100 protein-coding genes (2 of these 100 cut by a window edge) are annotated in these 115,343 nt (G+C 63.6%); 39 read left to right on the forward strand and 61 right to left on the reverse strand.

From position 1 onward, the window contains the following. Positions 1-6,995, reverse strand: the 5' portion of a protein-coding gene (locus tag QQL24_RS26985) for a hypothetical protein (RefSeq protein ID WP_284315393.1). Its footprint begins 3,217 nt before the window's first position; 6,995 of the gene's 10,212 nt are visible here — the first part of the coding sequence; the start codon lies at positions 6,993-6,995; the stop codon falls past the left edge of the window. A gap of 878 nt (positions 6,996-7,873) precedes the next feature. Here QQL24_RS26985 and QQL24_RS26990 point away from each other — a divergent pair. Continuing rightward, complete coding sequence (locus tag QQL24_RS26990; protein ID WP_284315394.1) at positions 7,874-8,293, forward strand: nuclear transport factor 2 family protein; 420 nt, start codon at positions 7,874-7,876, stop codon at positions 8,291-8,293. Positions 8,294-8,330: 37 nt separating this feature from the next. On the opposite strand, the gene QQL24_RS26995 is transcribed toward QQL24_RS26990, so the two are convergent. From QQL24_RS26995 to QQL24_RS27040, 10 genes are all read right to left on the reverse strand, one after another. After that, positions 8,331-8,678, reverse strand: a complete 348-nt coding sequence (locus tag QQL24_RS26995; RefSeq protein WP_284315395.1) for a RidA family protein — start codon at positions 8,676-8,678, stop codon at positions 8,331-8,333. A gap of 73 nt (positions 8,679-8,751) precedes the next feature. Further along, positions 8,752-10,560, reverse strand: a complete 1,809-nt coding sequence (locus QQL24_RS27000) for an alanine racemase (RefSeq protein ID WP_284315396.1) — start codon at positions 10,558-10,560, stop codon at positions 8,752-8,754. A gap of 3 nt (positions 10,561-10,563) precedes the next feature. After that, entirely contained in the window at positions 10,564-11,811 is a 1,248-nt protein-coding gene (locus tag QQL24_RS27005) for a D-amino acid dehydrogenase (RefSeq protein WP_284315397.1), read from the reverse strand. Positions 11,812-11,830: 19 nt separating this feature from the next. Then, on the reverse strand, positions 11,831-12,862 hold the full coding sequence (locus QQL24_RS27010; protein WP_284315398.1) for a C45 family autoproteolytic acyltransferase/hydrolase: 1,032 nt from the start codon (positions 12,860-12,862) through the stop codon (positions 11,831-11,833). A 20-nt stretch (positions 12,863-12,882) separates the two neighbouring features. After that, on the reverse strand, positions 12,883-14,394 hold the full coding sequence (locus QQL24_RS27015) for a biotin carboxylase (protein ID WP_284315399.1): 1,512 nt from the start codon (positions 14,392-14,394) through the stop codon (positions 12,883-12,885). Further along, a complete protein-coding gene (locus QQL24_RS27020; RefSeq protein ID WP_284315400.1) occupies positions 14,391-15,836 on the reverse strand; it encodes an aldehyde dehydrogenase family protein in 1,446 nt (481 codons plus the stop codon). The genes QQL24_RS27015 and QQL24_RS27020 overlap by 4 nt, the downstream gene beginning before the upstream one ends. An 8-nt stretch (positions 15,837-15,844) precedes the next feature. Next, positions 15,845-17,467 (reverse strand): 5-guanidino-2-oxopentanoate decarboxylase, encoded by a 1,623-nt coding sequence (locus QQL24_RS27025; RefSeq protein WP_284315401.1) that lies wholly within the window; start codon positions 17,465-17,467, stop codon positions 15,845-15,847. A 5-nt stretch (positions 17,468-17,472) separates the two neighbouring features. Further along, the gene (gene speB / locus QQL24_RS27030; protein ID WP_284315402.1) at positions 17,473-18,426 is read right to left on the reverse strand and encodes an agmatinase; all 954 of its coding nucleotides are present in this window, start codon (positions 18,424-18,426) and stop codon (positions 17,473-17,475) included. A 105-nt stretch (positions 18,427-18,531) separates the two neighbouring features. Continuing rightward, the gene (locus QQL24_RS27035) at positions 18,532-19,413 is read right to left on the reverse strand and encodes a universal stress protein (protein WP_284315403.1); all 882 of its coding nucleotides are present in this window, start codon (positions 19,411-19,413) and stop codon (positions 18,532-18,534) included. Next, the gene (locus tag QQL24_RS27040; RefSeq protein WP_284315404.1) at positions 19,410-20,906 is read right to left on the reverse strand and encodes an APC family permease; all 1,497 of its coding nucleotides are present in this window, start codon (positions 20,904-20,906) and stop codon (positions 19,410-19,412) included. Before QQL24_RS27040 ends, QQL24_RS27035 begins: the two co-directional genes overlap by 4 nt. 267 nt (positions 20,907-21,173) lie before the next feature. Here QQL24_RS27040 and QQL24_RS27045 point away from each other — a divergent pair, with 267 nt between their 5' ends. The 3 genes from QQL24_RS27045 to QQL24_RS27055 all read left to right on the forward strand — a co-directional run bounded on the left by QQL24_RS27045 (position 21,174) and on the right by QQL24_RS27055 (position 23,460). Then, complete coding sequence (locus QQL24_RS27045) at positions 21,174-21,704, forward strand: Lrp/AsnC family transcriptional regulator (RefSeq protein ID WP_284315405.1); 531 nt, start codon at positions 21,174-21,176, stop codon at positions 21,702-21,704. A 29-nt stretch (positions 21,705-21,733) separates the two neighbouring features. Next, the gene (locus QQL24_RS27050) at positions 21,734-22,669 is read left to right on the forward strand and encodes a carbon-nitrogen hydrolase family protein (RefSeq protein ID WP_284315406.1); all 936 of its coding nucleotides are present in this window, start codon (positions 21,734-21,736) and stop codon (positions 22,667-22,669) included. 197 nt (positions 22,670-22,866) lie between these two features. After that, on the forward strand, positions 22,867-23,460 hold the full coding sequence (locus QQL24_RS27055) for a plasmid pRiA4b ORF-3 family protein (protein WP_284315407.1): 594 nt from the start codon (positions 22,867-22,869) through the stop codon (positions 23,458-23,460). A 183-nt stretch (positions 23,461-23,643) separates the two neighbouring features. On the opposite strand, the gene QQL24_RS27060 is transcribed toward QQL24_RS27055, so the two are convergent. The 7 genes from QQL24_RS27060 to QQL24_RS27090 all read right to left on the reverse strand — a co-directional run bounded on the left by QQL24_RS27060 (position 23,644) and on the right by QQL24_RS27090 (position 33,026). Then, a complete protein-coding gene (locus QQL24_RS27060; protein ID WP_284315408.1) occupies positions 23,644-25,617 on the reverse strand; it encodes a glycoside hydrolase family 127 protein in 1,974 nt (657 codons plus the stop codon). A 25-nt stretch (positions 25,618-25,642) separates the two neighbouring features. After that, on the reverse strand, positions 25,643-26,503 hold the full coding sequence (locus QQL24_RS27065) for a carbohydrate ABC transporter permease (protein ID WP_284315409.1): 861 nt from the start codon (positions 26,501-26,503) through the stop codon (positions 25,643-25,645). Further along, positions 26,500-27,423: a carbohydrate ABC transporter permease gene (locus QQL24_RS27070; RefSeq protein ID WP_284315410.1), complete on the reverse strand. Its 924-nt coding sequence runs from the start codon at positions 27,421-27,423 to the stop codon at positions 26,500-26,502. Before QQL24_RS27070 ends, QQL24_RS27065 begins: the two co-directional genes overlap by 4 nt. Positions 27,424-27,495: 72 nt before the next feature. Continuing rightward, positions 27,496-28,734 carry an ABC transporter substrate-binding protein gene (locus tag QQL24_RS27075; protein WP_284315411.1) on the reverse strand — a complete coding sequence of 413 codons (1,239 nt, stop codon included), beginning with the start codon at positions 28,732-28,734 and terminating at the stop codon, positions 27,496-27,498. Positions 28,735-28,763: 29 nt separating this feature from the next. Beyond that, positions 28,764-29,801 (reverse strand): LacI family DNA-binding transcriptional regulator, encoded by a 1,038-nt coding sequence (locus tag QQL24_RS27080; RefSeq protein WP_284315412.1) that lies wholly within the window; start codon positions 29,799-29,801, stop codon positions 28,764-28,766. A 243-nt stretch (positions 29,802-30,044) separates the two neighbouring features. After that, the gene (locus QQL24_RS27085) at positions 30,045-32,039 is read right to left on the reverse strand and encodes a putative bifunctional diguanylate cyclase/phosphodiesterase (RefSeq protein ID WP_284315413.1); all 1,995 of its coding nucleotides are present in this window, start codon (positions 32,037-32,039) and stop codon (positions 30,045-30,047) included. 678 nt (positions 32,040-32,717) lie between these two features. Further along, on the reverse strand, positions 32,718-33,026 hold the full coding sequence (locus QQL24_RS27090; RefSeq protein WP_284315414.1) for a hypothetical protein: 309 nt from the start codon (positions 33,024-33,026) through the stop codon (positions 32,718-32,720). Positions 33,027-33,603: 577 nt separating this feature from the next. Here QQL24_RS27090 and QQL24_RS27095 point away from each other — a divergent pair. Beyond that, positions 33,604-34,641, forward strand: a complete 1,038-nt coding sequence (locus tag QQL24_RS27095; protein ID WP_284315415.1) for a class I SAM-dependent methyltransferase — start codon at positions 33,604-33,606, stop codon at positions 34,639-34,641. A gap of 206 nt (positions 34,642-34,847) precedes the next feature. Here the strand turns inward: QQL24_RS27095 and QQL24_RS27100 are convergent, their stop codons facing one another. Further along, positions 34,848-35,786, reverse strand: a complete 939-nt coding sequence (locus tag QQL24_RS27100) for a hydrogen peroxide-inducible genes activator (protein ID WP_284315416.1) — start codon at positions 35,784-35,786, stop codon at positions 34,848-34,850. A gap of 306 nt (positions 35,787-36,092) precedes the next feature. Here QQL24_RS27100 and katG point away from each other — a divergent pair, with 306 nt between their 5' ends. Beyond that, positions 36,093-38,300, forward strand: a complete 2,208-nt coding sequence (gene katG, locus QQL24_RS27105; protein WP_284315417.1) for a catalase/peroxidase HPI — start codon at positions 36,093-36,095, stop codon at positions 38,298-38,300. A 119-nt stretch (positions 38,301-38,419) separates the two neighbouring features. On the opposite strand, the gene QQL24_RS27110 is transcribed toward katG, so the two are convergent. Further along, positions 38,420-39,487 carry a PA0069 family radical SAM protein gene (locus tag QQL24_RS27110; protein WP_284315418.1) on the reverse strand — a complete coding sequence of 356 codons (1,068 nt, stop codon included), beginning with the start codon at positions 39,485-39,487 and terminating at the stop codon, positions 38,420-38,422. Positions 39,488-39,685: 198 nt separating this feature from the next. On the opposite strand from QQL24_RS27110, the gene QQL24_RS27115 reads away from it, so the two are divergent. Together QQL24_RS27115 and QQL24_RS27120 are read left to right on the forward strand one after the other, a co-directional pair. After that, a complete protein-coding gene (locus tag QQL24_RS27115; protein WP_284315419.1) occupies positions 39,686-40,201 on the forward strand; it encodes a methylated-DNA--[protein]-cysteine S-methyltransferase in 516 nt (171 codons plus the stop codon). Positions 40,202-40,547: 346 nt separating this feature from the next. Next, positions 40,548-40,673 carry a hypothetical protein gene (locus tag QQL24_RS27120; protein ID WP_284315420.1) on the forward strand — a complete coding sequence of 42 codons (126 nt, stop codon included), beginning with the start codon at positions 40,548-40,550 and terminating at the stop codon, positions 40,671-40,673. Positions 40,674-41,030: 357 nt separating this feature from the next. On the opposite strand, the gene QQL24_RS27125 is transcribed toward QQL24_RS27120, so the two are convergent. The 5 genes from QQL24_RS27125 to QQL24_RS27145 form a co-directional block, all read right to left on the reverse strand. Next, positions 41,031-42,017: an NAD(P)-dependent oxidoreductase gene (locus QQL24_RS27125; protein ID WP_284315421.1), complete on the reverse strand. Its 987-nt coding sequence runs from the start codon at positions 42,015-42,017 to the stop codon at positions 41,031-41,033. Positions 42,018-42,023: 6 nt separating this feature from the next. Further along, entirely contained in the window at positions 42,024-42,605 is a 582-nt protein-coding gene (locus QQL24_RS27130) for a Pvc16 family protein (protein WP_284315422.1), read from the reverse strand. A gap of 87 nt (positions 42,606-42,692) precedes the next feature. Beyond that, complete coding sequence (locus tag QQL24_RS27135; RefSeq protein WP_284315423.1) at positions 42,693-43,298, reverse strand: histidine phosphatase family protein; 606 nt, start codon at positions 43,296-43,298, stop codon at positions 42,693-42,695. 91 nt (positions 43,299-43,389) lie between these two features. Further along, positions 43,390-44,604: an MFS transporter gene (locus QQL24_RS27140; RefSeq protein WP_284315424.1), complete on the reverse strand. Its 1,215-nt coding sequence runs from the start codon at positions 44,602-44,604 to the stop codon at positions 43,390-43,392. Between the two features lie 5 nt (positions 44,605-44,609). Next, the gene (locus QQL24_RS27145; protein WP_284315425.1) at positions 44,610-45,641 is read right to left on the reverse strand and encodes an aldo/keto reductase; all 1,032 of its coding nucleotides are present in this window, start codon (positions 45,639-45,641) and stop codon (positions 44,610-44,612) included. A gap of 292 nt (positions 45,642-45,933) precedes the next feature. On the opposite strand from QQL24_RS27145, the gene QQL24_RS27150 reads away from it, so the two are divergent. Continuing rightward, entirely contained in the window at positions 45,934-46,833 is a 900-nt protein-coding gene (locus QQL24_RS27150) for a LysR family transcriptional regulator (RefSeq protein ID WP_284315426.1), read from the forward strand. Between the two features lie 97 nt (positions 46,834-46,930). After that, on the forward strand, positions 46,931-47,728 hold the full coding sequence (locus QQL24_RS27155) for an SDR family NAD(P)-dependent oxidoreductase (RefSeq protein WP_284315427.1): 798 nt from the start codon (positions 46,931-46,933) through the stop codon (positions 47,726-47,728). A gap of 117 nt (positions 47,729-47,845) precedes the next feature. Here QQL24_RS27155 and QQL24_RS27160 read toward each other — a convergent pair whose 3' ends face one another. Next, positions 47,846-48,430 (reverse strand): TetR/AcrR family transcriptional regulator, encoded by a 585-nt coding sequence (locus tag QQL24_RS27160; RefSeq protein WP_284315428.1) that lies wholly within the window; start codon positions 48,428-48,430, stop codon positions 47,846-47,848. Positions 48,431-48,631: 201 nt separating this feature from the next. On the opposite strand from QQL24_RS27160, the gene QQL24_RS27165 reads away from it, so the two are divergent. From QQL24_RS27165 to QQL24_RS27185, 5 genes are all read left to right on the forward strand, one after another. Further along, positions 48,632-49,639 (forward strand): efflux RND transporter periplasmic adaptor subunit, encoded by a 1,008-nt coding sequence (locus QQL24_RS27165; protein WP_284315547.1) that lies wholly within the window; start codon positions 48,632-48,634, stop codon positions 49,637-49,639. A 227-nt stretch (positions 49,640-49,866) separates the two neighbouring features. Continuing rightward, entirely contained in the window at positions 49,867-50,907 is a 1,041-nt protein-coding gene (locus QQL24_RS27170; protein WP_284315429.1) for an efflux RND transporter periplasmic adaptor subunit, read from the forward strand. Beyond that, complete coding sequence (locus QQL24_RS27175; RefSeq protein ID WP_284315430.1) at positions 50,904-53,966, forward strand: efflux RND transporter permease subunit; 3,063 nt, start codon at positions 50,904-50,906, stop codon at positions 53,964-53,966. Before QQL24_RS27170 ends, QQL24_RS27175 begins: the two co-directional genes overlap by 4 nt. A 335-nt stretch (positions 53,967-54,301) precedes the next feature. Continuing rightward, positions 54,302-55,414 (forward strand): iron-containing alcohol dehydrogenase, encoded by a 1,113-nt coding sequence (locus tag QQL24_RS27180; RefSeq protein ID WP_284315431.1) that lies wholly within the window; start codon positions 54,302-54,304, stop codon positions 55,412-55,414. A gap of 223 nt (positions 55,415-55,637) precedes the next feature. Next, positions 55,638-57,332: a thiamine pyrophosphate-binding protein gene (locus QQL24_RS27185; protein WP_284315432.1), complete on the forward strand. Its 1,695-nt coding sequence runs from the start codon at positions 55,638-55,640 to the stop codon at positions 57,330-57,332. A gap of 96 nt (positions 57,333-57,428) precedes the next feature. Here the strand turns inward: QQL24_RS27185 and QQL24_RS27190 are convergent, their stop codons facing one another. Continuing rightward, positions 57,429-57,866, reverse strand: coding sequence for an Lrp/AsnC family transcriptional regulator (locus QQL24_RS27190; RefSeq protein ID WP_284315433.1), 438 nt, complete (start codon positions 57,864-57,866; stop codon positions 57,429-57,431). Between the two features lie 125 nt (positions 57,867-57,991). On the opposite strand from QQL24_RS27190, the gene rocF reads away from it, so the two are divergent. The 5 genes from rocF (at position 57,992) to fosX (ending at position 61,875) form a co-directional block, all read left to right on the forward strand. Next, positions 57,992-58,927 carry an arginase gene (gene rocF / locus QQL24_RS27195; protein WP_284315434.1) on the forward strand — a complete coding sequence of 312 codons (936 nt, stop codon included), beginning with the start codon at positions 57,992-57,994 and terminating at the stop codon, positions 58,925-58,927. Between the two features lie 19 nt (positions 58,928-58,946). After that, complete coding sequence (ocd, locus tag QQL24_RS27200; RefSeq protein WP_284315435.1) at positions 58,947-59,999, forward strand: ornithine cyclodeaminase; 1,053 nt, start codon at positions 58,947-58,949, stop codon at positions 59,997-59,999. 252 nt (positions 60,000-60,251) lie between these two features. Continuing rightward, the gene (locus tag QQL24_RS27205; RefSeq protein WP_284315436.1) at positions 60,252-60,704 is read left to right on the forward strand and encodes a DUF6314 family protein; all 453 of its coding nucleotides are present in this window, start codon (positions 60,252-60,254) and stop codon (positions 60,702-60,704) included. A 76-nt stretch (positions 60,705-60,780) separates the two neighbouring features. Beyond that, on the forward strand, positions 60,781-61,311 hold the full coding sequence (locus tag QQL24_RS27210) for a hypothetical protein (protein WP_284315437.1): 531 nt from the start codon (positions 60,781-60,783) through the stop codon (positions 61,309-61,311). 141 nt (positions 61,312-61,452) lie between these two features. Next, entirely contained in the window at positions 61,453-61,875 is a 423-nt protein-coding gene (fosX, locus tag QQL24_RS27215) for a FosX/FosE/FosI family fosfomycin resistance hydrolase (RefSeq protein WP_284315438.1), read from the forward strand. 14 nt (positions 61,876-61,889) lie between these two features. On the opposite strand, the gene QQL24_RS27220 is transcribed toward fosX, so the two are convergent. Together QQL24_RS27220 and QQL24_RS27225 are read right to left on the reverse strand one after the other, a co-directional pair. Next, complete coding sequence (locus tag QQL24_RS27220) at positions 61,890-62,435, reverse strand: hypothetical protein (protein WP_284315439.1); 546 nt, start codon at positions 62,433-62,435, stop codon at positions 61,890-61,892. A 159-nt stretch (positions 62,436-62,594) separates the two neighbouring features. Next, complete coding sequence (locus QQL24_RS27225; protein ID WP_284315440.1) at positions 62,595-62,996, reverse strand: winged helix-turn-helix transcriptional regulator; 402 nt, start codon at positions 62,994-62,996, stop codon at positions 62,595-62,597. 121 nt (positions 62,997-63,117) lie between these two features. Here QQL24_RS27225 and QQL24_RS27230 point away from each other — a divergent pair, with 121 nt between their 5' ends. The 8 genes from QQL24_RS27230 to rnhA all read left to right on the forward strand — a co-directional run bounded on the left by QQL24_RS27230 (position 63,118) and on the right by rnhA (position 71,760). Next, a complete protein-coding gene (locus QQL24_RS27230) occupies positions 63,118-64,185 on the forward strand; it encodes an LLM class flavin-dependent oxidoreductase (protein WP_284315441.1) in 1,068 nt (355 codons plus the stop codon). A gap of 170 nt (positions 64,186-64,355) precedes the next feature. Further along, positions 64,356-65,915 (forward strand): FGGY-family carbohydrate kinase, encoded by a 1,560-nt coding sequence (locus QQL24_RS27235; protein WP_284315442.1) that lies wholly within the window; start codon positions 64,356-64,358, stop codon positions 65,913-65,915. Positions 65,916-66,202: 287 nt separating this feature from the next. Beyond that, complete coding sequence (locus QQL24_RS27240; protein ID WP_284315443.1) at positions 66,203-67,222, forward strand: substrate-binding domain-containing protein; 1,020 nt, start codon at positions 66,203-66,205, stop codon at positions 67,220-67,222. Between the two features lie 167 nt (positions 67,223-67,389). Beyond that, positions 67,390-68,376 (forward strand): ABC transporter permease, encoded by a 987-nt coding sequence (locus QQL24_RS27245; RefSeq protein WP_284315444.1) that lies wholly within the window; start codon positions 67,390-67,392, stop codon positions 68,374-68,376. Further along, on the forward strand, positions 68,376-69,167 hold the full coding sequence (locus tag QQL24_RS27250) for an ATP-binding cassette domain-containing protein (protein WP_284315445.1): 792 nt from the start codon (positions 68,376-68,378) through the stop codon (positions 69,165-69,167). Before QQL24_RS27245 ends, QQL24_RS27250 begins: the two co-directional genes overlap by 1 nt. Positions 69,168-69,323: 156 nt before the next feature. After that, positions 69,324-70,325 (forward strand): 4-hydroxy-3-methylbut-2-enyl diphosphate reductase, encoded by a 1,002-nt coding sequence (gene ispH / locus QQL24_RS27255; RefSeq protein ID WP_284315548.1) that lies wholly within the window; start codon positions 69,324-69,326, stop codon positions 70,323-70,325. After that, entirely contained in the window at positions 70,325-71,290 is a 966-nt protein-coding gene (locus QQL24_RS27260; RefSeq protein WP_284315446.1) for a homoserine kinase, read from the forward strand. The genes ispH and QQL24_RS27260 overlap by 1 nt, the downstream gene beginning before the upstream one ends. Beyond that, positions 71,287-71,760: a ribonuclease HI gene (gene rnhA, locus QQL24_RS27265; protein WP_284315447.1), complete on the forward strand. Its 474-nt coding sequence runs from the start codon at positions 71,287-71,289 to the stop codon at positions 71,758-71,760. The genes QQL24_RS27260 and rnhA overlap by 4 nt, the downstream gene beginning before the upstream one ends. 174 nt (positions 71,761-71,934) lie before the next feature. On the opposite strand, the gene QQL24_RS27270 is transcribed toward rnhA, so the two are convergent. Then, a complete protein-coding gene (locus QQL24_RS27270; RefSeq protein ID WP_284315448.1) occupies positions 71,935-72,417 on the reverse strand; it encodes a peroxiredoxin in 483 nt (160 codons plus the stop codon). 32 nt (positions 72,418-72,449) lie between these two features. Continuing rightward, positions 72,450-73,274: a protein-disulfide reductase DsbD domain-containing protein gene (locus QQL24_RS27275; protein ID WP_284315449.1), complete on the reverse strand. Its 825-nt coding sequence runs from the start codon at positions 73,272-73,274 to the stop codon at positions 72,450-72,452. Positions 73,275-73,458: 184 nt separating this feature from the next. On the opposite strand from QQL24_RS27275, the gene QQL24_RS27280 reads away from it, so the two are divergent. Then, on the forward strand, positions 73,459-74,073 hold the full coding sequence (locus QQL24_RS27280) for a YqgE/AlgH family protein (RefSeq protein WP_284315450.1): 615 nt from the start codon (positions 73,459-73,461) through the stop codon (positions 74,071-74,073). Between the two features lie 10 nt (positions 74,074-74,083). Here the strand turns inward: QQL24_RS27280 and QQL24_RS27285 are convergent, their stop codons facing one another. Next, the gene (locus QQL24_RS27285) at positions 74,084-76,966 is read right to left on the reverse strand and encodes an EAL domain-containing protein (protein ID WP_284315549.1); all 2,883 of its coding nucleotides are present in this window, start codon (positions 76,964-76,966) and stop codon (positions 74,084-74,086) included. A gap of 417 nt (positions 76,967-77,383) precedes the next feature. Between QQL24_RS27285 and galU the strand changes: the two genes are divergently transcribed. From galU to QQL24_RS27300, 3 genes are all read left to right on the forward strand, one after another. Beyond that, a complete protein-coding gene (gene galU, locus QQL24_RS27290) occupies positions 77,384-78,259 on the forward strand; it encodes a UTP--glucose-1-phosphate uridylyltransferase GalU (RefSeq protein ID WP_284315451.1) in 876 nt (291 codons plus the stop codon). Between the two features lie 197 nt (positions 78,260-78,456). Further along, positions 78,457-78,708: a type II toxin-antitoxin system prevent-host-death family antitoxin gene (locus QQL24_RS27295; protein ID WP_284315452.1), complete on the forward strand. Its 252-nt coding sequence runs from the start codon at positions 78,457-78,459 to the stop codon at positions 78,706-78,708. Continuing rightward, the gene (locus tag QQL24_RS27300) at positions 78,705-79,121 is read left to right on the forward strand and encodes a hypothetical protein (RefSeq protein ID WP_284315453.1); all 417 of its coding nucleotides are present in this window, start codon (positions 78,705-78,707) and stop codon (positions 79,119-79,121) included. The genes QQL24_RS27295 and QQL24_RS27300 overlap by 4 nt, the downstream gene beginning before the upstream one ends. Positions 79,122-79,136: 15 nt before the next feature. Here QQL24_RS27300 and QQL24_RS27305 read toward each other — a convergent pair whose 3' ends face one another. The 11 genes from QQL24_RS27305 to coxB form a co-directional block, all read right to left on the reverse strand. Next, positions 79,137-79,724, reverse strand: a complete 588-nt coding sequence (locus tag QQL24_RS27305; protein WP_284315454.1) for a GNAT family N-acetyltransferase — start codon at positions 79,722-79,724, stop codon at positions 79,137-79,139. Between the two features lie 217 nt (positions 79,725-79,941). Continuing rightward, positions 79,942-81,201, reverse strand: a complete 1,260-nt coding sequence (locus tag QQL24_RS27310) for a M16 family metallopeptidase (protein ID WP_284315455.1) — start codon at positions 81,199-81,201, stop codon at positions 79,942-79,944. Next, positions 81,198-82,610: a threonine synthase gene (gene thrC, locus QQL24_RS27315; protein ID WP_284315456.1), complete on the reverse strand. Its 1,413-nt coding sequence runs from the start codon at positions 82,608-82,610 to the stop codon at positions 81,198-81,200. The genes QQL24_RS27310 and thrC overlap by 4 nt, the downstream gene beginning before the upstream one ends. 333 nt (positions 82,611-82,943) lie before the next feature. Beyond that, entirely contained in the window at positions 82,944-83,693 is a 750-nt protein-coding gene (locus QQL24_RS27320) for an SURF1 family protein (protein WP_284315457.1), read from the reverse strand. 2 nt (positions 83,694-83,695) lie between these two features. Then, the gene (locus QQL24_RS27325) at positions 83,696-84,076 is read right to left on the reverse strand and encodes a DUF983 domain-containing protein (protein WP_284315458.1); all 381 of its coding nucleotides are present in this window, start codon (positions 84,074-84,076) and stop codon (positions 83,696-83,698) included. A gap of 64 nt (positions 84,077-84,140) precedes the next feature. Next, positions 84,141-84,977, reverse strand: coding sequence for a cytochrome c oxidase subunit 3 (locus QQL24_RS27330; protein ID WP_284315459.1), 837 nt, complete (start codon positions 84,975-84,977; stop codon positions 84,141-84,143). A 29-nt stretch (positions 84,978-85,006) separates the two neighbouring features. Next, entirely contained in the window at positions 85,007-85,630 is a 624-nt protein-coding gene (locus QQL24_RS27335) for a cytochrome c oxidase assembly protein (RefSeq protein WP_284315460.1), read from the reverse strand. 2 nt (positions 85,631-85,632) lie between these two features. Further along, the gene (locus QQL24_RS27340) at positions 85,633-85,878 is read right to left on the reverse strand and encodes a hypothetical protein (RefSeq protein ID WP_284315461.1); all 246 of its coding nucleotides are present in this window, start codon (positions 85,876-85,878) and stop codon (positions 85,633-85,635) included. Further along, complete coding sequence (locus QQL24_RS27345) at positions 85,875-86,792, reverse strand: heme o synthase (RefSeq protein WP_284315550.1); 918 nt, start codon at positions 86,790-86,792, stop codon at positions 85,875-85,877. The genes QQL24_RS27340 and QQL24_RS27345 overlap by 4 nt, the downstream gene beginning before the upstream one ends. 180 nt (positions 86,793-86,972) lie before the next feature. Continuing rightward, positions 86,973-88,610: a cytochrome c oxidase subunit I gene (ctaD, locus tag QQL24_RS27350; RefSeq protein ID WP_284315462.1), complete on the reverse strand. Its 1,638-nt coding sequence runs from the start codon at positions 88,608-88,610 to the stop codon at positions 86,973-86,975. 31 nt (positions 88,611-88,641) lie between these two features. Further along, positions 88,642-89,508 carry a cytochrome c oxidase subunit II gene (gene coxB, locus QQL24_RS27355; RefSeq protein WP_284315463.1) on the reverse strand — a complete coding sequence of 289 codons (867 nt, stop codon included), beginning with the start codon at positions 89,506-89,508 and terminating at the stop codon, positions 88,642-88,644. Between the two features lie 365 nt (positions 89,509-89,873). Between coxB and QQL24_RS27360 the strand changes: the two genes are divergently transcribed. Next, positions 89,874-90,425, forward strand: coding sequence for an invasion associated locus B family protein (locus tag QQL24_RS27360; RefSeq protein ID WP_284315551.1), 552 nt, complete (start codon positions 89,874-89,876; stop codon positions 90,423-90,425). A gap of 101 nt (positions 90,426-90,526) precedes the next feature. On the opposite strand, the gene QQL24_RS27365 is transcribed toward QQL24_RS27360, so the two are convergent. Further along, the gene (locus QQL24_RS27365; RefSeq protein ID WP_284315464.1) at positions 90,527-92,188 is read right to left on the reverse strand and encodes an acyl-CoA dehydrogenase family protein; all 1,662 of its coding nucleotides are present in this window, start codon (positions 92,186-92,188) and stop codon (positions 90,527-90,529) included. Positions 92,189-92,344: 156 nt separating this feature from the next. Between QQL24_RS27365 and QQL24_RS27370 the strand changes: the two genes are divergently transcribed. Further along, the gene (locus QQL24_RS27370; protein ID WP_284315465.1) at positions 92,345-93,757 is read left to right on the forward strand and encodes an MATE family efflux transporter; all 1,413 of its coding nucleotides are present in this window, start codon (positions 92,345-92,347) and stop codon (positions 93,755-93,757) included. Between the two features lie 21 nt (positions 93,758-93,778). Next, the gene (locus QQL24_RS27375; RefSeq protein WP_284315466.1) at positions 93,779-94,447 is read left to right on the forward strand and encodes a DUF937 domain-containing protein; all 669 of its coding nucleotides are present in this window, start codon (positions 93,779-93,781) and stop codon (positions 94,445-94,447) included. A gap of 253 nt (positions 94,448-94,700) precedes the next feature. Here the strand turns inward: QQL24_RS27375 and QQL24_RS27380 are convergent, their stop codons facing one another. Further along, positions 94,701-95,009, reverse strand: coding sequence for a DUF1127 domain-containing protein (locus tag QQL24_RS27380; protein WP_284315467.1), 309 nt, complete (start codon positions 95,007-95,009; stop codon positions 94,701-94,703). 198 nt (positions 95,010-95,207) lie between these two features. Here QQL24_RS27380 and QQL24_RS27385 point away from each other — a divergent pair, with 198 nt between their 5' ends. Further along, positions 95,208-96,086 (forward strand): LysR substrate-binding domain-containing protein, encoded by an 879-nt coding sequence (locus tag QQL24_RS27385; RefSeq protein ID WP_284315468.1) that lies wholly within the window; start codon positions 95,208-95,210, stop codon positions 96,084-96,086. Positions 96,087-96,089: 3 nt separating this feature from the next. Further along, positions 96,090-96,431 (forward strand): cupin domain-containing protein, encoded by a 342-nt coding sequence (locus QQL24_RS27390; RefSeq protein WP_284315469.1) that lies wholly within the window; start codon positions 96,090-96,092, stop codon positions 96,429-96,431. 67 nt (positions 96,432-96,498) lie between these two features. On the opposite strand, the gene QQL24_RS27395 is transcribed toward QQL24_RS27390, so the two are convergent. Continuing rightward, positions 96,499-96,735 (reverse strand): hypothetical protein, encoded by a 237-nt coding sequence (locus QQL24_RS27395; protein ID WP_284315470.1) that lies wholly within the window; start codon positions 96,733-96,735, stop codon positions 96,499-96,501. A gap of 164 nt (positions 96,736-96,899) precedes the next feature. Next, a complete protein-coding gene (locus tag QQL24_RS27400; RefSeq protein WP_284315471.1) occupies positions 96,900-97,037 on the reverse strand; it encodes a hypothetical protein in 138 nt (45 codons plus the stop codon). 264 nt (positions 97,038-97,301) lie between these two features. On the opposite strand from QQL24_RS27400, the gene QQL24_RS27405 reads away from it, so the two are divergent. Continuing rightward, complete coding sequence (locus QQL24_RS27405; protein WP_284315472.1) at positions 97,302-97,907, forward strand: TetR/AcrR family transcriptional regulator; 606 nt, start codon at positions 97,302-97,304, stop codon at positions 97,905-97,907. Between the two features lie 10 nt (positions 97,908-97,917). Here QQL24_RS27405 and QQL24_RS27410 read toward each other — a convergent pair whose 3' ends face one another. From QQL24_RS27410 to QQL24_RS27470, 13 genes are all read right to left on the reverse strand, one after another. Then, positions 97,918-98,775 (reverse strand): slipin family protein, encoded by an 858-nt coding sequence (locus QQL24_RS27410; RefSeq protein ID WP_284315473.1) that lies wholly within the window; start codon positions 98,773-98,775, stop codon positions 97,918-97,920. A 101-nt stretch (positions 98,776-98,876) separates the two neighbouring features. Next, a complete protein-coding gene (locus tag QQL24_RS27415) occupies positions 98,877-99,302 on the reverse strand; it encodes a hypothetical protein (RefSeq protein WP_284315474.1) in 426 nt (141 codons plus the stop codon). Between the two features lie 14 nt (positions 99,303-99,316). Then, positions 99,317-100,861 (reverse strand): c-type cytochrome, encoded by a 1,545-nt coding sequence (locus QQL24_RS27420; RefSeq protein ID WP_284315475.1) that lies wholly within the window; start codon positions 100,859-100,861, stop codon positions 99,317-99,319. An 11-nt stretch (positions 100,862-100,872) separates the two neighbouring features. Beyond that, positions 100,873-102,204 carry an NADH:flavin oxidoreductase gene (locus tag QQL24_RS27425; protein ID WP_284315476.1) on the reverse strand — a complete coding sequence of 444 codons (1,332 nt, stop codon included), beginning with the start codon at positions 102,202-102,204 and terminating at the stop codon, positions 100,873-100,875. Beyond that, complete coding sequence (locus QQL24_RS27430) at positions 102,201-103,142, reverse strand: hypothetical protein (RefSeq protein ID WP_284315477.1); 942 nt, start codon at positions 103,140-103,142, stop codon at positions 102,201-102,203. The genes QQL24_RS27425 and QQL24_RS27430 overlap by 4 nt, the downstream gene beginning before the upstream one ends. Before the next feature lies 1 nt (position 103,143). Continuing rightward, positions 103,144-105,015, reverse strand: coding sequence for a peroxidase family protein (locus QQL24_RS27435; protein WP_284315478.1), 1,872 nt, complete (start codon positions 105,013-105,015; stop codon positions 103,144-103,146). 426 nt (positions 105,016-105,441) lie between these two features. After that, positions 105,442-106,710, reverse strand: a complete 1,269-nt coding sequence (locus QQL24_RS27440) for an ROK family transcriptional regulator (protein ID WP_284315479.1) — start codon at positions 106,708-106,710, stop codon at positions 105,442-105,444. A gap of 71 nt (positions 106,711-106,781) precedes the next feature. Beyond that, on the reverse strand, positions 106,782-107,705 hold the full coding sequence (locus QQL24_RS27445; RefSeq protein ID WP_284315480.1) for a DMT family transporter: 924 nt from the start codon (positions 107,703-107,705) through the stop codon (positions 106,782-106,784). Between the two features lie 140 nt (positions 107,706-107,845). After that, positions 107,846-108,865 (reverse strand): ABC transporter permease, encoded by a 1,020-nt coding sequence (locus tag QQL24_RS27450; protein WP_284315481.1) that lies wholly within the window; start codon positions 108,863-108,865, stop codon positions 107,846-107,848. Further along, entirely contained in the window at positions 108,862-109,659 is a 798-nt protein-coding gene (locus QQL24_RS27455; RefSeq protein ID WP_284315482.1) for an ATP-binding cassette domain-containing protein, read from the reverse strand. The genes QQL24_RS27450 and QQL24_RS27455 overlap by 4 nt, the downstream gene beginning before the upstream one ends. A gap of 65 nt (positions 109,660-109,724) precedes the next feature. Next, complete coding sequence (locus QQL24_RS27460) at positions 109,725-110,738, reverse strand: substrate-binding domain-containing protein (RefSeq protein WP_284315483.1); 1,014 nt, start codon at positions 110,736-110,738, stop codon at positions 109,725-109,727. 63 nt (positions 110,739-110,801) lie between these two features. Beyond that, entirely contained in the window at positions 110,802-111,701 is a 900-nt protein-coding gene (locus tag QQL24_RS27465) for a sugar phosphate isomerase/epimerase family protein (RefSeq protein WP_284315484.1), read from the reverse strand. A 7-nt stretch (positions 111,702-111,708) separates the two neighbouring features. Next, positions 111,709-112,731, reverse strand: coding sequence for a Gfo/Idh/MocA family protein (locus QQL24_RS27470; RefSeq protein WP_284315485.1), 1,023 nt, complete (start codon positions 112,729-112,731; stop codon positions 111,709-111,711). A 171-nt stretch (positions 112,732-112,902) separates the two neighbouring features. Here QQL24_RS27470 and QQL24_RS27475 point away from each other — a divergent pair, with 171 nt between their 5' ends. Then, a complete protein-coding gene (locus tag QQL24_RS27475) occupies positions 112,903-113,949 on the forward strand; it encodes a LacI family DNA-binding transcriptional regulator (protein ID WP_284315486.1) in 1,047 nt (348 codons plus the stop codon). A 37-nt stretch (positions 113,950-113,986) separates the two neighbouring features. Here QQL24_RS27475 and QQL24_RS27480 read toward each other — a convergent pair whose 3' ends face one another. Continuing rightward, a protein-coding gene (locus tag QQL24_RS27480; protein ID WP_284315487.1) for a glutamate--cysteine ligase crosses the window boundary here: on the reverse strand, positions 113,987-115,343 show its 3' portion. 14 nt of this gene lie beyond the right edge of the window; the window shows 1,357 of its 1,371 coding nt (coding positions 15-1,371); the start codon falls outside the window, past its right edge — the gene reads right to left on this strand; its stop codon occupies positions 113,987-113,989.

Consider the following 115,343-nt stretch of genomic DNA (forward strand, 5'->3'; position numbering starts at 1 on the left):
TTGATCGAGGCATAGCGGTTGGGTGTGGCCGAACCGACATTGGCGGTGGCGACGTTATAGAGCGGCGCGAACACCCGGTACGTGCCGGTGGTGCCGGATTGGTCGGGCTTCTGCGGCTGGATCGGCGCCGACAGATTGCTCAGCGTGAAGCCCGTCGTCGCTTGCACCTGGTAGGTGACAAGGCTGTAGAGGGAATTGAGCGCTGCCTGTGCACCGCCCGCGGCGGCCAGGGCCTCGTGCAGTTCGGTATCCGCAGTGATGCCGGAGGCGCGCAGCGCCTCGATGACGGTGCCGCGGGAATGGGAGTTCGCCGCAGCGAGCAGCCCGGTCTTGGCCACCGCAGCGGGCGTCTTCAGCTGCATGACGCTCTCGGCGCGCGTCAGCTCGACACCGAAGGTGCCGGCCGCGACCTTGACGTAACGCGCCTCCAGCGCCGGGTCGGCGGTCTCGGCATAGTAGACGAGGCCGCTTTGGGTGCCCGCAAGCACGACGGCATTGTAGTAGGGCTGGATGGCGAGCGGCGAGCCTGCCTGATTGGTTCCGCTGCCTGGCTTGTAGGTGACCAGCATCATCACCTGCGCCACGCCCTTGACGAAGAGGGCGCTCGGCAGCGCATTCCCGGTCTTGTCGACAAAGCGCAGATAGTAGCCCGATGCGTTGGTGACGGTCGCCTGCTGGATGATCTGCAGGAAGCCGTAACCGCCATCCGCGGTGATGTCGGTGCTGGCGCCGACGGAGACGCCCGCCGGCAGGCCGAGCGCGAAGCCCATCAGTCCTTGCGGCGGTTGCGACACGGTCGTGGTGTTGGTGCGCAGCGCGAAGACGGCATCGGGATCGACCACCGCCGAGACGAGGCCGGACGCACCCGCTGCCGTCTGGAACAGGATCTGGATCGCATCGACCGGCCGGTCACCGCCCCTGAGATCGTCAAGGATCCTGCCGAGCAGCGCCTCGTCCGCCTGGCTGGCACCGGATAGCGCATAGACATCCGGCAGCATGCTGCCTTGCGTGGCGCCCGGAATCTGCTTCACCGTCAGCGTAATGCTGGTGGCGAAGGTGATATCGCCGGCGGGCAGCGGCGTGCCATCCGGCAGATAGGCGCCTTGTGCCTGACGGGAGTTCACCAGCACCGGGATCAGGGCTGTTCCCTCGTTTACTTGCAATTTCGCCAGGCTGGGTGCGAATGGCCGCAGGCTGACCGCCGTCGCATTGGGCGGCGTCCAGGCGATGGCGTTTTCCAGCGCGAAGGATTGCGGGCCCGTCGAACTGAGCGCGATCGGTGCCGGGCTGCTCGGCGCCGTCACTGACGCTTCGGTGAGGCCGAGATAGGGATCGAGGAGGGTTTGGGTGAGCGAGAACGAGGCGTTGACGGAAAGCCAGTCCTGCGTCGCGTCCGGATTGGTCAGCGTGATGGTGTAGCTATTGCCTTTGGCGAAGCCGCCGGCGGGAAATTCCTGCCACAAAAGCGCGAAAAGCGGGTTCGTGCGGGTCGACACCGCCCCACCGGGCACGGTTAGACCTGCGGTATAAGGCAGGCGCACGCCGCCGCGCAGCGCACTCGACATTTGCCCGGCAAGGCCTTGGAAACGGGTCTGCGCGCCGGGCGTCGGTGCGGCCACCGCCGCCATGAACAGCTTGTCGAGCGGGGAGGAGGTCAGCCCCGCATTCTGCATCGTCACCAGCAGTTCGTGCACGGCGCCGCGGATCAGCCCCTTGAAATAATCGAGGAATATCTCCTGCGACAGCGGCGTGGTGCCGGCCGCGGGATTGGCCGGGGCCGAGTTCGATGTCTGGTTGACGAACAGCTGGTTGAAATAGGTGTCGACCGTCTGCAGATAGCTTTGCGATACCAGGTTCTGCGCCTGGAACTGATAAGAAAATTCCTGGGCGTTGCCCTTGCCGTCGGTGCGCCCGCTGGTGGCGAGGTTGAGGAAGGGCGGCATTGGAAACACGCATGCTTTGGTCTTGCCGGTGGGCGTTGCAAGCGTGGCGGAAAAGTTGGCGAGCTGGCCGAGCAGGGTCGGATAGTCGATCCAGCCAGTCAGCGCGTCCGGCTCGCTGTCGATATCCTTCAAGCCGGGCGTGCCAGTGCTGGGATCGAATTCGAGCAGGACCACGGAGTTGTAGGCCGGCAGGTTCAGCGCGTGCATGAGCGCGAAGGTGGCGAGCTGCGTCGTCACCGCTTCAAACGGCTTGAAGTCGGCATAGGTGGGGTTCTGCGGCGGGTTGTCGTCATACTGAATGCCGAGCGAGGTCACCAGCCAAGGCGTGCCGGGGCTGGTCGCGTCCGGGAAAACCACCGTCAGTTCTGGCAGGAACAGGATCGGCAGTTTCTTAGGCAGGTTTGGCAACAGCCCGACATTCGGCGCCGCGCCGGCAAGAAGCCGCTGCTTCAGCCGCGCAAAAGTTTCGATCTGGGCCTGCTGCGATGAACCGGCCAGCTGCCATTCGAAGCGGAACGAGGCGTTGAAGCTGAAGCTGATGGAAATGGAGAAGAAGAAAAGGTTGATTTCGACCGTAACGCTGACGCTGACACTCGCTTCGATGTAGAGCAGGATCGAACCGCCACCACCGCCTGGCACGCTTGGTGGTTCCAGCGCCAGGATGATGCCGATGCTGGCTTCAAGGCGGACATTGACGCTGGCCTTGATGATGACGAAGTCGAGCGAGCCGTAGAGTTCGCCGATGATGCCGAACTGGCCTTGCAGCGACAGCGCGTCGGGCTTCTTGGTGAGGTCGCCGCCACCGCTGGTGAGATAGCCGGCCGCGCCTTGAATGATGCCGAAGAAGGTGACGCTCACCCCCGCTTTCAGTGGCCCGGCGGTGAAATCCTTGCCGACGCCCAGTCGCGCGGCAAAGCCGAAGGCCAGGATGCTCTGATACGTGCCCTTGAAGACATCGGGATCGGTCGCCGAACTCAGGCTGGCGATGTAGAAGCCGCCCGACCCGGTCACCGGGATCGGCCCGGCCTGCGCCTGCACCTGGAAGCACACGCTCCAATTGTCGGCGTCCGGGAAGCCGAGATCGGCTTTCCAGTCGCCATTGGTGTAGACGTCGACGCTCAGTGTCGGCAGCGTCAGTGAAGCCGCACCAACCTGGAAGGTGCGCAGGCTGTCGGGCAGGCTGAAGACGGCGGCGAATTTACCGATCGTGTCGGAGATCTTGGTATAGACGATCTCGAACTCCGCTCCCTTGCCAGCGCCGCCGGTAAGCCTGAGCAGCAATGCGTAGAAGGGCGTTACGTCATAGAAGACGAAGCCGACCTGGAGCACTTTGAGCAGTGTGAAGTCGGTGATGATGATCCACTTGCCGTCAGGATGGTAGATGTCGGAAAACTTCTTGGCCTGGAGCTTGTCCCAGAAGTCGCCCTGCATGAATGTTAGGAAGGCATCGAAATTGGCGGGCGGCTTGGCCGGATCGGGACCGACCCGCTGGCCGATACCGAGATAGACGAGGTCGAAGACGTCGCTTACAGCGCCGAGCTTGGCTGGCACCGGCGCCGCGAGCAGTTCCGGTGTGTCGCCACCGCCACCGCCACCGCCGCCGTCCTTGCCCTTGTTGTAGGCACCGATCCAGCCGATCTGGTCGGCGCCCTCGGTCGGCGCGAACAGGCCGATGCTTATGGTCCCGTCCGGCGGCAGGCGCTGGCCGAGGATCTCGATGAAGCAATTGTGCATGCCGAGCACCAGCATCTTGGGATCGGCATCGGTGGCGTATTCGAGATTGAATTGCTCGATCGAGATGGTCAGCACACCTTCGATCTTGATTTCCAGCTTGCCGTCGACTTGTGGAAGCTGGATGCCGAAGGCGAGGCCGCCGCCGTCCCCGGGGCTCAGCCAGCCGATGAGCACGCTGAACTTGAAGGCTGAGAGCGAGCCGACCAGCCCGCCCATCGAGCCGAGGTCGAGATCGAAGATCAGCGCGTAATTGAACTTGTCCTGCAGCGTGATGCCGTTTTCCGCGAGCCCCGGCAGCGAGCCCAGCGAATAGTAGTTCAGGCTCTCGATCGTCTCGTCGGCGCTGTCCGAATAGAGGAACGACTTGAGCTTGAATGGGATCAGATCGAGCAGACTGTCGGCACCGCTGCGCTTCGCGGAGGCGCCGAGGTCGAGCCGCAGGTCGCCCGGCGCAAAGCTGAGCGAGAGAGCGCTCGTCGATGGCTGCTTTTGGGCGGAAGGTTTGTAGATCGTCAGGTCGAAGCCGACATCAATGCCGAGATTGGAGAAGGCCAGCTTCTCGAACGCGAACAGGTCGAGCACCTGGAGTTCGTTGAACTCGATGTCGCCCCAGATGGCGAAATGTGCCGTGATATGGGTGGTGGTGCTGTCGTTCGACGATGTCACCGCGGTTTCGTCGTCGAACGAAAATTGCAGTTTCGTCAGCGTGATCTTCTTGAGGTATTTGTTGTTGGACTTGCCGTCGTCATCGGTGAAATTGAAGACGAAATCACCCTGGGCGACGAAGGAATAGACGCCCTGTCCGGAGCTGGTGTCGTCGCCGCTGGTGCCGTGCGCCTGGTAGGATCCCATGATTGCGATGACATTGCCATCATCGCCGGCATTGGCGGCCGCGCTCTGGCCGGCGTCGAGATTGACGCCGGTCTTGAACAGATTGTTGATGGTGAGATTGACCTCGCAGGCGAAGCTTCGCAGCTCGGAATTGGTGAACAGGGCGCGCAGATATTCGACCTCGAAACCATAGTCGATGTCGAGGACCGCCGGCTTGCTTGCCGCCTTTTCATAGTCGACCAGCGCGAAGGTCGCGCTCTGCGCCAGCTTGGGCAAGGTTTGCGACGGGTCGGAGTCGGTATTGTTGATGGCGATGCCGACATGATGGACCCGAAAGCCGGCAATGCCCGGATCCGTCATGCCGCCGAGAACGGCGCGTACCGCTGTCGGCAGGTCGTCGAGCTGCATGTTGCAGTTGACGGCGAGAATGCCGTTGAACGTCGGGTCTGTGACTGTCTGGTAGAAATTCCAGTAAAGCGAGGTGGTATCGGGCTGCTTGCTACCACCCGGAAACACCGAGGCCTTCGCCTCGGCAATGAGTTTTTGCAGATAGGTCTGGGTGCAGGTGGCGGTGAATGTCTTGTTGAAAGTGTCCGGCTGCGACCACAGCCTGGTGTCGGTGACCAACTCCTCGATCGTCTCGCCGGGATAGAATTTCAGCATGAAGATCGGCGGCGTGCCGCCAGGCGCGGCGAGCCCGCCCGGCGACAGATTGAATGTCCAGTCGCCGATCTCGAGCTTGTCATTGGTGAAATCGAACAGGGACTGCCCGGAACCAAGCGGGTCGGCGCTCGCAGGATTTTCGCTGACCACCGTGAAGATCTGGTTCTGCTGCACCGCCTTGCGGATTGAGGGACCCATGGCCTCGAATTCGAGGATGCCTGCCGCACTCGTCGCCATCTGCAGGCCGGTCCATGCCAGTGGCGTGCCGGCAAGCTCGGCCAGCATGCCTTGCGGCGTCATGGCGGTTTTTGTCGGCTGGTCGGCGGGGGCGGGGTTTGCCGCGATGCGCTGCTCTGGCGCCGAAACGAAGCCGGCTGCGCGCCTGGGGTTCAGCGCGCGCGATTCCATGTCAAGGTAGTCGGCAGCCTTCAGATTGGGATTGGTCGAGAAATCGAGCCCCGCGTAAGGCACGAGCGGGACGGCCGGCGCGCTCCCCGTAGCACTCCATGATGGCACGGGGAAATAATCGAGAACATAGACGCTAAGGCCGGAGGCGGGTGGCGCACCGGCGAGCACCGCGGCCGAGGCGTCGGGCTGCTTGTAGAGCGGTGCGCGCTCGGGCTGCGAGACATAGGTGCCCTGCCGGACGTCGAGTTGCGCCCATGAGGTCGTGGCGGTGGCGTCGAGAAAGGCAGGGTTGGTTGACGAGTCCTTCGCCGGCGCAATCCGGTAGGCTGGCTGGGCCGGCACGAATTCGAGCTTGTCCGGCGTAGAGCCGACCGTCACGGTCACGAATTCGGTGCCGGTGACGCCGCACAGCATCTGCACCGTTTCGGATGTCGCGGCTGCGGCCTGGCTGGTGCCGGTATCGAGTGCCAGGCCGAACTGTCCTGCCGGCGTCAGATAATAATAGCGCTGTTCGCTCGGTGATTGCTGCGGACGGCCGGCGAAGACGAGGCGGCTCGCCGTGCCGATATCGCCGGTGTTGACGGTGCTGAGGGCGAACGGTTTGCCATTGGCGGTGACGAAGGTCGAGCCGAGCAGCGTGTCGGTGAACTGGAAGAAGCTACGCTCCGCGTCGAGTGGGGCAAGCATGTCCAGCGTGACGTTGAAGCCGAACGGCGTCGTCGAGCCACCGGCGCCGCGGAAAACCGGATAGCTCAAGGCATTGACCAGCCCGCCGTCGACAGGCGGGTTGAAATACATGAGGCCGGCTTCGAACTGGACGAGGTCGGCGGCCGCCAGTTCAAACGCGGCGCTGGCCGTTCCAGCCAGCGGGCCGGTCAGTGCCAGGCTCGCGAAGGGCGCGGTCGATTGGAATGTCACCGTGGCGCCTGCGGGTGGCGTGGCCGTCAAAAGCAGCGTGGCCGGCGGCTGGCTGTTGGCAATCTGCAGGCTGTTGGAGGCGTCGTCGAACAGGACCGTCGTCGACAGCCCGAACAGATCCGGCTGAACCTGGAACGTCACGCTCTGTCGGAACGTCAGTGAGAAGGACTCCGCCACCGTCGGCGACGACGTGCCTTGCCCCGTGATCGCGACCAGGACCGAAGTGGTGCCCAGCGGTTCGGGAAACCATCCGATCTGTGTTCCGGTGTTGGCGGTGAAGGCAGCGCGGATCCCTGCCTCGAAGGCCTTCCAGTCGCGAGTTGCCGACGGAGCGAAGAAGGCGATGTAGCCAAGCTGGCTGGGGTCGATCCAGCTCTGGGCGGTCAGATCGAAGGTCGGATCGGTGCGGGACGCATCCTGGAACAGAAACGCGACACGGGCGGTGGTCGAGGTGTCAGCCAGGTAAAGGCCGCTTGTGTCGCGTTTGAAAGCGATCATCCCTACCTCCCATGGGCCCTGCGGTGCGTCCCAACGGCGTCCCGCCGCCGTTTGGGGGCAGCCGAAGGACTTGGTGTCGCGCTTACTATACCGAAGAGTGAAGTGTAATTGTAGAACGAATAAAGAGATTTGTAAAAGACTATATTTTGATGAATTTAATATGAACTAAATTTTACGATTTTACTTATAAATATAATCTTGTAAATCAATATTATATAGTATTTTTATCAAATAATTAAGTTCATTATAAATGATAATAATTAATTATTTAGAAGATACGTTATTAATTATGGAATAGATTGTCATCATGCAAGGTAAATTTTCTCTCGAAACGATAGTCGTTGCCCAGTATCTTAGCCAGTTCTTCGGAGAGGGATCTGCAGAGTCGGCGCGCTCGTGCAATTGCTTATCCCGATGGGAGGGCCTGGTTCTTCCTGCCATCCCGCCAACGCACTCACTGTTCGCGACAGGGTCTTCCCCGGTCCCTGGTGACCAGCTTGGTGAGCGATACGGCAATTGTCACGCTTGAACGTCGAGCCGCTCTTTCTCCATCTCGGCCATGTTCTGGAAGCGGCCGGCGATGCATGGACAGTCAATCAGCGCCCAAAGCCCCGGGCACTTGGTAGCGATCTGAAGCGCAGGGCAGGGGAACTGGTCACGCTACTCGACCCCCGCACCCAGAATCCTGGCTCTCCACCTGCTGCTGCGGCCGCCGATTGCCGACGAGCAACAATGCGCTAACATCAGAGCAAAGCGCGTTTACACGTAAACGCCCATTGCTCTAACTCCTTGTTTTGACGCGTCTTTGCGATACTTGCCGATTCCGTCAAATCGCAAAACGCTATAGAGGTTCAGAAGCAAAAAGAGGGAAGAGGCGAATGTCGGATCCTACCGTCAATAAAGCCATTCTTGAGAATGTTTACCGCCACTGGAACGAGACGCTGGGAGGATCTGTCGATGAAATAATGGATATTTGTGCGGACGAAATACGTTGGGGCTCCCTTGCCCAAGGTGTTTCGCCGCTCCCATTTACGGCTGAGGCCGTCGGCAAGTCGGAGGTCCGAAAATATTTCCACGGGCTTCTGGCAGCATGGAGCATGGTTTACTACAAGGTCCACTATTTTGTCGCGGAGACGGACCGCGTCGTCATGGTCGGGTCGACAAAGTGGACCAACAAGGAAACTGGCAAGGCCTGCGAGACGGCCAAGATCGATATATGGCGATTTCGCGACGGGCGAGCCATCGAGTTCTTCGAACATTACGACACTGCCCAAATGCTCGATGCGGCGAAGCCGTGATGCCCACCGACGCCTAATCCCCTGCCTTGTGGAACGGTCAGCCGGCGAGGGCGGTCACCTGGATCTCCACCAGCAGTTCAGGCGCGGCCAGGCGCGCTTCCACTGTGGCACGGACGGGCAGGTTGGCGGGATCTATCCAACTGTCCCAAACCGCGTTCATCTGATCGAAATGGGCGATATCGCGCAGCCAGATATTGGCGCTGATCAGCCTTGCCTTGGACGAGCCGGTCTCGGCGAGCAGCGCATCGATTTGGGCGAGGATATCCTTGGTCTGTGCCGTGGTATCCGCGCTCTCATCGCGGCCGGTGATGCCGGCGGTCGTTATGATGCCGTTGACGATGACGGCTTCGCAGAAGCGCTTGCCGGGATGAAGGCGTTTGATCATGAATTATTCCTTTCAGAGGTTGCAAAGGGGATCGAGCCGCCGTTCCGGTGGCCTTAAGCGGGGGCGATAGCGTTCAGAGGATGTTCTTGCCGAAGGCCGACAGCACGAAATGGGTATATTCGGCTGCAATCGCCGATGGCAGGTCCGTGGTCATGCCGCTGAGCGACAGGGACAGCATGCCCGGATGCTGGGCCAACAATTCCATCACCTGATGGGTTTCGCGCGCCGTGATGCCGCCGAGCCCCTGCATCCAGCCGGCCATGTCGGTGACGTGGGGCGAATAGGCGGCGTGAAAACCCTTGGTTCCGGCCGACGCCACCTTCAGGGCCTCGCGCATGACATGGCGGATACCGACCGTGTCGATCTCCGTCATGGTGAAGACGCGGCAGCGCGAAGCCTTCAAGAAGGCCGCCTCGGCGGGATCGGTCTCGCGCAGGCCAACAAGCGCGATGTTTTCCGGCGAAACGTGTGGCGGCAGGCGTTCGAGGATCCGGCGCAGCACTGTACGCTCGCCCGCCTGACCATCCGGATTCGGGTCCGGCGTCGCCGAAGCGAAGGCGTCGATCCAGACCAGACCGACGGAGTCATGCGTTTCCAGCGTATGAGTGAGCGCTGCCCAGGCCGTGGCACGGCTGGCACCGGCGAAGACGCTGACGGTCTTGCCGTCGACGAGAGCCGGCATGGCGGGATCGGCAACTTCGATGCCGAGGGCGCTGAGGCTGCGCTCCACCGAATAGGTCTTGAGCAGCCAGGCGGCATCCGGGCTGGTGTTGAAAGCGATGCGCCGGATGGCGACACGGGTCTGAACATCGTTCAAGGGAGCCTTCTCCACATATTCGGAGGTCATGACCGCCAGAAGGGCGCCATAGTTGAGGCGAAAGCCGACGGTGTCGCCGCTGGCCAGAGGCGGGTTTGCATCGGTGAGGTCGAGCATGAGATGATCGCTCGAAGCGCCCAGCACCCGCACGCCTGGATTGGTGGGGATGAGGCCATCCACCATCACATCCTCGCGCCCGATATTGGCGATGCCGCGCAGGCGATCGCCCTCGTCGATGAAATGCGGCGTGTTGCCGAAAGCGTCGACCCCGGATTTGCCGATGGGGAGCGATGGCTTGACCTTCACTTCCAAAAGCTCGCCTGTCAGCTCGAACGCATCCATGTCGAGCTCCTGCCACGGCTTGTCGAGGAAGGTGTCGCGCCCGCCCTGCAGGATCGCCTCGCCGATGCGCAGATTGTTGACGCCATGCGGCATTTCGCCGGAAAGCAGCAGCGGCAGGGACGAGGAATTACCACCGGACACCCAGTCGAGCCGGCTGCCGGTCACGCTTTCGACCTTGTAGGCATGCGCAACCAATTGGTTGAGATTGTCCTCGGTCGGCATGATGGCGCCGAAACAGGTCAGATTGGTGCCGACGCCGGCGATGCGCACGCCGGGCAACGTCATGATTTCTTCGACGGTGGGGATGAGATCGTTGGGCCAGATGCCTTCCCTGAGATCACCGAGGTCGATCATCAGGATCACGTCATGCACGCGCCCGAGACGTTCTGCCGTGCGCGAGATCTCCCGGATCAGCGGCAATTCCGACTGCAGGCTGATATCCACCGAGCGCACCAGTTCCTCTACCCGCACCAAGGGCGGGGAGCGCAGGAGCATGATCGGGCAGTCGAGGCCGCTGTCGCGCAGGCGGCGGATGTTTTCGAAGCGGGATTCGGCCAGGCCCACCACGCCGCCACGCAGCATGGCGCGCGCCACGCTCGGCATGCCGCAACTGCCCTTGGTGACGCCGAATATGTCGATGCCCGATTGCTTGGCACGCGTGGTCACCACGCGCGCGTTGCGCTCGATGCGGGCGAGGTCGACCGTGACTTGTGGATCGGGCATCGTCTAGTTCCGGTAAAGCAGGCCGGCCGGATCGATCTCAGGCTTGCGATTGGCAATGAGGTCCGACAGGAATTTCCCCGAGCCGCAAGCCATGGTCCAGCCGACATGGCCATGGCCCGTGTCGAGATAGAGATTGGCATAGCGCGCCCGGCCATGCACCGGCACGGAACCGGGCATCATCGGGCGCAGGCCCGCCCAGCACAACGCCTTGCCTTCGTCGACCGCACCGGGAAAAAGGTCGTGCGCCGTCTTGAACATGGTGCGGAAATCAGTGGGTTTGAAGGTGCGGTCATAGCCGGCGAATTCGGCCGTCGAGGCAAGTCGCAGGCGGTTGCCGAGGCGCGAATAGGCGATGAGGCGGTCCTCGTCCACGCCGCCCATGGTCGGGCCCTTGTCCTCGGCGATCGGGATCGTCGCCGTATAGCCCTTGACCGGATAGACGGGCACGTCGATGCCGACCTTGCGGGCGAGGAGGGCGCTTTCCGGGCCCATCGCGATCACCACGGCGTCGCAGCCAATCGGGCCCTGGCTGGTGCGCACGGACGTGACCTTGTCGCCTTCGATGGCGAGCCCGTCGACCACCGTGTCGAAGCGGAAATCGACGTTGAACTTCTGCTTGCACACCGCGGTGAGCTGGCTCGAAAACAGATAGGAATCGCCGGTCTGGTCGAGCGGCGAATACACGCCGCCGGCAAGCTGGTCCCTTACCCCGGCCAGGCCCGGTTCGAGCTCGACCAGGCGATTGCGATCGACCACCTCGATGGTGAGGCCACGGTCGGCGATATATTGCATGTGCTTGGCGCCGGCGGCTAGGCTCTGCTCCGAGCGGTAGAAATAGAGGATGCCCTTGCGGCGCTCGTCATAGGCGATGCCTGTTTCGGCCTGCAAAGCGTTGATGCATTGGCGCGAATAGAAGGCAAGGCGCAGCTTCACCGCCGTATTGGCATCGGCGCGGCCCTGCGTGCATTGCATCAGGAAGCGCAGGGTCCACAGATAGAAATGCGGATCGAGGCTGAAACGCACCTTCAGGCCCATGTCAGGATTGAAGAGCGAGGAAATGAAGGTCTTCAGGGCGGCTGGCGAAGCCCAGGCGGTTGAGTCGCCCGGCGAGACTAGGCCGGCGTTGGAGCGGCTGGTGCCGGAGGCGGCTTCGGAATGGCGTTCGATCACCGTGACCTCATGCCCGTCCTTGGCAAGATAATAGGCGGCGGCCATTCCCACGACGCCCGCGCCGAGCACCACGACCTTCATCCCAGCCTCGCTCTTCTTGTCATTGCGGCGTGACGCCGTGTTTGAACGGGCGCGCAAAACCCGCCGAATCACCGTCGTTGAAGAGGATCGTGCGGGCATCCTCGGTGAAGTCGGCACAGGACTGGCGCCAGCGCGCCGTCGGCCAGATCAGTTCGACCGAAGCGTCTTCCGGCTGGTAGAACGCCGTATAGAGCGTGCCATAGCCCCGCCCATAAGAAGTCTGGTAGACAGGCGGGCGCAGGAAGCTGCCGAGCACCTTGTCCGGATCATGCTTCAGGGCGACGACCTTCTCCAGGGCGGCCTCCCGCTCGACTGAGCGTGTGGTCTGGGCATGGCGAGCCCATTCGACGCCATGCTGGTGATTGGTGCTGACGCGGCGCTCCAGCACCTCGGCCGGCCTGTCCGGGTTGACGTAGACGGTGGCGTAATGGCCCGCCCGGTCGAGCAGCGCCACCGAATAGGACATGTGGACGGGTACGCGCTTGAGTATGGCGACCGCCTCCGCCGTGTTGGTGGCGAATTCCAGCACATAACGCAGCACGATCGGGATGCCGAAGCCATCGCCAGCGGCTGTTCGCCCGCCGAAGGACAGCGAGACGCAGAGCCCATCCTCGTTGACGCCGTCGAGCACGCCCCACAGGCAGTCGACCACCGCCACCACACGCTTGCCATTGAAGCGCGAGGCCATCCAGGTGCCTTCGAGCAGGCGAGGGCTGTAGTCGTAATTGCGGATCAGTGCCGGCTTGTCGCCGCCGATGATCGCCTGCGAGCAGCCGCCGACATAGACCGGCGGACACCACATCGACAGGAAGCGGGCCTCCAGGTCACCATCGCCGGCCACGGCGACGATCGCCTCATAGGCCGGCAGCAGTTCCGGCATATGAGTGCGCAGTGCCCGCAGGCTCGCCAGATAGGTCGGGCGCGAGCGGATGCCGTCGCGGATGAACCAGCGGCTATAGGCATGCCAGTGACGATCGAACACCCGGCGCCACTTGGCACCGGGCATGTCTTCGTCGATGGCTTCGAACAGGAGATCCATAACTGGCGACACGCCCTAGCTCACGCGTTTGCTTACAGGATCTTGAAGGAGCCGGCGGCCGGCGCCTCGTCACGCTGGACCTCGGTCAAGGGCTTGGTGGCGTAGAGCCGCTTGATGCCCTTGATCCAGTTGCGCGCGCGGTCGTTGAGGTCGAAGTCGTTGTTCATCGATCGGCCGCGCGTGATGAGGATGCCGAGATCGGCGCCTTCATAGCGATAATCGCCCGGGCCGGTGATGCGCAGGAAGAAGGCTTCCTTCTCGGATTCGATCGCCTGGCGGTGATAATCGAAGCGGTCATAGGAAACCGAGCCGTCATCGGCCATGCGATAGATGCCGGTCGAGGGCGCGTGGGTGACGATATCGACGATATCCTCGGTCGATTTGATCACCAGCTGCGACCAGGAATCGATGAATTCCTTCTGGGCCCAGCGATTGTTCAGTTCCTCGACGTCGATCTTGTACTTGATGCCCGAGAATTCCATGAGATGGAACATGAATAGCGGCGCGTCGGCATAGGCAAAGGCCGCATGGTTGGTCATCGAGCTGGCGCCGCAGATGCGCGGGTTCAACTCGCCCAGATAGACCTCGTCATCCGACTCGTCGATCAGGAAGTCGAGGTCGAAATAGCCGCGATAGCCTTCCTTCACCAATTGGTTGCCGAAGCGATAGGCCATGTCCCGTGCCTTCTCACGGATCTTCTCGGAAAAGGCGCCGGGGAAGATCTCGTTGCCGCACCAACCGCCCTTGTAGGGCGTGAGTTCCTTGCGCCCGACGATTTCGGTGAGGAGGGGCCCGACGAGGGTGCCGGATCGCGTGGCGCAGGCTTCCATGGTGGCGCCCCGGCAGTTGATCCGCTTCATGATCTTGACTTCGTCTTCCGCCGCGATCTCCTTGGCGTGCTTCTTGTAATCATCCTCGCTGGCAATGAAGAAGGTGGTGTGCCCGGAATCGCCGAAAGCGGTCTGCACCACCAGGTCCGTGCCGATGCCGGCCTTCTTCGCCGCCGCCAGCAATTCCTCATAGGTCTTGGCCGAAGCCAGCGTGTTGGGCACCGACGGCACCTTGGCCTTGTTGCCGATGCGCACCGTCTCCATTTTGTTGTCGCAGCGCTGGCGCAGCTTCGCCTTGGGGAACCAGACCTCGATGCCGAGCTCCTCGCAGATCTCTTCGGTGGTCTCGTCGAACATCAGGAAGGTCGCGACGGCGCGTCCGCCCCGCTTCTTGATGTGATCGATGACTTCCTTGTGCTGCAGCAGATAATTGTTGATGTCCTCGATGCCCTCGAACTCCGCATGCGGGATTTCGGAGGGGACGAAGACATTGGGATGGCGCCCGTCGAAGCAGTCGATATAGCTGATAAACTTGAAGTTCCTGACCCACTCGTCCAGGCCGATCAGGTTGAAATTCGTTGCCGAAATGAAATAGATCGGCTGCTCATTGCGATGCATGACGACACGCAGGTCGGCAATGTTGGTGATGGTCTTCATGAGTTTGCCTTTCCCCTGCCTAAACTTTTTCTTCTGCCGTTTCTTCTTTTTCGTCAACGGCTTAACCGCGTCGTCGTGTGTTTGATTTCAAGATAGGACGACATTCCCCACGGGCCAAGCTCCCGGCCGATGCCACTGGCCTTGAAGCCACCCCAGGAGGTCTCGACGAAGATCATCTGCGGACTATTGATCCAGACATGGCCGACTTCCAGCGCATCCGCGACGCGGTTGGCCGTCGCCTCGTCGGAGCTTACGACGGTCCCGACCAGGCCGAAGGAACTGTCGTTTGCCAAGGCTATGGCCTCGGCTTCGCTATCGAAGGTGCGGATGCACAGCACCGGCCCGAAGATCTCCTCGCGCCAGAGCGGGCTGTCGGTGGGGACATCGGTGAAGATCGTCGGTTCAATGAACCAGCCGCCATTGATACTCTCAGGCTTGCCGCCGCCGGTCAGCAAGGTGAGGCCGCTGGCACGTCCCTTCTCGATATAGGCCAACACCTTGTCATGCTGGGCCTTCATGGTGATGGGGCCGATCTGCGTGTCTTCGTCGAGCGGATTGCCGGGCTTGATCGCCCTGGCTCCTGCGACCAGCGCTTCGATGAACCTGGGGGCGAGCGAGCGCTCGACCAGCAGCCGCGAGGTTGCCGAACACATCTGCCCGGCGTTGAAGAAGATGCCGCCCAGGACGCATTCGACAGCCTGATCGAAATCGGCGTCGGCGAACACGATGATCGGCGACTTGCCGCCGAGCTCCAGGCTCACGGATTTGGTGCCCGGTGCACCTGCCGCCATCACGCGTGCACCCACGGCATTGGAACCGGTGAAGGAGACTTTCGCGACATCGGGATGCTCGGTCATCGGTGCGCCGACGGCAAGGCCGGTACCGGTGATGATGTTCAGCACGCCGGGCGGCAAGCCGACTTCCTGCGCGATAACGCCGAGTTCGAGCTCCACCACCGGCGTGATCTCGGAAGGTTTCAGCACCACCGTGCAACCAGCGGCCAGCGCCGGTGCAACCTTCCAGGAAGTCGTCACCAGCGGGAAGTTCCAGGGCACGATCAAGCTGGCGACACCGGCTGGTTCGTAGCGCAAGCGGGCCGTGAAACCGCCATCCGGCACGGCGACGTTGCTGTTCTGCTTGTCCTCCAGCGCGATCGCCTGCTCGGCATAATAGGCGAAGGAGGACGCCGCGTCGCCCATGTCGATACGGGCTTCGAAGATCGGCTTGCCGTTGTTGCGCGAAGAAAGCCGGGCGAGTTCCTCGGCCCGTTCGCGCAGTTTGGCCGCGATGGCGGCGAGATAGCCCGCCCGCACCTTGCCACCGGCATCGCGCCAGGCGGGGAAGGCCGCTTTGGCCGCGGCAACGGCCTTGTCGACGTCGGCGGGGCCACCGGCAGCGACCTCGGTATAGGCTTCGCCGCGAAAGGGATCGAACACTTCGAGCGTGCCCGGCACGACCGGATCCTGCCAGACACCGTTGATGAAAAGCTGCTTTTGCATCGTCGTCCTCATGCCGCCAGAGCGAGAGCGAGGGGCGAGCCCGCACGGATTTCGATCACGGTCGGCACATCGCGCTTGGGCGAGGCTGCCAGCGCGGCCTCGAGTTCGGCGATGCTTGCCGGCAGAGCCGCCTCACAGCCGAGCGACCTGGCGAGCCCGATGAAATCAGGCGTGAAGATATCGACGCCGATCTGCGGAATGGCGCGATCCGCCATGAAGGCCTTGATCTCGCCATAGGAGGTGTTGTTCCAGATGATAACAGCCGCCGCGATCCTGGCCTCCACGGCACTGGCCAGTTCCTGCACCGAAAACTGCAGGCCGCCATCGCCGATCAGGCAGACGGCAGGACGATGCGGCGCGCCGAGCTTGGCACCGAAGGCGGCGGGAAGGCCGTAACCCAGCGTGCCGTAGCCGGTGGAGGAGTTGAAGTAGGAGCGCGGCTGCGGTGCCTGGTAGAACTGGTTCACCGCATAGACAGGCTCGGTCTGGTCACCGGCGACCACGGCCTGGGGCAGTGTCCGGGTGACGATGTCCATCAGGGCCCGATGCGTGCGGCAGGCCGGCCAGAGCCCGGCTTCCACCTTGGCGTTCGCCGCCTTGGCCCGGGCAGCGCCCGAGCCGGCGGCCGGGCCTTCGCCGAGGGCGGAGAGCAGCGCCGATGTCGCGAGCTTGGCGTCTGCGGCGATCGGCAGGGTGCAAGGGACGCCGATCGCCAATTGCTGCGGGTCGATGTCGATGCGGATCAGCGGTCCGCCGAACTGGAAGGGCTTCGGCTCGGGATACATTTCCGTCTCGCCGAACTCGGTACCGACGGCCAGGATGCAATCGCTGGCAGCCAATTCGTCGAGCAAGGGATCCATGCCGAGATTGCCGCTGAGGGCGAGGGGGTGGCCGGGCTTGAGCACGCCGCGGCCGTTGATGGTCATGAACACCGGCGCATCGAGCTTCTCGGCGATCGCGGTGATCTCGGCCGACGCATCGGCTGCGCCGCCGCCGGCCACGATGAGGGGCCGCTTGGCGGCCTTGAGCAGGGTGGAGGCCTTGGCGATCGCCGCCTGGCTGGCCGACGCCTTGTCAGGCAGCGGCCTCGCATCGGTAGGCAGATGTCCAGCTCGCGAAACGATGACATCCAGCGGGATTTCGATATGGACCGGCCGTGGGCGCGATGAATTGAACACGGTGAAGGCGCGCGCCATCACTTCGGGAAGCTGCGCGGCATCGAGCAGGGTGTGGCTGAAGGCGCTGACGCCGGCCACGAGATTACGCTGTGAGGGCAATTCATGCAGCCGGCCCTGGCCCATGGCAAGCTGGTCGCGCGAATTGACGGCGGAGATCACCAGCATGGGCACGGAATCGGCATAGGCCTGGCCCATGGCGGTAGCGATATTGGTCATGCCGGGGCCGGTAACGATGAAGCACACGCCGGGCTTGCCGGTCACACGGGCATAACCGTCGGCCATGAAGCCCGCGCCTTGTTCGTGGCGCGGGGTGACATGGCGGATCCGGGTGGCGGGCAGGCCGCGATAAAGCTCGACCGTGTGCACGCCCGGGATGCCGAAGATCAGCTCGACGCCATAGGATTCGAGCAGTTTGACGAGATATTCGCCGCATGTGACCGTTGTTGCTGACATGTGCCTTACCGCCTCTTCACGCCCGGCAGGACGCAGAGCATTTCAAACAGGAGATTGGCCGCCGTGATCGCGGTGTTGCCGGCAGGGTCGTAGGGCGGGGAGACTTCGACGAGGTCGCAGCCCACCAGGTCGAGGCCCCAGCAGCCGCGGATGATCTCGATGGCCTGGATCGTGGTGAGCCCGCCGATCTCCGGCGTGCCGGTGCCCGGCGCGATCGAGGGATCGAGGCTGTCGATGTCGTAGGTGAGGTAGACAGGCCCGCCGCCGACCTGCGCGCGGACTTCTTCCATCAGCGGCGTCAGCGATCTGTGCCAGCATTCCTCGGCCTGCACCACGCGAAAGCCCTGCTCGCGCGGCCAGTCGAAATCATCGGCGGCATAGCCGGTACCGCGCAAGCCGATCTGCACGCAGCGCCTGGTGTCGAGCACCCCTGCCTCGACCGCACGGCGGAAGGGCGTGCCATGGGCGATCGGCTCGCCGAACATGTGCTCGTTGATGTCTGCATGGGCGTCGACATGAATGAGGCCGACGGGCCCATATTTCTCGGCGATGGCCCGCAGGATCGGGTAGCTCAGCGTATGGTCGCCGCCCAGCGTCAGCGGCTTGCAGCCATTGGCGATGATGCCCCGATAGGCATCGGTGATGATGTCCATGCATTTGGGCAGGTTGAAGGTGTCGATGGCGATGTCGCCGATATCGGCCACCTGCAGGCTGTCGAAGGGGGCCGCCCGCGTCGCCATGTTGTAGGGGCGGATCATACAGGATTCGGTGCGGATCTGCCGAGGCCCAAAACGGGTGCCGGGCCGGTTGGAGGTGCCGATATCCATGGGGATGCCGACGAAGCAGGCATCCAGCCCTTCGGTCGTGGGCTGGGTCGGCAGGCGCATCATGGTGGCGGGGCCGCCAAAACGCGGCATCTCATTGCCGCCGAGCGGCTGGTTGAAGGATCTGGCAGTCATTCATTCCTCCCATTGAAACAGGCCGATGGCACACTCTAGGCCGGCCCGTTCAATTGGCTGATTTTATTATCTTGGCATACGCCCGGCCGCGAGGTCGGGCGGTCTTCACTCTTCGTGACGTGGCAGGATCAGGCACGGCACTGGCGAGTTATGGGCGATCTTGCTCGAATTGGAGCCGAGGAACACCCGCAAAAGCGGCCCCAGATTGCTCGATCCCACCACCAGCAATTCGGCATTGGCCCAGAGTACCGAATCGAAAGCTGCCTTCCAGGTTTTGCCGTCGCCGATCTCGCCGGTTACCGGCACCGGACTGTCCCACTTGTCGATCACCTCGGACTGGGCTTCGCTGGCCTGCTGGCGCAGCGTGTTGGAAACGATGTTCTCGACATCGTAGCCGGCGCCTGTCGGATACATCTGCTTGTCGCGCACCACCAAGGTGACGAGGCGCAGGGGCACGCCGAGAAGCTGGGCAAGTTCAGCGGCGCGGCGGGCAAGCCCTGGCGAGGTCGAGGCACCGGAGAAGGCGCAGCTCAAGCGTCGCACCTGCGTCCTCGCATCGGCGGAATAGCCACGCGGTGCCACGGCGACCGGCACATGGGCCGAGCGCAGCACGTCGGTGGTGACGCTGCCTTCGGCAAAGCGGCCGAGCGACGCGACGCGGCTCGAACCCAGCACCAGGCAATCGGCGCCGACATCGGAAGCAACCTTGAGTAGGCCGTCGCGGGCCGAAGGCGCTGCGACGGTGACGAAGTCGGCTTCGATATCGGCCGGCAGGCTTGCCTTGGCCTTGTCGAGCGCCTTGGCGGCATTCTGGCGCAGGAATTCGCCATACTCGCCGTCCACCCGGGCCGGGGAGGGAGGTCCCCAGGTATCGGGGGTGATGGTGCATACCACCAGCGAGCCCTGGCAGGAGCGCGACAGCAGAGCCCCCAAAGCGAGCGCTTCGCGCCCGCCCTGATCGGGAGAAAGGCCAACGAGATACTTCATTCGGCTGCCTCGCCAACTGCCGTGCCCATGGTTTCAAGCCGCGAATTGCGGGCGGAATAAGTAAGGTAGAGCAGAGCCGCGATGGCAATCCACACCGCCGTGATGGCGTAGACCATCCAGCTGAGCTTCAGGATCAGGTAGACGCAGGCGAGGATGCTGAGAATCGGCAGCACAGGGCCGAACGGCACGCGATAGCCGCGCGCCATGTCGGGTTGGGTATAGCGCAGGATCAGCACACCGGCGGACACCACGGTGAAAGCGACCAGGGTGCCCATGCTGGTCAGGTCCCACAACACGCCAGCCGGAACGAAGGCTGCGATCAGGGCCACGAACACGGCGACGATCACGGTGCAGGCCACCGGCGTCATGGTGTGCGGGTTCACCTGGTGGAAGATCCCCGGCAGCATGCCGTCGCGCGACACGGCGAAGAGAATGCGGGACTGGCCATAGAGCACGATCAGCGTCACCGAGAAGATCGAGATCACTGCGCCGGCAGCCAGGAGGTTGGCCGGCCAGGCCTGGCCCGTGATGTTCTGGAGAATGGTGGCGAGGCCCGCTTCCTGTCCGTCGAACTGGCTGGCAGGCTGCACGCCGAGAGCCGCGATGGCGACCATGATGTAGAAGCCCGTGACGATCACCAGCGCGAAGATGATCGCCAGCGGCAGGTTGCGTTTGGGATTGACCACTTCTTCGCCTGCCGTCGACACCGCGTCGAGGCCGACAAAAGTGAAGAAGATCGAGGCCGCCGCGGCCTGGACGCCGCCGAAACCCTTCTCGCCGAAGAAGGGCGTGAAGTTCTCGGCGTGGAAGGCGCTGCCCGCGATGACGATGAACAGGGTCAGCACGGCGAGCTTGATCAGCACCATGATGGCGTTGGTGCGGGCCGATTCCTTGGAGCCGCGCAGCAGCAGGATGCAGCATAGCGTCACCAGGATTACCGCCGGCAGGTTGATCAGGCCCGAGCCCTCGCCGAAGAAGGCCATGGCGAAGGGATGGTCACCGTCGGGAATGGTGATCGGCCCCTTCGTCATCCAGGCGGGTAAGACGATATGGGGCGGTAGGTTGGACAGGAGCTTTTCGACATATTCCGCCCAGCCCACCGCGACGGCCGCGGCCGAGATGCCATATTCCAGCACCAGGCAGGCGGCGACGAAGAAGGCGACGCCTTCGCCCAGCGTGGCATAGGCGTAGGAATAGGACGAACCGGAAACCGGGATCATCGAACTCATTTCGGCATAGCACAGCGCCGCAAGGCCGGCGGCAACGGCGGCGATGATGAAGGAGATCACCACTGCGGGGCCCGCAACCGGAACCTGCTCGCTGAGCACGAAGAAAATACCGGTACCGATGGTAGCGCCGACGCCAAACAGCGTCAGCTGGAACAGCGTGATCGAGCGGCCGAGCGAACCATGGCCGTCACTGCCCGATGAATCCGCGATCAATTTATCGACAGGTTTCTTGCGAGCAAGCCGCTCGATTAGGGATGGCGTCATGGCCAAGCGTTCCTCTCCAGAATCCCGTTCGGGACGTTATTTTGCTTGCGCGAATTGTACCGGCGAGCCCGCCAAAGGTGCTGCTGTATTTCAGTTGCCCTTCGATCATTGCTGCTGCCAGCCGCTCCCCGCACGCTAGTTTGTGTTGCGAGTGGACAGGGGGCATCGATTGGTGGAAAGAGGCGCAAAACTAGCCGGTGCCGATGCCAGTTGCGCCTGCTTGGTGCATAGTGCGGGCCGGGTCGGCGGTTTCCAGGGGCGAAAGCAATGAAGGATGACGATGGTGCGTTTCGGCTCGACCAGGTCGACCTACGTATTCTGAGCCGGTTGCAGAGCGACGCGCGGGCGACCAACCAGGAACTCGCCGATGCCGTCGGCCTGTCCCCCAGCCCTTGCCTGCAGCGTGTCAAGCGGCTGGAAAAGGCGGGTGTCATTTCGAGCTATCACGCCAGCGTCGACATCGCCAAAGTGTGCCGTCATATCGATGTCATCGCCGCGGTGACGCTCAACAGCCACGGCCTCGACGATTTCCTCACCTTCGAGAAGATGGTGATGGCGATGCGCTACGTGGTGGAGTGCACCAAGGTCAGCGGCCCGATCGACTATCTCGTGCGGTTCGTCTGCCCCGATATCGGCTCCTACCAGATGCTTTCGGACGAGCTTTTAAAGCTCGGCCCGAAGATCGGCAACCTTTCGAGCTATATCGTGCTGAAATCCACCAAGCCCTTCACCGGCGTCGCCCTCGATGATCTGGTGGCCCCCCACCATCGGCCGGGCGCAGTGCGCCGGGCAGACTGACAAGCCAAGAATTGAAGAGACTCTCAACCATGTCAGGCAGCTACACCGCCGCAGCGCCCGTACCGTCACCTCTCGACGGCGCCGTGCCGCAGCGGGACAATACTCGTTTCATGATCGCCGGCATCCAGATGCCCGTGCCCATCGGCGGCAAGAATATCCCGACGATGATCGCACAGCTCGAGAAAACCGTGGCGCTCTATCCGGGGGTGGACATGGTGGTATTCAGCGAACTCGCCATGCACGGCCCGCTCCACGCCTGCGCCTCGAAGGATCCGCTGGCCGACGAGGCCGTCTTCCAGGCTTTCGCCGCCCGCCATCGCATCTGGATCGTACCCGGCACGGCCTTCGTCGAGCGGGAAGGCAAGATCTACAATCATGCCGTTGTGATCAATCCCCAGGGCGAGATTGCGGGGCGCTACGACAAGATGTTTCCCTTCCTGCCCTTCGAGGCAGGGGTGACCGGCGGCAGCCAGTTCCTGATCTTCGACGTGCCCGATATCGGCCGTTTCGGCCTGACCATCTGCTACGATATCTGGTTTCCGGAAACCACGCGCACGCTGACCTCGGCAGGGGTCGAGGTGCTGATCCATCCCGTTCTCACCGGGACGACCGATCGCAATGCGGAACTCGCCATCGTGCAGGCCACGGCTGTGATGTTCAGTTGCTATGTCGTTGATGTGAACGGGCTGGATGCCGGCGGCGTCGGCCAGTCCCTGGTGGCGGATCCGACGGGACGGGTGGTGCATCAATGCGGACAGGCGACCGAGATATTTCCCATCAACGTCGATCTCGGGCTGGTACGGCAAGTGCGGTCCGAGGGCGCCAATGGCCTTGGCCAGGTGCTCAAGTCCTTTCGCGACAAGAATGCCGTGCTCGATACCTATGCCAACAATGGCATGACGCCTTATCTCGACAGCCTCGGGCCTCTGCGCCCCATGCGAAAACGGCTGGATCCGACAGACTGACGGCTGTGCGTCTTGCCTGGCGGGCGAGCCGGGACGAACGGACGCGAAGATTCCGGCCTCCATCAAGCGGCAGAGTTGAAGCGGCCGCCAAATTCGATGCGGCCGATGTAGGCAATGAAAAGGGACAATTCAAAGCGCCCTTGAAGGCCGCCTTGTTCAAGCTGGGCGAGGGAATAACAATATCGTAAGCTGGCGGCATGAACGCCACCATTGTCCACCTGAAGATTACGCTCGATGACGTCGAACCCAAAGTGGTGCGTCGCCTCGAAGTTCCCGCCAGCATTCGGCTCGACCGCCTGCACCTGACACTTCAGGCCGCGCTCGGCTGGACCAACAGCCATCTCTACGAATTGCGCGTCAAGGAAATCGGGTGGGGGATTCCCGATCCCGAATGGGGCGAAGGCCCGCTCGACGCACGCAAGGCAACCCTTCTCAACGTCCTGGAGGATACTGGCGCCAAGAAGCTGCGCTATCTCTACGACTTCGGCGATGGATGGGAGCATACCGTCAAGATCGAGCGCATTGTGGATCCCCAACCCAACATACTCTATCCGCGGCTGGTCAAGGCAATCGGCCGTTGCCCGCCCGAGGATGTGGGTGGCCCATGGGGCTATGCCGAGTTTATCGATGCTCTCGCTGATCCCGCGCATGAACGGCATGGTGAGATGCGCGATTGGGCTGGTGACTTCGATCCATTGCACCTCGACCCACAAGAACTCGCCGATAATGTCCTTGGCCTGGCCCGACTATGGGCTCGCAAACCCGCGACAAAACGTACGAAGATATCGTAGTCCGATCCTGCAACGGTGCCTGGCGCCTCCATGCCATAGCCGACGGATGCTTGCTGGAAATGTCGGGCAGGAGATACCCTCCGACATTTGCAGTGCAACGGGCAGCAGGCGGATTTGCCAACTCCACCGCTCCCCGCTCGGCGTGGTGTCATGACCTCGGCACGGCACGTGGAAGCGATCAGATCATCCCTTCGATTCCCGCAGCCAGACCAGCATTTCCCCCGGTTCCCGATTGTCCCATGCGAAATAGGGTACAGCCTTGACCTCCGCCGAGGTCTTGCGGGGCGGCGCGGAACGATAGAGCCCGCCGTTCCAGTCATCGGCGAGTTCGGCTTCGCCGGTCGCGGTTAGCGACACGATGCCGCCAAGCAAGCTCGGCTCATCCACGATCTTCAGCGCTGTGTCTACCGGAAGGGAAAGGGCTGACAAGCCACCGCGATTGTCGACTTCCTCCACGCAATAAAGCATCGGCCCTCTTGCCAGGGCCACGCGGCCGAGATCCTGCCGGACATTCGGATTGGCGTAGATGCGCCGGGCGTCCATTTCGAGATCGAGCTTCACCATGTCGCCGCTCTTCCATCGGCGGTCGAGTGTCGCATAGCCGTTGTTGCTTGACGCGGACAGGTCGACAGCCTCGCCATTCACGGTGAGGCTCGCCTTCCGGCACCAGCCGGGAATGCGAAGATGCAGCTTGAATTGCAGCGGAGCGTTGGTCTCCACGCCAATCGCGATGGCGCCGTCCCAGGGATAGCGGCTCTCCTGGGCCAGCGTCACCTTGCCACCGGCCACCTCGAAGCGGCCGGTATTGTCGCCATAGAGATGCACCGCGATCGCGTCTTCCGACTGGCCGTAGAAATAGCTGCCGACCGAAGCCACCATGCGCCCGATATTCGGAGGGCAGCATGGGCAGCGATGCCAGATCCAGCGATTATGCCTGCCACGGCTCTCCAGTGGATTTTCATAGAAGAAGCGTGAGCCATCGAGCGACAGGCCGGAGATCGAGCCGTTGTAGAGCGCCTGCTCCATGATGTCGCCATAACGCGCATTGGGACCCATGCCGAGCATGCGGCTTGCCCAGAACACCAGGGCGACGGCAGCGCAGGTTTCCGCATAGGCCGTCTCGTTGGGCAGATCATAGTCGGCGGTGAAGCCCTCATTGGCAGCGGAGGGGCCGAGCCCGCCCGTGAGGTAGAGGTTCTTTTGGGTCAGGTCGTCCCAGAGACGGTCGAGCGCCACCCTGAGCGTGTCGTCGCCATATTCGGTCGCTACGTCCGCCATGCCCGAATAGAGGTACATCGCCCGCACGGCGTGGCCCACCACCTTGTCCTGCTCGCGCACGGGCTTGTGTGACTGGTTGTATTCATAGGTCTTGAAGTGGAAATTCTTCGGATCGGCGCCGCGCGCCCGTGCTTCCTGATCGAAGTAGTGCGGCTCCTGGCCACGCTCGTCGATAAAGAATTTCGCCAGGTCGAGATATTTCTGCTCGCCGGTGACGCGGCCGAGCTTGACGAGCGCAAGCTCGATTTCCTCGTGCCCGCAATAGCCTCTCTTCTTGCCGGGCTCCGGCCCGAACGTGTCGCCGATATGGTCGGCGTAGCGGCTCAGGATATCGAGCAGCTTGCGCTTGCCGGTGGCCTGATAATAGGCGACCGCGCCTTCGATCAAGTGACCGGCGCAATAGAGCTCGTGGCAGTCGCGCAGGTTCGTCCAACGCAAGCCCGGCTGGATGCGCTGGTACCAGCTCGACAGATAGCCGTCCGGCTGCTGGAGCTTTTCATACATGTCGATGACGGCATCGATTTTCTTTTCGAGCTCGGGATTGCGGCGGCGGTAGAGCGAATAGGCGGCCGTCTCGATGGTCTTGCCCCAGTCGGAGTCCCAGAACATCTGCGTCGTCACGGTCGCGCCGGTGAATTCATTGCCCGTCGGCGACATCGAATGAAAGGGGATGACCACGCCGGGCGACGGACGGTCCGGGTCAATCTGCTCCAGCATGCGGGCTGCCACGCAGCGGTCGTAGAGAATGTCGGCGGTGCGTGCGGCGACCGCATCGACACGATCGCCCCAGAAGCCGCGCACATCGATCTGCGGTACGGCCGGCGGCCGGAAGCGGGTGCGGGTGGCAATCTCGTTCGGCGCAGTGCTTGCGTTCGTCATGACAAACTCCAAGGAGAAAAATGGATCATTTCACCGCGCCGGCCGTCAGGCCGCGGATGTAATAGCGTTGCAGAAGCAGGAAGAGGATGAGGCAGGGGATCATCATGACAGTGACGCCGGCCTGAACGGCGCCCCAGTCGACCGCTCCGAACCGACCGGACTGGAGGGCCGTCATCATGATCGGCAAGGTGAATTTGGACTGATCGGTCATCAGCACCAGCGCCGCCAGAAACTCGTTCCAGGCGCCCAGAAAGGCGAACAGGGCGATGGTCACCACGCCCGGCCAGACCAGCGGCAGCATCACGGTCAGCAGGAGTCTGGTATTGTTGGCGCCGTCCATGCGGGCGGCTTCCTCGATCTCGCGCGGTACTGCGTCGAAGGCGTTGCGCATCATGAAGACTGAAAAGGGCAGCTGCAGCGTGACATAGACGCAGACGAGGCCGGTCAGCGTGTTGGAGAGGCCGAGCCTGGTGAGGATCAGGAAGATCGGCGTCAGGATCGACTGGAACGGGATCATGATGGTCGAGAGGATCATCATGAACAGCGCGTCCTTGAACGGGAAGCGGAAGCGCGAGAAGCCGTAGCCCGCCAGAACGCTGATGATCACGGAGAGCACAACCGTCATGCCGGTGACGTAGAGGCTGTTCTGGGCCGGTCCCAGCAGCCCCGCGCCGAAACCGTTGAGGGCGGCGTAGTTCTCCGTCGAAAAGCCGGTCACCGGCCAAGGCGGCAAAGGCGGCTGCCGCGCCTCGCTCGGCGGCTTGAAGCTGGAGAGGACGGCCCAGAAGATCGGCGCGAGAAAGAGGATGGCGACGCCGATGCCGACCATATGGGTGGCGAGGAAGCCCGCCTGCTTGCGTCGGGAGGTCGAGGCCGGCGTGCTCATTCCAGGCCCTCCGGGTTCCTGAGCACACGCAGCTGGATCAGGCTGAGCACCACCAGGATGACGAGCAGCACCATCGAAAGCGCCGCGCCATAGCCGAGCTTGAAGGAGACGAAGGACTGGTTGAAGATCCAGTACACGGCCGTCAGCGTCTGGTTGCTCGGGCCGCCGCGCAGGATGATGTAGAACTGGTCGAAGGCGAGGATTGAGCCGGCGACCGAGAGGATCAGCGCCAGGGCGAGCGTGCGCCGCATCAAGGGCAGGGTGATATGGCAGAAGCGGGCGAGAGGGCTGGCGCCGTCGATCTTGGCCGCCTCATGCAGTTCGCCCGGGATCGACTGCAGGCCGGACATCAATATGATCATGGTGAAACCGGCGACCTTCCACACCACCATGACGATGATCGACCAGAAGGCGGGTTGGAAGGTGGCGAGCAGGTTGATCTTCTTTTCGGTGAGACCGAGGGCATAGGCAGCGGGGCTGAACAGGCCTGAATCGACATTGAGCAGCCACGACCACAGGAGGCTCGCCGAGGCGAAACCGACCACGACCGGCATGAAGAAGGCGGTGCGGTAATAGCCGACGCCGGCGCGGGGGCGCTCGATGAACAGCGCCAGCGGGAAAGCGACGGCGAAGATCGCGATGGTGACGATCACCGTGTAGTAGAAGGTGAAGCCGAGGGCGCCCCAGAAGCGGCTGTCATTCTCGATGGCAAAGTAGTTGGCGAGGCCGATGAAGCGGGGCATGCCCATCAGCGGCCAGTTGTGCAGCGACATCCAGGCCGTCATGCCCAGCGGAATGATGAAGAAGACCAGCACCAGCGCGATCGCCGGCGCGATATAGACGAGGCCGATCAGCTGGCTGCGCTTCAGATAGGAGGCACGGCGCCGCGGCAGTGCCGGATGGATCGCGGTCATGCTCATGGACCTCGGCGTTCTGAGCTGGGGGAGCCGGCCGCTGCAAGGGGAGGCAGCGGCCTTTATGGACGACCGCCGTCAGGGCGCCGTGTCGATGGTGGACTGCATCGTCTTCTCGGCGGTCGCGATGGCGCCGTCGATGTCGGTGCCGAAGATCGCATCGCCGAGCATCTGGTTCCAGGGGCCATTGGCGGAATTGATGATGTCGTTGAACACCGTGCTGTAGGGCGTGCGGCCCTTCGCCATCGCTTCAGCGGCGATCTGATAGCGCGGGTCGAGATCCTTCAGCGCGTCCTTGGCAATGTCGCCACGGACCGGCAGGCTGCCATATTTGGCAAGGATGGTCTGGCCCTCGAGCGAATAGCAGAAGTCGAGGAACTCCTTCAGGACGGCAAGTTTGGTGGTGCCCTTGGTGATGACGAAATTGTCGCCGCCGGCGAAGGAGGACCAGCCGCCATCCTTCCCGGGCAGGAAGGTGATGCCGTAGTCGATATCGGGATATTGCGTGTTCAGGGCACCGATCGCGAAGGCGCCCGAGGGATTGATGCCGATCTTGCCGCCGGCAAAGGCGGCGAAGAAGTTGGAGCCGTTGTCGCTCTGGGCGCCTTCAGGAACGAGTCCCTTCTTGAGCATCGAGCGATAGAAGTCGATGGCGCTGCGCAACTGCGGGCTGTCGAGGGTCGCCTTCTTGCCATCCGCTGACAGGATGTCGCCGCCGGAGGCCCAGATCAGCGGCGTGAAGGTGAAGATGTTGCAGCCGGGGCAATTGCCTGAGAAGTAGAAGCCCTTGATGTCGCCGCCCAGCGTGTTGATCTTCTCCGCGTCCGCTTCGATTTCGGCCCAGGTCGTCGGGCCCTTTTCAGGATCGAGGCCGGCCTGCTTGAAAAGCTTCTTGTTCCAGATCAGCACCGAGGCGTCGGCCGAGAATGGCAGCCCATAGATGCGGTCCTGATAGGTGCCGGTCTTCACATGCGCCGGTGAAAGGCTGGCGAAATAGGGCAGGGACTTGGCCCAGTCCGTGATGTCCTCCAACTGCCCGGAGGCGGCGAAGGACGGCGTGTAGATCAGGTCGAGCGACAGCCCGTCCGGCGGGGTGCCGCCGGCGACGGCGGTGCCGTATTTCTGGATGATTTCGGCATTGGGGATGATGTCGAGCTTGATCTGGTCCGGATGGCTCTTGTTGAAGGCATCGACGACCTTCGGCATGAAATTGGATGCGTCGGCGCGCACCCAGATATTGGCCGTTTCGGCCGACCACGCGGCCTGAGTCCAGCCCAAGCTGGCGCACAGCGCCAGTCCGGCGATCCATTTGTTCATGTCATTCCTCCCTGTTTTATCATTCCGGATTAGCCGGATGTGGATTGTACCTCGATGGTCTTCACGGTGGTCTGACCGCAGGATTCCCGCACCACCAGCCGGCATGGCAGCCTGCGGATGCCGGTCTCGGCCTTCTGGCCATCCACCAGGGTCAGCAGGGCAAGCCCTGCCTCGCGGCCGATGGCCGTGAGGTTCATATCGACGGACGTGAGGGGAGGCCTGCTTTGCGCGGCCATGATCTCCCAATTGTCAAAGCCGATGACGCCTATTTCGTCAGGCACCGCGACGCTCCGCTCGCGCAGTGCGTCGATCACGCCTCGGGCGATCTGGTCATTGCCGCAGAAGATGGCATCCGGTGGCTTCTGTGTTCCCTCGAACAACCGGCGCACCGCCTCGTGCCCCCAGGCCTCCGACCATGTGCCGAGCAGCGGCTCGAAGGCCGCAAGCTGCAGGCGCTCGAGCGTCTCCCGATAGGCCTGCGCGCGAAGATGGACCACGGCGAAGCTGGCAGGGCCGCTGACATGGGCGATGCGGCGGCGGCCCAGGCTGGCGAAGTGCTCGATGGCGAGCCTGACGCCTCCGGCCTCGTCGGCGACGAAGGCGATCGAGGCGGGGTCGGGTTCGGTGAAGGCGTAGACCACCGGTATGCCAAGGCCCGAGAGGTCGATCGGCAGACGGCGGTCGATGCGCTTTCCGGTGGCGATGATGCCGTCCACGCGCTTGTCGCGCATGGCATTGACATGCAACTGGGCGAGACGCGGATCGTCCTCGACATTGCACAGGAAGACGGACACGCCCTTGTCGACCAGCGCCTCCGAAATCCCCGCCATCAAGGGAAGGGAGAAGCGGCCATAGGTATCGTTGGTGAGGAGGCCCACGGTGAAACTGCGCTTGCGAAGCAGGCTTTGCGCCAGGGCATTGGGGCGGAAGCCCATGCGATCGGCCGTCTCGCGAATGAGCTTGCGCGTCTCGGGCGTCATGCGCCCTCGTCCATTCAAGGCTTTGGACGCCGTGGCAACGCTGACGCCGGCGGCGGCGGCCACCTTGCGAAGCGTTACGGGTTCCATGCTTGAGCCCTGGGCTTCTTCCTGCATTCCCACCACTTGCCTGCGCAAACGTTTTCTCAACGTAATCCCGCTCATTGCCGGCCGCTAGGAGGCAATGTTGGAGCTGAGAAAACGTTTTCTCAGCCTTAGCCTTTCATCGCGTCTTGTTCAAGGAATTTCCCTGACACGGGAGTGTCACGCTTGGGCCGGGGGATGGTCGTATGAGGAGGCGACCGCGGAACCGGTCCCGAGACGGGACAGGGATCAGACGGTTTCGCGCGCTGTTGCGAGGATCGCGCCGCCCCGAAGAAGGCGTTCCGCCGGGGAGGGCATCCCGATATGAAATCCCTGGGCCTGGTCGATACCGAGCTCTCGCAGGAGGACCAGTTGTTCGTTGCTTTCGACCCCCTCGACCAGGATGTTGGGCCCGCGATTTCGCACTAGGTTCGCGATGTCGCACAGCAGGATCCTGCCTTCGGACGTCGCGCAGTCGGCAAGGAAGGATCGATCGATCTTGACGGTGTCGAAATCGATGAGGCGGAGCCAGGAAAGGCCCGCGAAGCCGGTTCCGAAATCGTCGAGCCAGATGCGGATCCCGAGCAGCTTCAGCGCGCGGATGCAGGTCAATATCTCCGATTCCAGCTCTATCTCCAGCCTTTCGGTAATCTCGAAGATCAATCGGTCACCGGGCGCGCCGGTTTCCTCGAGAATGGCGGCGACGGAAGCGGCGAAGTCGGCGGTCTTGAGCTCGATGGGCGATATGTTGACGCTGACGTTCAGGACATCGCACTCGGCCAATATCTCCGTGCAGACCGTTCGGATCATCCAGAGCTGAAGATCGAGGATGGTGCCGTACTTCTCCGCGATGGGAATGAAGAAATACGGCGATATCTCCATGCCATCGGATGTGTGCAGCCGCATCAAGGCTTCGACGGTGTCGATCCTGCCCGACTCGATGTGCTTGATCGGCTGATAGGCCAGCGAAACGAGATCCCGGTTGATGGCGTCTTTCAGCGCTCCGGCGATCCTGTCGTTGAGATCGCTGCCACCGGGATCGTTGGGCTCGAAGAGCCGGACGCAATTGCGGCCATTTGCCTTCGCCAGATAAAGTGCGCGATCGGCCTCGCTGATCATCCTTTCGAGCTTCGCGTCCGTCCCCTCCCTGGTGATGGAGGCCCCGATGCTTGCCGTAACGATCGAGGAACGGTCCCGCCGTCCTCGATGCGGCAGCGCCAGCTCCTCGACAGTACGGCGGACGGCTTCAGCAAAAGCGATAAGCTGCTCTTTGCAATCAGCCCGCACCAGTGCGATGAATTCCTCGCCGCCATAACGTCCGATCGATCCGCCATATGATTTTGTGATGCTGCCGAGCGCCTTTGCGACGAGGCTCAAGCAATGGTCACCCTGCGGATGGCCGTGATAGTCATTGAATTTTTTGAAAAAATCGACATCGATCAGCAGTATTCCGAAGTTTGTGCCGAAATATCTCCAGTCATCATGGTAATGGCGCAATATCTCATCGATGGCGCGGCGGTTGTTGAGGTTTGTCAGCGGGTCCGTTCTCGACAGCCGCAACAGGGCCTGGCCCCGCTCGGCTGCTTCCTTCTGCTGCCGCTTGGCTTCCAGTGCATTCAGGAAGACGTTGAAGCGCTCCAGATTGAGATTCCAGTTTATGTAAGCCGTAAACACGAAGCACGACATAAAGAATGTGCCAATGCAAATCTTGTAGGGCAGGTCGGCTGGAAAGCTCCCGAGGGAAACAAAAAAGAACAGTAATATCAGAATAGATGACACAACTGATATTGAAAAACGGAACGCAAAAAACAGGTTTGCGCCCATCATGAAGAGCGCGCCGAAGACCATATAATGAGAAAAGTTCTGCACGTGCTCGGTTTTTATTGCAACGAGCAACCAGCCTGCATATCCCAGTACGACAGCCAGGGCGCAAACCATCTCCAGTACATCCTTGCTCCCTTCCTTGAGGATAAAGATCTCGAGAATTGCCAAGGATAGGACGCTGATCGAAGAGCGGGCTGCAATCGTGCTGACGGATACATCGGGGATAAGAATAATATCTGTAATCGAAAAGAGGAGATAGGCGAGAACAGCGAGCCACAGGCCCTTCCTCACCGACTGTCGCCCGAAAAAATCATCTTCCTTTCGATAAAGACTGTAAAGGTCCGATGATGTGTCCTCTCGGCTGGAACGATCTACGTCGTCTTGCGCAGCCAAGGGCCGGATTGCCCACTGATCGATCATGTTGCTGCCGCGTTCAATATAAACTCAAGATTGACGTTGCTGAAAACCTTAGTGTGACACCAGATTTCAGTCTCTACCGTCAAGGAACCAAGATCACAAAATATCACACCTCCCATAATTATCCGATTCCAGATATGGTTGCGCTGGTTCGAGTCGAACCTGGTGATTATGTAGCTATTTACCTTGAAGAGGCAATGGGGAATGCGCCAGGGACACCTTAGGAAGATTCTGACAGGATCGATCTACGCTATGGAAGGTGTCTGGGTAACACGAGCACGGCGAAACACAGTGCGGTGAGCACGCTGCATCGGCGGCGGATCTTTTTCAGAAGCAGGATCTGACAGCATGGGCGCCAAGTGGCTGCGCCGAGCCGGCCGGCTCGACGCGATGAACTCGTCGAGACGAGGGGAGGAAATTGATCCACCTTTGAAGGGGTGGCGCCTTGGGGGATCGCGGGGAGCCAGAGCGTTTTGCGATTTGACGGAATCGGCAAGAATCGCAAAGACGCGTTAAAACAAGGAGTTAGAGTAATGAGCGCTTACGTGTAAACGCGCTTCGCTCTAGGGGAGGTTTGTCTCTCGCCGGGTGATGATTACGCTGGCGTTGCGTGAAGCCCCTGCCGATCCGTCTATATAAGCCGTGGGTTGAGGTCGGTCGGCTCTCCCCGGGCGGGCAGGATCAATGCTTGAGCTTTGACGAGGGGCGCAACGCTGCGCCGGACTTCTCGTCACGCTCGATCCCGGCCATGGGATAGTTCGCCTCGACCCAGTCCTTGAGAATGGTCCGGATGAGTTCGTCCTTGGGAATTCCGAATTCCGTTGCCAGTTCCGCCAGCGAATAATCGACATGGGGAGACAAGGCCACCAGATTGCCGTTGCGAATCCTGATGGCGGCATTCCTGAGCAGGGCGGCAGTGGCGTCGGTCAGGGGAGCGCCGATCTGTTCCGAAGCCGTTTCAAGGGCGTCGGCAAACGACATGCGGTTCATTCAACAGCCTTTCTATTCGACCTTTGGAAGTTGCAGTGTGGGAGGGTTTGGCACCGCGGAATCCAGGTCGTTGATGGCACGGTCGTCAATTGTTGTTACCATCTATAGTAGCCAAACCGTGAGATTTTCGCACTATCCCCCAATGGGATTACTACTTGGTGAGAACCGTCTAACTCCTACCATGTCGCGAACGTCTGAGCGATAACGCGCCAACCAGCCCCATAATCCCTCTGTCGATGCGCGGGCTTGCCCCTGCTTCCAGCGCCGTCGCGCGTGTTGCGGGCGCCGACACGTCAGCGGCAGACGGCAATCCCAAGCCAGCACGAATGCCGCGGGGCATGTCGTCAACCGCTCCCCTGGACGCACGAACGCGCAGGCACAAGCAGAATCGGACTCCCGGTTCACGTCTCACGCAGTGTCGGGCCCGCAGCGAGCCGCATTCTTCAAGCAACGCCACCTGCCCTAGCACCAAAACTATCAATGCTCTAACATTACGTAAGAGCCTTTTAGTATATGAGAGCAGTATCTCATATTTCTAGAATCAGCTCTTTATGTTGTTGACACAAGGAGAAGTTAAATGAGCGATGTATTTTTGGATGGAAAGAGCCTTGTTACGCCACAACTGATCGTAAAATCATTGTTGGAAAAAAAGACCCAGTTTGATTCTCATCAGTTCGAAGAAGCTCTGATTTCTGTTTCACGAACGTTGGGTCATGCAAATATACAGTTTGAGAAGGGGTATGAGCCAAGTTTGATCATCGATAAGCTTGCCGGTGAACTTCATATTCTTCGCAAACGTCTCAATGGGAATGTCTGGCAATCAGTCATTCCGATCGTTCAAGAACATCCTGTCGCAAGGTTTTTTCTCCAAGACCCATTCACGAAGTGGTCCTTTACGAAGCCGAGGGGATACTCAGGCGATGCTGGCCTGCTTGATTTCATCTACGGCCATGCGAATGTCGGTGACCATATCGAGAATGCCACGCCCATCGGCACAAAACTCTACGACTACACGAAAGACGCCTCGTCGTCGGTCGCCGTTCGCGAAAGGCGCGATCTGCTGACCCGGCATGTCGACGATATTTCCGCGGCCAAAGGAACGGAGACCGAGATTCTGACTATTGCCGCCGGACATTTGCGCGAGGCCAATCGATCGACGGCCTTACGGGAAGGCCGGATCTCTCGCTGGGTCGCCCTGGACCAGGACCCTCTCAGCGTCGAATCGATCAGGCGGGACTTCAAGGGCACGAGCATCCAGGCCGTGAAGGGATCGGTCCGGGGCCTCCTGGCCAATTCCTACAAGCTCGGCCAGTTCGATTTCGTCTATGCCGCGGGCCTTTACGACTATCTATCCCACAAGGTGGCCGTAAGGCTCACCCAAAGCTGCCTCAAGATGCTGAAACCGAACGGCGTTTTCCTGTTTGCCAACTTCGCGGACAATATCGGCGTGGATGGCTATATGGAGACCTTCATGAACTGGGCGCTGCTGCTCCGTTCGGAAGCGGACATGAACGACATCATCAATGACAGCATCGGGGGTGATGCCGTGAGTTCGACGGTGTTTTTCGGCGAGAACAGGAATATCGTCTACGGCATCATCCAGAAGACGGAGTAGTCTGGCGGCGAGCCTGCGGAATCGTACGCCTGACCCGTCCTTGCCGTGCCAGCCGCGGGAGTTCTCCGTGCGGGCGGTCGCAGAGTGCCTGATGGCATTCATCGACAATTTCGCACGGAGGCACCCTGGCCGAGTGGGCAATGTCGCAGCCGCTTCGCCGACGTGCTTCCGGTATCATCTGCTCCGGCCCGGTGCCCGCTGTGCTGTCATAGCACCGGAACAGGTGACGGCATGGTCCTGATGTGCCGCTTGCGTAGCGTGTCGGCCGAATCCCGCACCACCTCAGAAATCTGCAGGAGCTGGGCGACCAGGGGGCTGGTCTTGCGCCAGATCATGCCAATCGTCCGCGAAGGCTGAGGGCCCTTGAAGCGGGCGATGGACACCGAGGCCGAGCGTGTCTCCATCGCCACCGCCATCTCCGGGATCAAGGTGACACCGATGCCGGCGCCGACCATCTGCACCAGTGTGGACAGGGAGCTGCCGTCCAGCAATTCGCGCGTCAGCACCGAATGAATGTTGCAGAAGGCCAGCGCCTGATCGCGGAAACAGTGCCCTTCTTCCAGGAGGAGCAGCTTCATCTCGCGCAGCATCTCGCGATCGGGCACCGGCTTGCCCTCCTCCTCGCCGGGGCGCACCAGCACGAAGTCTTCGGTGAACAAGGCGACCTCGGTAAAGGAAGGCTCGGATACCGGCAGGGCCACGATGGCCGTATCCAGCCGCCCGTCGGCCAACTCCTGAATCAGCTTGGGGGTGAGCGTCTCCCGCACGTGAATGTCGAGCCCCTCATGCAGGCGACTGAGATTGCCGATGATGGTCGGCAGCAGATAGGGGGCGACTGTCGGGATGACGCCGATGCGCAACCGTCCGACCAGCCGATCCCGGGTGGCCTGGGCGAGATTCCCAAGCTCGTCGACCGAGCGCAGGATGTCGCGGGTGCGCAGGGCGAATTCCTTGCCGAAATTGGTGAGCTGCACCTGGCGGGCGCCCCGCTCGAGCAGCGCCGTTCCCAGCAATTCCTCCAATTCCTTGATCTGCATCGACAAGGCGGGCTGGCTGATGGCGCAGGCTTCCGCCGCACGCCCGAAATGACCATGCCTCGCCAGCGCCTCGAAATAGCGCAGTTGCCTGAGCGTGAGATTGATCATAACCCTACCTTATCGCTGCGATCAGAAATCTCAACTTAAACTAATGGACCCAGTTTGGTAGACCTCTAGATGCAGAGATGAGGAGCAGCGCACGCAAGGCGGACAGGCTTGTGCCGCTCAGGTGATGTTCAACGTTCGCGCAGCCCAATTGGTCGTTTTGGGTCGATCTCAGTGCAGCGAGGCAGGGGGCGTTTGGCGTTCCCGGTGCTGCGGATCGGGGGACCTACGACACCGGATTGTCTTCCCGGTGTCGTAGGTCCCGAGCACGGACATGTTCAATCAGTGTAACCACGATCGGAGGAAATCATGGACGGAAGTGATGCGGGCAATACCGGCAAATGCCCGGTGCCACATGGGCGCTTCAACCCGAGCCTGGGTGGGCGGTCGAATCGGGACTGGTGGCCGAACCAGCTGAATCTGAAGGTTCTGCACCAGAACACCGCGCTGTCGAGCCCGATGGGCGAGACGTTCAACTATGCGGAAGAGTTCAAGAAGCTCGACATCGAGGCCCTGAAGAAGGACCTTCATGCGCTGATGACGGACTCACAGCCTTGGTGGCCGGCTGATTTCGGGCATTATGGTCCGCTCTTCATCCGCATGGCCTGGCACAGCGCCGGCACCTATCGCACCGGCGACGGCCGTGGCGGCGCTGGTGCGGGCACGCAGCGTTTCGCGCCGCTCAACTCCTGGCCCGACAACGTCAATCTCGACAAGGCCCGCCGCCTGCTCTGGCCGATCAAGCAGAAATACGGCAACAGGGTCTCTTGGGCCGACCTGATGATCCTCACGGGCAACGTCGCGCTCGAATCGATGGGCTTCAAGACCTTCGGCTTCGGCGGCGGCCGCGCCGATGTGTTCGAGCCCGAAGAGGACATCTATTGGGGCAAAGAAGACACCTGGCTCGCCGACAAGCGCTATAGCGGTGATCGCGACCTCGAAAATCCGCTCGCCGCCGTGCAGATGGGCCTGATCTATGTGAATCCGGAAGGGCCGAACGGCAATCCCGACCCGCTCGCAGCGGCGCGCGATATCCGCGAGACCTTCGCCCGCATGGCCATGAACGACGAAGAGACCGTCGCGCTCATCGCTGGCGGCCACACCTTCGGCAAGACCCATGGCGCGGGCGATGCCACCCTGGTGGGTGTCGAGCCGGAAGGTGCTGGCCTCGAAGAGCAGGGCCTGGGCTGGCGCAGCACCTATGGCACCGGCATCGGCGCCGATGCCATCGGCAGCGGCCTGGAGGTCACTTGGACCACGACCCCAACGAAGTGGAGCAGCAACTTCTTCTGGAACCTGTTCGGCTATGACTGGGAGCTGACCAAGAGCCCGGCCGGCGCCCATCAGTGGACGCCCAAGAATGGAGCCGGCGCCAATATGGTGCCGGATGCGCATGACGCCTCGAAGCGCCACGCGCCCTCGATGCTAACCACCGACCTCGCTCTGCGCTTCGACCCGGCCTATGAGAAGATCTCGCGGCGCTTCTTCGAGAATCCGGATCAGTTCGCCGACGCCTTCGCCCGCGCCTGGTTCAAGCTCACCCATCGCGACATGGGGCCGCGCGTGCGCTATCTCGGCCCGGAAGTCCCGGCCGAGGAACTGATCTGGCAGGATCCGGTCCCCGCCGTCGATCATCCCTTGATCAACGCGCAGGACATCAGCACCCTCAAGGCGAAGATCCTCGCCTCGGGCCTGTCGGTCTCCGAACTGGTCTCGACCGGCTGGGCCTCGGCCTCGACCTTCCGCGGCTCCGACAAGCGGGGCGGTGCCAATGGCGCGCGCATCCGCCTGGCGCCGCAGAAGGATTGGGAGGCCAACCAGCCCGCCCAGCTCGCCAAGGTGCTCGGCACGCTGGAAGAGATCCAGGCCGAGTTCAACGCCGCCCAGTCTGGCGGCAAGAAGGTGTCGCTTGCCGACCTGATCGTCCTCGCCGGCAGCGCCGCGGTCGAGAAGGCGGCCAGGGATGGCGGCCACGAGGTCGAGGTTCCCTTCACGCCGGGCCGTACCGATACGACGCAGGAGCAGACCGACATCGAATCCTTCGAGGTGCTCGAACCGAAGGCCGACGGCTTCCGCAACTACCTGAAGGGCGCCTTCACGGTCTCGGCCGAGGGGCTCTTGGTCGACAGGGCCCAACTCCTGACGCTGTCCGCGCCGGAGCTGACGGTTCTCGTCGGCGGCCTGCGCGTGCTCGACGCCAATGTCGGCCATTCGCAGAACGGCGTCCTCACCAAGCGGCCGGGGGCCCTCACCAACGACTTCTTCGTGAACCTGCTCGACATGAGCACGGTCTGGAAGGCGGTTTCGGAAGCGGACGACGTGTTCGAGGGCCGCGACCGCGCCACGGGCGAGGTGAAGTGGACCGGCACCCGCGTCGACCTCGTCTTCGGCTCGAACTCCCAGCTGCGTGCTCTCGCCGAAGTCTATGGTTCCAGCGACGTGCAGGCGAAGTTCGTGCATGACTTCGTGGCCGCCTGGACCAAAGTGATGAACCTCGACCGGTTTGATCTGGTCTGATTTTCAGGGTCGGATCGCCGATCGACGGTCAAAGCCGAACGCCCGCCATCGAATATGATGGCGGGCGTTTTGCGTTCATGGGCACGATCCAAGTCTTCCAAGGAGATACGCGATGGCCTTCACAGCAGACTGAGCTGGTCGCCGCTTCTTGTCGGCACCCGGAACAATCTGGTATCCAAGGCCGGAAAGCGATCGGAGAGGCCGAGCCGCTGCCGGGCGAGGTGAAAGCGCCTTGCGAGCAGGTCCGCGAGCGGGCCTTCGCCGGTCATGCGCTTGCCGAAGCGGGGGTCGTTATCCCGGCCGCCGCGCAATTGCCGCACCAGCGACATCACATGGGCGGCTCGTCCCGGCTGCTCGACGGCCAGCCATTCGCGGAAGAGGTCCTTGAGTTCATGCGACAGGCGGAGCGTAGAATAATAGGCGCCGGTGGCGCCGGCCTTGGCCGCCCGTTCCATGATCGTTTCCATCTCGTGATCGCTGAGGCTGGGGATCATCGGCGAGACGCCGACGACGACGGGAATGCCGGCGGCGCTGAGCTGGCGGATGGCATCGAGGCGGCGCTCGGGCGTCGAGGCGCGCGGCTCCATGCTGCGCGCCAGCCTGCGGTCGAGCGTAGTGATGGAGATGGCCACCATGGCAAGACCTCGCTCGGCCATTGGCGCGAGGATGTCGATGTCGCGCGTCACCAGCACGCTCTTGGTGGTGATGGCGAGCGGATGGTTGAAGCGCTGGAGCACCTCGATGACCGCGCGCGTGATGCCGAGCCGCCTTTCGATCGGCTGGTACGGGTCGGTGTTGGCGCCGAGCTGCACGCGCTCGACGCGGTAGCCGGGCCGGCGCAGTTCTGCGTCGAGAAGCGCGGCGGCGTCGGGCTTGAAGAACAGCTTCGTTTCGAAATCGAGGCCCGGGGAGAGGCCGAGATAAGCGTGGCTCGGACGGGCGAAGCAGTAGATGCAGCCATGCTCGCAGCCCCGATAGGGATTGATGGAGCGATCGAAGCCGAGGTCCGGGCTGTCATTGCGCGAGAGGATGGTGCGCGCCTTCTCTGATGTCAGCGTGGTCTCATGGCGGACGACCGGCGCATCCTCGTCGCTCCAGCCATCGTCGAAGGCTTCGCGCGCCAAGCCTTCGAAGCGGCCGGAGGCGTTGGACTGCGAGGCGCGGCCCTTGCTCGCGATGGGAGGCATGCTGGCGTTCTTTCTACAGATATGTTCACTTTTTGTTCTAGCATGATTTGCTTGCGGTTTCGAGTCTCGACCGGCATTTCCCGACATAGGAATGCAACCTCCAGCGCAGCAGAAAACGGGCGGTGAAGGTCGCCGGCAAGCCTTACAAAGCGATCATCGAGGGGCGGCGGTGCTCCGAATCTGAACGAGGAGGTCGATATGGCCGGAGCAATCAAAGGCGCAGCGAAGGACTATTTGTACAAATGGACGGAGACCCCCGTGGGCCGGCTCAAGCTGGTTGCCAGCAAGGATGGCCTGGCGGCGATCCTGTGGGAGGATGACCGACCCGGACGCGTGCGCCTCAACATCGTGGCGGAGGCGCAGGATCATCCGATCCTCCTGGAGACCGAGCGGCAGCTGCGCGATTATTTCGCCGGTGCCCGCAAGGTCTTCGATATCGAGCTCGATTTCGCCGGCACCGATTTCCAGAAGAAGGTGTGGGCCGCCCTGCTCGCCATTCCCTTCGGCGAGACGCGCACCTATGCCGAGATCTCCCGGCAGCTTGGCAGCCCCAAGGCGGTGCGGGCCGTCGGGGCGGCGAACGGACGCAACCCCATTTCGATAATCGCGCCCTGCCATCGCGTGGTCGGCTCGGGCGGAGAGCTAACCGGCTTTGCCGGTGGCCTGGAGGTCAAGGCGCGCCTGCTCGGGCTGGAGGGCGCGCCGGCACGATGATGCGTTTGGGGGGAAGGAAGAGGGCGATCGGTGATCGCCCCTCCAGTTTCCCTCGTTTCGCCCCGCAAAGTTAGCGCGCATGAGCGCCACGCCGGTGATCTCCAAGTATCACCTAAACCTGAAGCGATGGTCTGGAACATAAAAAGTACATGGATTGACTTTCGTTCGATGCCATGCTTTATTCCTTAACGGAACGAAGCGTCAGCAGCCGGCGCAGGTACAACCCGGCTCCGAACGCCTCCATCCACCCCGACAGCCTGTCCAAGCGGCAGGCGCGCACGGCGGTCCTGCTTCTCTCGAAGCGGGCCTCCAGGGGTGATGAGCGGGACAGAGGGATCGGCACCCCATGGAAGTGCCCTGTGATCCCTGGACGGAGCGTGACGGGCTTGAGCCCGGCACCGCCTTCGTCCCATCTCCCGCCGATGCGGTGAAGACGGTTCATGCCACTGTCCGGCCAGGACTGCAGCGCTGAGCCCCTTGACCGAGCCGGCTGGTCAGGTTCGGATGGTCCGTGCCATCCGCTCCCGGCTCGCCTCCGCCTTCATAAGGCGGAAAAACAGGTGGCCTTGCACGCCTTGTCAGCGGGCCAGGCAACCGGAACGGGGCGATGGCGGCCTGCACCGACAGTGCGGCCTGCATCTTCCATGATCATGCTTTCACGGCTGCTCCGCAGCCGCCATCGCCCGGTCTCCTCATCAACCCAGCCGGAAAGGGCGTGGGAATGAGAGCGCTTGGAATTTGGGAATGAGAACGCTTGGGAATTAGGGTGACAATGCATCCCTCCAAGCCAGATCGCTCCGGATCGATCGGGCTTACGGCCTGCGAGCGGTCAGGCCGACGTCGGGCTTCCATCCGTCCGGGCTTCGATGGCGCGGACCACCGCCGCCATATCGGCCTGGCCGAGGCCCATGGCTTCGGTCTCGCCGAACAGGGCATGGCAGACGTCGAGCAGAGGCGAGGCGATCCCTGCCTTTCGCGCCGCCTCGGCCACCAGGCGGTTGTTCTTGAGCACGTCGGAGATGGCGGCCTGGGCCGTGAAATCATGCGCGACCAGCTTGGCGATCTTGATGCGCGAGACATTGCTCTCCATCGGGCCGGCATCGAGCACGGCCTGGAATTGCCGCATGTCGAGACCGTGGCGCTCGGCGAAATGCGCGGCCTCGGCGAGGCCTGTGACGGTGGTGATCAGATAGAGATTGACGGCGAGCTTCATGGTGAGGGCGCCCGGGACCTCGCCGCACAGGAAGGTCTGGTGGCAGATTGGCCCCAGCAGCGGCCGGACCTCGTCGATCGCTGCGGCATCGCCTGCCAGCATGCCGACGAGCTGGCCTGCCTCGGCTGGCTTGCGCGATCCGGAGACGGGTGCCTCGACATAGCTGCCGCCGGCGACCTCGATATCCTTGGCCAGAGCAAGCGAGGCCTCGGGCGAGATCGTGCCCATCTGCACGATGACTTGCCGGGCGATGCGCGTGCCGAAAGCCGGCGTGAAGCGGCCGAGCACGGCGTCGATGGCGGCATCGCTCGCCAACATCAGGATGACGATGCGGGCGCGCGCGAACACCTCGTCGGCACTGGCCGCAACCTCGGCGCCGGCGGTGCGCAGGATCTTGCTCTTGTCGGGGGTTCGGTTCCAGACGAGGAGGGGCGTGCCCGCCCGCACCAGATTGAGAGCCATGGCCTCGCCCATCACGCCCAGGCCGATGAAACCGATCGCCATGCTCTCTCCCGCCAGTCCGGTTGTTCGGCTGGGAGCGTAGGGGTCGAGGCGAGAGCCGTCTTGAACGATCGTGCGAATTGGAGGGGCGGTCTCCTCCACTCCCTTTCAGGCGGACGGATCCTTGAAAGCGATGGTCACGACATAGAAGGCGCTTGGGCCGAAGGGCGCTCGCGCGGCGATCCATAGGCCGGCCGTGCTGTCGAGGCCGAGGGATTGCGCCTTGACGGTGATGCTCTCGAAGCCGTCGATCACCGCTTGGTCAGCAAGGGCCCGGCGCAGTGGGTCCGGATCGCCGGCCAGGCTGGTCAAGGCGGTGTGGATGAGCGTCGTGGTGACGACAGGCGTGTCCTGCAGGGTCTCGATGGCGGCGCCAAGGCCGATCTCGCGGGCGCTGCCGGGGCCATGGGCGCTGACCAGATAGAACAGGTCAAGCAGCAAGGGCTGCTGGCTCGGCCGATCGCCGAGAGGACCGCGCACGAAGCCGGGTGTATTTCTGAGAGACGTGTTGGGCACGGCTTGGCAGAGGAACAGGTTGACGCTCGGTGTTTCGGCCTCATCCGCCGGCGGCGAGCCGATGGTGACCGCGGGCGGTGTGAAGTTCAGCGCCTGCCCAGTCTTCCGCAGCGCCTCGTCGACGAGGAAGCGCAGGATCTCGCTGGTGGCGGCGATGGCGAGAGCTGCTGTCATGACGGATCTCCTGTCTGCGCGGTGGTGGTCTATATATACATCTGGATACAAGGCGGGTCCGGCGGTCGGCTGACCAGGGGCCTGCCGTCAGGACGCAGCTACCGGTGCCTCTTCGTCGATACGCTTCCAGCCATGGAGCAAATGCCTCGTGCTGGTCTCGAAGGCGAAGTAGTGACCGCCGCCGCCGGGCTGGTCATGCGTCCGGCTGATCGGTGCTTTTAGGAGATGGCAGAGCAGCAGTGCGCCGACGCCGCCATGGGCGATGAATGCAATATCGCCCTCGCCACGATCCCTGTCGAGGATGCCGGTCACGGCCGCGACGATGCGGGCCTGGGCGTCGATGGCCCGCTCCCAGCCGCGGATGCTGATCTCGGGATTTGCGAAGAAGGCATTGGCCGTCTCCTCGAATTCCTGCGACTTCAGATAGCCGGTGGCCGAGCGGTCATTCTCGTGCAGGGCCTCGACCACCTGCAGCGGCAGGCCGAGATGGCGGGCAAGGATGTCGCCACCATTGCGGGCCTTCTCCTCATTGCTGGAATAGACGGCGCCGATGCCGCCGACAAAGCCGCGCCGGTTGAAGGCTTCATGGCGCGCCCGGCCGCGCAGCGAAAGGCGCCAGTCCGGCACGGGAATGGCAGGATCGATCTCGACCTCCGCATGGGTGATGAAATAAGCGATCCTGGCTTTGCTCAACAGACGTGCCCCGGTAATTCTTGTTGAGAAAATGCATCAGGACAGGGTGATAAAGCAAGCTGGAATCTAAGGAAATCGCAGCGCCCATGCCCTACACCGGTACCACCCTGGCTCTGCCGAGCTCCAGGAAGAAGAGAAGCAGGGCGAACGCTCCCATGGAGCCGCCGACGATGGCGGTCGCCGTCCAGCCGCCCCAGTGATAGGTCAGCGTGCCCAGCACCGAGCCGATGGCGCCGCCGATGAAGGTGCAGGTCATGTAGAAGGCGTTGACGCGCCCGCGCACCTGCGGTGGCACCGAGAAGATGATGCGCTGGCTGACGACCTGGTTGGCCTGCACCGCCCCGTCGATGATCACCGCCAGCACCACCAGGACGGCGATGGCCAATGCCGCGGCGGCCCAGCCGGTGGCCCAGAAGGCGAGGGCGATCGTCAGCATGGCGCCGGCCGTCGTGGCGCGGCTGAGGCCGCGATCAGCCAGGCGTCCGGCGATCGGTGCGGCGAAGGCGCCGCCTGCGCCGGCCAGGGCGAAGAGGGCGATGCCATGCTCGCTCATGCCGAAGCGCTCCGCCAGCATCAGCGGCGAGGCTGTCCAGAACAGGTTGAAGGCGGCGAACAGGAAGAGCTGGTAAGCCGCTCGCCAGCGCACCGCCGGCAGGTCTCGGACGAGAGTGAAGATGGAGGCGAGGATCTGGCCGTAATGCATGCCACCATGCGGCTTGTGCCTGGGCATCATGCGGGCCAGCGCCAGGCCGATGAAGACCATCAGCACCGCCGAACACCAGAACACCGCGCGCCAGCCGAAGCTTGCGGCGATGAACAGCGAGACGGGCCGCGCCAGCATGATGCCGGTGAGGAGGCCGCCCATGATATTGCCGACCACGCGCCCGCGCTGCGCCGCGGGCACGAGATGGGCGATGAAGGGCAGCAGCACCTGCGCACCCGTGGAGCTGAGGCCGATCAGCAGCGATGCGGCGAAGAAGGGCAGGGCGCTGGTGGAGACGGCGGCGCCGATCAGGCCGATCACCGTGCAGCTCAGTGTCGCCAGCACCAGGAGGCGGTTCTCGACGAGATCGGCAAGAGAGACCAGCAGGAAGAGGCCGAGGCCGTAGCCGATCTGCGTGATGCTGACGATGGAGCCGGCAATGTTGGGGCTGAGGCCGATGGCCGGCCCGATCGAGGCGACCAGCGGCTGGGCATAATAGAGATTGGCGACGAGGGAGCCCGTCGCCAGCGCCACTACGGTGATCAGGGCCGCGGACGGGCCCCGATCCTCGCTGATGGCAGCGGCTTGAGTCTGGTCGACCATCGCATTCAGCTCTGCGCGGCCGGCAGGCGGTTGGCGCTCTGGCGCTCGATCATCCAGCCGGGATATTCGGGCGGCAGGGCGCTGACCTTGTCGAGACGGGCCAGTTCCTCCGCCGTGAGCTTGATGCCAGTGGCGGCCAGGTTGTCGTCGAGCTGCTCGGTCGTCTTGGCGCCGATGATCACCGACATCACGAAGCGCTGGTGCAGCACCCAGGCCAGCGCAATGCGGGCCACGGAGACGCCGCGGGCCTCGGCGATCTCGCGCATGACGTCGATGCAGTCGAAGGCGCGGTCCTTGTTGACGGGCGGGAAGTCGAAGCTGGCGCGGCGCGAGCCCTCGGGGCCGTTGCCCTCGCGATCATACTTGCCGGAGAGCAGGCCGCCGGCGAGCGGGCTCCACACCATCAGCCCGAGCTTCTCGGCCTCCAGCAGAGGGGCGATCTCGCGTTCGAGGTCGCGCCCGGCGATAGTGTAATAGGCCTGCAGGGTGACGGGGCGGGTCCAGCCATGCCTGTCGGCGATGCCGAGCGCCTTCATGATCGTCCAGGCCGACCAGTTGGAGACGCCGACATAACGCACATGACCCTGGCGCACGAGATCTTCGAGGGCGCGCATCGTCTCTTCGATCGGGGTGACCTGGTCGAGACCATGGATCTGGTAGAGGTCGATATAATCGGTCCCGAGCCGCTTCAGGCTGGCCTTCACCGCATCCATGATATGGCCGCGCGAGGCGCCGCGGTCGTTGACGCCCTGGCCGACCAGGCCGAGCGCCTTGGTGGCGAGCACGATGTCGGACCGCTTGCGGCCGGAATTCACCATCGCCTTGCCGGTGATCTCTTCCGACAGGCCTTCGGAATAGACATCCGCCGTATCGATGAAATTCACGCCGGCATCGAGCGCCTTGGCCACGATGGAATCCGCGACGGTCTGGTCGAGCGTGCCGATATTGGTCCAGAAACCGCGGCCGCCGAAGGTCATCGTACCCAGGCAAATTTCCGACACGAGCAGGCCAGTGCCGCCGAGTGTGTTGTAGCGCATGGAATTATGTCCGTGAAAAGAAGAGGATAGCTCTCGTTGCTCAAGTAACGAGAGAGGCGGGACGGCCCTAAAAAGCGATCATCTCCAGGCGGTCTCGATAGGAAGAACATAGGCCGATCCTGGCGACATCATAACCCGCATAATGCTCCACAGGCTGATTAGCTGTGCTATATAATGCTGGGAGCGCGGACATCCTGTCCGCTCTTGGAAACGATACACTTTACGAGAGAGGAAGAGCGGATTGTCCGACACTCACTTGAGTGTCGTAGGGACGTCCGCGCTCCCAGGGTTCATGGCTCGCAGCGATTCCTTCGATGGTCTTTCCGAATTCCTCGCCATCGTGCGCCAGGGCAGTTTCCGCGCGGCGGCGATCGAGCTCGGCGTCACGGCCGGCGCCGTGAGCCAGGCGCTGCAGGTGCTGGAGCGCCGGCTCGGCCTGCCGCTGCTTCACCGCACCACGCGAAAGATCTCGCTGACCGAGGCTGGCGAAAGGCTGCTCGCCCAATTGGCGCCGGCGGCGGATGCGATCACCACCACGCTCGATGAGCTGACTCAGTCGCGCGCCCGGCCGTCGGGGACGCTGCGCCTCCTCGTGCAACGGGTGGCGATACCGCATGTCGTCACGCCGATCATGCCCGATTTCCGCAAGGCCTGGCCCGATCTCAAGATCGAGATCACCGTCGAGGATAGCCGCCAGGAGATCGTGGCCGGCGGCTTCGATGCCGGCATCCGCATCGGCGAATATATCGACCGCGACATGGTGGCCGTGCGAGTCTCGCCATCCTTCAACTGGCTCGTGATGGGCGCGCCATCCTATCTCGCCGCGCATGGCCGGCCGCAAATACCGGAGGACATCGCCCAGCACGAATGCATCCGCTATCGCCGACCCGATTTCGGCGACGTCTATCGCTGGGAATTCGAACGCGAGGGTCAGGCGCTCAGCATCGACCCGCCCGGCTCGCTGGTGGTCAGCGATCCCGAGCTGTTCCGGGCATTGGCGGTCGAGGGGCTCGGCCTGATCTACACATCCAGCCTGATGTCGGCGCGGGAACTGGCGGCAGGCCAGCTCGAGCCGGTGCTGGAGGCCTTCTCGCCCTCGCGCGATGCCTTCTTCATCTACTTCCCGCGCACCAGCCGCAATCAGCCCAAGCTTCGGGCCTTCGTGGAAGCTTGCGCACGGGGCGCACGCTGAGCCGCTTCAGGGCCATTTACAAATCGGCATATGTCCGACGAAATGGGAGCGGCCAAACAGGAAGGCGCCTGTCGAGAGCGCCGTGAGGATATCGAGCATGCAAGATCACGAGGGTGGGGGCGCCGTCAGCCTGGCCGGCATTTTCGGCCTTTCCGGCAAGGTCGCGGCCGTGACGGGCGCCGGCAGCGGCATTGGCCTTGCGGCGGCGCAGGCTCTGGCGGCAGCGGGGGCCGAGGTCGTGGTGCTTGACAGGGCGCCGGTAGCATCCGAGATCCTTGCCTCCATAAGGGGCGACAAGCCGGCCGCGGCGCTGGTCATGGATGTCGCCGACGAGGCGCAGGTGGAAGCGGCCTTCGCGGAGATCGTGGCCCGCTGTGGCGGCATCGACATCCTCGTCAACAATGCGGGCCTGGCCCTCCGCGACGCCGCCGTCAATCTCAGCCTCGAAGCCTGGGACAAGGTGGTGGCCGTGAACATGACCGGCGTCTTCCTGTGCGCGCGGGCGGCAGCGCGCCATATGATCGCCGCCGGTAAGGGCGGCGCCATCATCAACACCGCCTCGATCATGGGCCTGTCCGGTGGCGGTCTCTATCCCAACATTTCCTACCAGACCACAAAGGGTGCCATCGTGAACATGACACGGGCGCTGGCGGTCGAGTGGGCGCCGCACAACATCCGCGTCAACGCCATCGCGCCGACCTATGTGCGCACGCCCTTCATCGCCCCGCTGCTGGCCCAGCCGGAACTGATGCAGCGCATCGAGGCGATGACGCCGCTGCGCCGCATCGCCGAGCCGCACGAAGTCTCGCCGGCGATCCTCTTCCTGGCCGGGCCGGGCGCGGCAATGGTAACGGGACATACCCTCCCGGTAGATGGCGGCTTCCTCGCGCAGTGAGACAAGACAAGGGAGGGCGGTTGGGCGAGATGGGACCTGTGAAAAAGAGACTCGCCTCCGACGCCCCTTCGCCTCATTTCATTCTCGATTGCCTCGTCTCGCCCGGAAGTCGCTTTCTCAGCACTCCTTCGCCGCATACTCGTCGAGCCTGCTGAACAGTGCTTCCAGCTCCGCCTCATCAGGCTGGAAGAAGTTCATGCCGCGGCCGACCAGGATGCCGAAGGCGGCGAAGAAGAAGAGGGTGCGTTCGACGCCGCCTTCTTCGCCATCGCGGACGAGGCGACTGATCAGAGCGCTGAACATGCCCCGTATGGCCGCTGCCGCTTCCGGGAACTCGGCGGAGGCGACGAAGAGGGCGGGCGAGACGCCGCCTTTCTCCCGCATGATCTGGCGGGCATGGATGGCGAGCGCTTCGGTGAAAGTGCGGGTCGAGCGGGCAGTGTCCTCGATGTCTTCGACCAGCTGTTCCATGTTGCGGCGGATTGCCGCCACCACCAGCGCCTTCTTGGCCGGAAAGTGATGCAGCACGCCGCCCTTGCTGACGCCAGCCTCCATCGCCACCATGTCGATGGTGAGATTGTGCACGCCTACTTGCTCGATCACCGCGACGGTTGCCGTTAGAATTTGGTCGATGGTCTCCGTGCTGCGCTGCTGGGGCTTGCGTGCGCGGGCTGTCTTGGGTGGGGCAGCGAGTGGGGTCATAGTCCTTACCGCGATATCCCTGATTAAAAAAACCGTCTGGACGGTTTTATTTTTAACTGTTATGGGGGCGCCACGCAATCCGTTAGTCACGTCCAGCACAAAGCGAGGATGCCGATGAAACCCAGCGCGTCAAGGCGGCTAGCACGCGGTTCGTGCCTGGCCATTGGGATGATGATCGCGGGAACTGCGATCGTGCCGGCTATGGCCGGTGGCCCTCCCGCCCGTGTCGGGGTGGTCACCGCCAAGGCCGGCAGTTTCAGCCACGAGGTGAGCCTGACCGGCGACATCGAGGCGCAGGTGCAGAGCGACATCTCCTTCCGGGTCAGCGGACGCATCGTCGAGCGCCTGGTGGATGTGGGTGACCACGTTACTCCGGACCAGGTGCTGGCGCGGGTCGACGGCCAGGAACAGCGCATCGCCCTCGACACCGCCAATGCCGCACTGGCCTCGGCCCAGGCACAGCTCCAGCAGAGCGAGGCGACCTTCCAGCGCCAGAAGACGCTGATCACCAGCAACGCCACCTCGCAGTCTCAGCTCGATGCCGCCCAGGAGAATCTGAGCGTGGCGCAGGGAGCGGTGGCGGCGGCGACGGCACAGGTTGCCCAGGCCAAGGAACAACTCGCCTATGCCGATCTGCGCGCTGGCGTCTCCGGTACCGTCACCTCGCGCAGCGCCGAAGCCGGGCAGGTGGTGCAGGCCGGGCAGGCCGTACTCAGCATCGCCCAGGATGGACCGCGCGATGCGGTGTTCGATGTCTATGAAGCGCTGGTCGGCACGCCGCCCGGCTCACCCGACGTCGACATCACGCTGATCGCCGATCCCACGGTGACGACTACCGGAACCGTGCGCGAGATCTCCCCCATCGTCGATGCCAAGAAAAGCACGATCCGCGTCAAGATCGGTCTCAAGGAGACGCCGCCTGCGATGTCCCTGGGTACCGCCGTGCGCGGCCATGCGGGCCTGGCGCCACAGCGGCGCGTCGTGCTGCCCGCCTCGGCCCTGTTCATGTGGCAGGGCAGGCCGGCGGTGTGGACAGTAACCGCCGACACCAGCCAGGCTGAGCCGCGCGAGGTGACGCTCGATCGCTACACCACCCAGTCCATCGTTCTCGCCGACGGCGTCAGGGATGGCGATGTCGTGGTGACCAGGGGCGGCCAACTCCTGCGCCCCGGACAGGTGGTCGAAACGGTCGCGGAGAAGGCGCCATGAGGATGACGGCCTGGGTGATTTTCGGTTGGGCGAGGCGCAGTCATTTGAGAGCGAAGCTCGACATCGAAGTCTTCCCTCCCTCTTGTGGGGAGGGAGTAGGAGGGTGGGGGTCCTTGGATGCAAGTGTCTCTCATCGCCAAGGACCCCCATCCCTTACCCTTCCCCAGAAGGGGGAAGGGAGCGGCAGGCGTCGCGCCCTTTTCTTTTTCTCTTTCCTGCTATCAGCCTTGCTCGCTGCCCCGCTTCCCGCCCTCGCGCAGGAGCCGGTGCGCCCGGTACTCACCGTCATCGCGCATGCCCAGGATACGGCGATGTTCGGGCCTTTCATCGGTAGCGTCGATGCGCGCTATCGCACCGATCTCGGCTTCCAAGTCGGTGGGCGCATCATTGCCCGCGAGGTCAATGTCGGCGACACCGTCAAGCAAGGCCAAAGGCTCGCCGCCGTCGACGCCACCCTTCTGCGGCTTGCCGTGCAGTCGGCCGAGGCGGATCTTGCCAATGCCAGGGCGCAGCTTGCCAATGCCGTGCTGACCGAGAACCGCAGCAAGGCGCTGGTCGTTACCGAGACGGCCTCGAAGGCGCAGGTCGACAACGCCGTGGCGGCCCGCGAGACGGCGGAGGCCAAGGTCACCCAGGCCGAAGCCTCGCTGCGCCAGGTGCAGAATGTCCTCAGCTATGCCGAGCTCATCGCCCCTTATGACGGCGTGATCACCGCGGTGAATTCGGATGTCGGCAAGGTCGTCTCGGCCGGCGACATCATCGTCACCCTGGCGCGGCCGGATGTGCGGGAGGCCGTGGTCGACGTGCCCGACTATCTCGCGCCGGAATTGCTGCAATATCCACGCTTCGACGTGACTCTTGCCGGCGAGCCCTCGATCAAGGCCACTGCGACGCTGCGCCAGCTCGCTCCGGCCTCGGATGCGACCACCCGCACCCGCCGCGCCCGGCTCTCGCTTGATAGTCCGCCCAACGGCTTCCGCCTGGGTTCGACGATATCCGTCTCGGCCGTACGCGCCGTCCCATCCTATATCGCCGTGCCGCAGACGGCGCTTGCCGGTGATGGCGACAGGCGCTCTGTCTGGGTCGTCGATGCCGTCAAGTCGGTCGTCGCCGCCAAGCCCGTGAAGCTGGTCTCCCTCAAGGACGGCTATGCCATCGTCGACGGCCTCAAGGACGGCGACATCGTGGTCGCAGCCGGCGCCGCCTCGCTCGAGCCCGGCCAGGCCGTGCAGCTTCCCGTTACCCCGCGTTCCGAGGGTCAGAAATGAACGGCTTAAATCTGTCCGACTGGGCGCTCAGGCATCGCTCCTTCATCTGGTATCTGATGATCGCCGCGGTGATCGCCGGGGCGCTCTCCTATACGCGCCTCGGCCGCGAGGAGGATCCTTCCTTCGACATCAAGACCATGGTCGTGCAGGTGCAATGGCCGGGCGCGACCCTGGACGAGACGATCAACCAGGTTACCGATCGCATCGAGAAGGAGCTCCAGCAGGTCGGGGCGCTCGATTACACGCGCAGCTACACCAAGCCCGGCAGCGCCACCATCCTGGTGAACTTCAAGGACACCACCAATGGCCGTGCCCTGACCGACGCCTTCTACCAGGTGCGCAAGCATGTGAATGACATCTGGTCCACCATGCCGAGCGGTGTGCAGGGGCCGTTCTTCAATGACGAATTCGGCGACGTCTACGGCAATATCTATGCCTTCACCGCCGACGGCATCAATTTCCGCCAGCTGCGCGACTATGTGGAGAGCGTGCGCGACCGCGTGCTCTCGGTGCCCAATGCCGGCAAGACGCAGATCCTCGGCGCGCTCGATGAGGTGATCTATCTCGATTTCGACACTGCGCGCCTCTCCAGCCTTGGCGTCGACCGCCAGGCCGTGATCGCCTCGCTCCAGGCGCAGAACACCGTGTCGGCCGCCGGCGTGATCCAGGCCGGGCAGGACAGGGTCAGCGTGCGCGTCGGCGGCGGCTTCAAGTCCGAGGAAGATCTGCGCGCCATCAACCTGCGCGTCAATGACCGCTTCTTCCGCCTGAGCGATGTCGCCACCATCACCCGCGGCTATGAGGATCCGCCATCCCAGCTCTTCCGCTTCGACGGCAAGCCGGCCATCGGCCTCGCCGTCGCCATGGCGCCCAACGGCAATCTGCTGCAGTTCGGCGAGGACCTGAAGAAGGCCATGACCGAGATCACCGGCACGCTGCCGGTCGGCGTCGGCGTGCATCTCGTCTCCGACCAGCCGGCCATTGTCGAGGAAGCGATCTCGGGCTTCACGCAGGCCCTGCTGGAAGCCGTGATCATTGTCATGGCCGTGAGCTTCGTCAGTCTGGGCCTGCGCGCCGGGCTGGTGGTGGCGATCTCGATCCCGCTGGTGCTCGCCATCGTCTTCCTGGTGATGGAATATACCGGCATCTCCCTGCAGCGCATTTCGCTCGGCGCCCTGATCATCGCCCTCGGCCTGCTGGTCGACGATGCCATGATCACGGTGGAGATGATGATCAGCCGGCTGGAGGAGGGCGATACGCTCGGCAAGGCGGCGACCTATGCCTTCACCTCTACCGCCTTCCCGATGCTCACCGGCACGCTGGTGACGGTGGCGGGCTTCATCCCGATCGGCCTCAATTCGAGCTCGGCGGGCCAGTACACCTTCACCCTCTTCGTGGTGATCGCGGTGGCCCTGCTGACGTCCTGGATCGTGGCGGTGCTGTTCGCGCCCCTGCTCGGTGTAAGCATCCTGCCGAAGTCGATGAAGAAGCACGACGAGAAGCCGAGCTTCTTCGCCGGGATGTTCAAATCCATCCTGCTCGCCTGCATGCGTTGGCGCTGGCTGACCATTGCTGTCTGCCTTGCCTTGCTGGGCGCTTCGGTGGTGGGTATGGGCCACGTGCAGCAGCAGTTCTTCCCGTCTTCCGATCGGCCAGAATTGCTGGTCGACATGACGCTGCCGCAGAACAGCACCATCGCCGAGACCAAGACACAGATGGACCGTCTCGAAAAGACGCTCGATGGCGATGCCGATGTCGAGCGTTGGAGCTCCTATGTCGGGCAGGGGGCCGTGCGCTTCTATCTGCCGCTCGACCAGCAGCTCGCCAATCCCTTTTTCGGCCAGGCCGTGGTGGTGACCAAAGGCATCGAGGCGCGTGACCGTGTGAAGGCCAAGCTGGATGCGCTAGCCCGCGAGCAGTTTGTCGGCATCGACATTCTCGTGCATCCGCTCGAACTCGGCCCGCCGGTCGGCCGCCCCGTGCAGTATCGTGTCAGCGGCACCGATATCCAGGAGGTGCGCGCGCAGGCGGTGAAGTTGGCCGGCGTGATCGCCGACGATCCCAATCTCGGCACCATCACCTATGACTGGAACGAGCCCGGCCGCGTGCTGCGTGTCGAGGTCGACCAGAACAAGGCCCGCCTGCTCGGTGTGACCTCGCAGGACATCGCTTCCATCTTGAACGGCACGCTGGCTGGCAGCGCCTTCACGCAGGTGCGCGATAACATCTATCTCGTCAATGTCGTCGGTCGCGCCACGGCGGACCAGCGCAATTCGGTGGAGACGCTGGAGAACCTGCAGATCTCGCTGACCGGTGGCACGGTGGTGCCGCTGAGAGCCGTCGCCAATATCGGCTACGACTTGGAACAGCCTATCGTCTGGCGCCGCTCGCGCCTGCCCACGATCACCGTTCGCGCCGCGCTCGTCGGCGATATCCAGCCGGCGACGGTGGTGCAGCGCCTGCAGCCCAAGATCGATACCTTCGCCAAGCAGCTTCCCGATCACTACAAGGTCGAGATCGGCGGTGCGGTGGAAGAGGCCGGCAAGGGCCAGTCGCCGATCATCCAGATCGTGCCGATCATGCTGCTGGTGATGATCACCGTGCTGATGATCCAGCTGCAGAGCTTCCAGAAGCTCTTCCTGGTGATCTCGGTGGCGCCGCTCGGCCTGATCGGCGTGGTGCTCGGCCTGCTGCCCTTCCACCAGCCGCTCGGCTTTGTCGCCATCCTCGGCGTTCTCGCGCTGATCGGCATCATCATCCGCAACTCGGTGATCCTGGTGAAGCAGATCGAGGATCACGAAAAGGAAGGCCAGGACCGCTGGGATGCGGTGGTGACCGCCACCGTCCACCGCATGCGCCCCATCCTGCTCACGGCGGCGGCCGCGAGCCTGGGCATGATCCCCATCGCCCGCGAAGTGTTCTGGGGCCCGATGGCCTATGCCATGATCGGCGGCATCCTGGTGGCGACGCTGCTGACGCTGCTCTTCCTGCCAGCGTTGTATGTGACGTGGTATCGGATCAAGGAGCCGAAGGAGGGTGCGAGCCAGGGCGCGCGTTAAGCGGTGCCGTGGTTGCATCCGGGTGCACGGGCATCCTGCCCGTTCTTCCCCTGCCTCGAGGGTGTCGGTTCCAGGAACGGGCAGGATGCCCGTGCACCCGGATTGCGTCCACCTGCCCGAATGCCTAGCATTCCGATGACGTCGACGGGAGGATCGGAAAAGCTGTGGACTCGCCATCTTGTCGCTGCTGTTCATCCTGATCCTGTGTGACGCGCTCGCAAGTCGAAGCCCTCGCGGCCGAGGGCATGACAAAATCTGTGCCCTTCCTGGCTGCCTCGCGACTTTTGAGGTGTGCGCTCAAAACCAGAATTCTTGCTCATATCGAAATCATTGCCATGGCCACCATCACCTATCTCACCCGTATCGAATTCGATGAAGGCGCGATTGCCCGGCTGCCCTCCCTGCTGGAAGGGCTGGGCGTAAAGCGTCCGCTGCTGGTCACCGATCGCGGCCTCGTCGCCACCGGCCTGGTCGAACGCGTCAGGGCGCTCTTTGCCGAGCCGCCCGCCGTCTATGACGGCACGCCTGCCAATCCCACGGAGGAGGCGACGCTCGCAGCCCTGGCGCGCTATCGCGAGGCTGATTGCGATGGGCTCGTCGGTCTCGGTGGCGGGTCTTCGATCGATCTCGCCAAGGCGGTGCGCCTGCTCACCGGCCATGAGGGACCGCTTGCGCAATATACCGCGGTGGAGGGCGGGGCAGCGCGCATCCATGGCCGCATCTGCCCGTTGATCGCCGTGCCCACCACCTCGGGCACCGGCTCGGAGGTCGGCCGCGCGGCGGTGATCATCACGGCCGAAGGGCGCAAGCTCGGCATCATCAGCCCCTTCATGCTGCCGAGCATCGCGCTCTGCGATCCTGAGCTCAGCCATGGCCTGCCGCCCTATCTGACGGCGGCGACCGGCATGGACGCCATCTCGCATTGCCTCGAGACCTATATGGCATCTGCCGTCAATCCGCCGGCGGATGCCATCGCCATCGACGGTCTCAAGCGCGGCTTCGGCGCCATCCGCACCGCCGTGGCCGATGGCCGCGACCGCAAGGCGCGCTGGGAGATGATGATGTGCGCCCTCGAAGGCGCGATGGCGTTCCAGAAGGGCCTCGGCGCGGTGCATGCGCTTACCCATCCGCTCGGCGCCATCCGCGAACTCAACCTGCATCACGGCACGCTCAATGCGGTGCTGATGCCGGCGGTGCTGCGCTTCAACCGCAGCGTGATCGGCGGCAAATGGGATGTGCTGGCCGGCATTCTCGGCGGCGATCCGGCCGAGGTCATCGCGGGCCTGTGCCGCGACATCGGCCTGCCTCCGGGGCTCAGGGCCATGGGCGTGACCGAGGCGATGATGGAGAAGATTTCGGGCGAGGCCCTCAAGGATCATTGCCACGCCACCAATCCACGACTGGCGACGCGCGAGGAATATCTGGAACTCCTGCACGAGTCGGCATGAGAGCGGTGCGATGATAGAGTGATTCGTTACTCAGGCAGGCGATCCATCGGCGCCAACCTTGGCCGAAAGAGATGGTGGAAACGCCGTCATTGCGAGCGAAGCGAAGCAATCCAGGGGCGGTAGGCACCGCACTTTGGCCCCTGGATTGCTTCGCTTCGCTCGCAATGACGGGTAGAGGCCATTCCTCCTGCTTCCAAACTTATGCCTTGCACAGGAGGTCAGCATGACCAGGAAGGCCATCGTTCCCGTTGAGGCCGTCAGTCCGCGCCGGGGAGCGGCCGTGTTGCTGGAGATCCTGCGCAACGAGGGCGTCGACTATATCTTTGGCAATCCTGGCACCACAGAATTGCCGCTGATGGACGCGCTGATCGAGGCGCCCGATATCCGCTACATCCTGGCCCTGCAGGAGGCGAGCGCGGTGGCGATGGCCGATGGCTACGCCCAGGCGTCGGGCAAGCCCGGCTTCCTCAATCTCCACACCGAGGGGGGCCTCGGCCATGGCATGGGCAACCTTTTCAACGCCAGCATTTCGATGACGCCGCTGGTGGTCACCGCCGGCCAGCAGGATTCGCGCCATACCATCACCGATCCCCTGCTGTTCGGCGACCTCGTGCAGGTGGCCCGGCCCGCGGTGAAATGGGCGCAGGAAGTCACGCATGCCGACCAGCTGCCGATCCTGGTGCGGCGGGCCTTCCACGACGCCAGCGCACCGCCACCAGGCCCGGTCTTCCTGTCGCTGCCGATGGATGTGATGGAGGAGATGAGCAGCGTTGGCATCTCCGAGCGCTCGGTGGTCGACCGCCACCCGGTGGCGGGGTCGCTCGACAAGCTCGCCGAACACCTTGCCGCGCTAAGGCCCGGACGCCTCGCCATCATCGCCGGCGACGAGATCCATGGCAGCGATGCAGCCCAGGAAGCCGTGACGATCGCGGAGATGCTGGGTGCGCCCGTTTATGGCTCGTCCTGGCCCTCGCGCATTCCCTTCCCGACAGCCAATCCGCTCTGGCGCGGCAACATGCCGACCAAGGCGGTGGATATCGCCCATCGGCTGGGCGATTACGATGCCATCTTCGCTCTCGGCGGCAAGTCGCTGATCACCATCCTCTACACTGAGGGTTCGGCCGTACCGCCCGGCTGCGCGGTGTTCCAGATGTCGGCGGATGTGCGCGACCTCGGCCGCACCTATCCCACCAGGCTCTCGGTGGTGGGCGATCTCAAGCATTCTCTGCATGCGCTGGCACCGCTGCTTGCCAAGGCTATCGCCGGGCGGACGGAGGTCTATTCCGCCCTGCTGCGCCAGGCGGGACTCGATCAGCAACAGCGACAGCAGGAACTCGCCGCCCTTGCCGCCGCACAGATGGATGTGGTTCCCGTGACGCCACTGGTGGCTGCCCAGCAGGCGATGCGGGCTGTTGGACCCTATGTCGCCATCGTCGACGAGGCGATCGCCACCTCGCTGCATGTGCGCGGCTTCCTCAACAGCTCTTCGCCGCGGCAATATTCCTTCCTGCGAGGCGGCGCGCTCGGCTGGGGCATGCCGGCCGCGGTAGGCTGCTGCCTTGGGCTCGGTCGCGAGCCGGTGGTCTCTCTCGTGGGCGACGGCGCTGCCCTTTATTCCCCGCAGGCCCTGTGGACCGCGGCGCATGAGAAGCTGCCCGTGACCTTCGTCGTCATGAACAATCGCGAATACAACATCTTGAAGAATTTCATGAAGGGACAGGTGGGTTACGCCTCGAACCGGCAGAACCACTTCATCGCCATGGAGCTCGACGATCCGCCGATCGATTACCAGGCCATGGCGAAGTCCTATGGCGTGCCGGGGCGACGGATCACGCGGGCCGGGGATATTGCCGGGGCGGTGGAGGCGGGGATCGCCAGCGGGCAGCCCAACCTCATCGAGATCGTGATTGGGACGTGATCTTCCCGGGTGCGCGGACGTCCCGTCCGCATCTTGGAAACGCGGCGTCTGTTGGAGAGGGCGATGCGGACGAGACGTCCGCGCACCCGGGAAGAGTCACAACCTCGCCTTCGTACTCCTGGGCGTCGCCAGCAGCAGGTTCGTCTCCGAGGCATTCACGCCCGGGATCAGCCGGATGCGACGCAGCACGACGTCCAGATCCGTCAGGCTCTGCGTCGCGAATTCCACCACGATGTCCCATTTGCCGTTGGTCGTGTGCACGGCGCTCACTTCCGGAAAGCCGCCCAGCGTGTCGATCACGCGGTCGGCGGCGCGGCCCTCGACCTCGATCAGCACGATGCCGCGCACCGGCATGGAGATGGCGTCGGCTCTAAGGATGACCGTGTAGCCGACGATATCGCCGCGCTTCTCCATGTTCTCGATGCGCGCGCGCACGGTGGCGCGCGACAGGCCAAGTTCTGCCGCGAGATCGGAGATGCTGCGCCGGCCATTATGGCGCAACTGGGTGAGGAGCTGCTGGTCGATGTCGTCCATGGCCTGCCGAAATGATCAGGGCTTCATGCCAGTTTGATAAGCCGTATTGTCACCTTTGCCAATTTGTATTGTTCGTATCGCCAATCGAAGCCGGTAAATTGCAGGCACGCCAAACGAGGTTCGACATGCCTTCGACAACATGTATTTTGCTGGGTGCTCCGGTGCAGGAGGGCGCAGGGCGCCTTGGCTGCGACATGGGCCCGAGCGCCTTTCGCGCCGCCGGTCTCACCGCCGCGCTGGAAGAGCTCGGCCATCGGGTTTCCGATCGCGGCAATCTGGCGCCGGCCCGTCTGCGCACGCTGAAGCATCCCAACCCGGTCGTGAAGAATCTGCCGGAGATAGCCGCCTGGACCGAAGCGCTCGCCGATGCCTCCTATCGGATGAGCGCAGAGGGCATGCCGATCGTGTTCGGCGGCGATCACAGCCTTGCCGCCGGCACGCTCTCCGGCCTCAGCCGGCGCGCGGCGGAGCAGGGGCGCGAGCTCTTCGTGCTCTGGCTCGATGCCCATCCCGATTTCCACACGCTCGACTCGACGGCGAGCGGCAATCTGCATGGCTGTCCGGTCGCCTATGCCACCGGACAGGCTGGCTTCGACGGCTTCTTTCCCGCCCTTGCCGCGCCGGTGAAGGCTGCGAACATCTGCATGATGGGCATCCGCAGTGTCGACGCGGCCGAGCGCAAGGCGCTCACCGCGGCCGGCGTCACCGTGCATGACATGCGCGCCATCGACGAGCATGGCATGGGCCCGCTGCTGAAGGCTTTCCTGCAGCGCGTCGAAGCCGCCAACGGCATCCTGCATGTCAGCTTCGATGTCGATTTCCTCGATCCCGGCATCGCCCCGGCCGTCGGCACTACCGTGCCGGGCGGGGCGACCTTCCGTGAAGCGCATCTCGTCATGGAGATGCTGCATGACAGCGGCCTGGTGCGCAGCCTCGACCTCGTCGAGCTCAACCCCTTCCTCGACGAGCGTGGCCGCACCGCCATCCTGCTGGTCGACCTCGTGGCCAGCCTGATGGGGCGCCGGGTGATGGATCGCCCGACCCGCGCCGGCACGGCCTGATTCAAACGGAGCAAGACCCATGCTGCCCAAACTGAACGTGGTGCCCTTCGTCAGCGTCGACAGCATGATGAAGCTGGTGCATGCCGTCGGCGTCGAACGTTTCCTGGTCGAGCTCGCCGGCTTCATCGAGGCCGATTTCAAGCGCTGGGAAAGCTTCGACAAGACCCCGCGCGTCGCCTCGCACAGCGCCGAGGGCGTGATCGAGCTGATGCCGACCAGCGACGGCGAGGTCTATGGCTTCAAATATGTCAACGGCCATCCCAAGAACACCAAGGAGGGCCGCCAGACCGTCACCGCCTTCGGCGTGCTCGCCGATGTCGGCACCGGCTATCCGGTGCTGCTCACTGAGATGACCATCCTGACAGCGCTGCGCACCGCCTCGACCTCGGCGCTCGCCGCCAAATATCTGGCGCCGAAGGGCGCGCGCACCATGGCCATCATCGGCAACGGCGCCCAGTCCGAGTTCCAGGCCCTCGCCTTCAAGGCGCTGCTCGGCGTCGACCGTCTGCGCCTGCATGACATCGATGCCTCGGCCAGCCGGCGCTGCGCTGGGAATCTCACCGGCTTCGGCTTCGACGTGACGATCTGCGACACGGTGGAGGACGTCGTGCTCGGCGCCGATATCGTCACCACCGTCACCGCCGACAAGCAGAACGCCACCATCCTCACCGACAACATGGTCGGCCCCGGCATCCATATCAACGCCGTTGGTGGCGACTGCCCTGGCAAGACGGAGCTGCATGCCGACATCCTGCGCCGTTCCGGCATCTTCGTCGAATATCCGCCCCAGACCCGCATCGAGGGCGAGATCCAGCAGCTTCCTGCCGACTATCCCGTCACCGAGCTCTGGCAGGTGATGACCGGTGCGGCCGAGGGGCGCGCCAACAACCGGCAGATTACCCTGTTCGACTCGGTGGGCTTTGCCATCGAGGACTTCTCGGCCTTGCGCTATGTGCGCGAGCAACTCGCCCGGACCGGCCTCTACGAGGAGCTCGATCTCCTGGCCGATCCCGACGAGCCACGCGACCTCTTCGGCATGCTGCTGCGCGCCCAGCAGCCCGCGGCGGCGTAAGTCTTTTTGTTACAAAAAGAAAAGGCGGCATGGCTCTCGGCCCTGCCTGACTTTCGGGAGCGGGCTGATCCGATCAGCCCGCTCTTTTTCTGTGATGGGGAATGGGGCTCGCGGGATCGACACTCCTGGTTTGGCGCCGCTCCTCCCGCAAAAGTCAGTGCCCCACCGCCGGGCACCCACTTGCGCCAAAGGCTATGCCCTGACATTGCTGCCGGGAACCATCGAGTGCGACAGATCCGCAACGAGGAACCCATGTGGCTTCGCCATGCCATGCTCCCGTCTCTCGACGGCCGATGGTCGCTCGACCGTTCGGTCGAGGATCTTGGCTCGGGCAAGCCGATGGCGGCCATGCACGGGACCGCCAGCTTCACGCTGGGCGCCGCAGGCGAGGCTGCCTATGCCGAAAGCGCGACGCTGGCCCTCGAGGGCGGACAAGCCATGCCCGCCTCGCGCCATTATTTCTACCGCCAGGAGGAGGACGGCCTCGCCATCTTCTTCGACGAGGCCCGCTCGCAGCTCTTTCATCGCCTTGTGCTCGAACAGGGGGAGGGCGGCCTCGTCGGCGCTGATCTCCATCTCTGCACGCCAGACCGCTATGACAGCCGTTACGAATTCCGCACCGATGACAGTTTTGCGGTTGTTCATGTGGTTGAAGGGCCGCGCAAGTCCTATGTCAGCCGGACGCTTTACCACAGGCAGGCCTGAGCTACGGCTTTGTTCCCGGTTGGATATAGCGAAGACACGGCTATGATCCTGCCATCGCCGCTTCAGGAGACCGCGCATGCGTCCATTCGCCCGCTTTTTGCCGTTTGTCTTTTTGCCATTCGTCCTGACCCTGACGATCCCCGGCACCGTGCCGGCCTTTGCCGATGATGCGGCATGCAAGACCTTCAAATGGGATCTTTCGCGCGAACAGCGCTGGTTCGAGGCGGCCGGGCTACCGTCATTCGCCTCTGGCGCCGCCCCGAAAATGGAGGGGTCAGTAGCCCTGCGGCTCAACCTCAGCCCGATCGATGGTCTCGCCTTTGCGGTAGCTCCCGAGCACAAGCCGGCGGCCGGCAGCTTCGGTGCAGTGCTTTCCCTTCCGGCGCTCGACAAGGCCAGCCTCTACCAGGTGACACTCTCCGACGAGGGCTGGATCGATGTGATCCAGGATGGTGCCTCGGTGAAATCGGGCGCCTTCAGCGGCGCGAAGGGCTGCCCCGGCCTGCGCAAGAGCGTCCGCTTCGATCTCAAGCCCGGTCCGGTAACGCTACAGATCAGCGGCGTGAAGGCGCAGACCATCAATGTGGCCGTGGGACCGGCGGATTAACCTGGGAGCGCGGACGTCCCGCCCGCTCTTGGAAACGATATCGCAACAAGAAAGGGCGCAGCCGTGGAGGTCTATGCCCTTTTCGTTATACGTGTTGTTTCCAAGAGCGGACGGGACGTCCGCGCTCCCAGGGAGATGCACTTGATCCAGGGCCTGAGCCATCTGACCTTCATCGTAAAAAATCTCGACCGCATGGAGGAAATCCTCACCACCGTGCTCGGTGCCCGCAAGGTCTATGACAGCGGCAGCGCAACCTTTTCGGTATCGAAGGAGCGCTTCTTCCTGCTCGGCGATGGTGAGGATCCCATCTGGATCGCCACCATGGAAGGCGAGGCGCTGCCCGGCCGAACCTATAACCACATCGCCTTCAAGATTGGCGATGGCGACTTCGAGCTCTATCCTGAACGCATCCGCAAACTCGGTCTCGATGTCCGCGAAGGACGCGCCCGTGTCGAGGGTGAGGGGCAGTCGATCTACTTCTACGACGACGACAACCACATGTTCGAGCTGCACACCGGCACGCTCGATGAGCGGTTGAGGCGCTACGCCCAGGGGAGGGCGTAGCGCACCAGGCGACATCAGCGCGCCAAGGGAATAAGGCTAAACAGGCTTTGCGCCTTGGCTCTGTCGGGCCCGCCAGCAGCGTCGATACGAACGGTCGTGGCCGTTGCCGTGACGCGGAACAGCAAGATCATCATCTTGCCATTTACGAAAGTCGTGTCGTTGCCAGTCACGTGAACTTCATTACCGACCTTCTCGATGTTCTCGATATTGATATCGCTGCCGGCCTTTTGACGAATGGCATTGAGACTTGCGCCCTCTCGCAACATGCCGCTGTCAATGCTGGAGGTGCTGAGCACCGTTTGTATTGCATGGCCAAAGGCGGACCATGTATCGAGCGGACCGCTACCGGTCGCAACCATCGCCGGTGCTCCGCATGTATCGCGCATGCATATTAGCGTGCGGCTTGTGGAGACATTCAACCCGTGGAGGTAGATCGGCGTGGCGGCCTGCTCCCACCCCTGAGCGGCGAGTTTCGCATTGGCGGCAGGGATGCGTTTGACGGGGGTGACACAGCCCGCTAGGCCCACACAGGCGAGGGCAAGGAAAACGGCAAGTTTCATGGAAGATCCGCTGCAAGCAGGAATGGAAGAACTCCGCCTACAGGCCAGTTTTCTTTATGGTATTCAAGATGGCTTGTTGCTTGTCGTGAAGCGACAATGCAACCTTTGGATGCGTGCTCCGGCGGAGGAAGAGCGGATCGTCCGACACTTCGTTGAGAGTCACAGGGACGCCCGCGCTCCCAGGCCGTCGAATACGTCCCGCGCCTTCAGGATCGCCGGGCGGTTGGCAAAGGCCCAGCGGCCGAGCGCGTTCACCGGCTCACGCAGGGAGTGGCCGAGGGCCGAGAGCTCGTAGTCCACCCGCGGCGGGATGCTCGGCGTCACCGTGCGGCTGACCAGGCCGTCCCGCTCCAGCCCTTTCAGGGTGAGCGTCAGCATGCGCTGCGAGATGCCGTCGATGTTGCGCTTGAGCTCGCTGAAGCGGCGCGGACCGGCGCTCAGCGCCATCACGATCAGGATGCTCCATTTGTCGCCGATGCGGGAGAGGATCTCGGTGACAGGGCGGCAACTCTCGGCGACATTGCTGGTATCGATGGTTACATCGGTGTCACCCAGGGCCATGAATGTGCCTCCTTGTCCATATCTTGACTGTATCCTATTTAGCCCAAGTTACGTTTTGTAACCACAATATTCACACCAGATGCCGTCGGGCGTGAGACCCTTCGGCGAGGCTTCGAACAGCATGGAACTTGGCCTTTACACTTTCGGGGAAACCACCGCGGATACCGCGACCGGCGTGGTCATCAGTGCTGAGGAGCGCTTCGCCAATCTGATGGAGGAGGTCGAGCTCGCCGACCAGGTCGGCCTCGACGTCTTCGGTATCGGCGAGCATCATCGCCCCGATTTCGCCGCCTCCGCGCCTGCCGTGCTGCTGGCCGCCGCCGCCATGCGCTCGAAGCGCATCCGCCTCACCAGCGCCGTGACGGTGCTGAGCTCGGACGATCCGGTGCGTGTGTTCCAGGAATTCACCACGGTGGACCTGCTCTCGGGCGGTCGGGCTGAGATCCTGGCGGGCCGCGGCTCCTTCATCGAATCCTTCCCGCTCTTCGGCTACGACCTCAACGACTATGACAGCCTGTTTGCCGAGAAGCTCGAACTCCTCCTCAAGATCCGCGAGCAGACGACCATCAGCTGGCAGGGCGAGCATCGCGCTCCGCTCAACCGCCAGAGCATCTATCCGCGCCCGGTGCAGCAGCCCTTGCCAGTGTGGGTGGGCGTCGGCGGCAATCCGCAATCGGTGATCCGCGCCGGCACGCTGGGCCTGCCCATGGCGCTGGCGATCATCGGCGGCGAGCCTGCCCGATTCAAGCCGCTGGTCGATCTCTATCGCGAGGCGGCGCGGCGTGCCGGGCATGACCCGGCCAAGCTGCCGGTGAGCATCAATTCGCATGGCTACATCGCCGACGACAGCCGGAAGGCGGCCGACGCGATCTTTCCCTATTATGCCGACGTGATGGGCCGCATCGGCCGCGAGCGTGGCTGGCCGCCTTTGAGCCGAGGCCAGTTTGAAGCCTCGATCTCGCCCACCGGCTCGGATTTCGTCGGCGACCCCCAGAAGGTGATCGACAAGATCCTTTACGAGCACGAGCTCTTCAAGCATGACCGCTTTCTCCTCAAGTTCAGCATGGGCAGCATTCCCCATGCGAGGATGATGAGGTCGATCGAGCTGTTCGGGACCGTGGTGGCGCCAGCGGTGAGGAAGGCGCTCACCGGGAGCGCGGACATCTTGTCCGCTCTTCCTTTGTCGTAGAGCCCGCCGTTTCCAAGAGCGGATCGTCCGACGCTCGCTTGAGTGTCGTAGGGACGTCCGCGCTCCCGGCAAAATTTAACCTCCCCCTTTTGTCTAAAAATACACATAAGCGTTGATTTGTGATGGCTGCCCTCTAAGGTGTGCCCGTCGCAAAAGGGAAGGCACGCCCCATGGCCCGTCGCTATGTCATCGGTCTCGACTACGGCACCGAATCGGCGCGTGGCGTCCTCCTGGATGTCGAAAGCGGGGAGCAGATCGCGAGCCACGCTTTTCCCTATCGCCACGGCGTGATGACCGCGATGCCCGACGGTCGCGCTCTGCCGCCCCTCTGGGCGCTCCAGGATGCGGCCGATTATGTCGAGGCGGCCGAGGCGGTCCTGTCGGCGCTGGGGCGGGGCAGGGAGATTGAGGGCATCGGGCTCGGCTTCACCGCAAGTTCGCCCCTGCCGGCCACGAGCGAGGGCCAGGCGCTGTCACAGTGTCATCCGGACCAGCCCCACGCCTATGTCAAGTTATGGAAGCACGGTGCCGCACAGGCTGAAGCCGAAGCGATCAATGCGCAGGGCGGCGCCTTTCTCGACAATTTCGGCGGCAAGGTCTCGGGCGAGTGGCTGCTCGCCAAGGCCGCGCAGATGGCTGCGGAGGTGCCCGAACTCTGGCAGGAGACCGGGCGCTTCATCGAGGCCGGCGACTGGCTGGTCTGGCAGTTGACGGGGCAGGAGACGCGCAGCCTCGGCTTTGCGGCCTATAAGGCGCAATACTCCGCGGAAGCCGGCTATCCCACCCATCTCGTGCCAGGCCTGGCCAGCCGGCTCGCACCACCGCTGCGCATCGGCTCCCCGGGCGGTGGGCTGACCCAGGCCTGGCGTGACTGCACCGGCATCGCGGGCAAGGCCGTGGTGGCGGTCGCCGTGATCGATTCCCATGTGGTGCTGCCGGCCGTTGGTGGCGTCAGCGATGGCTGCCTCGTCGGGGCGCTGGGCACCTCGGCCGTCTATCTCGTCCTCGGCAAGGATTTCCGTCCGCTGCCACCGGGCATCGAAGGCGTCGCCTTCGACGGCTCGGTACGCGACCTCTGGTGCTATGAGGCCGGACAGGCCGGTTTCGGCGATACGCTCGCCTGGTTCGTGCGCTCCTTTCCGCGTTCACAGAATCCGGCCGAGAATTTCCGCCTCTACAATGAGGAAGCCGCAAAGCTGGCGCCGGGCGCCAACCATCTCCTCGCCCTCGATTGGTGGAACGGCAACCGCGTGCCGCTGGCTGATTCCGGCCTCAGCGGGCTGCTGCTCGGCTTGAAGACCAGCACGACAGCGGCGGGGATCTATCGCGCGCTCCTTGAATCGCTCTGCTTCGGCGCCCGCAGCATCTACGACCTGTTTATCGCCGGCGGCTTTGCCATCGAGCGCATAATCCTCTCCAGCGGCCTCGCCCTCAACAATCCGCTGCTGGTGCAGATCATGGCCGATGTGTTCGAACGCGAGGTCGAAGTGCCTGTGATCGACAATCCCACCGCGGTCGGCGCCGCCATCCATGGCGCCGTGGCGGCGGGGGTGGTTGCCGACTATCCAGAGGGCTCGGCTCGCTTCGGTGCCCGTAGCTTCCGGCGCTATCGGCCGAATGGTGACGCCGCCTTCGCCTATCGCACGCTTTACCGCAATTACCGGACGCTTTGCGACAGCCAGCCGGTGCGCAACGCGATGCATGACCTCAATCGCATCATGCCCAGCTGAGACGCCGCCGTCATTCCGGGCGACCGTATCCTCACAAGCTCTTGCTTGTGAGTGGAGACCCGGAATCCATGAACATAGTCATCTCGAGTTGTGTTCATGGATTCCGGCTCTTCGCTTTGCTACGGCATGACAAGGTGGCCGACCCGCTCCGGCCGTTATGCCTAAAAACAATCAAAATAAATTTGCAATCATTCAGCGATGATGCATTAATCCGATGCCTCCGAATGAGAGGCCACCATCGAGAAGAGAGCGAGAAGCTCCGACCATAATAATCCTGGGAGGATTCCATGCCAGCCTTTCGTCTGAGCCAGACTTTCACGTCGACCGCCCTCATCACCACGGCCGCTCTTGGCTTTGCCGCCTTCACCACGCTTGCCACTGCCGACAAGGCCAAGGCGGCGGATCAGGTGATCGTCGGCCTCGTCACCAAGACCGAGGTCAATCCCTATTTCGTCAAGCTGCGCCAGGCCGCCGAGGCGGAGGCCAAGAAGAAGGGCCTCAAGCTGATCGCCCGCTTCGGCAAGTTCGACGGCGACAATGAAGGCCAGGTCGCGGCCATCGAGGATCTCATCAGCGCCGGCGCCAAGGGCATCCTGGTCACGCCCAACAACTCCACCGGCATGCTCGGCATCATCAAGAAGGCCCGCGATGCCGGTGTCCTGGTCATCGCCCTCGATACCGCGACCGATCCGGCCGATGCGGTCGATGCCACCTACGCCACCGACAATTTCGAGGCGGGCGTGAAGCAGGGCGCCTATGCCAAGGCGGCGATGGGCGACAAGAAGCCGATTCTCGCCATGCTGGATGGCACGCCGGGCGGCACTGTCGATACCATGCGGCACAATGGCTATCTGCAGGGCTTCGGCGTCAAGGAAGGTGACCCAGTCATCGTCGGCTCCGCCATCACCAATGGCGCGCAGGACAAGGGCCAGACCGGCATGGAGAACCTCCTGTCGAAAAATGGCGACATCAACGTGGTCTACACCATCAACGAGCCCGCCGCGGCAGGTGGCTATGCTGCGCTGAAATCCTTCGGCAAGGCCAAGAGCGTGATGCTGACCTCGATCGACGGCGGTTGCGAGGGCGTCAAGAACGTCAAGTCGGGCAAGATCGCCGGCACCGTGATGCAGTTCCCCTACAAGATGGCGGTGGCTGGCGTCGATGCCGTGGCCGAATACGCCAAGTCCGGCAAGAAGCCCACCGGCTTTATCAACACCGGCTCGGAACTGATCACCGACAAGCCGATGAAGGGCGTTGATTCCAAGGATACCGCCTGGGGCCTGAAGAACTGCTGGGGCGGAGAGTAAGCGTCATCCCGTGCGCGCCGCACCATGCAATGGAGCGGCGCGGACACGGGATCGCGAGCCGATAAGACCTCATTCTTTCTGCGGTCCCGGATCTGCGAAGCGTCACTGCGTGCCGCATCGCGTCCGGGATGACTACGCAATCCTCTTCGCGGCCTCCCGAGGATTTGATGAGTACAACCACGGTTTCATCGCCCGAAAAAGAGCGCAGCCTGCTCGCACGTATCTTCGCCACACCCTCTGCCGGGCCCTTCCTGGTGCTGGTGGTCTTCTGCGTGATCTTCGCCAGCATCAATGACCGCTTCCTGGCCCTGCAGAACATTTCGCTCATCCTGCAGCAGACCGTGGTGGTCGGCACGCTGGCAATCGGCCAGACCTTGATCATCCTGACGGCGGGCATCGATCTTGCCGTTGGCGCGATCTGCGTGCTCGGCACCATCGTTGCCGGCAAGATGGCCGATTCGGGCTATGACCCCGTGCTTTCCATGGCCTTCGCCATCGCGCTGTGCACGATGGCCGGCGCCGTGGCAGGCGGCCTGATCAGCGGCCTGAGACTGCCGCCCTTCATCGTCACCCTCGGTACGCTGGGCATCATCACCGCGGCGCTGCGCCTGATTTCGGCCGGCGGCGCCTTTCCGGTCGACGATGATTTCCTGAGCTGGACCGGCAATGGGGATGCGGTCTACGGCTTCGTGGTGACCTATGGCGTCATCGCCATGCTGCTGCTCTACGCCATCGTCTGGTATTTCTTGAACCAAACCAAATGGGGCCGGCACGTCTACGCCATCGGCAACAATCCCGAAGCGGCCCGGCTGGTCGGTATTCCCGTGCGGCGGCATCTTCTCTCCGTCTATGTGCTGGCTGGCCTTATCTATGGCATCACAGCCTGGCTGGCGCTTGGGCGCATTCCCAATGCCGATCCGAACTCGCTGCAGACGGCCAATCTCGATTCGATCACGGCCGTGGTCATTGGCGGCACCTCGCTGTTCGGCGGCCGCGGCGGCCTCCTCGGCACGCTGATCGGCGCATTGATCGTCGGCGTGCTGCGCAACGGCCTGACCCTCGCCGGCATCGATCCGCTCTGGCAGGACCTGATCACCGGTGTGCTGGTCATCGTGGCCGTGGCCTTCGACCAGCTCTCGCGCGGGAGGCGTTGATGACACAGGCACCTTCCTCCGAGATCATTCTCGAAGCCCGCAACGTCGTGAAGAACTATGGCCATGTCACGGCGCTGGACGGCGTGGATTTCGAACTGCGCAAGGGCGAGATCCTGGCCGTCGTCGGCGACAATGGCGCCGGCAAGAGTTCGCTGATCAAGGCACTCACCGGCGCCTTGAAGCCGGATAGCGGTGAGATCCTGCTCGATGGCCAGGCCGTGCATTTCAAGGGGCCGCTCGATGCGCGCCACCGCGGCATCGAGACCGTCTACCAGGACCTTGCCGTGGCGCCGGCGCTCGATATCGCCAGCAACCTTTTCCTGGGGCGCGAACTGCGCATGCCCGGCATTTTCGGCACGGTCTTCCGCCGCCTCGACAAGAAGAAGATGCGGGACGAAGCGCGGAAGGCCATGGCGGAGCTGAAGTTCCGCCTGCCCTCGATCCACAGCGCGGTGGAATCGCTTTCCGGCGGCCAGCGCCAGGGCGTGGCGGTCGCCCGGGCTGCCCTGTTCGCCAAGAAGCTGGCGATCATGGACGAGCCGACGGCGGCGCTCGGCGTGCGCGAGACCGGCCAGGTGCTCGAACTGATCAAGGCCATCCGAGACCGCGGCCTGCCCGTCGTGCTGATCAGCCACAACATCCCCAATGTGTTTGAGCTGGCCGACCGGATCCACATCATGCGCCTGGGCAAGCGGGCGGCCGTGGTCAGCCCGAAGACGCATTCGATGGCCGACGTCGTGGCGATCATGACGGGCGCGGCCAAGGTCGAGGACTTCGCGAAGAGGGGATGACCGGGAGTTCCCTGGGATCGCAGGCATCCTGTCCGCTCTTCCCTTGTAGTCAGGTGTATCGTTTCCAAGAGGCGGACAAGATGTCCGCGCTCCCAGTGTTTTCCACGCCAAATCCGCTTGACGTCCCTCGCCCGCGAGCCCCATATCCGGCGCGTGATGATTTCTGACAAACCTGCGCTCAAGATCCTGCTCTGCTCCCCCCGTGGCTTCTGCGCCGGCGTGGTGCGAGCCATTGACGCCGTCGAGCAAGCTCTCAAGATCTATGGCCCGCCGGTCTATGTGCGCCATGAGATCGTGCACAACAAATATGTCGTCGAGAGTCTCAAGGCAAAGGGCGCGATCTTCGTCGAGGAGCTCGACGAGGTGCCGCAGACGCGGGCGCCGGTGATCTTCTCGGCCCATGGCGTGGCCAAATCCGTGCCGTCAGCCGCCGAGAGCCGCAGTCTCTTCGCCATCGACGCCACCTGCCCGCTGGTGACTAAGGTGCACCGCGAGGCCGAGATCCATCACAAGCGCGGCCGCGAGATCGTGCTGGTCGGCCATCGCGGCCATCCGGAAGTGGTCGGCACTATGGGCCAACTCCCCGATGGCGCCGTGCGCCTGATCGAAACGGTCGCCGATGTCGCCGCCTTTGCGCCGGCCAATCCGGAGGCGCTCGCCTTCGTCACCCAGACCACGCTTTCCGTGGACGATACCCGCGACATCGTCGACGCCCTCAAAGCGCGTTTCCCGGGCATCGTCGGCCCGCACAAGGAAGACATCTGCTACGCCACCACCAACCGCCAGGAAGCGGTGAAGGCGGTGGCGCCGCAAGTCGAAGGCTTCATCGTGGTGGGCGCGCCCAATTCCTCCAATTCGCAGCGCCTGCGCGAGGTCGCCGAACGCTCCGGCTGTACCGTCGCCGAGCTGGTGCAGCGCGGCTGCGACATCGACTGGAGCCGCTTCGGCAATCTGAAATCGCTCGGCGTCGCCGCCGGCGCCTCGGCCCCCGAGATCCTGGTCGAGGAGGTCATAGACGCCTTCGCCGAGCGCTACGCCATCACGGTCGAGACCGTGTCGACGGCCGATGAGAGCGTATTCTTCCCCCTGCCAAGAGATCTGAGAACGGGGGATCCGAGGACCGGCGATGTACGGCAGCCTGAGAGCGTGGCGCGCTGATGGCCGTCTATACCGAAGTCAATGACGAGGATCTCGCCGGATTCGTCGCCCAATACGACATTGGCGGCGTGCTCGCCTGCAAGGGCATCGCCGAGGGTGTCGAGAATACCAATTACATCCTGCGCACCGAGAAGGGTGCCTACATCCTCACGCTCTACGAGAAGCGGGTCGATCGCACGGACCTGCCTTTCTTCATGGAGCTGATGGAACATCTGTCGAAAAGCGGCGTGACCTGCCCGACGCCGATCCACCGGCGCGACGGCAAGGTGCTGGGCGAGCTTGCGGGGCGCCCGGCGGCGATCATCTCCTTCCTCGAAGGCGTTTGGATCAAGCGGCCCAGTGTCGAGCATTGCGGCGCCGTGGGTCGGGCGCTTGGCGCCATGCACAACGCGACCCTCTCCTTTCCGATGAGCCGGCCGAATTCCCTCTCGCTCGCAGGCTGGCTGGCGCTTGCCAGGCAGGCTGATGGCCGCGCCGACAGCGTGCTGCAGGGCCTTACGGCCACCATTGCCGACGAACTGGCCTTCCACGAGCAGCATTGGCCGCGGGGGCTGCCCACCGGCGTCATCCATGCCGATCTCTTCCCGGACAATGTCTTCTTTCTGAAGGGCAAGCTGTCGGGCCTGATCGATTTCTATTTCGCCTGCAGCGACATCCTCGCCTATGACGTGGCCGTATGCCTGAACGCCTGGTGCTTCGAGCCTGATCACGCCTATAATGCCACCAAGGGCAGGGCACTCCTGGCCGGCTATCGCGCCGTCAGGCCGCTGTCGGACGCAGAGATGAATGCCATGCCCATCCTGGCGCGTGGTTCGGCCCTGCGCTTCATGCTGACGCGCCTGGTCGATTGGCTCAACGTGCCACCGGGCGCCATGGTCAAGCCGAAGGACCCGCTCGAATATTGGAAGAAGCTGCGCTTCCATCAGCGCGTCTCGAGCCCGGCCGAATACGGATTCGACCTATGACCGAAAAGAGAGTGACGCTCTATACGGACGGCGCCTGCTCGGGCAATCCCGGTCCGGGCGGCTGGGGTGCGATCCTGATGTTCGGCGATCACCGCAAGACGCTGAAGGGCGGGGCGCTGGAGACCACCAACAACCGCATGGAGCTGCAGGCGGCGATCGAGGGGCTGGAGGCGCTGAAGCGCGGCTGCGCCGTCGACCTGCATACGGACAGCCAATATGTGAAGAACGGCATCACCGGCTGGATCCATGGCTGGAAGCGCAATGGCTGGCGCACCGCCGACAAGAAGCCGGTGAAGAACGAGGATCTCTGGCGCAGGCTCGATGTCGCGCTCGAGCGCCACGAAGTGGAGTTCCACTGGGTGAAGGGCCATGCCGGCCACCCCCTGAACGAGGAGGCCGACCTTCTGGCCCGCGAGGGCATGGCGCCCTATCTGCAGGAAAAGCGGGACAGGGCGGCAGCACTGTCGTAGTCGGGACCGCGGACATCTTGTCCGCTCTTGGAACCGCGGCGTATGTGGAAAGGAAGAGCGGACAGGATGTCCGCGCACCCGGGGATCCTGGGACCGCCGGCTTTCCAGCCGGCTCTTCGAAACGTTGCGGCTGGGCATAGGAAGAGCGGACAGGATGTCCGCGCTCCCAGGAAATTACAGCGCCTGCAGGATCGTGTCCGCGCCGGAAATGTCCAGCTTGCCGCCGTCGTCGAGATTGAGCACCTTCACCACGCCGTCATCGACCAGCATGGCGTAGCGCTGCGAACGCACGCCGAGGCCAGCGGCGACGCGGTCGAGTTCCATGCCGGTTGCCTTGGCGAAGTCGCCACTGCCGTCGGCCAGGAATTCGATCTTGCCAAGGCCACCGGTCGCCTTGGCCCAGGCGTCCATCACAAACACGTCGTTGACGGCGGTCACCGCCACGGTATCGACGCCCTTGGCCTTGAAGGCATCGTAATGCTCCAGATAGCCAGGCAGGTGGTTGCGGTGGCAGGTCGGCGTGAAGGCGCCGGGAACGGCGAACAGCACCACTTTCTTGCCGCCGAAAATATCGGAAGTGCTCCTGGGTGCGGGCTGGTCCTGCGTCACGACGCGGAACGTCACTTCGGGAAGCTTGTCGCCGGGCTTGATCGTCACGTGAGTCTCCATGGGGAAGAATTGTCGTGGGGTTACGGCAACCGATATAGGCTCTCGACGCTGCCCTCGCCAGTCGAGAGCGTGAAGCGAAGTTCATTTCCGCTCAACGTGGCATCCTTGGGCAGGCCGTCGAGCTGCAACACGAACTGCTTAGGATTGGCCTTGTCGGCCCCTGGCGCGAGGTTCGGCATCGGCAGATACCATTTTAGCGGCGCTTCCACGAAAAGCGAGGCGGCGGACGCTGCCTTGACGTCGATGGTCAGCGTGGCAGGCTTGGTCGAGGTGTCGAGCGTGACCTTGCTGATGGCAGGGCTCTCTTGCGCACCGATCGCTGCGAGCTTCGGGACGTGCTTCACCGCTTCGGCAATGGCGTCTGCCCCTTCGCCGCCTTGCGTTCCCGGGGCCAAGGTGAGGTCGGCGCTACCCTTGGCGGGCACGCAGATCTCATGGCAGATGGCATAGTCCAGCGCCAGCGACAGGCGGACGGGCTTGGCCGGATCTGCTGCCGTCACCTTCAGGGGCAGCACGACATCGCCCCTGTACACTGCCGAGGAGCCGCCTTCGTCGTCCAAGCGCGTCGGAGCGGGCCAGAGCACGGTCACGCTGCTGAGGTTTTCGGATTTCGACCAGTCGAAACTCGGGGGAATGCCGGCATCACCGGGGTTGCGCCAATAGGTTTTCCAGCCTTCATCCAGCTTTATCTCCAGGCCGGCGGGCCCATTGCCGGGTGCGTTGCCCGGCAACAGGCGCATAGCCGCGCCATCGACGGCGGACCATGGCGAGGCTTCGCCGGCGAGGGTGGCGGCGGGAAGCCCGGCAAGAGCCAGGACGAGGGCTGGTAGAATGAGGTTACGCATTAGTCCTGGGTCGAGATTCGAAAGGAGCATCCATCGAGACGGATAACTGCGAATGGTCAATAGCGCCAGGCACGAAGGCGTGACATTGTCGTGAGGCCGGTCGCCAAAGAGTGGATGGGTCTTCGCCACGGTTGACCAAAATTATGCCTTAACAAAGCCAGTTCGATGCGGCACGATTGCGGCCATGAGGCGCTATGTTCCCTTCGGCGATGATTCTTCCGGCGGATTTCTCGACGGTAAGATGCTCGTGGCCACACCGGTCCTCCAGCATGACGAACGCTTCGCCCGCACCGTGATCTATGTCTGCGCCCATTCGGCCGAAGGCGCGATGGGCATCGTGGTGAACCAGCCGGCCAAGAACATCAAGTTTCCAGACCTCCTCAAGCAGCTCGGCGTGATCGAGGGCCTGGCGGACCTCAGGGCACCGCGCGGCCAGCCGATCCGCATCGTCAATGGCGGGCCCGTCGAATCGGGCAGGGGGTTCGTGCTTCACACCAATGATGTCGTCATCGACAATTCGACCATGCAGATCGAGGACAATATCTGCCTGACGGCGACCCTCGACATCCTGCGCTCCATCGCGCTCGGCGAGGGGCCGGAGAAGGCGCTGCTGGCGCTGGGCTATGCCGGCTGGCAGCCAGGGCAGCTCGAACGCGAGATCCAGGCCAATGGCTGGCTGCATTGCGACGCCGATCCGGCGCTGCTGTTCGATGCAGATGTCGATACGAAATATCTGCGGGCTTTGAAGAAGCTCGGCATCGAGCCGGGAATGTTCTCGCCCGAAGCGGGACACGCGTAGCGCTCCCAGCCTACGCCCTCAACCTTACCGGCCCGGCAATCAGCCGCCTTGCTTCTTCCGCCGTCACGGGATCGCCGAAGGCTTCGCCCTGCGCGAACTGGCAGCCCAGTTGGCCGAGTTCCTCGGCATCCGAATCGGTCTCGGCGCCGTCGGCGATGACTTCCATGCCCAGATCCCCTGCCATGCCGATGATGGATCTCAGGATCACCGGGCGGCCGCGGCCGTTGGGCTTCACGAAGCTCGGATCGATCTTCAAAAGGTCGAACGGGAAGCGCTGCAGGTAGGACAGGCTCGAATAGCCGGTGCCGAAGCCGTCCATGGCGAGGCCCACGCCGAGATCGGAGAGCTGCGCCAGGATCTGCGCGGCATATTCCGGATTCTCCATCACCAGGCTCTCGGAGACTTCCAGCTTGAGCGAGCCGCGCTCGATGCCGGCGCGCGCCATCACCGCCTTGAGGTCCTGCACTAGGTCCTGGCGCAGCAATTGGCGGCTTGAGATGTTGACCATGCCGAAGAGCGGCGGATCGACCTCGACCAGGCGCTGCCAGATCGAGAGCTGGCGGGCGGTCCGATCGAGCACGAACAGGCCGACATCGACGATAAGGCCGGTCTCCTCCGCCATGGCGGTGAACTCGGCGGGCGGCAGGCGGCCGAGCTTGGGATGCTCCCAGCGCACGATCGCCTCGAAGCCGGCGATAGTGCGGTCCTGCAGATGCACCACCGGCTGGAACAGCACCTTCAGCTCGTCGCGCTCGATGGCGCGGCGCAGGTCCGCCTCCAGGGTCGAGCGATCGGGGCGTTCCACCCGCATCGCCGGGCGGAAGATCTCGATACGGTCGCCGCCGATCTTCTTGGCGTGATACATCGCGATCTCGGCATCCTTGATCAACTCGTCCGCCTTTACCGGCGCCTGCGGATCGAAGATGGCGACGCCGATGGAGGCGGTGAGGAAGATTTCGCGGTCGGCCACGGCGACGGGCGCGCGCAGCGAGCGGCGGATCGCCTCGGCAAAGGCGGAGATGCGCTCGGGGTCGGGTTCGGAGAGCAGCAGCATGCCGAACTGGTCGCCGAAGATGCGGCAGACGCTGTCGCGCGGCTTCAGGAGGCGTGAGAGGCGGCGCGAGACCGTGAGCAGGATGGAATCGCCAACCGAATGGCCCACCGCGTCGTTGACCTGCTTGTAGCGGTCGAGATCGAGCAGCAGCACGGTCGGCTTGATGCTCGGATCGTTCTTGGCGAAGGTGAGGGCGGTATCCAGGCGGTCGGTGAAGAGCTCGCGATTGGGCAGGCCGGTGAGGTTGTCGCGCACCGCATCGTGCAGCAGCCGTTCCTCGGCCGTCTTCTGCTCGGTGATGTCGGAGACGGTGCCGACGCAGCGCACCACCTCGCCGTCCGAACCGACCACGGGACGGGCCTTGAGGTTCAGCCACATGTAATGGCCGTCGGCGGCGCGAATGCGGAAATCCTGGCTGACACGCCCGCGGCGCTGGTCGATCACCGCGTCGAGGGCGGTGCGGAAACGGTCGCGATCGAAGATGTGGACGAGGTCGAGCCAGCCGCTGGCCGGCCCGTCGAGGGCGCCCGGCGCCACGCCAAGCAACTGGTCGGCCTCCGGGCTGACATAGATGCGGTCCGCCGGCACGTCCCAGTCCCAGACGACATCGCCGGAGCCGGTGAGGGCGAGGGCCTTGCGCTCGCTGTCCGTCATCAGGCCGGGCGCGAAGGCACTGCCCGCGAAGGCATGCTGCATCACCGTGAAGCCGATCAGCATCACCACCAGCACCAGGCCCCCGGTAAGGGCGGGCTGCACCAGGTCATTGGTGAGGTGGCCCATGATGGTCAGCCCCGCCGCCGCCACCCAGCCCAGCAGCAAAGTCCAGGTGGGAATCAGCATCACGGCGCGGTCATAGCCGTAGAAGGCGAGGAAGACGATGATGAGCAGGCCCACCACCGCGAGCGTGGCGATCGAGATGCGGGCAACACCGGCGGCGACGGGGGCATTGATCACGGCAAGGCCGACAAGCGCGGCGAGCGCCACTAGCCAGAGCGCCGAGACAACGGAGTAGCGCACATGCCATCGGTTGAGATTGAGATAGGCGAAGAGGAAGACCAGGAGCGTCGCCGAGAATACCGCCTCGGCGCCGGCGCGCCAGACCCGGTCGCCATCCGGGGCGATGGCAAGGAATTTGTGCAGGAAGCCGAAATCGATGGCGAGGTACGCGAGCACCGCCCAGGCCAGGGCCGCGGCAGCGGGGAACATCGCCGTGCCCTTGACCACGAAGGCGATGGTGAGGAACAGCGCCAGGAGGCCGGCAATGCCGAGCACGATGCCCTTGTAGAGGGTCAGCGAGTTGACCTTGTCCTTGTAGGCGTCCGGATCCCACAGATAGAGCTGGGGCAGCTTGGCGGTGCGCAGCTCAGCCACGAAGGTGATGCGCGAACCGGGATCCAGCGTGACGCGGAAGACATCAGCATCATCGTCGTCCTGGCGCTCGGGCTGGAAACCTTGGCTCGGCGTGATTTCGGCGATGCGCGAGGCGCCGAGATCCGGCCAGACCAGGCCGGAGCCGACGAGGCGGAAATGGGGAGCGACGACGATACGGTCGATCTGCTCGTCCGTGGTGTTGGCGAGCGCGAAGACGATCCAGTGCGGATTGGTGCCCGGTTGCTTCGAACGCACCTCGATGCGGCGTACGATGCCGTCGGCCCCCGGCGCGGTCTGGATCTGGATACGGTCGCCCTGGCTCGAATAGCTCTCGACGGCAGGCAGAAGGTCGATGGCGTCGACGTCGCCATTCACCGAAACCGGCTCCAGCGCATGCGCAGCGCCGGCAACCATGGCCATGACTGTTATCATGGCCAGGGAGGCTGCGATTACGCGAATAAACTGCAACATGCGATCTCCAGCCAGAGTTTGGCACCCCGCGCCAGCCTCTGGTCCTTTGTCACTCGACGGGTCCGCCCACCTGCCACTCAATTGTGTCGAGAACCAGTAGCCAGCTATGGCAAAATGGGCAAGTCGCCCCTTCGGGATTCCTGAAGGCGTCAACCGGAATGAGCCGTTCGGAACGCTTTGGGCAATGGCGCATTCTGATCTTGTAGCATGGTTGAGACAATCCACCGCAATCCTGGCGAGAAGTGGCGGCGCCTCACGCCTCTACCGCTTATTTGACACCCGAGGCAGGCAAGCCCGGCGTTGCCGCCCGGCCCAACTGTCGATAGGGTCGGCCATCGCCTCCTCGCCCGAGGGGGTTCATACCTGTCTCTGAAACACCACCCAAGTTCCCAAAGGGTCTATCGAAGGTTTCTCATGACGCGCATTCGTAAAGCCGTGTTTCCCGTCGCCGGCCTCGGCACCCGCTTCCTGCCCGCCACCAAGTCCGTCCCGAAGGAAATGCTGACCGTGGTGGACAAACCGGTCATCCAGCATGTGGTAGACGAAGCCCGCGAGGCCGGAATCGAACATTTCATTTTCGTCACCGGCCGCAACAAGGGCGTCATCGAGGATCATTTCGACGTCGCCTATGAGCTCGACGCCACGCTGAAGGAGCGCGGCAAGATGGAGGCCTTCGAGGAGTTGCAGCGCAGCCTCCCCGCCGCCGGGCAGGCCAGCTTCACCCGTCAGCAGGCTCCCCTCGGCCTCGGCCATGCCGTGTGGTGCGCGCGCGAGATCGTCGGCAACGAACCCTTCGCCTTGCTGCTGCCGGACATGCTCCATCACTCCAAGGGCAAGAGCTGCCTCGCCGAGATGGTGGAGGCCTATGACAGGGTCGGCGGCAACCACATCGCGGTGTTCGAGGCGCCCGAGGACCAGACCCATCAATATGGCATCGTCGGCAAGGGCGAGAGCGTCGGCGGCAACGCCTTCGAGATCACCAAGATGGTGGAAAAGCCCAAGAAGGGCACGGCGCCATCCAACCTCGCCGTGTCGGGGCGCTACATCCTGCAGCCCGAGATCTTCGGCCTCCTGGAAAAGCAGGAGCGTGGCGCAGGCGGTGAGATCCAGCTCACCGATTCCATGCTGAAGCTCGCCCAGCAGCAGAAGTTCTACGGCTCGGTGTTCAAGGGCCGCATCTATGATTGCGGCATGAAGATCGGCTTCCTCACCGCCAACGTCGCCTACGCACTGGAGCGCGAGGGCCTCGGCGATGAACTGAGGGCCGAGCTGAAGACGCTGCTCGGCTGAGGTTTTTGCGGAGTTTCATATGGGCGTCTTCCAGAAATGGAGGGCGCCCATTTTATTTTGGGCCTGTGATTTTTGCTCGGGAGAAGCCTTCAAACCGAGCCCGGGCGGATTGAATGAGCGTCCCGCGGCGAAGGGCGCGCATTGCAGCATACGCAGCATTGTTGTATATGCTGTATGTCTGTGTCAGAGGGTTCATCGTGAAAAGCTATACGACGAGCGATTTGTCTCGAAAATCTGGTGACATCATCGCAGATGCATTGCGCATGCCCGTTACAATCACGCAGCGCAGCAAGCCCCGCTTGGTATTGCTTAGTATTGAGGATTATCAGCGTCTGACGTCGGCCGCGCAAACTCGTTTCGCTGGTACTCTCGATGCCATGCCGGATGAGTTATTCGAAGGGTTCAAAAGCGCCGTTGAAGCTTATGAGCATGAACGCGACGAGCCATGAGCTACGACGATATTCAGTCGGCGACGGTGGTTCAGTATCCGTATCTCTGGCACCGAGAGGCTGAACGCGGAGAACTGGAGGGACGGAAGGACCGTCCGGTTGCTGTCGGAGTGAGAATTCCCCAGCCGGATGGTGTAGACCTCCTGCTCCTGTTTCCGATTACGAGCAAGCAACCCGCCGCGTCACAATTTGCTGCTGAGATTCCCGAAACCGAGAAACGGCGCGCCGGCCTGAGTACCGACATCCGTTTGTGGATCATTCTTGAGGAATTCAATGGCGATCGGGTCGGTCGATCTTATTACCTCAAACCGGCTGCAGTCCTCGGCCGCTTCAGCAAGGCTTTCTTCCTGCCCCTCATGAAGCAAGTTATTGCACGCCGATCCCGGCTTGCTGCCGTCGACAGAGGGAGCTGACATTCCGGGACCCCGTCACCTTATCGGATCATCTGCCAGGATCGCGTAGAGCAAGTGATCCCGCCAGGCGCCGGCGATGCAGAGATAGGAGCGGGCATAACCCTCACGGATGAAGCCCACCTTTTCGAGAAGCCGGATCGAGGGTTCGTTCTCCGGAAGGCAGGCGGCCTCGACGCGGCGCAGGCGCAGGCCGTTGAAGGCGTAGGGCAGCATGGCGCGCACGGCGTCGCTCATATAGCCCTGGCCGGCATAGGCTTGGCCCATCCAGTAGCCGAGCGAGGCGGTCTGCGCCACGCCGCGGCGGATCTGGCCGAGGGTGAGGCCCCCCACCAGCGCGCCGTCACTGTGGCGGAAGATGAAGAAGGGATAGGCGGCATCGGCCCGCACATCCTGGCTGTAGCGCTTCAGGCGGGCGCGGAAGGCCATGCGGGTGAGGTCGTTGGGCGGCCAGGTCGGCTCCCAGGGGCGCAGAAACTCGCGGCTGGCGGCGCGCAAGGCGGCCCAGGCCTCGAAATCCCGCATTTCGGGCGCACGCAACTCCACGCTGCGGCCCTGGAGCGGAGGCAGCACATCCGCGAAGGAAAAGGGCCGCAGGAAGGACATTCAGAACGCTTTACCTTCAGATTGAATCGCTAGGAATCGCAAAATACTTTTAATACCAACGAGTTAAGTTTGAGAGCCACTTCAACCTGAAAGCATTTTGCTCTCGAGCAAAACGCGTTTAAGCGTAAACGCTTCTTTGCTCTAACTCTTTGTTTCGACGCGTTTTTGCGATTCTTGCCGATTCCGTCAAATCGCAAAACGCTCAAGGGCGTGCCCCTCACGCGGCCAATCTGGTGCGGATCTTGTCGAGGCGCGGGAGCTTGGCCACAGGCCCCAGCGCAGCGAGCGTCGGCGTCGAGGCCAGCAGCGCCTCGCCCGCCTTGCGCACATCATCCGCGGTGACGGCCTCGATCTTGGCAATGAGTTCCGCCGGCGGCAGCGGGCGGCCCCAGATCAGCATGTGACGCGCCATCTGCTCGGCCCGCATGGACGAGGATTCGAGCGCCATCAAGAGGCCCGCCTTCATCTGCGCCTTGGCGCGGGCGATCTCGGCTTCGCCCGGCGCCCGCGTGGTTTCGGCGACGGTATCGAGGATCACCGGCACGAGCTCCGGCAACTCCTCAGGGCCGGCGCCGGCGGAAATGCCGAACACCCCGGTGTCCGAATAGCCCCACTGGAAGGCATAGACCGAGTAGCATAGGCCCCGCTTCTCGCGCACTTCCTGGAACAGGCGCGAGGACATGCCCCCGCCCAGGATATTGGTGAAGACGCCCAGCGCCGGGCTTAGCTCGTCGCGATAGGAGCGGCCGGCAAAGCCGATCAGCACATTGGCCTGCTCGTGATCGGTCTCCTCGACATGCTCGCCGCCGCGATAGGTGGCGGGGGTCGGCGCCGGGCCAGTGCCTTGCGGCAGGCCAGCGAAGAGACGGGCAGAATCCTCGACGACACGGTCATGGTCGACGGCACCGGCGGCGGCCACCACCATGCGCCCGGCCCGGTAATGGGTGTCGAGATAGTCCTGGATGGCGCCGCGGTCGAACGACATCACCGTCTCCGGCGTGCCGAGAATGGGGCGGCCAATCGCCTGGCCGGGGAAGGCGGCCTGGTTGAACATGTCGAAGACGAGGTCGTCGGGGGTATCCTCGGCCGCGCTGATCTCCTGCAGGATGACGTTTTTCTCGCGCGCCAGCTCATCCTTGTCGAAGACCGACTGGGTGAGGATATCGGCGAGGATGTCGAAGCCGAGGCCGACATCCTCCTTCAGCACGCGGGCGTAATAGGCCGTCTGCTCGCCGGAGGTGGCGGCGTTGAGCTCGCCGCCGGCGCTTTCGATCTCCTCGGCGATGCGCTTGGCGTCGCGGCTCTTCGTGCCCTTGAAGGCCATGTGCTCGAGAAGATGGGCGAGGCCATGCTCCTTCTCGCCTTCCGAGCGGGCGCCCGCGCCGGCAAAGACGCCGAGCGAGGCGGTTTCAAGATGGGCCATGGCGTCGGTGACGACGGTCAGGCCCGATGGCAGCGTGGTAACCTTGACGCTCATGCCGCTTCGCCCTGGGCGGCGCGGGAATGCTGGCGCACGAAGGCTTCGATGGCGCCTAGATCGTTCGGCAGCACGGTGAAGCGTTCCGGGCGCTCATGCAGGTCGGCGAGGAAATCAGGCAGCTTCGGCTCGATGCCGCAGGCCGCCTTCACCGCCGCCGGGAACTTGGCGGGATGGGCGGTGCCGAGCACCACCATCGGCACGCTGCGGTCGGGCTCGGATTTCCAGGCGGCGACCACACCGACCGCGGTGTGCGGATCGAGCAGATAGCCGGACGACCGCCAGGTGAGGTTGATCGCCTTGGCGATCTCGGCCTCGTCGGCACGCTCGGCGTCGAACTCGTCGGCGATCGCCTCATAGGCGGCGCCCTCGACCACGAAGGCGCCTGATTGCGCAAGGTTGGCCATCAGGCGGCGCACCTGCGCCGGGTCGCGCCGATGCGCGTCGAACAACAGGCGCTCGAAATTGGAGGAGACCTGGATATCCATCGAGGGAGAGGAGGTCGCGACCACGCCGCGCGCCTCATAGACGCCGGTGGCGACGGTGCGAGCGAGGATGTCGTTGACATTGGTGGCGATCAGCAGCCGCTCGATCGGCAGACCCATGCGCTTGGCGACGTAACCGGCGAAGATGTCGCCGAAATTGCCGGTCGGCACCGAGAAGGAGACCGGGCGGTGCGGGGCGCCCAGCGCCACGGCGGCCGTGAAATAATAGACGATCTGCGCGACGATGCGGGCCCAGTTGATCGAGTTGACGCCGGACAGGCCGATCTCGTCACGGAAGTCGAGATGGTTGAACATGGCCTTCAACTGCGCCTGGCAATCGTCGAAATTGCCCTCCAGCGCCACGGCGTGGACATTGGGCGCGGCCACCGTGGTCATCTGCCGGCGCTGCACGTCGGAGACGCGGCCATGCGGATAGAGGATGACGATGTCGACCTGGTCGAGGCCGCGGAAGGCCTCGATGGCGGCGCTGCCGGTGTCGCCGGAGGTCGCGCCGACGATGGTAGCGCGCTTGTTGCGGGCCCTGAGGGCATGGTCCATCAGGCGGGCGAGCAGCTGCATCGCCACGTCCTTGAAGGCCAGCGTCGGGCCATGGAAGAGCTCCTGCACGAAGAGGTTGTCGCCGATCTGCACCAGCGGGGCCACCACGGGATGGTCGAAGCTGCCATAGGCCTGCTGCAGCATATGGCGTAATGCGTCAGGCTCGATCTCGCCGCCGATGAAGGGTGCGATTACCGCCTCGGCCACCTGCCAATAGGGCTTGCCGGCGAAGGAGGCGATGGTGGCGGGCGGGAGAACCGGCCATGTCTGCGGCACATAGAGCCCGCCGTCGCGGGCGAGGCCGGCGAGAAGGGCATCGCAAAAACCGAGGACGGGTGCTTCGCCCCGGGTGGAAACATAACGCACGGGTCTATCCTTTTCGGTGCCGGAGGAAGGCAAATCCCGCTCCAAACATCCAGAGTGTGATGATGTCGATCTGGGGCGCTGTCGTCATTCCGGGCGACCGTATCCTCACAAGCTTTCGCTTGTGAGTGGAGACCCGGAATCCATGAACACAACCCCGCCAGGACGGTGTTCATGGATTCCGGCTTTCCGCTTCGCTTCAGCCGGAATGACGGAACGTTCCGGCCTCATCGGAAGACCGTTTCGCGACCCGATCCGCTTGCATCACGCTCTGAACTTCATCCTGTAATCCGCATGCGGCGTGCGGGCAAGGCGCGTATCGCCGTCTCGTTGCTCCTAAGCGTCTTTGCCGCGGCGCTGACGCAACATGAACACGATGTAGACACCCACCAGGCCGATGGCGAGGCCGAACCAGGTCAGGGCATATTGCAGGTGGTTGTTGGGGAAGGAGAGAATGGTCTCCCCGCCCTGCGGCAGGCCGCCCGGCGCGCTCTGGTCGGCGTCGATGAAGAAGGGGGCGACACGCGTCAGCTTCTCCGCTTTGGCGATGCCCTGGATGTCGCGCGTGAACCAGTCGCCGGTGGCCGGATTGTCGGCGGGCGTGAAGAGGTTGCGGTCCTCCGTCCAGCGGGCGAGGCCGGTGATGGTGACGGGGCCGGTGACCTGCCCGGCCGGGCGCGTGGCTGGATCCTTGGCGCTTTCGGGCACGAAGCCGCGGTTGATCAGGACGGTGGAGCCGTCGTCGCGGATCAGCGGGGTCAGCACCCAAAAGCCGACGCCTTTCGCCGGCCCCCTGGCATCGGGCAGGTTGGTGAAGGCACGGATCTCCTTCGAATGGTCGAAGGTGCCGCTGACCTGCCAGTGCCGATATTCGAGATCGTCCTGCTTGAGGGCAGGCCATTGCGCCTCGGGGGGAGGGGGAACAGGAGCAGCGGTGGTGCGCTCGTTGACCTCGCGGATCAAGCCTTCCTTCCACTGCAGCCGTTCCAGCTGCCAGATTCCAAGGCCAATCAGGAAGGCGCACATCGCCAGCATGAAAAGCGTGAGAAGCAGCAGCGAACGCCGCCAGGGCAGAGACGTTGTCACGGTCACTGCTCGAGCCGGCCTTCGGCTGCCTGCTTGGTGTATTGCAGGGCGACCAGGATGCCCTTCATCACGCGCAGGAGCGTGAGGCAGACGATGAGCGAGAGCGGCAGCCAGAGCACGACATGCACCCACACCGGTGGGGAGAAGGTGAACTCGACATAGAGCGCGGCTCCCAGGATGATGAAGCCCGCGACCAGGATCACCAGCACCGCCGGCCCGTCACCCGAATCGGCAAAGCTGTAGTCCAGGCCACAGGCGCTGCATTTAGGCTTGAGGTTGATGAAGCCGGCGAACATCTTGCCCTGGCCGCAGCGCGGACACAGCCCCCGGGGACCGGTCTGGAAGGGCGAAATCGGCGGGTAGTGACGATGATCCTGGGACATGGCGGTCTCCAAAAGGAAACGGCCGGGTGACCCCGGCCGCCTCAAACAATTCTTGTGCCGGGGCTCAGCCATGCACGCCGCCGGGGCCATGACCCCAGACATAGATGCAGGCGAACAGGAACAGCCAAACCACGTCGACGAAATGCCAGTACCAGGCGGCGAATTCGAAGCCGAGGTGATGGCGCAGCGTGAACTGGTCGAAGCTGGCGCGCCACAGGCAGACCGCCAGGAAGATGGTGCCGATGATCACATGGAAACCATGGAAGCCGGTCGCCATGAAGAAGGTCGAGCCATAGATGTGGCCGGAGAAGCCGAACGGCGCATGGGCATACTCATAAGCCTGGCAGGCGGTGAAGAACAGGCCGAGGATGACGGTAAGGAGGAGGCCGTTGCGCAGGCCCTTCTTGTCGCCTTCCAGCAAGGCGTGGTGCGCCCAGGTCACCGTGGTGCCCGAGGTCAGCAGGATCAGTGTATTGAGCAGCGGCAGATGCCAGGGATCAAGCGTCTCGATGCCCTTGGGCGGCCAGACGCCGCCGGTCAAAGCCGTGCGGGCGACTTCGTTGACCTGGCCGGGGAAGAGGGCGACGGCGAAATAGGCCCAGAACCAGGCGACGAAAAACATCACCTCGGAGGCGATGAACAGCATCATGCCATAGCGGTGATGCAGCTGCACGACCGGGGTATGGTCCCCCTCGGTGGCTTCCTTGATGACGTCCCACCACCACATCATCATGGTGTAGAGCACGCCGATCAGGCCGGCGCCGAACACCAGCGGGCCGACCGAAGCGCCATGCATCCAGGTGATCAGGCCGATGGCCAGGACGAAAGCCGACATCGCGCCGACGAACGGCCACGGGCTCGGATTTACGAGGTGGTAATCATGGTTCTTGGCTTGAGCCATGGTCTTCTCCAGATGCCGGTCGCCCGGATTTACAACTGCGGTTTCGTCGTGGCCGGTTCGGCGGCCGCGACGGGAGTCGCTGGCTGCTTGGCCGGATAATAGGTGTAGGACAGCGTGATTGTCTTGACGCCCCTGAGATAATCCACCTTGTCGATGGCGGGATCGACAAAGAAGACCACAGGCAATTCACGGCTCTCGCCCGGCGCCAGGCTCTGGCTGGTGAAGCAGAAGCACTGGATTTTCGAGAAATAAGCGCCCGTCTCCTGCGGCGTCACATTATAGGCCGCCGAGGCCCAGGTGGTCTCGCTGTAGAGGTTGGTGATCTTGTAATAGATCGTCTTGACCTCGCCGGCCTTGACGGTGATGGAGCGCTGCTCGGGTTCGAACTTCCAGGGCAGGGCTGGATTGATGTTGGAATCGAAGCGCACCTCGAAGCTGCGGTCGATGGTCTGGGCGGGCGCGGCTTCCGCGACCCTGGTGGTGCCGCCAAAACCGGTGACCTTGCAGAACAAGGTGTAGAGCGGCACCGAGGCATAAGCCGCGCCCACCATCGAGGCCACGAAAGCCAGGCAACAGACCGCGATGAGGCCGTTGCTGGCCTTGGGGTGCCGTGTCCTGCCTTGCGGTGTCTGGGGGCGCTCCCGGGTGCTCATCGTCAGAATCCCTGGTCGCCGATGCCAGGGCCCTTGACGAAGCTCACGGCGTAAACCAGCAGCACGAAGGCGATTAGCGCCGCGGCGAGCGCGATGCTGCGCCAGTGCAGCTTGCGGGCCTGGTCAGGCGCAAGCTTGGCCATCCAGCTGTCCCGGGGCGGGCGCTGATAGGCAAGCGGGCGGAACAGGATGATCAGGAGGAGGACGATCAGCGCAGGGCCGACGAACCACAGATGGTTGCTCATCATGCCATCATCCTCATGACCACGGCCTCGCCGAGGAGACAGGCGAACAGCACGAAGAGATAGAGGATCGAGTAGCCGAACATGCGCTTGGCCGGCCCCATGTCGTCGGGCTTGCGCCAGATCTCGATGGCGAGCCAGAGCATGCCGAGGCCGCCGAGGCCGGAGACGATGCCATAGGTCCAGTGTGCGAAGCCGAGGAACCAGGGCAGCATGCCGATCGGCGCCAGCAGCACGGTGTAGATCAGGATCTGCTTGCGGGTTTCGCGCGCGCCGGAGACCACGGGCAGCATGGGCACGCCAGCCTTCTCGTAGTCGCCCGATTTGAACAAAGCGAGCGCCCAGAAATGGGGCGGCGTCCATATGAAGATCAGGGCGAACAGCACCAGGCTCTCCAGCGACACGCTGCCGGTGGCGGCCGCATAGGCGACAACCGGGGGCAAGGCGCCGGCGGCACCGCCGATGACGATGTTCTGCGCCGTCCAGCGCTTCAGCCACATCGTATAGACGACGACATAGAAGAAGATGGTGAAGGCGAGCAGGCCTGCGGCAAGGCTATTGGTGAAGACGCCGAGCACCAGCACCGAGGCGCAGGACAGGATGATGCCGAAGGTGAGGGCCTCGTTGGGATGGATGTGCCCGGCCGGGATCGGACGCTTGCGCGTGCGGCTCATCACGGCGTCGATATCGGCGTCGTACCACATGTTGAGGGCGCCCGAAGCGCCGGCACCGACGGCGATGGCGATCAGGGCGGCAAGGCCGACAACCGGGTGGATGTGAACTGGCGCCATCACCATGCCGGTGAGGGCGGTGAAGACCACGAGCGACATCACGCGCGGCTTGAGCAGGGCGACGAAGTCGCCTGCCGAGGCGATGCTGATCGCGGGATCAACCTCGTCCGTCTGGCCGTTCATGGGCATGCCGATGTCGCTCAATGCAGTTTCCTTGGTGGCAGGCTGCAAGGCCGCCTGTTGGTGCTTGAAGTTTCTTGCTTGAACCTTCGTCGTTCGAAGGCTCGAGGAAGAAACCGGGACCTCCGCTCGGAGGCGTAAGGGCGGCCGTTGGTGCGGCCGCCCTCGAATACTCTTGGTTCGAGGCGCTTAGCGGATGCGCGGCAGGGTCTCGAACTGGTGGAAGGGCGGCGGCGAGGGCAGCGTCCATTCCAGGGTCGTGGCGCCTTCGCCCCAAGGATTGGCCGCGGCCTGCTCCTTGTGCACGAACAGCGTGTGGTACATGCCCCACAGGAAGAAAATCACACCGCCGGCGAAGATGAAGGCACCGAGCGAGGAGATGAAGTTCCATCCGGCAAAGGCGGGGTTGTAGTCGACGACATGACGGGGCATGCCGGCCAGGCCCAGGAAGTGCTGCGGCATGAACAGCATGTTGGCGCCGATGAAGGCGATCCAGAAATGCGTTTGGCCGATCCAGTCGGGGATGATGTAGCCGAACATTTTCGGGAACCAGTAGTACCAGCCCGCGAAGATAGCGAAGACGGCGCCTAGCGACAGCACGTAGTGAAAGTGGGCCACCACGTAATAGGTGTTGTGCAGCGAGCGGTCGACGCCGGCATTGGCCAGCATCACGCCCGTCACGCCGCCGATGGTGAACAGGAAGATGAAGCCCGTCGCCCAGACCATCGGGGCCTTGAAGTCGATCGAGCCGCCCCACATCGTGGCGATCCACGAGAAGATCTTCACGCCGGTCGGCACCGCGATCACCATGGTGGCGAACACGAAGTAGGCCTGCGTGTCGACGTCGAGGCCGACGGTATACATGTGGTGGGCCCACACCACGAAGCCGACGACGCCGATGGCGACCATGGCGTAGGCCATGCCGAGATAGCCGAAGATCGGCTTGCGCGAGAAGGTCGAGATGATGTGGCTGATAATGCCGAAGCCGGGCAGGATCAGGATGTAGACTTCCGGATGGCCGAAGAACCAGAACAGGTGCATCCACAGGATTGGGTCACCGCCATGGGCGGCGTCGAAGAAGGCGGTACCGAAGTTGCGGTCCGTCAGCAGCATGGTGATGGCGCCGGCGAGGACAGGCAGCGACAGCAGCAGCAGGAAGGCGGTGACCAGCACGCCCCAGGCGAACAGCGGCATCTTGTGCAGCGTCATGCCCGGTGCACGCATGTTGAAGATCGTGGTGATGAAGTTGATGGCGCCCAGGATCGAGGAAGCGCCGGCCAGATGCAGCGCCAGGATCGCGAAGTCCATGGCCGGGCCGGGCGTGCCGGTTAGCGAGGACATCGGCGGATAGGCCGTCCAGCCGGTGCCGACGCCGTAGTCGGTCGGGCCGGGGCCGCCGGGAACGAACATCGAGATGATAAGGAGGCTGATCGCCGGGATCAGCAGCCAGAACGAGATGTTGTTCATGCGCGGGAAGGCCATGTCCGGCGCGCCGATCATGATCGGCACGAACCAGTTGCCGAAGCCGCCGATCATCGCGGGCATCACCATGAAGAAGATCATGATGAGGCCGTGGGCCGTGACGAAGGCGTTGAAGGTATAGGGGTTGGAGAAGATCTGCATGCCCGGAACCATCAGTTCGGCCCGCATCATCACAGACAGGAAGCCGCCGATGATGCCCGCGCAGAGCGCGAAGATCAGGTAGAGCGTGCCGATATCCTTGTGGTTGGTCGAGTAGACGTAACGGCGCCAACCGGTCGGATGATCATGCGCATGGTCATCATGGGCATGGTCGTCATGCACCGATGCATCGGGGACAGTGGCCATCATTCAATCCTCTAGTCGAGCCGTCAGGCCGTTACTGTACAATCGCGGCCGCCGAAGCGACCTTGTTCTGGCTGTCGCCGTTCAGAGCCGACTTCTTGCTGGCAGCCCATTTGTCGAAGTCTTCCTGGCTGACAACATGCACGGAGATCGGCATGAAAGCATGGTCATGGCCGCACAGCTGCGAGCACTGGCCATAATACCAGCCTTCGCGGGTGGCCTTGAACCAGGTTTCGTTGAGTCGGCCGGGAATGGCGTCGATCTTCACGCCGAAGGAATTCACCGAGAAGGCGTGGATCACGTCGGTCGCGGTGACCTGGACGACCACGGTCTTGTTGACCGGCACCACCATCTCGTTGTCGACGGCGAGCAGCCACGGCTTGCCCTCGGCTTTCACCTTGTCCTCGTCGCGGCGCATGGTGGAGGTGAAGGTGAAGTCGCCATTGTCGGGATATTCGTAGTCCCAGCTCCACTGGCTGGCCGTGGCCTTAATGGTCAGGTCGGCCTTGGGAATGACTTCCTCGAAGTAGAGGAGCTTGAAGGAGGGCAGGGCGATCAGCACGAGGACGAGGATCGGGCCCACCGTCCAGATGATTTCGATCAGCGTGTTGTGCGTCACCTTGGACGGCACCGGATTGGCGTTCTTGTTGAAGCGGAAGATCACATAGAGCAGCAGCGCCATCACGAAGAGGGTGATGGGCACGATGAACCACATCACATAGCCGTGGAACCAGACGATGTAATCCATCACCGGTGTGGCCGCTTCCTGCAGGCCCATCTGCCAGGGGTGGGGTTCGCCGAGGCCGCCCGTTTCCTGGGCAAAGGCCGTGCCCGTGGTGAGGCCCAACAGCAGGGACGTCAGCGCCACCCCGCTCATAGTCTTCTTAAGATGGAAAGCCATCCGCCTTCTCTCCAATTCCCGCCAGCCGCCGGTGCCCGAGATACGTCCAAGATACGTCACTTTGGCACGGTGCCGGCCCTGGAGCGCCAATCGCAGTTTATCTGGCGCGCAGATTTCACGGATTGGAACTCATGTAAAGCACACGGTCACTCAAAAACCATAATCCACAGCGCATCGCAATGGCTGGGAGTCACGGGTTTGTGCGGCAATTGGGCGCGAAAGCGCCACAGACCGCCCTCAGCTTGCCTCCCGCACCGTCATGGCAGCGTCCTTGACAGGCCAAGCCTGTCTGGTACCCGTCGCGGCTGAGATCCAAAACAGGCCCGCGGGCCCTGATTCGGCGAGGATATAACTTGCTGGCACATATGCTGAATAATGCCCTGTGGACGCCGCTGCGGCGCCTTGCCGGCCTGTCGCTCCTGAGCTTCGCTCTGGCCGGCGGCTTCGTGGCAACCGCCCAGGCGCAGGCCCAGACCGACACCGAGCAATATGGGGCGCTGCGCTCCAAGCATGACAATTGGCAGGTCCGCTGCGATACGCCTCCCGGCGCCCAGCGCGAGCAATGCGCTCTCGTCCAGGCCGTTACCGCATCCGACCGCCCGAACATCGCCCTCTCCGTCCTCGTGCTGCGCACGGCCGACCAGAAGAGCCGTCTCCTGCGGGTGATCGCACCGCTGGGCGTGCTGCTGCCGGCCGGCCTCGGCCTGAAGATCGACAACCAGGATGTCGGCCGCGCCGGTTTCGTGCGCTGCATGCCGACGGGGTGCCTTGCCGATATCGTGCTCGATGACGCGCAGATCGGCATGCTGCGCAACGGCAAGGAAGCGACCTTCATCATCTTCCAGACACCGGAGGACGGCATTGGAATTCCGCTGACGCTGAAAGGCTTTGGCGAGGGGTTTGATGAGTTGAAGTAACCTGGGAGCGCGGACATCTTGTCCGCTCTTGAACCTCCCCGTTTCAAGAATGTGCAAAGGCGGGCCCGATATGGTCCGCCTTTTCTTTTGGCGCTTGCGGTTCAAGAGGCGGACAGGACGTCCGCGCTCCCAGCCCTCGCCAGAATCGACCCAAGCTTCAGCCCCGCCGGCAAGGCTCCGTAACAGCCCCGCATGCCGCCATTGAGCCGTCCGGCGACGAAGGCCTCGGCAACTTCAGCCGGCGCATGGCGCAGCAGGAGAGAGGCCTGCAGCCCAAGCGCCAGGTCCTCGACCAGCCGGCGGGCTGTTGCTTCCGCCGCAGCGAGGTCCTGCAAGCCAGCCTCGATGCTGGCGAGGAAGCGGTCATAGTCGCGGTCGAGCCCCCTGGACGCCTCGAGCTCGGCCCTCAAGGCATCGAGGGTCGCGCACTCGCGCGCGAGTGCGCGCAGGACGTCGAGCGCGTTGACATTGCCGGAACCTTCCCAGATCGCGTTTACCGGTGCCTCGCGATAGAAGCGGGCAAGCGGGCCTTCCTCCACGAAGCCGTTGCCGCCGAGACACTCCAGCGCCTCGTAGCTGTGATTGGGCAGGCGCTTGGTCACCCAGAACTTGGCGATGGCCGCGCCGATGCGGGCGAAGGCCGTCTCCTCCGGCGAGCCGCCGTCGAAGGCTCGGGCGACCCGCATGACGAGGGCGGTCGCCGCTTCCGCCTCGATGACGAGGTCGGCGAGAACCGCCTGCATCAGCGGCTGCTCGATCAGGCGCTTGCCGAAGGCCTTGCGATGGGCGGCGTGGTGCACGGCCTCGACGGCGCAGTGGCGCATCATGCCGGCGCAGACGAGGGCGGCGTCGAGCCGCGTCTGGTTGACCATGGCCATGATGGTGGCGACGCCGCGCCCTTCCTCGCCTATCCGCCAGGCGAGCGCGCCGGCATAGTCGATCTCGGCCGATGCGTTGGAGCGATTGCCGAGCTTGTCCTTCAGCCGTTGGATGAGAATCGGATTGCGCTTGCCATCCGGCCGCCAGCGCGCGGTGAAGAAGCAGGTGAGGCCGCCGGGCGCCTGGGCGAGGGTGAGGAAGCCGTCGGACATCGGCGCCGAACAGAACCATTTATGCCCGGTGAGCTCGTAATGGTCGCCACCGAGCGGGCGGGCCTGCGTGGTGTTGGCGCGCACGTCGGAGCCGCCCTGCTTCTCGGTCATGGCCATGCCGATGGTGGCGCCGCGCTTGGCCGGGGCGGGCTTGGCCGCGGGATCATAGGCATTGGCGAGGATGAGCGGGGCCCATTCGCGATGGAGACTCTCGTTCTGCCGGAGCACGGCAAGGCTCGCGCCCGTCATGGTGATCGGGCAGCAGACGCCCGGCTCGATCTGCGTGAGCATGTATTCCAGGGCGGCATGGGCGACGAAGGCGCCGGGGCGGCCCGAAGCCGGCAGGGAATGGATGCCGGCCTCCAGCCCATGCGCCATCAGGGCATGGTAGGCCGGGTGGTATTCCACGAAATCGATGCGCTGGCCGAAGCGGTCGAAGCTGTGAAGCTGCGGCGGATGGCGATTGGCGGCTTCACCCAGGGCGATGCTATCGGCCGTGCCGATGGCGGCCCCGAAGGCGTGGACGGCCTCCTCTGCCCAGCCGGCTCCCTCGCGCCGCAGCGCTTCCTGCAGGCCGGGATCCTCGGTGAACAGGTTGTAGTCGATCAGCGGCGGGACCTGGTTGGTGACCTGATGGGTCGGCAAATCGCTGATCGGATCCTGCGCAATCATATCAGGCCTCCCGCTTTTCAAGCTCAAATTATCGCAGGGGCAGCATCGTGGCGAGGGCATGACAGTGATATTTGTTTCCCACCGCCCTGTAACGGCCTATATGCCGCTGCGAGATCCCCGCCTTCGGGCGAAGGGGTGAACGAGACTGGACAGACGATGGATCATCCCCAGGCCGACGATGCCGCACTGCCCTCCGAGGGGGTGGTCCAGCCGGCCGTGGTGCCACCGCCGCCCAAATTCGTCACTGGCTCGATTATGCGCCATGTGATCGTAATGACCTCCACCGGCTCGATCGGGCTCACGGCGGTGTTCGCCGTCGATCTCATCAATCTGTGGTACATCTCGCATCTGGGCGACACCGTCGCCACCGCGGCGGTCGGCTATGGCTCGACGATCCTGTTCGTCACCACCTCGATCTGCATCGGCATCATGATCTCTGCCGGCGCCTTGTGCTCGCGGGCCCTCGGCGCGCGCGACCGGCCGCTTGCCCGCCGCTATGGCGCCTCGATCCTGATGTGGATGCTGCTCGTAACCGGGGCAGTAGCCGTCCTGACTTTCCCGCTCATCGGCTGGATGCTGCGCCTCCTGGGCGCGCATGGCCGCACGCTTGACCTGTCGACCCTCTATCTCGAGATCACCATGCCGACCGTGGTGCCGTTGGGGGTCGGCATCGGCCTTTCGGGCGTGCTGCGCGCGGTGGGCGACGCCAAGCGGGCCATGTATGTCACGCTCTCGGGCGCCGCGGTCGCGGCCATCCTCGATCCGATCTTCATCCTCTGGCTCGGTCTTGGGGTGGAAGGCGCGGCGATCGTGATCGTGTTCTCCCGCATGGCGCTCGCCCTTCTCGGCTGGTACGGCGCCGTGCGCGTGCATGACCTCGTCGGCCGCCTCTCGCTGAAGCGCGCCCTGGAGGATGCCGGGCCGATCGCCGCCATTGCCGGCCCGGCGGTGCTCGCCAACCTGGCCACACCCGTCGCCAATGGCTACATGACGGCGATACTTGCCCCCTTCGGGGATGGGGCGGTGGCGGGCAATGCCGTGATGGGCCGGCTGATCGCCTTCTGCTTCGGCGGCATCTTCTCGCTCTCCGGCGTCGTTGGCCCGATCTTCGGCCAGAATTACGGCGCGGGCCGGCTCGACCGCGTGCACCGCACGCTCTCGGACGCCTTCCTGTTCACCACGATCTATGCCGTGGTGGTGTGGGCCGCCCTGGCGCTCTGCCATCACCTCGTCATCCGTGCCTTCAATATCACGGATCCGCAGGCGGCCCAGCTGATCGAGTTCTTCTGCCTGTTCGTGGCGGGATCCTGGGCGTTCCATGGCCTGCTCTTCGTCGCGAACGCTTCGTTCAACAATCTCGGTTTTCCTCTGGCCTCGACGGTGTTCAACTGGGGCAAGGCGACGCTCGGCACGATTCCCTTCGCCATGCTGGGCGCGAAACTGTGGGGTGCGGAGGGGGCATTGACCGGGCAGGGGCTCGGCGCGGTGCTGTTCGGCGTGATTGGTGTATGGTGGGCCTATCGGTCGATCGGGCAGTTGAAGCTGCCCGGCACCAGCAGGGCTTCTTGATGAGACGGGGCGGGAACCAGCATGAATACTCTCTTCGATCTTTTCAGCAGCGCCCAGAACGGCAAGGCGATCGACAATATGGCGCGCCAGTTCGAGCTCAGCCATCAGCAGGCCCTGGCGGCGACGCAGGCGCTGCTGCCGGCCTTCTCGCTGGGCCTGAAGCGGCAGGTGGAAAATGCCAGGGCGGCGCCCACGCTGCCTAATTTCTTCGGTCTTGCCGGCATGCCCGAGGTGGACACCTTCCAGGACGCGGCCCAGGCCTTCACGCAGCAGGCGATCCAGCAAGGCCAGCAGATCATGGCCGCCTTGTTCGGCGCGCCCGATATGACCCGGGCGCTGTCCCAGCTTGCCGCCGCGCAGAGCGGCGTGGCGCCGCCGGTGATCGCGGCGATGATGCCGGCCATGGCCTCGATCCTGGTCGGCGGCCTTGCCCATGCCACCACCCCGAGGTCATCCGGCAATCCGATGGCCGATATGGTAACGTCCATGATGCAGGCCTTCCAGCCGCAGGCGCCTAAGCCCGCCCTGGACCTGGCGGCGCTGTGGGCGCCGTTCCTCGCGCCCTATCAGGAGCCGAAAAGGCAGGAGCCTCAGGATATGTTCAGCCAGATGCTGGAGGCCGGCAACAAGATGCAGAAGGCGCAGGCCGAGGCCATGCAGTCGCTGTTCGAGGCCTGGTGGGGGAGGTGAGCGGAGCGCTCTGCTGGGAGCGCGGACGTCCCGTCCGCTCTTGAACCACTGCGTTTTGGAGAAAAGGCCGAGTCCTTTTCGGTTGCAGAACTGAGGATGGGCGCCGCCCGATCTATAGTGCGACTCGTTTCAAGAGCGGACGAGACGTCCGCGCTCCCAGGCACGAAAAGGCCCGCTTCGGTCGAAGCGGGCTGAGGTGCGGAAGTCACGCTTCCGGGGCGTTCCGCCGCAGGGGTAGCGGCAAGAATGCGTGTCAGCCGGGAAGGCCGACGAAATTGTCGTGCTTGGCGGCCTTGTTGGCGCGGCGCCAATCCATCTGCGCCTCGACGAGGTGGGCCGACGGATCATGCCAGAAGGGCTGGGCGAGCGCGCCGTCGAGATCCGTCGGCGTGATGCCGAGATCGCGAAGCATCGCAGCATCGAAATTCGCCAGCTGATTGATTTCTCGGCGATTTTTGATTGCCATGGAGATGGTCGCAACCTTGGTGACGACAGCCTGCAGCGCTGTGCGGAAGATCGACACATGCGAAGGGGACTTGCTGTTGACGGTAACGCTATTCATCGGACTCTCCATCGGCGGCCGGTGATGTAACGGCCCCGGTGGGCTGTTCCAATCATCACCAAAACTGAACAGTCGGACTATGAAACATTGTCATTGATCAATCCAACGAATGTTTCTAATGTTCAGCATAAGCGATTGTTATCGAAGCCCGGGACAACCTTTGCGGTGCGCTCCTCGGGCTGAAGGGGAGGGGTGCACATGGCTGTCCTGCTGGATATCGATCAGTTGCGGACCTTCATCGCCATTGCCGAAACCGGCAGCTTCACCCGCGCCGCCGACATCGTGTTCAAGACCCAGTCCGCCGTCTCCATGCAGATGAAGCGGCTGGAGGAACGCATCGGCAAGCCGATCTTCGAGCGGGACGGGCGTTCCTCGAAGCTGACGGAGGATGGGGAGAAGCTGCTCGATTACGCCAGGCGCATCGTCAAGCTCAACATGGATGCCGTCGGCGCCTTTACAGAAAACGAGCTTACCGGCCGCGTCCGCCTCGGCGTGCCGGATGACTACGCCGACCGCTACCTGCCAGATATCATGGCGCGCTTCAGCCAAGCCAATCCGCGTGTCGAAGTGACGATCGTGTGCGAGCCCACCACCATGCTGGTGGAGCGCATCCAGGCCAATGAGCTGGATCTGGCCATCATCACCCATGTCGAGCACAAGGGCCCGGCGGAGTTCGTGCGGCATGAGCGCCTGTTATGGGTCACCTCGAGCCGCCACCAGGTCCATAAAGAGACGCCGGTGCCGATGGCGCTTGGCCGGGCCAGCTGCTGCTGGCGCCAGGCCGCGCAGGAGAGGCTGGAAGGCCTCAACCGCCAGTATCGCGTGCTCTATTCGAGCTGGAATTCGACGGCGGTGGGCGCCATGGTGCTGGCCGGCCTTGCCGTCTCCGTGCTGCCGGAAAGCGCGCTGAAGCCCGGCATGCGCGTGCTTGGGCCGAGCGACGGCTTTCCGCCGCTGCCCTCGTGCAAGATCGGGCTCCTGCGCAACTGGCGCGAACAGACCTCGCTCACCGATGCGCTTGCCAATCTGATCATACAGAGCCTCGACAACCTCGCCCAGAACGAAGCGGCCGAGTGAGTCATGGCGGACAGTTCCTGGGACTGGCTGAAACCTCTTTCCTTCTTTCGTGACAATCTCGGCAAGGACGGCAAACCCTTCTTCACCGGCATGGCGCACGGCACCATGACGGTGGAGCTCTACAGGCCCGTCGGCCGCGACCTGCAGCAGCCGCACACCCAGGACGAGCTCTATATCGTCATCGTCGGCACGGGCACCTTCTCGAAGGCGGGCGAGGTACGCCCCTTCGGCCCGGGCGACCTGATCTTCGTGGAAGCGGGTCTCGAGCATCGATTCGAGACTTTCAGCGAAGACTTTGAAACCTGGGTGATTTTCTGGGGACCGCAGGGCGGCGAGAGCGCCTGAGGCAGTCGCTGGGCCAGCTCGCGCGATGGCCGGACCTGGCTCGGAAGTCAGGTCCGATCTTGAAGTCCTATCGGGCGGGCACGACCGGTCTTGCGACCAGCCGTCCCCTCGCATGACCGGTCATGGTATGCGTCGTCCGGCGATGGACGCTTGACGTGGTGACCGATTCCGTCGCCGCAGGGGCGGCCTGCCGGGGGTTGCCGGTCCAGCCATTATGGTCTCCCATGGGAAAGGCGCCCGGTGCGCTCGGCTGTTGGGCCTTGTCGTAGCCATAGCCGCGCTGGATGGCCCAAAAACTATCCATGTCATTTGTGCCCCCTGCATGGGCAGCAGGGGCAATCGCCATTGTTCCAAGAATCAGGAATAAGGATGCTGCAAATAATTTCATGATTTATCTCCCTTTTCATCGTTTTCGTTGTCCCGGTTTTTTACCTCCTGGATGGGGACGTCTCTGGTATTGGGAAACCGTCAGGCCAGACCGGAAAGTTGGCCTGAACCCTGCGAATCCGAAATCGACGGATCGACGGTTTCGTTCCAGATTGAAATGAGGGTAATGCCTGTTATCAGGCAGCTGGCCAAGATAATGGCGCAGACAAAGGCTTTCATGTTGAAAGTCCTGAATATAGAATGGTTTTATATTAAGTTAAGTACTTATGAAAGGCTTATGGCTATTCTGAATGGAATTCGTTCTTTATTAATCAGAGTTTCATAAAATCCAGACATCGAGAAACATGTCGGTAAGAGAGTGCCTTTTTATCGTCTTGTCGGACAATTTTCTATCGCCAGTGCTTGAGCCAATTGCGACTTGTTGACGCTGTCAACCTATCCCTTTTTGTTGACGTTGTCAACGTTGGCGTTCATTCTGGTCACATGAGCACAGCCCGTTGCAACCACCTCATTTCCGCGGCGGCGGAACTTCTGGACAAGGCCGGCCCGGCTGCCGTGACTCTGCGCGACGTCGGCCGGGCCGTCGGCGTCTCGCACAACGCTCCCTACCGGCATTTCGACAGCAAGCAGGATCTGCTCGCCTCCCTGCTGGCCCGGGAGCTGCAGAGCGTGTGCACCGAGGCGGAGGCCGAGGAAAGCCCGCCTTCGCCCCGAGCCTTGATCCTGGTGTTTGCCCGCTGGGCCCTGGCCTATCCCGAGCGATTTCGGCTGATGATCTTTCATTGGCCGGATGGCGAACATGAGAATCTGCGTATCGCCAAGCACCGCTGGCATGGCTTGTTCATTCGGGCGATCGAGATCGGGCAGGCCGGGGGAACGCTGCCTGCCGGAGATCCGGAATGTCTGAGCTGCCTGATCCGCTCGACGGCGCTGGGCGCCCTCCAGCTTTACCTGTCGACAGGCGCCGAGAACACGCCGCCGCCGGCAGCCATCATCGGCGATCTCCTGGGCCATCTGGCCAAGGTCGCACAGCAGGAGCCGGGGATAGCTCCCGCACTCAGCCCAAAGGCTTCAAACGCCGCGGTCTGACAGCGCGGATCTAAGCCGCGCTCTTCAGCGGGTTCGGCTGTCCCTGGCTTGCCAGCACCAGGGACGAGGCGGGATTGAGGCTGTCCACCATCGGTGTCGGGATCAGGATGGTGGCGCCGCGCTCCTTGGTGGTCTCGTAGATGATGTTCATGGCGCGCAGCTGCAGAGCGGCAGGATGGCCGGCATAGGTTTGCGCAGCCTCCACGAACTTGCCAGCGACCTCCGCCTCTGCCGAGCCGAGGATGACGCGGGCCTGCTTCTCGCGCTCGGCCTGGGCCTGGCGCGACATCGCGTCCTGCAGCGCCACCGGGATCGCCACGTCGCGGATCTCGACGGACATGACGGTGATGCCCCACTTGGCCGTCTTGGCAGCGATGACATCGCGCAGATGTTCGTCCGCCGCCTTGCGTTCGGAGAGGAGCGAGGACAGCATGGAGGAGCCGATCATCTCGCGTAGCGAGGTCTGCGCGACGCGGTCGATCGCCTCACGGTAATGGGTGATCTCCAGCGCGGCCTGGCGGGCGTCGTGGACATGCCAGAAGATGATGGCATCGACATTCACCGGCACGGTATCGCGTGTCAGCGCCTGTTCGGCATTGAAGGCGGTGGTCTGGATGCGTTCGTCGATGACGGCGACGACATTGTCGATGACGGGGATGATCAGGAACAGGCCGGGGCCGTAGACGCCGAGCAGGTTGCCGGCGCGCAGCACCACGAATTTCTGCCAGGTGTTGGCCATCTTCAGCGAAGCGGCGACCAGCAGGGCGAGGACGAAGAAGAGGCCGGCGAGCCAGTACTGGCCGAGATAGACGAAGCCTGCGCCGATGAGGGCAAGGAGGAATGTGGCAAACAAGGTGATGGGATTCATGACGAGTGCTCCCAGGAGAGCAATCCCGAGCATGGCGGGCCGGGGCCGCAACCTTGCCTTTGATATGGCGATGAGGGGCGCCCGGTTGAAGAGCAGTCCGATCAAGGATGCGTCATCAGCCTTGCCATCAGCAGCTTGCGGTAGAGCAGCCCAAGCAAAGTGGCGAAGGCGCCATCGATGAGAGCGAACCAGAGGAAGCTGCCGCCGCAAAAGATCCAGATCAGCGTCATCCAGTAGCGGCCGAGGATGCCGATGACGTTCGGCGCGCGCGCGATCAGGGGGTCTAACAGGCCGGGAATATAGAGCGCGGTGACCAGCAGCAGCATCGCGCCCCAGCCGCGTACCCAGCCGGTGGGGATCGGTTCAGGCAGGCCAAGGGTTTGCGAGACCCAGAGCGGGCAGAAGATGCAGGCAAGCCCGATGGCGAGATGGCCGAGCATGTTGAAGCCGAGCACGAGGCGATAGATGCGCAGCGCCCGTGCGGTCTGGGCTTGGTTCCATCCGATGGTCAGCGTCACGTCGCTCATGTCGGGCTCCAAAGCTAGAAGGTCAGCAGATAGGCGAGGAGGTCGCCCTTCTGGGCGGCGGGCAGGTCGGTGCCGTAGAGGTGGCCGCTATTGTGGTTGCCGGTTTGGCTTGTGTCGTAGCAAAAGCCGGTCAGCTGCGTCTGGCTGGGATCGCAGGGCGGCGAGACGAAGCCGCCATTGGCGCCGTCGACGACGTCGCTGTCGCGCAGGAAGGCCACCGGGCGCTGGTCCGGTGGATTCAGCAGATCCCTCAGCGTTGGCACCGAGCCGTTATGCAGATAGGGCCCACGCAGCCACAATCCGTCGAGCGGCATGTTGGCGTAGCCGTCGGTCTTCTTGAAGTTCTTGAAGGCGTAGGGCGTGTCGGCGAAGAGCTCGTTGAGCTGGCGCTGGCGGAATTCCTCTGTGTAGCTGTCGAGCCGTGCGCGGTCGGTGCCGATCTTGTCGATCGGATCGACCTGGCCAAGGGCATTGCCCTTGAAGACATAGCCGGAGGCGTCCTTGTAGCCATGGCAGCCGCTGCACGCCGTCATGTAGACGGCACGGCCGCGCTCCACGGCGCTGGGATCGGGTGAGAAGGGCGAGGGCGGCGGCTTGAGGTTGAGGAGCCAATCCGCCACGCGGTCGATGGCGCCGTGGTCGACAGTCTGGGGCGTGACGCCGGCACCGAGGGCGGCGGAGAGATTGCGCTCGGCAAGCGAGGTGTTGTTGCCGTCCCAATGCAGATGCATGCCCTCGCGCGGGCCCTGCTCGAAGATCGAGGGGAAGTCCGAGGCGCCGATCACCTCGGCATCCGTCAGGCTGGCAGCCGGTATCTTGAACGGGCCGACCTTGTAGGGGTTGAAGGTGTCGACCCGCCCCGGACCCCAGTCGGGCTGGCGCTTGAGAAGGGGGGAGACCTGGTTGAAGCGCAGCAGCAGCCCCTCGCGAAGGCGTGGCAGCACGACGGATTTCCAGGCCAAGAGTTCCATCGTGCCGAAGCGCGGCCCAACGGCCTCGACCGCCGGCATCATAGTCTCCGGGGCCAGTTTTTCGTCGGTGGCGGCGGCCAGGATGAAGCGCACGAAGCTTTCGAAGTGCAGGTTATTCGAGGGCATTCCAGGCACGATGGTCGGCGGGTCGCCCGCCTTCTGGCGGTAGGTGCCGGTGTGGCAGATCGCGCAGTTGAGCCAGACCAGATCGACACCGTTGACCGTGCGCCGGGAGACGCCGATGGGCAGGTCGCGCTGGCGCCCGCGTGCGTCCTTCTCATAGAGGAAGCCGAAGGCGGTGTAGTCGTTGCGGTTCTCGAAATTCTCCGGGAAGAGCTTGGGCAACGCCATCCAGACGCGATAGGGGATGCCGCTTTCCGGCTCCGAGCCGATCGAGCCATATTTGAAATGCTGGACGATGCTCTCGTAGCGAGGAGTGCCATGCCGCGTCAGCATCACCAGGCCGGTCAGCGCGAGATAGGCGATCACCACCGCGATGACGAGGAGAAGGATGCGCAGAGGCTGCCATTTCTTGCGCCGCCCGGCGAGCTGGCGTTCCACTTCGGTGACGAAATAGGGTTCCGGCATGGTCTCGCCCCTTATTGTGGAATGACCAGTTCGGGTTTCGTCGCATAGACCGAGTAGATCTGCTGCAGCATGGCGTCGCGGTCGGGGAAGCGTGATTCCTCATAGCAGCCGAGCGGGTTCTTGATCGCGGCCAGCAGGCATTTGTTGCAATAGGTGCAGGCATTGGCCGGCCTGTCGATGCCGGCCTGCCATTGCTGAGGCAGGTCGTTGTTGGCGATCAGCGAGCGCGCGATGGAGACGCCGTCGCAATAGCCTTCCTGGATGGCCTTTCGCACGACCGAGGCGGTCTGAAAGCCGCCGGTGACGATTACCGGCACGTTCAGCGCCTGCTTGAACTTGCGCGATTCCTCCAGGCTGATGCCCTCGATGGCATGGCCTTTCTTCATGCGGAACCAGATCCAGTGGAAGATCGGCCGCAGGGCCGGATAGCGGAACATCAGGAAGTTGCGGAAAGTGGAGAGCCCGGAGGCGATCATGGCATCGTAGACGACGGCAAGCGTCTCCATCGACAGATCGCCGGGCGGATTGAGCGGGTGCGGGAAAAGCGAGCCGCTGGAGACATGCACGGCGTCGACGCCGGCGGACTCGCAATAGCGGGCAATCTCGATAGCCTCGTCGATCGTATTGCCCTTCTTCTCCCAGGGGATGACGTTGTTGTGGTCGACGGCGCCGAGCTTGACCTGCAGGTGAAAGTCGCGCCCGACATGGCTGCGGATAGAACGGATCACCTCGAGGAGGAAGCGGGCCCGGTTGGGCAGCGAGCCGCCATAGTGGTCGGTGCGGTCATTGATGCCCGAGGACAGGAACTGGCTGAAGAGATAGCCATTGGCCGAATGTAGCTCGACGCCATCGCAGCCGGCTTCCCGTGCCCGCCAGGCGGCCCGGCCGAACTTTTCCACCAGGATGCCGATCTCGCCCGCCGTCATCGCCTGCGTGGGGAAGCCGTGCAGGGTTTCCTGTCGGTTGGTGGAGCTCGCCGACGGCCGATGCTGGTTGGTCACGCCGGGCACATCCATCTGCCGGCCGGAATGGCTGAGCTGCATGAGGAAGCGGCAATCGTGCTTGTGCACGGATTCCACGATTTTTGCCCACAGCGGAATAAAGGCGTCGGTGTGGTTGGTGCCGTAATTGGCAGCGATGCGTCCCTCTATCGCCACCGGGACGAAGGAGGTGATGATGGTGCCAACGCCGCCCCTGGCGAATTTCGTCTCCCAGTTGAGCCGGGTCTGCGTGGGCGAGCCGTCCTCATTGTCCCAGCGCGCGGAGATGCTGGAGCGGAAGATGCGGTTCTTGATCGTGATCTTGCCGAATTTCATCGGCTGGAAGATCGGATCCTCGCTCATGTGCCGCCCTCCGATGCCTGTACTTCGGGCGTCTCGGCCGGCTCGTGCTCATTCGGTGCCTGAATGGCCTGCGCCCAGATCAGCGCCAGCAGCTTGAAGACGAAATCGGCGGCCGGGCAGAAGCTCCAGCTGTTCGACTGGAAGGCGACCTTCGGATCAAAGGAGCGCCGGGCGGCGGTGCCGAGCTGGTAGACCACCAGCGAGCCGGGTTTCAGCGAGGCGCCGGGGATCTCCGCCACCACCTTGGCCTGCCGCAGCACCGAGTCCGGTGCGACCAGGCAGGCCATGGCGGCCGCCTTGTCGCCCAGCGTCGAGCGCCGCACGGGATCGGCGTAGGCGGTGCGCATGAGCGCCAGGCTCTTGACGATGTTGTGGATGGCAATGGCGATGCCGTGCACGGCGATGGGATCGCCGCCGACGGATTCGGCCAGCACCTTCCTGTCGGCATTGAGCGTGCCGGCGAGGGCGGACCAGAGCCAGCGCAGGGGATTTTGGCTGCGAGCGGCGCCATCGAAGCGCGTCGCGGCGAGCCACAGGCGGGGGGAGCTCGCGAAATCGGGCTTGAACAGCCGGCCGATCAGGGTCTGCAGCGCCGGGCCCACCATGTCCTCCGGCGCGTCGCCCCTGACATAGGCGACCAGCGGCTCGATCGCCTCGATGAGTTCCACGGTCGGCGCAGCCGCATTGCCCAGCCGTTCCGAAAGCGCGGTCTGGTTGGCCTGCCGCTCCGCGTCACGACGCCCGCGCATGGTCGGGAAATGCACGCCCTTGATGACGAAGACGCGCATCAGGCGCGCCGCTAGAATGCGATTGCCGAGGGGACCGAGCTTTTCGTAATTGCGGTCGAGCCTGGGGTCATCCTCATCGGCCGCGATGGTCTTGTGATCGTCGACGAGGGTGATGTCGGCCAGCAGCGGAATGTGGATGTGGCGGCTCATCTCAGCGCACCGCCTTGGTCCAGGGGAAGAACACGTTACGCACGACGGCGAAGTCCGGCGCAAGCTCGGGCAGATGGCGCTGAAGCACCGTACCGAACGAGTTCTGCTCAATCCAGTCGAAGCCTGCCGGTGTATAAATTTCGGGCCGATAGTCCTCGGCGAAGAAGCGGTCGCTCTTCAGCCGGCGCGAGGCCATCAGGACGAAGATTCGGAAGACGGTGTCGGAGAAGCCGAAGCCGGGCGGCGAGCCGTTCTTGGCGTTGCTCTCGGCCAGCGTGCCCACCAGAAGATCCACCTGCTCGACAGACGAGTAGACCTCCTTCAACTCCCGGCGCCAGGTCTCGTCATTGGTGAGTTCCTCGAAGCTCTTCGGCACCGGCGCGTTGATCTGGCGGCGGAATTCGCAATAACGCGGTACGCCGCGTTCGCGGTCGCGCAGGACATCCACGGCGGCAAGGTCGATGAACACGTTGTCGTCGGCCCGCTTGTCGAGCCGGCGCAGCGCGTTGGGGTAATTGTGCAGCACCAGCGCGCCGGGATGGGAGGTACCGAGGCTGTAGGCGATATCGAGAAGGCTTGCCCTCTGGTAGACGTCGCGGGACTTGTTGTTGAAGACGTCCTTGAGGTCGCAGTCGAAAAGCGAGCGGTCGTCCTCATGGCTGCGGAAGGAGAAGCCATCCGGGATCAGCGAATGCAGCCTATAGGAGGCCACGAACTCCTCTGTCATGGCATAAGGGGCCGTATAATCTTCTTTCCGGGAGCCGGGAATGCCGGAGAGCATATCCCCGTCGCCGATGCGGCCATACGCCCTCAGGAATTCTTCGCCGAGCAGGCCGAAGAAATTGCCTCGCATGCCGAACCGCCCCGAGGGCGAGTTCATCAACGCCGGAGTCCATTCCACCGTGTGGATCTTGGCTATCAAGGCCGCGTTGACCAGCCTTGCCTTCTGGAAGAGCCATTCCCCGCTCTGCTTGGGAAAGTCGATCTTCAGCCGGTCGACGATGGAATTGTGCTCGCGCGTGAACAGGGTGTGCAGTACCGAGAGCCCGATCCACCAATTGCCGTTGACGCCGGTGAGCTCCTGTCTCTCGAATTTCGAGGTGGGATCAGGTGGCAGCAGGCCGTTCTCATCAAGAGGGATCTTGCCATCGGAGCGGATATTGCCCGGATCGGCGACGAAATTGCCGGCTTCGTCGAAAGCTCGCTTGTCCGGCTCTGTCCGGATCAGGATCTGCCGATCGAGCGTTGAGCCGTAGATCTGGGAGGCGTCCCACCAATGGGTCTCGGTGTTGGTATAGGCGGCCGGGCGGTTCGCCGCGCCGGCCGGCTGCGGGTCCGGTTTGGTGCGCAGCACCTCCATCATGCCGCCGGGCCAGTCATCGCCTTCAGGTACCGGAAAGAAATGTGGGTTGGCGCGATCATTGGTGCCGTGGCTCAGCCAGTCATGCACCATGAACTGGATCCAGGCGGCGGCGAGGACGTTGAGATGCGGCACGGGCACGAATTTGTCGCGGGCCAGCAGCCTGGAGCTCACCAGGCGGGGATTGGGTTCATAAAGGGCCGGTGCTGTTTCGCCATAAGTGAGGGCGAGCGGCATGTTGCGGCCGAAGCGTGCGCCCGCCCGGCCCATCCAGGGTTGTGCCAGATCATTGTAGCTGCCATCGGCCGTCCGGAAGCTCTGGATATCGAAATCGCCGGCGGGAGGTGGAGGTACTGGTGAGACCTCAGTATCGTAAAGATTATTCTGCCTCAGAATAGCCCGGTGGCCAATAATGATGGCGTCGCTGACCGGGAATGGCCAGCGATACCAGACGGCAAATTTGCTGGTGACACGGGCCAATACGATAAGGATACGATCGACAATATCGCCCATTGGACCCTCCCGTGTAATCGGGATAATGAAGAGAATCTCGTGGGTTGTCGAGTATTTTGGAATGCGCCGAGACTGCCCAATTCACGGCATTGTCACGAAATAACCCGGCCTCGAATGCTTGCCGGAGATCCGAGGCTTAAATCGTTATACCGTCTGCAATTTCCTATTTTTCGACGAAACTTTGCCGGCCAGCCGGATTTGCTCGCACGAGCTGCAAGGGCTGAGCCGCAGGGCCTCAACTCCCGTGCGTGGAGGAGGCGTAGGGGCCGACTTTGCAAATCAGGCCGCGCCAAAACAGGGAGTGGCAGTCTCCGACGGCCATCTTCCTCGGTATGAAACGCTTTGTTTCCAAGAATAGCGGTCAGAGATCGCCACTTCCGCCTCACCCGCAACGTTACCGCCTGTGCGTAGAGGCCGGCCGGCGGCCTATCCCGCCCGCCTGCGCCTGGCGCCAGCGGCGGCAGAGCGCTGGTGCCTGATGATGGTACGCTCGATGGTCTCGGGCCGCATCTGCGTCTCGATCACCAGCAGGGCGGCGCCAAGCAACAGACCGGTGCGTATATCCGACTGGCCGGCGGCAATGGTGAGGTTGCGCGTGGCGAGCGGCAGGGAGCGCTGGTAGACGAGCTCGCGCACGCCGGAGAGCAGGTCCTCGCCCGCTTGCGCCAGCGTGCCTCCGATGACGATCACGCTCGGGTTGAGCACGCTGACGACATCGGCTGTCACTTCGCCGAGCACCCGGCCTGCCTCGCGCACCAGCCGGACGGCCTCGGGCTGGTTGGCCCTCAAATGGTCGATCACGTCGCGGGCCGTCGTCGCCTCCACGCCACGGTTGCTGAGATCGCGGGCGATGGCCCAGCCCGCCGCCCGCGCCTCGACGCAGCCGAGCTTGCCGCATCGGCAGAGCGGGGCTGGCTCGCCCGTGAACTGGATATGGCCGATATCGCCCGCGGCACCCTGCGCGCCGCGATAGAGCCGCCCGTCGGTGATGATGCCACTGCCGATGCCGGTACCCGCCTTGATGAACAAGAACTGGCCGACCTCGGGCCAGAAACGGCGGAACTCGGCGAGCGTCATCAGGTTGACGTCGTTCTCCACCGACACCGGCGCATCGAACTGCCGCTGCAGCCAGGCGCGGATGTCGAAATCGTCCCAGCCGGTCATCACCGAAGGGCCGACGACGCGCCCGCCCTCATGGTCGACCGGCGCCGGCAGGCCGATGCCGATGCCGAGTACATCCTCGTGGCGCCGGCCGAGGCGTTTCAGGAGCAGCCGGAACTGCTCGACGATCCATCCGAGCACGGGCACCGGGCCGTGGCGGATGTCGATCGTGCCGACCGCCTCGGCGAGGATCCTCGGTTCGAGATCGGTGATAGCGAGGCGGGCATGGCTTTCGCCGATATCAGCCGAAAGCACCACGCCGAAATCGGTGTTGAGCCGGATCATGCGGGCCGGCCGGCCGCCGCTCGGCAGCGCCTCCGGTGCTTCTTCGATCAGGCCCGCATCGAAGAGAGCGGCGAGGCGCTCGGTCACGGTGGAGCGCGACAGGCCCGAGGCCTCCGTGAGGGCGGAGCGCGAACACGCCCTGCCGGTGGCGATCAGCCAGAGGATGGTGCCGGCGCCCGACGCTGATCCCGCTTCCTCATGCTCCTTGCCTTCTTTGGTCACGCTGGTTCTGCCCTTCGCGGCTGCCATGGACCGGCAGCGCCAGCGCGATCTTATGACCGAAATCAGACATAAGCCAGCGAAGAAGCTCGGCTGCGTGGTCAGCGGGTTTTGGTGAGCATCAGGAGATTGCCGGCGATGACAATGACAAGGCCGGTGATGGCAAGGCCGGTCCAGGCATAGCCTTCATAGATCGTCGAGATGGCCAGGGCGATGACGGGGAACAGCACGGTCGAATAGCCGGCGCGACTGGCACCGATGCGGCTGAGCAGCGTGAGATAGGCGGCAAAGGCGGCTACGGAAGAGAGCAGGGCCGACCACAGCAGCGCGCCGAGATAGCGGATATTGGGCTCGATGATGAAGTCCTGGCCGCGGACGAGGCTGAACAGCAGCAGGAAGAGAGCGCCATAGACCATGCCCCAGGTGGTCGCGGAAGGCAGGGGGATGGCGCGCGCCTTCAGGCCGACGGACAGCATATTGCCCAGGCAGAAGCACAGGGTGCCGGCGACACAGAGTGTGAGACCGCCGAGAACCGGGCCGCTAAGGCTCGCGCCGGTCAGTTGTGGCGCGAACATCAGGCCGACGCCGCCGAAGCCCATCAGCCCGGCGATCACGGCGCGCAAGCGCGGCTTCTGGCGGAAGATCAGAGCGCCGAGCACGATGTTGAAGACCGAGGCGAGCGAGAACACCACAGCCAGCAGGCCGGAAGGCGTCGAGAGCCCGCCGTAGTAGAAGCAGAGGAAATTGGTCGAGAACAGCAACAGCCCCATCAGGGCGAAACGCAGATGCTCGGCCGCGGCAAAGCGCAGTCGGTTGCCGGTTGCCGCCACCCAGACCAGCATCACCACGGCGGCGATCAGGAAGCGCCAGAATAGAGACACCTCCGGCGCCACCACGCCGAGCTGCAGATGCAGGGCGATCCATGAGGTGCCCCAGACAAAGACAACCAGGGCGTAGAGCGAAAAATCGAAGGCACCGAGCGCCGCGGCGTCGCTCGGCCTTACTTTCAGGATCGTGTCTGACATGCGCCATTATCCGACGCTTTGAACCCCTGGTCCAATGAAGGTCGGGAATGGAATTGATCGCACAGGTTGATGGGCCGGGAAGGGGCTCGGGAATAGTCGCACCATTTCCTGCCGCTGCGTGTGCGGCACGACAGCCCCATTTACCTGAAGCGCTTCTGGTTCCAACGGTGTCCCAGCAACGCCAGGATGATGATCAGGCCGTTGAAGAACTGCACGTAGAAGCCACTGAGGCCGGCGGCCACGATGCCGCTCTGGATGAAGGACACGATGGTGGCGCCGATGGCGCCGCCGGCCACCGTACCGATGCCGCCCCAGGTCGGCGTGCCTCCCACGAAGACCGAGGCGATCGCCGGCAGAAGATAGCCGTCGCCCGTCGTCGGCCACCAGGTGAAGTTGACGAGTGTGGTGAAGATGCCGGCGATGGCGGCGCCGAAGCCCATGAAGGCGAAAGTGGCCACACGCACCCTGTCGACGGGAATGCCCATCTGCGCCGCGCTGTCGGGATGGTCGCCCACGGCATGCACACGGGCGCCGAAGCGATGTCGGTTGTAGAGCAGGCCCGCCGCGATCACAAAGAGCAGGGCCCAGAAGATCTGCACCGGCACGCCCCAGACCGAGCCGGAGAGCACGCTGGCGGTGGTGCCGTCGCGCAGTTCGAGCAAGGCGATCGACTTGCCCTGCGTGATGATCTGGATGAAGCCGCGCAGCATGTAGTTCATGCCGAGCGTGGCGATCAGCGAGGAGAGGGAGCCATAGACGACCAGCGAGCCGACGGCGAGGCCGATGATCGTGCCGGTGACGATAGCGGCGGCGATGGCGATCAGGGCTGGAAAACTGGCCTTGATCAGCAGGGCAAACATCCAGGCTGAAAAGCCCATCGTGGAGGGAAAGGAAAGGTCGATCTCACCGACGGTGACCACGAAGACCAGCGGCACGACGAGAGCGAGAGCCACCGGTAGTGTCACCAGTACCGAAGAATAGATCGTCCAGCTCAGGAAGACGCGGGGGCTGGCGATCATGAAGATCAGGATCATCACCGCGAAGACGACGAAGGTGCCCATTGCGGCGCGGTTCCTGGTGAGAAAACGGCGCAGCGCGCTTTCGGGCGGGCGGACGACGACGCGGGGCTGTTTGGGGCGGTCGTTGACGGACAGGCTCATCGCGATGCTCCCGGCAGGGCGGCGGTCGGGTCGAAGGAGGCCGCGCCCTGCGGATGGGCGGTATGTTCCATGAAATCGATCAGGGCCTGGGCCGAGCCGACCTCTTCCTTCGTGGCTTCGAGGGCGACACGGCCGCGGTCGATCACCACGAAGCGGTCGGCGATATCGTAGACGTGGTGGATGTTGTGCCCGATGAAGAGGATGGAGCGCCCGCCCGCCTTCACCGTACGCACGAAGCGGAACACTTTCTCTGTTTCCGTGAGCGAGAGGGCGGTGGTGGGCTCGTCCATGACGATGAGGTCGGCCTTGTTGTAGATCGCCCGGGCGAGGGCGACGCCCTGGCGTTCGCCGCCGGACAATTGCCCCACGATGGAATCGGGCGTGAACACCTTGGAGGTGAAGCCGATCTCGCGCATCAGGCGCTCGGCTTCGGCGTGTTCCTTGCCCGTATCGAGGAAACCCAGGAAGCCGGTGATCTCGCGTCCCATGAAGATGTTGCGCACGATCGACTGTTGCACGCACAGGGCCCGGTCCTGGAAGACCGTTTCGATGCCGGCATCGCGCGAGCGGGCGGCGTTCCAGTTCTGAGCCGGCACGCCACGCACCAGGATCTCGCCGCTGGTCGGCCTGATGGCGCCCGCCAGCATCTTGATCAGGGTCGATTTGCCGGCGCCGTTGTCGCCGAGCAGGCCTACGACCTCGCCCCGGTCGACATGCAGATTGACGCCGCCCACGGCAAAGACGCGGCCATAGGATTTGGCGACATTCCTCAATTCGATGAGCCTTTCGCCCATGCTGGCCTCCTGAGGAGAAGGGAAGGCGAGGGCGCTGGGAGGGGCGCCCTCGCAGTGAGCCTCGCTCAACGCAGCCCCTGGCTGGCGAGGTCGGCAACGTTCCTGTAGTTGTCGGGTGTCACGAAACCGTTGCCGGTATCGACGCTGACCGGCGACAGGCCATAGACGATCTGCTCGCACAGGCTCAGGATCGGCATGTAGCCTTGCTGGAAGGGCTGCTGGTCGGCGGTGAGCTGCACCCAGCCATCCTTGAAGGCCTCGACGATCTGCGGGCTGGTGTCGAAGCCGACATTGATCAGTTCACCCGCCTTCTTGCCGGCCGCCTGCATATAGGTCGCGGCATTGCCGAGCTGCTGGCCGCCCGGATAGACGATCGCCTTGGCGGCCGGGTTGGCCTGCACGGTGGCGGTGATCACGGGAATGGCGAGGTTGGGGTCCGTCGCCCATTCGGGCGGGGACGTGAGGCGCACCACCTTGACGCCGCCCTTCTCGAGCGCCTTGGCGGTGCCCTCCTCGCGGGCGCCGCGGTTGGAATCGTCGAAACCACCAAGCACGATGGCAACGTCGCCAGCTTTCAGGCCGAAGCGGCGCAGGATCTCTTCGCCCAGGGCCCGGCCCTGCGGCTCCTGCTGGGCGCCGACATAGGCGCTGCCGAACTTGGCTTGGGCCGTCGGCACCGGCACGTTCTGATAGATCATCTTGATGCCGGCGGCCGCGGCGTCCTCGGCCAGTGGTAGGATGGCCGCATCGCCCGGATGGCCCATCATGGCGATGCCGTCGGGCTTGGCCGCCACTGCCTCGCGCAATTGCTGGGTCATCTGTTCCTGCGACCAGCCGGAAAAGACATATTCGACCTGGGCGCCGGTGTCGTTGGCGGCCTGGCGCGCGCCATTATAGACGATGGTGCCGAAGGCATCGCCCTCCGCGCCGCCGACGAAGAAGCGGATATGGACGTTGCCGCACCATTTGTCGCGCACGGCGTCAGCAGCCGAGGCGCCGGTGACGGCAGCCACACTGGAGAGTAGGCCGAGAAGCAGGCCGGCATTCCGCATGGCCTTCGAGACAGTCAGTTTCTTCATGGTTTCTTCCCTCTGTTGATCGGGCTTTTCACCCTTTATTGATCGTTCAGTCCAGATATCCTATCAGTTCGGATTGGCGATGAAATCAGCACCACCACGCGCCTGCTTGAGGTGGTTGAGCGCGAAGACCTGGCCCGTCATCTCCAGTTCGTCGCGGTAGACGGGGTCGTGCCAGCCTTCGATGTCGATGGTGCCGGCATAGCCGGCCAGACGCAGCTCGCCGAGGATGCGCGTCCAGTCGCTGTCGCCGAAGCCGGGCGTGCGCATCTGTACGAAGGCATGCTTGCCGAACACGCCGTGCTCGCGGATCACGTCCCAGCGCACGGTGGCGTCCTTGCCATGGACATGGAAGATCTTCGGCGCCCATTTGCGGATCTGCGGCAGGGGATCGATGAGATAGACGAGCTGGTGGCAAGGCTCCCATTCCAGGCCGAGATTGTCGGCCGGCAGGGCGTCGAATATGAGCTCCCAGGCGTCGGGATTGTGGGCGATGTTCCAGTCTCCGCCCGCCCAGTTACCGTCCATGGCGCAGTTCTCGAAGGCGAGGCGCACGCCCTTGTCGTCGGCGCGGCGGCTGAGTTCGCCCCAGACCTGCCTGAAGCGCGGCAGGCTTTCCTCCAGCGGGCGGTTGCGGATGCGCCCGGTGAAGCCGGCGATCGTCTTGGCGCCGAACAGATGCGCATTGTCGATCAGCGCCTTCCAGCCCTCCAGCGTGGCGACATCGAGCTCCTGCTCTTCCAGGGGATTGCCGAACATGCCGAGCGTGTCGATCACCACATCCGCATCGCCGATGGCGTCGCGCAACTCGCCGGCAAGGCGTGGCAGGTCCTTGTTCATCACCTGCCAGAAGAAGGGCTCGATGCTCTCGAAGCCATGCGGCAGGATCCCGCGGACATAGCCGGCGGGATCCGGCGCATTGGCCTTGATCATGGTACCGACACGGATGCTTTTCAGGGCGGACATGGCTTTCTCAGATCACGAGTTCGATGGTGCGGCCCCGGCCGGCGCTTTCGATGGCGCCGAAAACCATGGCGAGGCTGCGGATGTTTTCGTGCCCCACCGTCTCCGGTTCCGAACCGGAGCGGATGGCGGCAATGAAATCGGTGAGGACGCCCTGGTGCCCGCCGACCTTGTCCCCGGGTTCGGAAGCAGGCACGGCAACCGAGGTAAGGGGCGCCAGCAGCTCGGTGCGCTCGCCCGGTACTTCGGCGCGGATATCGTCATGTCCGTCCCAGGCGAGCGAGCCCTTTGTCCCGACGATGCGCCAGGCGCCTTCCCAACTGGTGCGGATGCCCTCCGCCGCCCAGCTGCCGCGATAGGTGAAGAGGGCGCCGTTCGGCAGATCGAAGCAGGCGAGGGCGGAGGAGCCCTGCCGGAACCATGAGGATTTCGGGTCCCACTCGCGGCAATGGACCTTCGTCGGTGACAGGCCCGTCATGCAGCGCATGGCATCGAAGGTGTGGATGGCCATGTCGAGCAGCAGCACATGGTCCATCTCCTCGCGAAAGCCGCCGAAATGCGGCGCGACGAAGAAGTCGGCATGCACGCTGGTGATATCGCCGATGGCGCCGGAGGCGACGAGCCTGGCGATGCGGCGGATGGCGGAGAGATAGCGCCGGTTCTGCACCACGGCATGGATGCGGCCGGCCGTGGCGGCGCGTTTCACCAGGTCATGCGCCTCCTCCATCGAATTGGCCATCGGTTTTTCGCTCAGCACATGGCAGCCGGCGGCCAGCGCTTCAGCCACGACCTTGTGGCGGGCGGATGGCACGACCACGTCGAACAGGACGTCGGGCTGCGTCGTCACCAGCAAGGAAGAGAGGTCGGCGGCCGTGACGGCGTGGGAGAGCTCGAATTCGGCGGCGCGCCCCTTTGCTCGTTCTTGGTCGAGATCGGCAAGGCCCACAATGTCGAGGCCCTCGATGCCGGCGGCGGCCTGCAGCCAGGCGCGGCTCATGGCACCGCATCCGATGAGGACAGCCCTCAAGCGCATCGCAAGCCTCCCTTGCCAGCGGTCAGCGGGTCTTTGCCCACTTGATTTCCGTAAACGTTTACGGAAGTTATTGTGGCGGGAAAATCCTGTCAAGAGTTGTTTGAGTTACGCTCATCATGCAATGACAAGGGGGCGGGACCGAGTGGCCCGCGGCACGCAGGGGGAAGGGCTTTGATCGGCATACGCGAGCTCGCTCGTCATCTCGACATCTCGATCGGCACGGTGTCGCGCGCCCTCAACGGCAAGGCTGACGTCAACCCTGAGACGCGCAAGCGTGTGCTGGAGGCGGCGAGCACACTCGGCTATGCGCCGAACCAGTCCGGCAGGAGCCTGCGCAGGGGCATGACGGGCCTGGTGGGCGTGATCGTGCCGAGCGACCCGGAACAGACCCTGGTCGATTCGGTTTTCGCCGCCGTGCTCAACGGCCTGCGCCGATTTCTTTCGGGGCGGGGGCTCGATCTTGCCATTTTCCTCTATGTCGAGGCTGAGGAGGATGCCTTTTCCGTGCTGCAGCGGATTGCCGGCCGGCGGCTGGTCGACGCGCTGATCATCTCGCAGACACAGCGTAGCGACCCGCGTATCGGCTATCTCCTCGGCAGGTCGCTGCCCTTCGTTGCCTTCGGCCGCTGCGAGCTGGAAGAGGATCACGCCTTTGTCGACATGGATTTCGACGCAGCTGTGGGGGGAGCGGTCGAGCGCCTCGCTGCCCTCGGTCATCGGCGCATGGCGGCCCTCGTGCCGGCGGGCGAGCTCAATTACAGCCACCTCATCACCGAACAGTTCCAGGCCACCCTGGCCCGGCTTGGACTGCCGCACAAGGCCGGCGCGGTCCATCGCTGCAGCCGGGGCAAGGGCGGCGGCTATGAGGCGGCAGACGCGCTGCTGGCGGAACAGGATATACCGACAGCCGTCATCACCGCCGACCGCAAGCTCGCCATCGGCCTCTACAAGCGCCTGAACGAGGCCGGGCTGGCGCCGGGGCGGGACATGTCGGTGATCTGCGTCAATTGCGACGCCCAGGCCCAGTTCCTCTCGCCGGTGCTGTCCTCCTACCAGGCCGACCTGCCGATGCTCGGCCAGGAGCTCGGCAGGGCCTTGCAGGCAGCGTTAACCGCGGAGAAGACGGGGCTGCCGGCCGCGGAGTTCCCGCAGATCCTGATGCCGATGCGCTATGTGGAAGGGGGAAGCACTTCGGAGAGATCGGGAGCTCGCACCTGATATTGGGGGGCTGGCTCGATGGTCCGGCGCCAGGTTCTCAATACGCCTTCTCGTCGAAGATCGGGTCGATCCTGCCGCCCCATTCGCCCTGGAAGCGGGCCAGCATGGCTTCGGCGGAAGTCACGCCGCTCTCCACTATCTCGTCGAGGCCGTCGAGGAAATGGTCCTCGGTGCGGCCTTCCCAATCCTCGATATTGCGCGCTTTCAGCCCCTTGCGGGCGATGGCCAGCGTGCGCAGCGCGATGTCGCGCACGGTCTCGTTGCGGAACGGCGTCTTCAGGGACTGGCGGCTGACGCTGTCGCGCAGGGCCTGGCGCTCGGCCTCGTTCCAGTCCTTGACGAGGTCCCAGGCCGCTTCCAGCGCGTCGGTGTCGTAGAGCAGGCCCACCCAATAGGCCGAGAGGCCGGCGAGCTTGGAGGTGGGGCCGGCATCGGCGCCGCGCATTTCGAGATAGCGCTTGAGGCGCACTTCCGGAAAGAGCGTGCCGAGATGGTTGGCCCAGTCCGAGATAGTGGCATATTCGCCCGGCAGTTGCGGCAGCTTGCCGGTGAGGAGGTCACGGAACGAGCCGCCGGCAACGTCGTGATAAGTGTCGCCACGCTTGACGAAATAGAGCGGCACGTCGAGCGCCCAGTCGACATAGCGCTCGAAACCCATGCCATCCTCGAAGGCGAAGGGCAGCATGCCGGTGCGGTCGAGATCGGTATGGCGCCACACCTCGGAGCGCATGGAGAGAAAGCCGTTGGGCTTGCCATGCATGAAGGGCGAATTGGCGAAGATGGCGGTGGCGATCGGCTGCAGCGCCAGCGAAACGCGCAACTTCTTCACCATGTCGGCTTCGGAGGAGAAATCGAGATTCACCTGCACGGTAGAGGTGCGGTACATCATGTCGAGACCCATGACGCCGACCTTCGGCATGTAGTTCGTCATGATCTCGTAGCGGCGCTTGGGCATGCGCGGCGTCTGCTCGCGCGTCCACACTGGCGACATGCCCAGGCCCAGGAAACGGATGCCGAGCGGCCCGCCGATCTCGCGCACCTGTGCGAGATGGGCGTGGATCTCGGTGCAGGTCTGGTGGATCGAGTGCAGGGGCGCGCCCGACAATTCGAACTGGCCACCCGGCTCCAGCGAAATTGCGCCGCCGCCGGTGACGTCGAGCATGCCGATGATGTTCTCGCCTTCCATGATCGGTTCCCAGCCGAGCATGGCCTGCATGCCCTCGAGCAAGGCGCGGATGCCGCTCGGGCCTTCATAAGGCACGGGCTGGTGGCTGCCAGCGCGGAAGGGGAACTTCTCGTGCTCGGTGCCGATCTTGAATTGGGACTGTGGCTTGTTGCCCTTTTCGATCCAGGCGACCAATTCGTCGCGCGAGGCAATAGGGGTTGAATCGATA

It is taken from the genome of Labrys miyagiensis (assembly GCF_030160835.1).
GTDB classification, from domain to species: Bacteria; Pseudomonadota; Alphaproteobacteria; order Rhizobiales; family Labraceae; genus Labrys; species Labrys miyagiensis.

Excerpts from the sequence above, each read along its gene's own strand:
- QQL24_RS26990 (WP_284315394.1), top strand. The coding sequence starts at position 7,874 with ATGTCGGATCCTACCGTCAATAAAGCCATTCTTGAGAATGTTTACCGC.
- QQL24_RS26995 (WP_284315395.1), bottom strand. The coding sequence starts at position 8,678 with ATGATCAAACGCCTTCATCCCGGCAAGCGCTTCTGCGAAGCCGTCATC.
- QQL24_RS27000 (WP_284315396.1), bottom strand. The coding sequence starts at position 10,560 with ATGCCCGATCCACAAGTCACGGTCGACCTCGCCCGCATCGAGCGCAAC.
- QQL24_RS27005 (WP_284315397.1), bottom strand. The coding sequence starts at position 11,811 with ATGAAGGTCGTGGTGCTCGGCGCGGGCGTCGTGGGAATGGCCGCCGCC.
- QQL24_RS27020 (WP_284315400.1), bottom strand. The coding sequence starts at position 15,836 with ATGCAAAAGCAGCTTTTCATCAACGGTGTCTGGCAGGATCCGGTCGTG.
- QQL24_RS27025 (WP_284315401.1), bottom strand. The coding sequence starts at position 17,467 with ATGTCAGCAACAACGGTCACATGCGGCGAATATCTCGTCAAACTGCTC.
- speB (WP_284315402.1), bottom strand. The coding sequence starts at position 18,426 with ATGACTGCCAGATCCTTCAACCAGCCGCTCGGCGGCAATGAGATGCCG.
- QQL24_RS27035 (WP_284315403.1), bottom strand. The coding sequence starts at position 19,413 with ATGAAGTATCTCGTTGGCCTTTCTCCCGATCAGGGCGGGCGCGAAGCG.
- QQL24_RS27040 (WP_284315404.1), bottom strand. The coding sequence starts at position 20,906 with ATGACGCCATCCCTAATCGAGCGGCTTGCTCGCAAGAAACCTGTCGAT.
- QQL24_RS27045 (WP_284315405.1), top strand. The coding sequence starts at position 21,174 with ATGAAGGATGACGATGGTGCGTTTCGGCTCGACCAGGTCGACCTACGT.
- QQL24_RS27050 (WP_284315406.1), top strand. The coding sequence starts at position 21,734 with ATGTCAGGCAGCTACACCGCCGCAGCGCCCGTACCGTCACCTCTCGAC.
- QQL24_RS27055 (WP_284315407.1), top strand. The coding sequence starts at position 22,867 with ATGAACGCCACCATTGTCCACCTGAAGATTACGCTCGATGACGTCGAA.
- QQL24_RS27060 (WP_284315408.1), bottom strand. The coding sequence starts at position 25,617 with ATGACGAACGCAAGCACTGCGCCGAACGAGATTGCCACCCGCACCCGC.
- QQL24_RS27065 (WP_284315409.1), bottom strand. The coding sequence starts at position 26,503 with ATGAGCACGCCGGCCTCGACCTCCCGACGCAAGCAGGCGGGCTTCCTC.
- QQL24_RS27070 (WP_284315410.1), bottom strand. The coding sequence starts at position 27,423 with ATGAGCATGACCGCGATCCATCCGGCACTGCCGCGGCGCCGTGCCTCC.
- QQL24_RS27075 (WP_284315411.1), bottom strand. The coding sequence starts at position 28,734 with ATGAACAAATGGATCGCCGGACTGGCGCTGTGCGCCAGCTTGGGCTGG.
- QQL24_RS27080 (WP_284315412.1), bottom strand. The coding sequence starts at position 29,801 with ATGGAACCCGTAACGCTTCGCAAGGTGGCCGCCGCCGCCGGCGTCAGC.
- QQL24_RS27085 (WP_284315413.1), bottom strand. The coding sequence starts at position 32,039 with ATGATCGATCAGTGGGCAATCCGGCCCTTGGCTGCGCAAGACGACGTA.
- QQL24_RS27090 (WP_284315414.1), bottom strand. The coding sequence starts at position 33,026 with ATGAACCGCATGTCGTTTGCCGACGCCCTTGAAACGGCTTCGGAACAG.
- QQL24_RS27095 (WP_284315415.1), top strand. The coding sequence starts at position 33,604 with ATGAGCGATGTATTTTTGGATGGAAAGAGCCTTGTTACGCCACAACTG.
- QQL24_RS27100 (WP_284315416.1), bottom strand. The coding sequence starts at position 35,786 with ATGATCAATCTCACGCTCAGGCAACTGCGCTATTTCGAGGCGCTGGCG.
- katG (WP_284315417.1), top strand. The coding sequence starts at position 36,093 with ATGGACGGAAGTGATGCGGGCAATACCGGCAAATGCCCGGTGCCACAT.
- QQL24_RS27110 (WP_284315418.1), bottom strand. The coding sequence starts at position 39,487 with ATGCCTCCCATCGCGAGCAAGGGCCGCGCCTCGCAGTCCAACGCCTCC.
- QQL24_RS27115 (WP_284315419.1), top strand. The coding sequence starts at position 39,686 with ATGGCCGGAGCAATCAAAGGCGCAGCGAAGGACTATTTGTACAAATGG.
- QQL24_RS27120 (WP_284315420.1), top strand. The coding sequence starts at position 40,548 with ATGGAAGTGCCCTGTGATCCCTGGACGGAGCGTGACGGGCTTGAGCCC.
- QQL24_RS27130 (WP_284315422.1), bottom strand. The coding sequence starts at position 42,605 with ATGACAGCAGCTCTCGCCATCGCCGCCACCAGCGAGATCCTGCGCTTC.
- QQL24_RS27140 (WP_284315424.1), bottom strand. The coding sequence starts at position 44,604 with ATGGTCGACCAGACTCAAGCCGCTGCCATCAGCGAGGATCGGGGCCCG.
- QQL24_RS27145 (WP_284315425.1), bottom strand. The coding sequence starts at position 45,641 with ATGCGCTACAACACACTCGGCGGCACTGGCCTGCTCGTGTCGGAAATT.
- QQL24_RS27150 (WP_284315426.1), top strand. The coding sequence starts at position 45,934 with ATGGCTCGCAGCGATTCCTTCGATGGTCTTTCCGAATTCCTCGCCATC.
- QQL24_RS27155 (WP_284315427.1), top strand. The coding sequence starts at position 46,931 with ATGCAAGATCACGAGGGTGGGGGCGCCGTCAGCCTGGCCGGCATTTTC.
- QQL24_RS27160 (WP_284315428.1), bottom strand. The coding sequence starts at position 48,430 with ATGACCCCACTCGCTGCCCCACCCAAGACAGCCCGCGCACGCAAGCCC.
- QQL24_RS27165 (WP_284315547.1), top strand. The coding sequence starts at position 48,632 with ATGGCCGGTGGCCCTCCCGCCCGTGTCGGGGTGGTCACCGCCAAGGCC.
- QQL24_RS27175 (WP_284315430.1), top strand. The coding sequence starts at position 50,904 with ATGAACGGCTTAAATCTGTCCGACTGGGCGCTCAGGCATCGCTCCTTC.
- QQL24_RS27180 (WP_284315431.1), top strand. The coding sequence starts at position 54,302 with ATGGCCACCATCACCTATCTCACCCGTATCGAATTCGATGAAGGCGCG.
- QQL24_RS27185 (WP_284315432.1), top strand. The coding sequence starts at position 55,638 with ATGACCAGGAAGGCCATCGTTCCCGTTGAGGCCGTCAGTCCGCGCCGG.
- QQL24_RS27190 (WP_284315433.1), bottom strand. The coding sequence starts at position 57,866 with ATGGACGACATCGACCAGCAGCTCCTCACCCAGTTGCGCCATAATGGC.
- rocF (WP_284315434.1), top strand. The coding sequence starts at position 57,992 with ATGCCTTCGACAACATGTATTTTGCTGGGTGCTCCGGTGCAGGAGGGC.
- ocd (WP_284315435.1), top strand. The coding sequence starts at position 58,947 with ATGCTGCCCAAACTGAACGTGGTGCCCTTCGTCAGCGTCGACAGCATG.
- QQL24_RS27205 (WP_284315436.1), top strand. The coding sequence starts at position 60,252 with ATGTGGCTTCGCCATGCCATGCTCCCGTCTCTCGACGGCCGATGGTCG.
- QQL24_RS27210 (WP_284315437.1), top strand. The coding sequence starts at position 60,781 with ATGCGTCCATTCGCCCGCTTTTTGCCGTTTGTCTTTTTGCCATTCGTC.
- QQL24_RS27220 (WP_284315439.1), bottom strand. The coding sequence starts at position 62,435 with ATGAAACTTGCCGTTTTCCTTGCCCTCGCCTGTGTGGGCCTAGCGGGC.
- QQL24_RS27225 (WP_284315440.1), bottom strand. The coding sequence starts at position 62,996 with ATGGCCCTGGGTGACACCGATGTAACCATCGATACCAGCAATGTCGCC.
- QQL24_RS27230 (WP_284315441.1), top strand. The coding sequence starts at position 63,118 with ATGGAACTTGGCCTTTACACTTTCGGGGAAACCACCGCGGATACCGCG.
- QQL24_RS27235 (WP_284315442.1), top strand. The coding sequence starts at position 64,356 with ATGGCCCGTCGCTATGTCATCGGTCTCGACTACGGCACCGAATCGGCG.
- QQL24_RS27240 (WP_284315443.1), top strand. The coding sequence starts at position 66,203 with ATGCCAGCCTTTCGTCTGAGCCAGACTTTCACGTCGACCGCCCTCATC.
- QQL24_RS27245 (WP_284315444.1), top strand. The coding sequence starts at position 67,390 with ATGAGTACAACCACGGTTTCATCGCCCGAAAAAGAGCGCAGCCTGCTC.
- QQL24_RS27250 (WP_284315445.1), top strand. The coding sequence starts at position 68,376 with ATGACACAGGCACCTTCCTCCGAGATCATTCTCGAAGCCCGCAACGTC.
- ispH (WP_284315548.1), top strand. The coding sequence starts at position 69,324 with ATGATTTCTGACAAACCTGCGCTCAAGATCCTGCTCTGCTCCCCCCGT.
- QQL24_RS27260 (WP_284315446.1), top strand. The coding sequence starts at position 70,325 with ATGGCCGTCTATACCGAAGTCAATGACGAGGATCTCGCCGGATTCGTC.
- rnhA (WP_284315447.1), top strand. The coding sequence starts at position 71,287 with ATGACCGAAAAGAGAGTGACGCTCTATACGGACGGCGCCTGCTCGGGC.
- QQL24_RS27275 (WP_284315449.1), bottom strand. The coding sequence starts at position 73,274 with ATGCGTAACCTCATTCTACCAGCCCTCGTCCTGGCTCTTGCCGGGCTT.
- QQL24_RS27280 (WP_284315450.1), top strand. The coding sequence starts at position 73,459 with ATGAGGCGCTATGTTCCCTTCGGCGATGATTCTTCCGGCGGATTTCTC.
- galU (WP_284315451.1), top strand. The coding sequence starts at position 77,384 with ATGACGCGCATTCGTAAAGCCGTGTTTCCCGTCGCCGGCCTCGGCACC.
- QQL24_RS27300 (WP_284315453.1), top strand. The coding sequence starts at position 78,705 with ATGAGCTACGACGATATTCAGTCGGCGACGGTGGTTCAGTATCCGTAT.
- QQL24_RS27305 (WP_284315454.1), bottom strand. The coding sequence starts at position 79,724 with ATGTCCTTCCTGCGGCCCTTTTCCTTCGCGGATGTGCTGCCTCCGCTC.
- QQL24_RS27310 (WP_284315455.1), bottom strand. The coding sequence starts at position 81,201 with ATGAGCGTCAAGGTTACCACGCTGCCATCGGGCCTGACCGTCGTCACC.
- QQL24_RS27325 (WP_284315458.1), bottom strand. The coding sequence starts at position 84,076 with ATGTCCCAGGATCATCGTCACTACCCGCCGATTTCGCCCTTCCAGACC.
- QQL24_RS27330 (WP_284315459.1), bottom strand. The coding sequence starts at position 84,977 with ATGGCTCAAGCCAAGAACCATGATTACCACCTCGTAAATCCGAGCCCG.
- QQL24_RS27335 (WP_284315460.1), bottom strand. The coding sequence starts at position 85,630 with ATGAGCACCCGGGAGCGCCCCCAGACACCGCAAGGCAGGACACGGCAC.
- QQL24_RS27340 (WP_284315461.1), bottom strand. The coding sequence starts at position 85,878 with ATGATGAGCAACCATCTGTGGTTCGTCGGCCCTGCGCTGATCGTCCTC.
- QQL24_RS27345 (WP_284315550.1), bottom strand. The coding sequence starts at position 86,792 with ATGCCCATGAACGGCCAGACGGACGAGGTTGATCCCGCGATCAGCATC.
- ctaD (WP_284315462.1), bottom strand. The coding sequence starts at position 88,610 with ATGGCCACTGTCCCCGATGCATCGGTGCATGACGACCATGCCCATGAT.
- coxB (WP_284315463.1), bottom strand. The coding sequence starts at position 89,508 with ATGGCTTTCCATCTTAAGAAGACTATGAGCGGGGTGGCGCTGACGTCC.
- QQL24_RS27360 (WP_284315551.1), top strand. The coding sequence starts at position 89,874 with ATGCTGAATAATGCCCTGTGGACGCCGCTGCGGCGCCTTGCCGGCCTG.
- QQL24_RS27365 (WP_284315464.1), bottom strand. The coding sequence starts at position 92,188 with ATGATTGCGCAGGATCCGATCAGCGATTTGCCGACCCATCAGGTCACC.
- QQL24_RS27370 (WP_284315465.1), top strand. The coding sequence starts at position 92,345 with ATGGATCATCCCCAGGCCGACGATGCCGCACTGCCCTCCGAGGGGGTG.
- QQL24_RS27375 (WP_284315466.1), top strand. The coding sequence starts at position 93,779 with ATGAATACTCTCTTCGATCTTTTCAGCAGCGCCCAGAACGGCAAGGCG.
- QQL24_RS27380 (WP_284315467.1), bottom strand. The coding sequence starts at position 95,009 with ATGAATAGCGTTACCGTCAACAGCAAGTCCCCTTCGCATGTGTCGATC.
- QQL24_RS27385 (WP_284315468.1), top strand. The coding sequence starts at position 95,208 with ATGGCTGTCCTGCTGGATATCGATCAGTTGCGGACCTTCATCGCCATT.
- QQL24_RS27390 (WP_284315469.1), top strand. The coding sequence starts at position 96,090 with ATGGCGGACAGTTCCTGGGACTGGCTGAAACCTCTTTCCTTCTTTCGT.
- QQL24_RS27395 (WP_284315470.1), bottom strand. The coding sequence starts at position 96,735 with ATGGATAGTTTTTGGGCCATCCAGCGCGGCTATGGCTACGACAAGGCC.
- QQL24_RS27400 (WP_284315471.1), bottom strand. The coding sequence starts at position 97,037 with ATGAAAGCCTTTGTCTGCGCCATTATCTTGGCCAGCTGCCTGATAACA.
- QQL24_RS27405 (WP_284315472.1), top strand. The coding sequence starts at position 97,302 with ATGAGCACAGCCCGTTGCAACCACCTCATTTCCGCGGCGGCGGAACTT.
- QQL24_RS27410 (WP_284315473.1), bottom strand. The coding sequence starts at position 98,775 with ATGAATCCCATCACCTTGTTTGCCACATTCCTCCTTGCCCTCATCGGC.
- QQL24_RS27415 (WP_284315474.1), bottom strand. The coding sequence starts at position 99,302 with ATGAGCGACGTGACGCTGACCATCGGATGGAACCAAGCCCAGACCGCA.
- QQL24_RS27420 (WP_284315475.1), bottom strand. The coding sequence starts at position 100,861 with ATGCCGGAACCCTATTTCGTCACCGAAGTGGAACGCCAGCTCGCCGGG.
- QQL24_RS27425 (WP_284315476.1), bottom strand. The coding sequence starts at position 102,204 with ATGAGCGAGGATCCGATCTTCCAGCCGATGAAATTCGGCAAGATCACG.
- QQL24_RS27430 (WP_284315477.1), bottom strand. The coding sequence starts at position 103,142 with ATGAGCCGCCACATCCACATTCCGCTGCTGGCCGACATCACCCTCGTC.
- QQL24_RS27435 (WP_284315478.1), bottom strand. The coding sequence starts at position 105,015 with ATGGGCGATATTGTCGATCGTATCCTTATCGTATTGGCCCGTGTCACC.
- QQL24_RS27440 (WP_284315479.1), bottom strand. The coding sequence starts at position 106,710 with ATGGCAGCCGCGAAGGGCAGAACCAGCGTGACCAAAGAAGGCAAGGAG.
- QQL24_RS27445 (WP_284315480.1), bottom strand. The coding sequence starts at position 107,705 with ATGTCAGACACGATCCTGAAAGTAAGGCCGAGCGACGCCGCGGCGCTC.
- QQL24_RS27450 (WP_284315481.1), bottom strand. The coding sequence starts at position 108,865 with ATGAGCCTGTCCGTCAACGACCGCCCCAAACAGCCCCGCGTCGTCGTC.
- QQL24_RS27455 (WP_284315482.1), bottom strand. The coding sequence starts at position 109,659 with ATGGGCGAAAGGCTCATCGAATTGAGGAATGTCGCCAAATCCTATGGC.
- QQL24_RS27460 (WP_284315483.1), bottom strand. The coding sequence starts at position 110,738 with ATGAAGAAACTGACTGTCTCGAAGGCCATGCGGAATGCCGGCCTGCTT.
- QQL24_RS27465 (WP_284315484.1), bottom strand. The coding sequence starts at position 111,701 with ATGTCCGCCCTGAAAAGCATCCGTGTCGGTACCATGATCAAGGCCAAT.
- QQL24_RS27470 (WP_284315485.1), bottom strand. The coding sequence starts at position 112,731 with ATGCGCTTGAGGGCTGTCCTCATCGGATGCGGTGCCATGAGCCGCGCC.